Genomic DNA, 114,219 nt, shown 5'->3' with positions numbered 1-114,219 from the left:
CCCGCGCCGGCGTTGGCAGGCCGCGTGGCGCCGCCCGGGTTGGTGCCGTAGATCGTGATCGGCGTGCCCACCGGGACCTGCGGGAACAGCCAGTCCTGGTCCCAGTCGTGGGTGCGGACGCAGCCGTGGCTCCCGGGATACGGCGGGACGATCGCCTCGCCGTGCATCGCCCAGCCCTGCAGGAAGTACAGCGGCTTGTACAGCGTGCCGAGCGGCGCCACGACCGGCGCGGCGACGGCCCGGTACACGGTGTAGGGGCCGGTCGGGGTGTACGCGACCTGCTGGGCCGACGAGCCCGGCTCCGTGTAGGAGCGGCCGCTGCCCGTCGAGACGTCGAGGATCGTGACCGGCTGGCCCGGCACGACGACGAACGCGATCTGCCGATCGAGGTCGACCTCGATGTGCGGCTGCGGCGACGTGCTGCGCGGCCCCGCGCCGGTCGGCGATCGGAGGCGCGCGCGTACCGCGGAGCCGACCACGCCGTCACGGGGCAGGCCCTCGTGCTTCTCGAACGCCGTGCCCGCGCCGGTCGTCTGCGCGCCGAACACGCCGTCGGCCGGGCCGGGTCGGTAGCCGAGCGTCGTGAGCCGTTGCTGGACCTGCGTCACCGCGGGCCCGGTGTCGCCGGCCTGCAGCAGACCGGACTCGTCGGGCGGCGCCGCGACCGTCGGCGCGAGCAGGTGCTTCGACCGCCACGCGTCGACCATCGCGACGAGCGTCGCGGCGACGTCACCCGTGTTCGGCGTGTCGACGTGACGGTCGCGCTGCAACGCGCGCACCGCGGCGGTGGTCGCGGGCCCGTAGTTCCCGTCGATCGTGCCGTGGTAGTAGCCGAGCTCGGTGAGGACGGTCTGCAGGCCGCGCACGATCGTCGGCTGCTGGCGACCGGTCGCGGTGCGGAGCGCGACCGCGGTCGCCTGGTCGAACGCGCCGTTCGCGGGCAGGCCCTTCGATCGCTGGAACTCCTCGATCGCGCGTGTCGCGCGCGCGGTGAAGCCGCTGTCGAGATGGCCGACGTGGTAGCCGAGGCGCGTGAGCTCGTCCTGCAGCAGGTACGCGATGTCGGCGATCGGCTCCGGCACGTTGCGCAGCAGCGCGGGGACCGTGGTCGTCGTGGGCGCGCGGGACGAGCGCGACGACCCGCTCCCGCACCCTGCGACGAGGGCCGGGAGCACGACGAGCGCGAGCACGAGCGCGCCCGTCGTTCGACGTTGCCGTCCTGCCGTCATGTCCCACCCTGCTCGGCGCGATGTCCGACCCTGCTCGACGCGCCCGCGGGTGAGACGTCTACACCGCGGCTTTGGCCCCCGGCAGGACGCGGTAGGCGTCGTAGACGGAGTCGACGCGCTTGATCGCACCGATCATCGAGTCGAGGTGGCCGGGGTCGGCCAGCTCGAAGTCGAACCGGAGCTTCGCGACGCGATCCGCGCTGGTCTGCGAGTTGCAGCTCAGGATGTTGACGTGATGGTCGGACAGCACCTGTGAGACGTCGCGCAGGAGCTTCGACCGGTCGAGCGCCTCGACCTCGACGGACACGACGTAGGTCGCCGGCTGGTCGTGGTCCCACTCGACCTCGATGAGACGGTCGCCCTGGCTGGCCTCGAGCTGCGACGCGTTCGCGCAGTCGGCCCGGTGCACCGAGACGCCTCGGCCGCGTGTCACGAACCCGATGATCTCGTCACCGGGGACCGGGGTGCAGCACCGCGACAACCGCACCATGAGGTCGTCGAGGCCCTCGACGTGGACACCGACCGTGCGGTGCTCACGCCCCCGCGACGCGCGCGGTGGCCGTCGCGCGGTGACCGGCAGCTGCTCCTCCCCGCCGCGCAGCTCGCGCTGGATGCGCTGCACGACGGCCCGCGCGGAGACGTGCCCCTCGCCGATCGCGGCGTAGAGCGCGTCGAGATCCGCGTAGTGCATCGCGCTCGCGACGTCGGTGACGACGCTGCTCCGCGCGAGCTTCTGGACCGGGAGGCCCTCCTTGCGCATCGCCTTGGTGAGCTCGTCGCGACCGGTGTCGATCGCGTCGGTGCGGCGCTCACGGGAGAACCACTGGCGGATCTTGCTGCGAGCGCGGGGCGTCTGGACGAACTGCAGCCAGTCGCGGCTCGGCCCCGCGCCCTCGACCTTGCTCGTGAAGATCTCGACGGTGTCGCCCGACACGAGCTGCGAGTCGAGCGGGACGAGCCGGTTGTTGACGCGCGCGCCGATGCAGCGGTGCCCGACCTCGGTGTGGATCGTGTACGCGAAGTCGACGGCCGTCGCGCCGGCCGGGAGCGTGATGACCTTGCCCTTGGGCGTGAAGACGAAGACCTCGTCCTGCTCGAGGTCGATCTTCAGCGACTCCATGAACTCGGCCGGATCGGACGTCTCCTGCTGCCAGTCGACCATCCGTTGCAGCCACGCGAGGTCCTCGGCCGGCGACGCCTGCTCCTTGTAGCCCCAGTGCGCGGCGATGCCGTACTCCGCGCGCCGGTGCATCTCGTGCGTCCGGATCTGGACCTCGACCGGCTTGCCCTGCGGCCCCACCACCGTCGTGTGCAACGACTGGTAGAGGTTGAACTTGGGCATCGCGATGTAGTCCTTGAACCGGCCCTGCACCGGCTTCCACAGCGCGTGGATCGACCCGAGCGCGCCGTAGCAGTCCTTCACGGAGTCGACGATGACGCGCACGCCGACGAGGTCCTGCACGTCGTCGAACTCCTTGCCGCGCACGACCATCTTCTCGTAGATGGACCAGTAGTGCTTCGGACGGCCCGTGACCTCGGCGGTGATGTGCAGCTCGGCGAGACGCGAGCGCAGCGCGTCGAGGACGAGCTCGAGATGGTCCTCGCGCTCCGGTGAGCGCGTCGCGACCATCTGCTCGATCTCGGCATAGCGCTTCGGGTGCAGCACCGCGAACGCGAGGTCCTCCAGCTGCCACTTGACGTCCGCGATGCCGAGCCGGTGCGCGAGCGGCGCGTAGATGTCGAGCGTCTCCTGCGCGATGCGCAGCTGCTTGGCCTCGGGCAGCGACGCGATCGTCCGCATGTTGTGGAGGCGATCGGCGAGCTTGATGAGCAGGACCCGGATGTCCTTCGCCATCGCCACGAGCATCTTGCGCAGCGTGGCCGCCTGCTGCTCCTCCTTGGAGTCGAACTGCAGCCGGTCCAACTTGGTCACGCCGTCGACGATCGCCGCGACGTCCGCGCCGAACGCGGCCTCGATGTCGTCGCGGGTGACCACGGTGTCCTCGACCGCGTCGTGCAGCAGCGCGCCCGCGAGCGTCACGTCGTCGAGGCCGAGGTCGGCGAGGATCATCGCCACCCCGAGCGGGTGCGCGATGTAGGGCTCGCCCGAGCGGCGGACCTGGTCCGCGTGGGCGTCGCGCGCCACGTCGAACGCCCGCTCGATGAGGTCGGTGTCGCTCTTGCGATGGTGCTCGTGGAAGGCGGCGACGAGCGGCGCGACGGCGACGTCGACGTGGTGCCGCCGCCACGGCAGCACGGAGCGCCGGTCGATCCGCTGGTCGGTGGTCGAGATGCTCACGGGGCTTCCGATGCGTGCGTCATGCCTCGTACGTCAACATCGTGTGGAGCTCGTACCCTTCCAGCTTCGACCGGCCGCCCAGGAAGCCCAGCTCGAGCAGGAACGTCAGGCCGACGACCTCGCCGCCGAGCCGCTCGACGAGCCTGACCGTCGCCTCGGCGGTGCCACCGGTCGCGAGGACGTCGTCGCACACGACGACTCGCTCACCCGGCGCGACCGCGTCGCGGTGGATCTCGAGCAGGTTGCTGCCGTACTCGAGCTCGTACTCCTCGCGCTCGATCTCCCACGGCAGCTTCCCGGGCTTGCGCACGGGCACGAACCCGGCGTCGAAGCGGCGCGCGAGAGGCGCGGCGAGCACGAAGCCCCGGGCCTCGACGCCGATCACCTTGGCGACGCCCTCGCCGTCGAAGGGCTCGGCCAGGTTGTCGACCACGAACGCGAAGGCCCGCGCGTCGGCGAGCAGCGGCGTGATGTCCTTGAAGACGACCCCCGGGCTCGGCCAGTCGGGGATGTCCCGGATCAGTTCCTTGAGGTACGGCACGCGCTCGATCACGCCAGTCTACGGGCCCCGCCCCTCGCTTCTGTGAAGGCTCATCCACACATCGTGTGGTTCACGCTTCCCAAAACGGGCGGGGGGCGGTCAGCGACGCTTGCGGCGGCGTTGCTGGCGCGGGCGGGGCGTGACCCCGCCGGGCTGGCGCGGGGCCGGCGCGGGACGCGCCGCGGCGGCCGCGCGCGCGGGTTCCGCGACGGGCTCCCCCGGCGGCTCGAGCGCGGCTTCGCCGTCGGGCTCGACGTCGGGCTCGACGTCGCGGACGGCCGGTGCCGCGGGCGCCGGCGTCTCGACGGCTGCGGAGCGCGCCCGCAGCGTCTCGGCCCGCTCGCGCATCGTGCGGTAGCGCGGCTCACGCTCCTTCCACCACGCGAGGATCGGCGTCGCGACGAAGATGGACGAGTACGCACCGGTCAGCAGACCGACGAACAGGGCGAGCGCGAAGTCCTCGAGCGCGATCGCACCGAGGATGTAGCTGCCGACGACCAGCAGCGAGAACACCGGCAGCAGCGCGACGAACGAGGTGTTGAGCGAGCGCATCAGCACCTGGTTCATCGAACGGTTCGCCATCGCCGAGTACGTGTCGCCCTTGATCGTCCCGAGCGTCGGCACGTTCTCCTTGATCTTGTCGAACACGACGACCGTGTCGTACAGGGAGAAGCCGAGGATCGTCAGGAACGCGACGACCGTCGCCGGCGTGACCTCGAACTGCGTCAGCGCGTACACGCCGACGGTGACGACGATGTCGTGGAGCACCGCGAGGATCGCGGCGACGGCCATCTTGAACTCGAATCTGAAGCTGAGGTACAGCGCGATCAGCACGAAGAAGACGATGAGCGCGCGCAGCGCCTTGCTGCTGACCTCGTGGCCCCACGTCGGCCCGACACTGTTGATCGTGACGGCGCTCGGCGCGATGTGCGCGTACTTGGCGAGCGCGTCCGTCACCTTGTTCTCGGTCGTCGCGTCGACGTTCTTCGACTGGACCCGGACCTTGTTGTTGTTGACGATCAGGATCGTCGCGTCCGGGACGATGGACTGCACGGAGCTGCGCACCGAGCCCGACGACACGTGGGCGCTCTTGGCCTGGAACTCCCACTGCGTGCCGCCCTTGAAGTCGATGCCGAGGTTGAGGCCGCGGACACCGAGTGAGATCAGGCCGATCAGGATGATCGTGCCGGACAGGAGCGCCCACCGCCACGACCGGCCGACGATGTCGAAGTGCGTCCGCTCGTGGAAGATGTCGGAGATCGTGTGCCGGCCACGCTTCTCCGTCGTGTCGGGCGCAGTCTGCGTCGCGGTCGTCATACGGTCGCCTCGCGGACGTCGAGGCCGGCCGCGATGCCGAGCGGACCGGTCACGAGGTTCCGGCGACGCGCGAGCAGCACGACGACGGGGTGCATGAAGAAGTAGGCGATGACGAGGTCGAGCAGCGTCGAGAGGCCGAGGAAGAACGCGAAGCCGCGCACCGAGCCGACCGCCAGGACGTACAGCGCGCCGGCGCTCAGGAGCGAGACGAGGTCTGCGGCGACGATCGTCTTGAACGCGCGCGTGAAGCCGTGGTCGAGCGACGACCGGATCGTCTTGCCGCTGCGTACCTCGTCCTTCAGGCGCTCGAAGTAGACGACGTACGAGTCGACCGTGACACCGACCGACACGATGATGCCCGTCACACCGGCGAGCGACAGCGTCAGGTTGACCGAGTTCCCGAGATACGTGACGAGCGTGTACAGCGCCATCCCCGACAGCGCGATGCCCGCCCAGACCACGAGCCCGAGCAGCCGGTAGTAGAAGAGCATGTAGCCCGCGACGAGCGCGAGGCCGATCACGCCGGCGATGAGGCCGGCGCGCAACTGGTCGGAGCCGAGCGTCGGCGAGACGTTCTCCGACGTGAGCTGCTTGAGCTGCACGGGCAGCGCGCCGAAGCGCAGCAGCCGGGCGAGGTCCTCGGCCTCGCTCTGCGTGAAGCTGCCCGAGATGCGCACCCCGTTGTTGTCGAAGTGCGACGTCTGGAACGCGGGCGCGGACTGCACGACGCCGTCGAGCGTGATCGCGACCTGGTTCGTGGGTGCGGGCTGGCCGTACTGCTTCGCCGCCATCCCGTTGAACGCGTCGAGCCCCTTGCTGTTCAGCTTCACGTCGACGCCCCAGCCGTCGCCGCCCTGCTGGTACGACGCCTGCGCGCTGCTGACGCCCTTCCCGGTCAGGGCGGCGGGACCGAGCTCGTAGATGATGTCGGGCTGGCCCTTGATGTGGCGGCCCGGCAGCACGACGGTCGCGTTGGCCTTGTCCTGGTCGAGCGGGGTGATCGGGGGCAGCGCGCTCTGCGCGGGGGCGGTGGTGGTCGTCGTCGCGGCCGTCGACGGTGTGGTCGTCGGCGTCGCAGCGGTGAGCCGGATGGGCGGCAGCGTCGCGCCCATCGACTGCTTCTTCGTCGTCGACGTGGTGGCCGGCTTCGTCGTCGACGTCGTGCCGGGCTTCGTCGTCGACGTCGTCGACTTCGGCTTCGAGCTCGACTTCGTCGGGGCGGCCGTCTCGTTCAGCACGGGACGGAACCGCAGCTCGGCGGTGCGACCGACGAGCCGCTGCGCCTGGGCGCGGTCCTTCACGCCCGGGAGGTCGACGACGATCGTCTTGCCCGTCCGCGTGATCTGCGGCTCGGCGACACCGAGCGAGTCGACACGGTTGCGGATGATGTTCACCGCCGTGTTGAGCGTGTCGTTCGTGGTCTTGCCGACGGGCGCGAGCACGACCGAGATCCCGCCCTGCAGGTCGAGGCCGAGGACGGGCGTGTTGCCGCTGAGCAACGTCGCGAGGAACGTGCCGATGACGACCACCAGGGTCCCGACGAGGAACCAGACCGATCGACGCATGCGGTCAGGCGGCGGGTTCCGCGGGCTGGCTCACGCGCTGGGAGATCGCGCCCCGAGCGATCTTCACGATCACGTTCGGCGCGATCTGCAGCTCGGCGGTCGTGTCGGTCAACGCGAGGATCGTGCCGAAGATCCCCGAGGTCGTCATGACCTCGTTGCCGACCTCGAGGCTGGCGACGAGCGCTCGGTGGGCGCTGGCCTGCCGTCGCTGGGGAAGGACGATGAGCACGAAGAACGCCGCGACCAGGATGACGAGGTAGATGAGGGCAGCCATCACCGATTCCGCGAGGACTGGGGAACGCGGGCGATGGTAGCGCGCCCCTGGTGAGCGGCCCGCGCAGCGATGTCTCGCTCGTGGCCGCTTCGCGGCCGGGTCGGGGGGCCACGCTTCCGCTCGGCTCTGCCTCGCTCGCTCAGGCGTCGAACAGTGACGACGCGCCCGGCTCGCCGGGCGGTGGTGTCATGCCGAGGTGCGCGAACGCGGCCGCGGTGGCGCGCCGGCCGCGCGGCGTCCGCTGCAGCAGACCCTGCTTGAGCAGGAACGGCTCGTAGACGTCCTCGACGGTGTCGGCCTCCTCCCCGACCGTGACCGCGAGCGTGCCGAGACCGACGGGCTGGCCCGCGTGCGTCCGGCACAGCGCGACGAGGATGGCCCGGTCGACCTTGTCGAGGCCCCGCTCGTCGACCTCGAACAGCGCGAGCGCCGCGCGCGCGGTGTCACCGTCGACGGTGCCGTCCCCCCGGACCTCGGCGTAGTCACGCACGCGCTTCAGCAGGCGGTTCGCGATGCGGGGGGTGCCGCGCGCACGGGACGCGATCTCGGTCGCGCCGTCGGCGAGGAGCGGCACACCGAGGATGTGCGCGGAGCGTTCGAGGATGGCGACGAGGTCCTCGGGCTCGTAGTAGTCGAGCCGCGCGACGAGCCCGAAGCGGTCGCGCAACGGGCCGGTGATGAGCCCGGTGCGGGTCGTCGCGCCGACGAGGGTGAAGCGCGGCAGGTCGAGACGGATCGAGCGCGCCGACGGGCCCTTGCCGATCACGATGTCGAGCTGGAAGTCCTCCATCGCGGGATAGAGGTACTCCTCGACCGTGCGCGGCAGGCGGTGCACCTCGTCGATGAACAGGACGTCGCCGTCGTCGAGGTTGGTGAGGATCGCGGCGAGGTCGCCGGCCCGCTCGAGCGCCGGACCGCTCGTGACCCGTAGGTGCGCGTCGAGCTCGTTGGCGATGATGCCCGCGAGGCTCGTCTTGCCGAGACCCGGCGGCCCCGCGAGCAGGACGTGGTCAGCGGCCTGGTGCCGCTTGCGCGCCGCGCCGAGGAGGATGTCGAGGTGCTCCTTGATCGGGCCCTGCCCGACGAACTCCGCGAGACGCCGCGGCCGCAGCGTCGTCTCCTCCGCGGCCTCGACCGGGTCGGCGACGGGCTGCATCAGCTCGTCACGCACGCGCCACCGCCAGGAGCTTGAGCGCGTCGCGCAACAGGTCCTCGACCCCCGCGTCGTCGGCCAGCTGACCGAGGACGTCGCGGATCTCGTCGCCGCCATAGCCGAGACCCGCCAAGGCCTCGCGCACCTCGGCGCGCGCGCTCGACGTCGAACTCGGGGATCCGTCGGCGAGGTCGAGGTCGGGAACGTCGAGCCGCGCCTTGAGCTCGACGAGGAGGCGCTGCGCGGTGCGCTTCCCGACGCCGGGCACGAGCGTGAGCGCGTCCAGATCGTCGTCGACCAGGGCGCGCCGCAGCGCCGCGGGCGGGTGCACGGAGAGGATCGCGAGCGCGAGCTTCGGGCCGACGCCCGTCGCACCGATCAGCGTCTCGAACGTGTCGCGCTCGTCTCGGGTGGGGAACCCGTAGAGCACCATCGCGTCGTCACGCACGTGGAGATGGGTGAAGAGGAACGCGGGGGCACCGGGATCGAGCTCGGGGACGGCGCGCAACGTGACGAGCACGCGGTAGCCGACTCCGCCGACCTCGACGAGCACCTCGCCCGTCGTCGCGCGCTCGAGCACCGTGCCGCGAACCGAGCCGATCATGATCTCGCCTCCTGTTTCGCCAGCGCGGCCTCGACCGCGCGCGTGAAGCCGTCCGCCGTGCCGTCCGCGGACGGGATGCGCGCGCGCCAGAGATGGCACAGCGCGAGGGCGAGCGCGTCGGCCGCGTCCGGCGGCTTCGGTGGCGCACCGAGCGCGAGGAGCCGCGTCACCATCGCCTGCACCTGGACCTTGTCGGCCCCGCCGTACCCGGTGACCGCGAGCTTCACCTCGTTCGGGCTGTAGTGCACGACCGGCACGCCGGCGCGCGCCGCGACGACGAGCGCGATCCCGCTCGCCTGTCCGACCGACATCGCGGTCCGCACGTTCGCCTGGAACAGCACGCGCTCGACCGCCACCGCCGCCGGTCGGAGCTCGCGCACGAGGTCGTCGAGCTCGCGCTCGAGCTGCGCGAGACGGGTCGCGAGCGCGTCGGCGGCCGGCGTGCGGATCACGCCGTACGCGAGCGCGGTCGCGCGGGTACCGCCCTGCACCGCGCCGTAGCCGCAGCGCGACAGCCCGGGATCGATCCCGAGCACCGCCCCGTCGAACACGAGTTCGATCCTACGGGGCTCGCTCGTTCGGGGCGCGGACCGTCAGCCCTCGCTGCGACGACGGCGGCGACGACGGGCGCGCCCGACGAGCAGCAGGGCGAGCACCGCGGCGAGGACGGGCGCGAGCCGCTTGAGCAACGGCGTCCCGCTCACCGCGAGCAGGTCGACCGGCTCGGGCTCGACGGACTCGATCCGGCGGGCGCCGTTCGTGCTCGCGTCGACGTCCTGCGGCGCGCTCGACGACGGCGCCGCGAGACCGGGCCCCGGGATCTCGCTCGCCGCGGCTGCGTCGCGCTCCTGCGCCTCGAGGTCGATGACCTCCTCGTCCTCGTCGGTGTCGCGGCCACCCAGCACGTCACGCTCGAGGTTCTCGACGAACTGCGCGAGCAGCTTCGACGACACGTCGCCGATCACGCCCCGCCCGAACTGCGCGACCTTGCCGGTGATCGACAGGTCGGTGTCGATGTGGACCTGCGTCCCCCCGTCGACGGGTTCGAGCATCGCGGTGACGGTCGCCGACGCGTTGCCCTGCCCGCGCGTGTCGCGGCCGCTCGCGGAGATGACGGCGCGGTGCGCGTCCTCGTCCACCTCGGCGAAGCGGGCGGCGCCCTTGTACTGCGCGGTGATCGGCCCGACCTTGACCTTCACCACACCTCGATACTCGTCGCCCTCGACCTCCTGCAGCGCGGCGCCGGGCATGCACGGCGCGATGCGCTCGATGTCGAGGAGGAGCCGCCACGCCTCCTCGACGGGGACGTTCACCCGGAACTGGTCCTCGATGCGCATCGCTGCTCCATGGCTCGCAGGTCGTCGAGCGTGTCGACGTCGGACGGGTCGCCGGTGCCGTCACACGGCACCTCCACCGCGCCGTGACGGCGCAGGAGGGCACGCGCACCGACGTCGCCCTCCAGCCGCATGGCCTCACCCCACCGGGATCGGCCGAGCAGCACCGGGTTGCCCCGCACGCCGCCGTAGGTCGCCACGGCGAGATCGGCGCCGTCATGGTACGCGGCCGCGAGACGGCGGTAGGCGTCCGGACCGACGAGCGGCTGGTCCGCGAGGCCGATGCACACCGCGCGGATCGACGGACGCCCCGAGAGCGCAGCCAGCGCGGCGCGCAGGCTGTGCGCGATGCCGCGCGCCCACTCCGTGCTGACGACGACCTCGACGTCGCCCCGCGCGTGCGGCGCGACGTCGTCGCCGTGGTTCCCGACGACGAGCACGACGGGCGTCGCGCCGCTCGCGACCGCGGCGTCGAGCGCCCACTCGACGAGGGAGCGTCCCTGGAGCTCGAGCAACGGCTTGACGACGTCGTCGCCGGCGCGGCTCCCGCGCCCCGCGGCGAGGATCGCGGCCGCGACGGTCACGAGCGCTCAGCCCGCGGCTTCCTCGAGCGCGCGGCGGGTGAGCACGCGCGCGAGGTGCTCGCGGTACTCGACGCTCGCGTTCAGGTCCGCGGGCGGCTCGGTGCCCTCGGCCGCGTGCTGCGCGGCGTCGGCCACCGACGCGCCGGCCGTCAGCGCCTCCTCGACCGCGCGCGCACGCACCGGTGTCGACCCCATGTTGACGAGCGCGACGCGCGTCGACCCGTTCCGCACCGCGACCGCGCCGACGATCGCCCAGTCCTGCTTGCGGCGCTGGAACTTCTGGTACGAGAAGCCCGTCGCGCCGGTCTTCGGGACGCGGATCTCGGTGAGGAGCTCGTCCGGCTCGAGCGCGGTCTCGAGGAACCCACGGAAGAAGTCGGTCGCCGCGACCGTCCGTTCACCGGCGCCACCGCGCACGAGGAACGTCGCGTCGAGCGCGAGCAGCGCGGCCGGCAGGTCCGACGCGGGGTCGCCGTGCGCGACGGAGCCGCCCAGCGTGCCGCGATGGCGGACCTGGTTGTCCCCAACCTGCGCGGCGACGGCACGCAGGACCCCGCACTGGTCGCGCAGCAGGTCGGACGTCTCGAGATCACGGTGACGCGTGAGCGCGCCGATCGCGACGTGGTCTCCCGCGTCGCGCACGTACGAGAGGTCGCCCACGCGTCCGACGTCGACGAGCACCGCCGGTGTGGCGAGACGCAGCTTCATCAGCGGGATGAGCGACATGCCGCCGGCGAGGAGCTTCGCGTCGTCGCCGTGCTCGCGCAGCGCCGCGAGCGCGTCGTCGGCCGACTCTGCACGGACGTACTCGAACGCGGCGGGGATCACCGCGCGCTCCCGGCAGCCGCGCTCTCGGCGCTCCCCGCAGCCGCGAGCACGGCCTCGACGATGTTGTGGTAGCCGGTGCAACGACACAGGTTGCCCTCGAGCCCGTCGCGCACGTCCCGCTCGGTGGGGTTCGGGATCTCCTCGATCAAGGACACCGCGGCCATCACCATGCCGGCGGTGCAGAAACCGCACTGCAGCCCGTGGTGCTCCTGGAACGCGCGCTGCACCGGGTGCAGCTCACCGTCGGCGGCGAGACCCTCGATCGTGGTGACGCTGCGCCCGTCGGCCTGGGCGGCGAGCATCGTGCACGACTTCACCGACTCACCGTCGACGAGGACCGTGCACGCGCCGCACGAGGACGTGTCGCAGCCGATCTTCGTGCCGGTCAGACCGCAGGCGTCGCGCAGGAACTGGACGAGCAACGTCCGCGGCTCGACGTCGTGCTGCTGCGCGACGCCGTTCACCGTGATGGAGGTCTGCATCTCCGGGACACTACGTCAGCCACTGCGGCTGGGGCCCACACGCTCCGGTCGCACGCGTAGCATGACGCGACGTTCGCGCTCCATCGCGGCGCGGTAGTCGTCCCAGTCGGGGTGCTCGCCGGCGACGGACCGGTAGTACTCCACGAGGTGGCCCATCGCGTCGGGCAGCTCGACGATCTCGACCGGCCCCTCGATCTGCACGAAGGGACCGAAGAACCGGTCCGTGAACACGCACAACGAGCACCACGGCTCGCGACGAAGGTTCTTCGTCTTCATCGCCGTCTCGCGCGTGCTGACGACGACCATGCCGTCGCGGTCGACGCCGCACGCGACGGGCGAGAGCTGCGGGCGGCCGTCAGCGCGCATCGTCGCGAGCACGGCGTGGTGATGCTCGCGGACGAAGGCGAGTGCCTCGGCAACATCCACGCGTCACACCCCGTCCAGCACGCGCTCGAGGTCGCGCGGCTTCTTGAAGATGGCGCGGACCGCGGCGACGAGCTTCCAGCGAACGACACCCTGCGCGTCGATCACGAAGACCGAGCGCTTCACCTGCACGCGGCTCCCTCCCTTGACGCCGTAGCTCTCCGCGACGCTGCCGTCGACGTCGGCGAGGAGCGGGAACGTGAAGTGCTCCTGCTCGGCGAAGCGTTCGTGGCTGTCGACGTCCTGCGGCGAGATGGCGAGCACGACCGCACCCGCGTGCTCGAAGACCGCGATGTCGTCGCGGTACGAGCGCAATTGCCGCGTTCAGCCGGGGGTGAAGTCGCCCGGGTAGAACGCGAGCACGACCTTGCGGCCGCGGTACTCGGAGAGCGTGAAGTCGCGGCGGTTGCCGCTCTCGACGCCCGGCAGCGTGAAGTCCGGCGCGGGCTCACCTACCGACACGCTCATGCCATCACCGCCTGCAGGACGTTGTCGGGGATGTCGAAGTTCGCGTACACCGCCTGGACGTCGTCGTGGTCCTCGAGCGCGTCGACGACACGCAGCACCTGCTTCGCGGCCTGCTCGTCGCCCAGCGGGACGGTCTGCGTCGGCAGCATCGTGAGCTCCGCGGACGTGATGGCGATGCCCGCGCCCTCGAGCGCCGTCCGCACCGCGTGCAGGTCGCTCGGCGGCGTGGTCACCTGCCACGTGTCGCCCTGGTCGGCGATGTCCTCGGCGCCGGCCTCGAGCGCGGCGAGCATCAGGTCGTCCTCGGATGCGGCCGACTTCTCGACGATGATCACGCCCTTGCGCTCGAACTGCCACGCGACGGCACCGGGCTCGGCGAAGTTGCCGCCGTTGCGGTTGAAGACGTTCTTGATCTCCGCCCCGGTGCGGTTGCGGTTGTCGGTGAGCGCCTCGACGTACAGCGCGACGCCGTTCGGCGCGTAGCCCTCGTACGTGACGGCTTCGTAGCGCACGCCGTCGAGCTCGCCCGTGCCGCGCTTGATCGCGCGCTCGATGGTGTCGACGGGCACGGAGTTGTCGCGCGCCTTCTGCACCATCGTCCGCAGCGTCGCGTTCGCCTCCGGGTCGCCGCCGCCCTCGCGCGCCGCCACCTCGATCTGGCGGATCAGGCGCGCGAAGAGCTTCCCGCGCGCCTGGTCGGCCGCGCCCTTCTTGTGCTTGATCGAGTGCCACTTGGAATGACCGCTCACGTCTTGACCTCCTGCAAGAAGAGCTCGTGGAGGCGCAGGTCGCCGGAGAGCTCCGGATGGAAGCTCGACGCCCAGATCGAGCCGTGCCGCACCAGGACGGGCACGCCGTCGTGGCGGGCGAGGACCTCCACGTCGTCGCCGGTGCGCTCGACGTACGGCGCCCGGATGAACACGCCGCGGAACGGGCCGCCGCGCAGGCCGTCCACGTCGAGGTCCGCCTCGAAGCTCGCGACCTGCCGGCCGTAGCCGTTGCGCCGGACGCGCAGGTCGAGGACGTCGAAGCCGTGCTGGTCGGCGCGACCGTCGACGACCTCGCGCGCGAGCAGGATCATCCCCGCACACGTACCGAACGTCGGGACGCCGTCGCGCACGAGCCCGCGTACGGGCTCGAACAACCCGGACGAGTCGAGCAGCTTCGCCATCGTGGTCGACTCGCCACCGGGGAGCAGCAGCGCGTCGACGCCGCTCAGCTGGTGCGGCTGCCGGACCTCGACGACGTCCGCGCCGAGCGCGTCGAGCACCTCGCGGTGCTCACGGAACGCACCCTGCAACGCGAGAACAGCGAGCTTCACCTGGGGGCACCTGGGTCATCACGGCGGTTGCGGTCACCAACCACGCTCGGCGAGCTTGACGTCGAGCGTGCCGATCTCGTCGCCGCGCATCGCGTCGCCGAGGCCGCGCGAGACCTTGGCGATGATCGCAGGATCGGCGTAGTGCGTCGTCGCCTCGACGATCGCCTTCGCGCGCGGCGCGGGGTCGGCGCTCTTGAAGATGCCGCTCCCGACGAAGACGGCCTGCGCACCGAGCTGCATCACGAGCGACGCGTCGGCGGGCGTCGCGATCCCGCCCGCGCAGAACAGCGGGACCGGCAGCTCGCCGCGCTCGGCCACCTCCTGCACGAGCTCGACCGGCGCGCGCAGCTCCTTCGCCCACGTGAAGAGCTCTTCGGGTGTCGCGACCGTCAGCTTCTTGATGTCACCCAGGATGGAACGGAGGTGGCGGACGGCCTCGACGATGTTGCCGGTCCCCGCCTCGCCCTTGCTGCGGATCATCGCCGCGCCCTCGGAGATGCGGCGCAGGGCCTCGCCCAGGTTCGTCGCGCCGCACACGAACGGCACGGTGAACGCCCACTTGTCGACGTGGTGCGCCTCGTCGGCGGGCGTGAGGACCTCCGACTCGTCGACGTAGTCCACGCCGAGCGACTCGAGCACCTGCGCCTCGGCGAAGTGGCCGATGCGGCACTTGGCCATGACCGGGATCGTGACCGCGGCCTGGATGCCCTCGATCATCCCCGGGTCGCTCATGCGGGCGACGCCACCGTCGCGGCGGATGTCGGCGGGGACCCGCTCGAGCGCCATGACCGCGGCGGCACCGGCGTCCTCGGCGATCTTCGCCTGCTCCGGGGTGACGACGTCCATGATGACGCCGCCCCGCAGCATCTCGGCGAGACCCCGCTTGACGCGGGCGGTACCCGTGGCGCGCTGCTCCGACATGCTGTCCATGCTACCGGCCGGGTCCGGCGCGGCCGGAGGCGTTCACCTTGTGTGGATTCGCCGGGCTATGGCGGGAAGATCCGCACAAGATCGCGAGTCAGCGGGTGCGGCGGCCGTACTGCACTTCGTCGACAGGGGCACCTTCGCCGGTCCGCCAGTCCGTGACGGTGTCGGTGCGCGTCTCGCCGGTGAGCGAGAAGCCGGCCTTCTCGTAGAAGCGGCGCGCCCGCCCCGCGCCGCGTGGTGTCCACAGCACGACGGAGATCGCGTCCGTCGCGAGCGCGTCGAGCAACGCGGCCATCAATGCGACGGCGGCTCCGGTGCCCCACACGTCGGGATGCGCGTAGAAGCCGCGCACCTCCGCGGTCGTCGGCTCGTCCGTCGGCGCGCCCTGACCGAACGCCCGCACGACACCGCCGACCTCCGCGACGAGCAACACGTTCGGTGGCCGGAGGTTCCGCTCGATCGAGTGTCGCCAGCCTGTCCGGCGTGATGCGCCCGAGCGGGCCAGGAACTCCGGATCGAAGAGGTGGGCGAACGCCTGCTCCCACGCCGACGCGTGCGACTCGCCGATGCCGTCCGCGTCGTCACGCGTCGCCGGCCGGATGGTCACGCGTTCGACGGCCATGACGAATGGTCGCACCGCGGCGGGACGCGAGGCCGACGATTTTCGATCGCGACCAGTCGCGCACCCGACTCGCGCTTCGATGAAGCGTGAGTCGGTCCATGACCGACTGTTGCTTCAGTGAAGCGTGAGTGACATCGGCGAGCGGTCCCGCGGGAACGCGCGCCGCGCGCTACCCGCCAAGGGTGACGCCGCCAGCCGCGAGCTCGACCCAGGTACGGCCGGGCGCGAGCAGGATCGGGTTCCCGCTCGCGTCGACGAAGTGCGCGGGCTGCGCGAGTGACGACCGGACCCACTGACCCTGCGCGACCTTCCCGCCGCTGAACACCCAGACGGGCCCCTGCCCCACCGTCTGCCCCGTGGCGCCTGACGCGCCCGCCGCGGGCGTGTACGCGATCTGCTGCACGACGACGTTCGCCGGCGCGACCTGCACGCCGTCCGCCATGACGAACGGCTTGGACCCGTACGCGCGCTTCCACGACCCCGACGCCACGTCCCACGTGTACGTCGGGTCGTACGAACGATCGGGCGACTCGTCGACCGTGAACGACGCGACCGGTTGACCGGCGAACGCGGCACCCGGCGCGAGGTACTGGAACAACGCAGGCGGCGGGATCGGCGTGCCGCCGCGCGCCCAGAACTTGTCGGGGTGCCCGTACAGGTTGTGCGGCGCGGGACGCGACGACACGCGGAACATCGCCGGTCCGGCGCCGTCCTCGTCGAGCGCGAGCACGGGCGCGGCCCTGATCGCGGCGACCTCCGACGCCACGCCGCCCGAGTAGGCGAAGATCCCGCCGACCGGCCACACCAGGCTCGGGTCGATCGGGCGCACCGAGCGGATCGGTCCGACGGGATCGGTGTCGGTCGATTGGAAGATCGCGAGGAACCGCGTGATCCCGCCATCGACCACCTCGTCGTACACGACGTCGGCCCGGTCGAGGCCGGCCTGCGGACGGGCCTGCGGCGTGTTCTCGACCTTCACGTCGAGCGCGGCACGGTGCGCGCTCGCACCCGTCGGGTCCGGGAGTCCGGTGAGCGGTGCGACGGGCGGCGCCGCGACCGTCGTCGGCGTGACCGCCGACGAACGTCTCGACGCGTGCTTCCCGTTCCCACCGCACGCGGCCGCGCCGACGACGGCGAGCACGGCCGCCACGACGACACCCGTCCTCCGCACCTACATCTCCTTGAGAACCTTGATGCGGTCCTCGAGCGGCGGGTGCGTGTCGAACGCGCGGTTTAGCCAGGACCCCTTCTTCCCCTCGCCCCGGTCGAGCGGCGACTCGATCCAGAGCTGCGCGGTCGCTCGCGTCGCGTGGTGGACGACGGCCTGGTCGTCGCGCAGCTTCTCCAGCGCGGAGACCAACCCGGGCGGGTAGCGCGTGAGCTGCACGCCGCTCGCGTCGGCGAGGTACTCGCGACGCCGGCTCATGGCGAACTGCATGAGCTGAGCGATGATCGGCGCGAGCGCGAGCAACGCGAGCGCGCCGATCGCGAGCACGGCGCCGAGCGCGCCGGCGTCGTTGTTGTCGCGACGCCCTTCGCGCATGCCGCCCCAGAACATGAACCGCAAGCCGATGTCGGCGAGGAGCGCGACGGCGCCGACGGCTGTCACCGCGATCGTCGAGACGAGGATGTCGTAGTTCTTCACGTGGCTGAGCTCGTGGGCGAGGACGCCCTCCAGCTCGACGCGGTTCATCATCCCGAGGAGACCTGTCGTGACCGCGAGCGCGGCATGCTTCGGGTCGCGGCCCGTCGAGAACGCGTTGGGCGCGGGATCGTCGACCACGTAGAGACGCGGCACCGGCAGCCCCGCCGCGATGCACAGGCCCTCCACGAGGTTGTGGTAGCGCGTGTACTCGGGTCCGTCGGCCGGGCGCGCGCGGCTGGCGGCGAGCGCGATCCGGTCCGAGTAGTAGTACGAGCCCCACGCCATCGCGACCGCGATGACGATCGCGACCGCGAGCCCGATCCAGCCGAAGCCGAGCAAGTAGTTGAACGCGACGGCGACGGCCGCGATCAGCAGCGCGAAGATCGCAAGCAGGTAGAAGGTGCGGCGCTTGTTGCGCGCGATCTGCTCGTACAGGGCGGTACCTCGCGGGTCTCGAGCCGAGGATCAGGTCAGAACTGGACCTGGACCGGGGCCTCGTCCTCGGGCGCGGCGTCGAAGTACTCGCGCTTCGTGAAGTTGAACATCCCGGCGATCATGTTGCGCGGGAACGTCGCGATGCCGTTGTTGTAGCTCAGCACGCTGTCGTTGTAGAACTGCCGCGCGTACGCGATCCGGTCCTCGGTCGACGTCAGCTCCTCCTGGAGGTTCAGGAAGTTCTGGTTGGCCTTGAGGTCGGGATACGCCTCGGCCACCGCGAACAGTGACCGCAGCGCGCCGCTCAGGGCGTTCTCCGCTTGGGCCTGCTGCTGCGGTGAGCCGCCCTGACCGGCGCTGATCGCGTTGGCGCGCGCCTGGGTGACCTGGTCGAGCGTGCCGCGCTCGTGCGCCGCGTAGCCCTTGACGGTCTCGACGAGGTTCGGGATGAGGTCGTGACGGCGCTTCAGCTGCACGTCGATCTGCGAGTACGCGTTGTCGATGCGGTTGCGCGCCCGGACGAGACCGTTGTAGCTGACCGCGAAGATGAGGAGCAGCAGCACGACGATCACGCCGATGACGATTCCGGCTATCACCTGGTGCCTCCAGACACGAGGGGTGTGCGTCCATTGTACGGACGGGTCACGGCCGGCCTCGCGCGATCGCGGCGTCGTACACGGGCAGATAGCGCTCGGCGAGCCGGTGCATCGAGAACTGCGCGGCACGCCGCTCACCTGCGGCGACGAGCTCCGCGCGCCGGCCCGGGTCGTCGAGCACCGCGCGCAACGCGTCGCGCAACGCGTCCGGGTCGTCCGGCGGCACGAGCACGGCCTCGTCGGCACGCGCGACGTTGCGGTAGCCGTCGATGTCCGACGCGACGACGGTCGCGCCGGCGGCCATCGCCTCGAGCAGGACGATCCCGAACGACTCCTGACGCAACGACGGCGCGCAGAACGCGGTCGACGCGCGCAGGCGTGCCGCCTTCTCCGCCTCCGGGATCGTGCCGAGCCACTCGACGCCCGGGATGCCCCGCGCGCGCAGCTCGTCGGTCTCGGGCCCGTCACCCGCGACCCAGAGCGCGGCGTCGCGGTCGAGCTCCGCGAACGCGTCGAGCAGCACGCCGAGTCCCTTGCGCGGCTCGTGACGGCCGATGAACAGGATCGCGGGGACGTCCGTCGGCCACGGGTCGGCCTTCGCGTAGCGCTCCACCTCGACGCCGTTCGGCAGCACCCAGAAGTGACCGCCGATGGCCTGCGCGGCCGAGACGCGCGCGGCCTCGGACACCGCGGTGCGCACGGACAGCTGCTTGCTCGCGCTGCGGATCGCGGGCCGGAACCAGCGGTACAGGCGGATGCCGTCGGACCGTGAGGCGTGGAACGTCCCGACCGACGGGACGTCCGAGCCGAGCAGCGCCGCGATCGTCGGTCCCGGGACCATCGGCTCGTGGAGGTGCAGGACGTCGGGTCCGAACGCGTGGATCGCGTCGAGCGTCCGCCGCGTCACGTCGCGTCCCGCGGCGACCGGTGAGATGGAGCCGTTGCTCGGGATCGCCGCGCTCGGCCCGACGGTCACGACGCCCGGTTCGGGCGGCGGGCCGTCGCAGGGCGCGATGACGCGCGCGTCGTGGCCGAGCTCGCGCAGCGCCCGGGCCAGGCCGAGCGCCTGGACCTGGACCCCGCCCGGTGTCGAGAGCGAGTACGGGCAGATCATCGAGACCCTCACGGCGCGCTCCGCGCCGTGTCGGTCTCACGGTCGCTGGGCCAGTTGGGCTGCATCAGGTGCCACTGCTCGGGCGCGGCGCGGATGAGCTCCTCGAACCGGTGCGCGAGGTCCTGGGTGATGCGGCCGACGTCGTCACGCAGGCGCCCAGTCCGCCCGCAGGGCAGCGGGGGGCCGATCCGCGCGAGATGGTGGCCACGGGGCCGAAAGTAGACCGCGACCGGCACGAGGGGCGCACCCGTCCGCAGGGCGAGCGTCGCGGGCCCGGCGGGCAGCGTGGTCTTCTCGCCGAAGAACGACACCTCGACGCCGTCGCCGCTGAGGTCGCGATCGGCGAGGAGGCACACGACGCGGTTGTCGCGCAACGCGCGGGCGACCGTGGCCGCGGCGTCGGGGCCGAGCGCGACGACGTTCATCCCCATGGCGGCGCGCACCTCGACGAACCAGTCGAACAGCTCGGCCGGCTCGACCCGCTCGACGACCACCGTCGGCGGGTAGCCGCGGGCCGCGAGCCACGCGCCCGCGAACTCCCACCCGCCGACGTGCGGGAGGACGAGGATGACCCCGGTCCCGGCCGCGATCGGGTCGGCGATGTGCTCGAAACCGTCGGCCTCGAAGCGCTCCTCCAGCGAGTGCCGCGCGTCGAGCGGCAGCCGGAACAGCTCCTGCCAGTAGCGGCCGTACGAGTCATACGTCGCGAACACGGCCCGCCACGCGTCCCAGCCGTGCAGCGGTCCGCGCACGCGCGCCTGGTTGCGCAAGACGCGCTCGCGCTCGTCGACCGCGAACACCGCCTTCACGCGCGCCGCGCCGCGCGCGATCCCGCGGCCGACGGAGTCGGGCAGCGCCTGCGCGATCGCTGCCGCGCCGCGATACGCGAGGTACGTGACGCGAGAGCCCTCCCCCGCCCCGCCCGGTTCGGCCATGCGACTGGGTCAGGGGCGCGGCCGGCGACGAGACGGGCCGGCCTGCTGGCGCCACCGCCACCGCTCACCGGGTGGGCGCCGGGCCTCCCACCACTGCGCGAACCGGCGGGGCGGCGACTCGACCAGGTCGAGGTCCTCGTCACCGGCACGGCGCCGGTGACGGGTCACGCGCAGCCCCCGGTGCAGCGGCGCACCGACGGTGGGCTCCTGACCCGGCGGTGCGGACGCCTGGCGCCACACCATCACGAACCGCTGGATCGCGGTGAACCCGCCCAGCACGACCATGACCCACAGGACCGGCGTGAGGACGTCGAACGCGAGCCCGACGCCGAGCAGCACGAGCCGCTCGGCCCGCTCCATCAACCCACCCCGAGCGGTGAAGCCGAGGCTCTCGGCCTTCGCACGCTCGTAGGAGATGAGCATCGACAGCGCGGCCGCGGCCAACGCGAGGATCGGCAGCTGCGCGCTCCGGTGCGACAGGTACCACGCGACGCCGCCCAGGAGCACGGCGTCGGAGACGCGGTCGCTCACGGAGTCGAAGAAGGCGCCGCGCGGTCCGGCCCGTCCGCTGTGGCGGGCGACGGTGCCGTCGAGGATGTCGGGGATGCCGGTCGCGAAGAGGCCGACGAGCCCCCAGATGAGGTAGCCGTTCCCGATCAGGACTGCGGCACCCACCGCGCACGCGAGGCCGACGACGGTGAGCCAGTCGGCCGTGACGCCCGCGCGCACCAAGGAGCGACCGACGGGCTCGAGCGCCCGTTCGACCTTGGCGCGCCAGCGGACGTCGAGCATTGCGGTGCTCCTGGGCTCGGGCGCGAGCGCGCGCCGTGGCGCGCTCGCGGAAGTACGCATCCCAAGGTACCACCGTGCCGTCGCAAGGCCGCGCGTCCCGGGCGCCGCCCATGGACGCCTGCGTACACTCGCCCTCCCGCGCCGACATCCGTGTCTCCGCTCTCGGCGCCTTCGGCGCCGGGCCGCTGGGCCACGCTTCCGCTCGCCTTCGCCTCGCTCGCTCAGGGGGTCGCCCGTGAAGACGTTCCCGACGTCCAAGATCCGCAACGTGGCGCTCGTCGGCCACGGCGGTGCGGGGAAGACGACGCTGACCGAGGCGCTGCTCTTCTGCTCGGGAGCGATCAACCGGATGGGGCGGGTCGAGGACGGCAACACCGTCTCGGACTTCGACCCCGAGGAGCAGCGCCGGCACATCTCGCTGTCGATGGCGCTCGCGCCGTTCGAGATCGACGGCTACAAGGTCAACCTCGTCGACACGCCCGGGTACGCGGACTTCGTCGGCGACGTCGCGGCCGCGCTGCGCGCCGTCGACCTCGCGGTGTTCGTCGTCTCGGCCGTCGAGGGCGTCGAGGTGCAGACCGAGATCGCGTGGCGCATGGCGGAGGACCTCGGTTTGCCGCGCGCGATCTTCGTCAACAAGCTCGACCGTGAGCGCGCGTCGTTCGACCGCACGCTCGACCAGCTGAAGGAACGCTTCGGCGCCGGTGTCGCACCGCTCGAGCTCCCCATCGGCGAGGAGTCGGAGTTCCGCGGCGTTATCGACCTCCTCGACGACGTCGCGATCACGTACGACGACGCCACCGGTCGTTCGAGCGAGGGCGCGATCCCCGACGACATGGCGGTCGAGGAGCACTCGGTCCACGACGCGCTGGTCGAGGGCATCGTCGTCGCCGACGACGACCTCATGGAGCGCTATCTCGGCGACGAGACGATCGACAAGAAGGAGCTCGCGGGCGCGCTCGCGAAGGGCATCGCGGACGCGAGCGTGTTCCCGGTCCTGTGCGGTAGCGCGGCGAAGCTCATCGGTGTCGACCGTCTCGCGCGCTTCGTCGTCGAGGAGGGACCCGAGCCGCGCGTCGGCGAGGGCGACACCGCGGCTGTCGTCTTCAAGACCGTCGTCGACCCGTACGTCGGCCGGGTCAACCTCTTCCGCGTGCTGCAGGGGACGGTGAAGCACGACGACACGCTCGTCAACGGGCGCACGGTCGCGGACGAGCGGCTGCACCAGCTCACGACCATGCGCGGCAAGGAGCAGGAGCCGGTCGAGGAGGTCCCCGCCGGCGACCTCGCCGCCGTCGCGAAGCTCGCCGACACGTCGACCGGCGACATCCTCGGCGCGCGCGGCGCGAAGGTCGACGTCGAGCCGTTCGCGGTGCCCGAGCCGGTCCTCGCGTTCGCCATCAAGCCGAAGTCCAAGGGTGACGAGGACAAGCTCGCCAACGCGCTCCACCGGCTGCAGGACGAGGACCCCGCGTTGCGCATCGAGCGCAACCCGGAGACGCACCAGACGTTGCTGCAGGGGATGGGCGAGACGCACCTGTCGATCACGCTCGAGCGGTTGCAGCGCAAGTTCGGCGTCGAGGTCGACACGGAGGACGTGAAGGTCCCGTATCGGGAGACGATCACGAGCACCGCCGAGGCGGAGGGCAAGTACAAGAAGCAGACCGGCGGTCACGGCCAGTTCGGGGTCGCGTTCCTGCGCGTCGAGCCGCTCGAGCGCGGTGGTGGGTTCGAGTTCGTCGACCAGATCGTCGGTGGCGCGATCCCCCGCCAGTTCATCCCGGCCGTCGAGAAGGGCGTGCGCGAGACGATGGACCAGGGCGGCGTCTTCGGCTACCCGGTCGTCGACGTCAAGGTGACGTGCTTCGACGGCAAGTTCCATCCCGTCGACTCGTCCGAGATGAGCTTCAAGATGGCCGGCTCGATCGGCTTCAAGGACGCGATGGCGAAGGCCGGGCCGATCCTGCTCGAGCCGATCAGCGAGCTCGTCGTCACCGCGCCGGAGGCGAACCAGGGCGACATCATGGGCGACCTCAACTCGAAGCGCGGCCGCATCCAGGGCTCCGCGTCGGTCGGCAACGGGGAGGTCGAGATCACCGCGCTCGTGCCGACGTCCGAGGTGCTGCGGTACGCCATCGACCTCCGCTCGCTGACGGGGGGCCGGGGCCGGTTCACCCGCAACGACTCGCACTACGACCCGGTGCCCGCGCACCTGGCCGACAAGATCCGCAAGCAGGCGGAGGAGGACGGCGGCAAGTAGCCGCGCGTACCCGGGGGGCAGGGATGCGCAAGCTCGCGGTGTTGGTCACGGTCGCGCTCGTCGCGATCGGGCTGACGGGCTGCTCGACGTGGTGGTTCGCGGACCAGGGGAAGGAGCTGCGCGCGGGCTCGCCGCTCGTGCTGCCGGTCGTCGTGGCGAAGGCGGGCGAGGGCGTCGTGCAGCTGACGATGTCGGGCCCCGGGACGGACTGGGTCTCGTCGAGCGCGACATCGGTCGTCGTCGACGCGCAGCTCGACGGCCTCCCGGCCCAGAGCTTCGTCCTGTACGCGGGTGCGGAGCCGTACACGTACTCCGGCTTCACCGGCGCGATCGCGGCCGGCGCGCACCGGCTGACGCTCACCGTCCGCGGCGACCTGTCCGCTCCCCCGCGCGCGGACGCGGTCGCGCTGCTCCAGCGCGCGTCGCTCGACGTCGTCACGCCGAACGAGCCCGGCTACCTCGCGCTCGCGCACGCGCCCGTCGTGTACGGCCGCAGCGTGAACGCGCACAGCGACACGCCGCTGCTGGCCTACGCGCAGCAGACGGCGCTGGGCGGCGGGGCGACGAAGCTGTCGTACACCCAGTTCTGGAGCAACGAGGACGCCGGCACCGGCGTCCTGCCGTTCCTGCTGTGGTCGGAGTACGGCCGCACGACCGACATCGAGACGAGCATCGAGCTCACGCTCGCGGCCGACGGGACCGTCACGAACGCGATCTACCAGACGTGCGCGGCCTGCCCCCCGAACTTCCCGGAGAACCAGACGGGGCTCGACCACTCGTACGAGCCGTTCACTGGTCAGTACTTCGCGGGCACGCACCCGATCCTGCGCGTCTCGACCGGGAACAACGTGTTCAGCGAGGTCGGGACCACGCCGTTCCGGTTCCAGCCCACGCTGTCACCGCCGCCCGGACCGGGTGAGGTCCGCGAGCAGGCGATGGACCCGTACCCCGTCGACTGGCGCGTGATGGCCGACGAGATGCGCCGCGAGCAGTCGGGCTTCTCGACCGACCCCACGAACATCGCGGCGGGCGACGCGCGCCAGTACGCGATCGTCGACATCGACACGACGCCGACGAACGCGTCGGAGGTCGTCGTCGAGATCCAGCTCTCGGGCGACCCGACGTGGTACCGCAACGACGGCGGCACCGTGTTCAAGGTCTACACGGGCGGCCACTCGCGCACCGCCGTCAAGCTCCCGCTCGACTGGCACGACCGCGCGATCACCGGCCTGCGACTGGTCGCGGTGCCGGCGACGACGGGGGTGACGCCCGGTCTCACCGTCAACCGGGTGCAGGTGCTCGAGCTCGACCAGAACTCCGTGATCCATCAGCACGCGATCCCACCCGTCCAGGTCGTCGTCGGGAGCTGACGAGCAAGTTCCACAACGCGTCGAGCGCCACTGCACTCAGGACGACGAACGAGATGTCGACCGGGCCGCGGAAGCGGAAGTTGCCGTAGAACACCGCGACGACGAGGAGGACCGCGATCGTCGCGCCGACGAACGGCAGCAAGAGCTTTCGATCGCGGCGCCACTGCACCCAGCCCCCCGCCACGGCTCCCAGCATGAACAGCTCGTACGCCGCGAGGTCGACCCGGGCTCGCCAGCCCTTGCCGACGTCGACGTCGAGCTCGATCGTCTGGACCGGCCGGTAGAGGTTGAACGTGCGGCCGACGCGTGCGGCGACCACGACCGGCACCCGTCCGGCGTGCTTGCGCGCGTACTTCACGCCCGCGGCGCGCAGCTGCCGATCCTGCTGCGACTCGTCGACGGCGTGGCCGTGCGGCGTGCCGCCCGCGGCCCTGACCGCGACGCAACCGAACACCCAGAGGCCGAGCAGGCGCCCGTGATACGCCGGATCGCAATTCGCGCCGGCGATCGTCGCCCCGTCGTTCGTCGCGAGCAGGACGGGATGCTCGAAGCGCGTGAGGTTGTAGACCGTCCACGGGGCCGCGATGACGGCCGCTGTCACCAGCGACACGCCGACGACGCGCAGGCTCTGCATGCGAGCCGATCGCGACCCGAGCACGACGAGCAACCCGACGCACACGAGGACGAGCGCGCCCTCGCCGCGCGTCATGGTGGCCAGGCCGCCGAACACACCGAACGCGACCGCGTTCCCGATCGACGGTCGCCGCAGCGACCGGCACGCGAACAGCAGCATGAACGCGATCAACGGGATGTAGACGACCTCGGCGAACCCGGTGCCGTCGGCGAAGACGCGCGGGACGTACACCGCGGCGAGCGCGGCCGTCACGATCCCGACGCGGCCTCCGCCGACCTCGCGCCCGACCATCGCGATCGGCACGACGGCCACCCCTCCGATGACCGCGCACAGGAGCTCCACGCGCTCGGGCGTGTCGACGCCGAGGTGCCGCGCGGCGGCGAGGAGGAGGACGAACACCGGCGGGTGCAGCGCGGTCGGCGCCGACGCTCCACCCGAGCGGGTCAGGGCCCCGATCGGCTCGATGAACCAGTGCCCGTGCGCGAGCAGCGCCGACTCGAAGTAGTAGAGGAGCGCGTCGTCGCCGAGCGGGACGTGCCGGACGTAGCGCACGACGATCACCCAGCGGAGCGCGATCGCGACCACCGCGATCCCGGCGACGACGGGCCAGAACCGGTCCCGCCGCCGCGTGTCGATCCGTCGGCTATCCCAGGTCGTCTCCCGCACCACCCGAGTTCCGTACCCCGTACTGGGACCAGTCCTCAGGATTCAGCTCGGTGTACTCGCCCATGACGTGGCCGTCGACGCCGTCGAGCTCGACCAGACCGCGCATGCTGGGCGGTTCGTCGGCGCTGTAGAGCAGGATCCGCCAGGCGGGACGGCTCCGCAGGCCCCGCCACGCGAGCTGTGCGGACGCATGGCCGACGGGGAAGCCGACCGTGCGGGTCGCGACGACGAGGGCCTCGGTCTGGTCGACGTCGAGGTTCCACCCGGCGAGCACGTGGTACGCCGCGATCGCGGCGAGCAGGATCGCGGCGGCGAGCACGCCGCCGTTGGACGTTCCCACGTACCCCGCGAAGCACGCGAGCGCGACCACGCCGTAGAGCGCGCCCGTCACCCGACGGCGGTTCGTGTTCGGGAAGACGTACGGACCGACGTACGCGGTGACGTCGAGGTCCTCGGGGAGGACGTCGACCTGCGGCTCGATCTCGTGCTCCCCGTCGCGCTCCCCGTCGCGCTCACGGTCGTGCTCGGGTCCGTCGCTCATCGCGACGCCGACCGTAGCGTCACGTCTCGGGCCAGGCCGCACGGAGCTTCGCCCAGCTCGCGCGGAGCGTCTCGGGCAGGACACGCGTGTCGGCGACGCTCGTCATGAAGTTCGTGTCACCGGACCAGCGGGGCAGCCCGTGGACGTGCACGTGACCGGGGATCCCCGCACCCGCGACGCGGCCGACGTTCACACCGACGTTCAGCCCGTCGGGACGGAATGCGGCGCGCAGCGCGACGCACGCGCGCTGCACCGCGTGCATGACCGCGGCGGCTTCGTCGGGATCGAGCGACTCCAGGTCGGGCACGTGGCGCAACGGCGCGACCATCAGGTGTCCAGACGTATACGGGTACGCGTTCATCACCGTGAACGTCCGCGCGGTGCGCTCGAGCACGAGTCCCTCGTCGTCGTCGAGTCGCTGCAACCGGCAGAAGAGACACTCGCCGTCGTTCGCCGACTGCGACGCGACGCCTTCGATGTACGCGGATCGCCAGCCCGCCCACAGATGGTCGAGCGTGCTCACGGCTCGCTCGCTCACCGCTTCTCGGCGACGTCCGCGGCAAGGCGCTCGACGAACGCGTCGACCGGGACGTCACGCTCGGGTCGGTCGCTCCCCCGCGCGTTCACTCCCACCGTTCCCTGCTCGGCGTCGCTGTCCCCGACGACGAGCACGTACGGCACCTTCTCCAGCTTCGCCTGCCGGACGCGCTTGCCGAGCGTGTCCGTGTGCGCGTCGACCATCTCGGTGCGGAACCCCTCGGCGCGCAGACGGTCGGCCACGCGGAACGCGTACGCATCGTTGCGGTCCGCGACCGGCAGCACGACGGCCTGCACGGGTGCCAGCCACGCCGGGAACGCGCCCGCGTAGTGCTCGACGAGCAGACCGAAGAAGCGCTCCACCGACCCGAACAGCGCGCGGTGGATCATCACCGGACGGTGGCGCTCGTTGTCCGCGCCGACGTAGTGCAGGTCGAAGCGCTGCGGCTCCTGGAAGTCGAGCTGGATCGTGGAGATCTGCCACGTCCGGCCGATCGCGTCGCGCGCCTGCACCGAGATCTTCGGCCCGTAGAACGCGCCGCCGCCCTCGTCGAGGACGAGCTCGAGGTCCATGCCGGAGCCGACGGTGCGCAGCACCTCGGTGGCTTCCTCCCACTCCTCGTCGCTGCCGACGGCCTTGCCCTCGGGCTTCGTCGACAGCTCGAGGTAGAAGTCGGTGAGGCCGTAGTCCCGCAGCAGGTCGAGCACGAACGTGACGAGCGAGCGCAGCTCGTCGGCCATCTGCTCCCGCGCGCAGAAGATGTGCGCGTCGTCCTGCGCGAAGCCGCGCGCGCGTGTGAGGCCGTGCACGACGCCGGACTTCTCGTACCGGTACACCGTCCCGAACTCGAAGAACCGCAGCGGCAGCTCGCGGTACGACCGCGTACGGCTGCGGTAGATGAGGATGTGGAACGGGCAGTTCATCGGCTTGAGGTAGTACTCGGTGCCGCCGTCGAGCTCCATCGGCGGGAACATCCCGTCGGCGAACCAGTCGAGATGGCCCGACGTCTCGAACAGCTCGGCCTTCGTGATGTGGGGCGAGTACACGAACTCGTAGCCCGCCTGCTCGTGACGCTGGCGCGAGTAGTCCTCCATCAAGCGGCGGACGATCCCGCCCTTCGGGTGGAAGACGGGTAACCCGGAGCCGATCTCGTCCGGGAACGAGAACAGGTCGAGCTCCGTGCCGAGCCGCCGGTGGTCGCGCCGCTCGGCCTCCTCGACGCGGTGCAGGTACTCCTCGAGCGCCTGCTTCGACTCCCACGCGGTGCCGTAGATCCGCTGCAGCATCGGGCGGTGCTCGTCGCCCCGCCAGTACGCGCCCGCGACCTTCGTCAGCTTGAACGCGCCGAGACGTGCCGTCGACGGGACGTGCGGGCCGCGGCACAGGTCGACGAACGGCGTCTCGCCGTCGCGCGGGTTCTCGTAGACCGACACCGTGTCGCCGGCGGCGACCTCGGACGCCTCGACGGCGGTCGTCGCGCCCTCGCGCACCCGCTCGATGATCTCGCGCTTGTACGGCTGCTCCGCGAACACGCGCAGCGCGTCGTCGTACGGGAGCTCGTCGCGCACGAACGGCTGGTTCCCCTTGACGATCTCGCGCATGCGCGACTCGACGCGCGCGAGGTCGTCGTCGGTGAAGTGCGCGCCGCCGGGCAGCTCGAAGTCGTAGTAGAAGCCGTCGGCGATCGCGGGGCCGATGGCGTACTTCGCGCCCGGGAAGAGGTCGGTGACGGCCTGGGCCATGACGTGCGCGGTCGAGTGGCGCAGCACGTCGCGCCCCTCGTCCGTCGCCGGCGTGACGAGCTCGACGTGCGCGTCGCGCTCGATCGGCCGGTCGAGATCGACCCACTCGCCGTCGACCTTGGCGGCGAGCGCGTCCTTGGCGAGCCGCTTCCCGATCGACGCCGCGACATCGGCCGCGGTGACACCGCGGTCGAACTCGCGCGTCGAACCGTCGGGGAACGTCACCGTGATCCGCTCGGCCATCGCCGAGCGACGTTACCAGCGCGGTCTCGCGGCGCCGTTCCTCATTCCTTCACTTCCCAGCCTCGAACGGTGCGCGGAGGTCGAGGCCGAGCAGCTCGGCGAGGTCGCACAGCACGTCGGGCGCGGTCGTGTCGTCGCCCCCCGAGAGGATCGCGCTCGCGAGGTCGTCGAGTGCCTCGACCGCGCGCGGCGCGTCGAGGTCGTCGTCGAGCGCCTCGCGGACGCGGGCCGCGTACGGGCGCGGATCGGCACCGTCGGGCCGCTCGACCGCGGCGAGCAGTCGGTGCAGCAGCGCGGTGCCCTCCTCGACGTCCGTGTCGTGGTACTCGAACCCGGTGCGGTAGTGGTGGCCCATGAGCGTGAGCCGGATCGCGCGCGGGTCGTTCACCTTCAGGAGGTCGCTCACGAACACGAGGTTGCCGAGCGACTTGCTCATCTTCTCGCCCTCGTAGGCGACCATCGCCGAGTGCATCCAGTGACGGACGTACGGCTTCCCGGTGAGCGCCTCACTCTGCGCGGTCTCGCACTCGTGGTGCGGGAAGATGAGGTCCGTGCCGCCGCCGTGCAGGTCGAGCGTCGGTCCGTGCTCCTGCATCGCCATCGCCGAGCACTCGACGTGCCAACCCGGCCGGCCTACGCCGAACGGTGCGCGCCACGCGGGCTCGTCGGCGAGCGACGGCTGCCACAGCACGAAGTCGAGCGGGTCGCGACGATGGGGGTCGTCGGGGTTGCCCCCACGCGCACGCGCGAGACGCACCATCCGCTCGTGCGGGTAGTGCGACAGCTCGCCGAAGCGGGGGAACGTCGACACGTCGAAGTAGACGGTGCCGTGCGTCATGTAGGCGTGGCCCTTGTCGAGGAGGCCCTCGACGATGGCGATGATCTCGTCGATCGTCTCCGTCGCGCGCGGCTCGGCCGCGGGCGGAAGGATGTTGAGCGCGTCCATGTCGCCGTGGAAGCGCGCGACCTCCTGCTCGGCGAGCTCGAGGAACGGCACGCCGAGCTCCCGGGCGCGCGGGAGGATCGAGTCGTCGACGTCGGTGATGTTGCGGATCATGCGGACCTCGTGGCCGAGCTCCTGGAGCCGCCGGATCAACAGGTCGTACGCGAGGTACGTCGCCGCGTGACCGAGGTGGGTCGCGTCGTAGGGCGTGATGCCGCACACGTACATGCGGACGAGCTTCGGCGGCTCGAACGGCACGACCTTGCGGCTCCGGGTGTCGTAGAGGCGGATGGCCACGTCAGACACCGGTGAAGCGCAGCCCGACGCGCGCCTTGTGCTTCACGTTCACGGTGAGCACGATCGCGGCGAACGCCTCCATGCCGACGGCGTTCTCGAGCGAGCCGCCGTCGAACGCGCGAAGGTCGGGGATGCCGCGGATGACGTCCATGAGCGTGGCACGGGCGTCGTCGTCGTCACCGCACGCGACGACGTCGCTCACCATCGGCTCGTCGAGCCGGCCGAACTCGGCCGCGGGGACGAGGTGGAACGCGGTGACGACGCGCGAGGTGGGCAGCATCGCCTGCATCTCCTTCGCGACGGACCCCTGCGGCGGCAGCACGACGTTGAACTCGCTCCCCTTGCGGACGAGGTGGTTCGTGATCGAGACGACGGTACGACCCGCGAGCGGCTCCGTCAGCTGCTCGACCGTCGGGAGCGCGGCCTCGGCGTTGACCGCCACGACGACGAGCTCGGCGTCGCACGCGACCTTGTTGTCGACCGGTGTGATGCCCGCGACGCGCTCGCCCCAACGCTCGCGCAGCTCGCCGACGACGGTCGCGGCCTTGGCGCGGTCCCGGGAACCGGCGAGGACGTCGTGACCGCCGTCGGCGAGCCGGGCGGCGAGGCCACGGCCCGCGGGGCCGGTCGCTCCGAGGACTCCGATCTTCACCGAGCCAGCTTGTCATGCCGGCGGCAGCGGACGCCGCTTGGCTCCGCGACGACATGACCGCGCGCTACGACACGTTGGGTGTCGGCTACACGCACCGACGTGTGCCCGATGCGCGGATCTCGACGCAGATCACGCGAGCGCTGGGCGACGCGCGCACGGTCGTGAACGTCGGCGCGGGAACGGGCGCGTACGAGCCTCGTGACCTCACGGTGGTGGCGGTCGAGCCGGCGGCGACGATGATCGCGCAGCGCGTGTCCGGCGCCGCGCCCGTCGTGCAGGCGGTCGCGGGCTCGCTGCCGTTCGACGACAGGTCGTTCGACGCCGCGCTGTGCTCGCTGACGATCCACCACTGGCCCGACTGGCGCGCCGGCCTGCACGAGGTGCGACGGGTGACGCGCGGCCGCATCGTCGTGTTCCACTTCGACCTCGACGCGCAGCGCGACTTCTGGCTCCTGGGCGACTACCTGCCGGAAGCGCTGTCACTCGCCGCACCGTCGGTGGCCGAGGTCGCTCGCGAGCTCGGCCGGTCGCGCGTCGAGGTCGTGCCCGTCGCGCGCGACTGCACCGACGGGTTCCTGTGCGCGTACTGGAACCGGCCCGAGGCGTACCTCGACCCGGCCGTGCGCGCCGCGATCTCGACGTTCCACCTGCTCGGCCCGTCGGTGTGCGAGCGGGCGATCACCGCGCTCGCGCGCGACCTCGACTCAGGCGCGTGGGACGAGCGCCACGGCCACCTACGCGCGCTCGACGAGGCTGACCTCGGCTACCGGCTGATCGTCAGCGGCTAGGCCCGGTTGGTACACAAGTCGCGGTCAGAAGCGCGACTTGTGTACCAACGCGGCGGTCGGGTCACGTGACGCAGTCGGCGCCGAGGAGGACGCGCAGCTCGGCGAAGAGGCCGTTGCGGGCGTCCACGAGGTGGTCGTCGCCGAGCCGGAGCACGGTCGTCTTCTCGGGGCTCTCGAGATGCAGGTACACGGGGCTGTCGCCGGGGTGCTCGCGCAACAGCGTCTCCAGCCGCTCCGCCTTCTGCTCCGACAGCGACCCGACCTTCACGCGCAGCCGGACGGGCGGGCCGCCGTCGAGCACGATCTCGGGCCGGGTGATCTCCATCGCGATGATCTTGGGCGTGTCGTCGCGCGTGTCGAGCCGGCCCTTCACACAGACGATGGCGTCCTCCTCGAGCACGTGGCCGAACTGGGCCATCGTCTTCGGGAACACCATCACCTCGACCGCCGCGGCGAGGTCCTCCAACACGAACGTCGCCATGAGGTCGCCGCGCTTCGTGTACTTGCGCGCCAGCGCGGTGACGACACCGCCCACGACCCGCAGCTCCCCCTCACGCAGGTCGCGCAGATCGGACAGCGTGCACTCCACGTGGCGGCGCAACGCGCGCTCGGCGCTCATCATCGGGTGCTCGCTCACGTAGAGACCGAGCATCTCCTTCTCGAACGCGAGACGCTGCGACTTGCCGAACTCGGTGTCGGGGATCGACACACGGTCGATCGACACACCCCCGTCGTCGCCGTCGGCACCGCCGCCGTCGCCGAACAGGCTCATGATCCCGGCCTCGCGCTCGCGCCGACGCGCGACGGCACGCTCGACGATGCCCTCGAACACCTGGAGCAGGCCCTGGCGCGGATGGGCAAGCGAGTCGAACGCGCCCGCCTTGATGAGCGACTCGACGGTCCGCTTGTTCAGCGCGTTCGTGTCGACGCGGTCGCAGAAGTCGAAGAAGTCGGTGAACGGGCCGCCGTCCTCGCGCGCCGCGACGATCTGCGCGACGACGCCCTCGCCCACGTTGCGCACCGCCGACAGCCCGAAGCGGATCGAGCCGTCGCGCACGACGAAGTCGCTGTCGGACTCGTTGACGTCGGGCACGAGGACCGGGATCCCCATCTGCCGGCACTCGTTGAGGAAGACGGCCGTCTGGTCCTTGTTCGTCTTGACCGACGTGAGCAGCGCGGCGAGGTACTCGCGCGGGTAGTGCGCCTTGAGGTACGCGGTCTGGTACGTGACGAACCCGTAGCCGACCGAGTGCGACTTGTTGAACGAGTAGTCGGCGAACGGCTCGACCTTGTCGAAGTACTTCTCCGCGAACTCGGCGCTGTGGCCGTTCGCGATGCAACCCTCGACGAACTTGGACCGCTCCTTCGCGATGAGCGCGCGGATCTTCTTGCCGGTCGCCTTGCGGAGGTTGTCGGCCTCCTCGAGCGTGTACCCGGCCAGCTTCTGCGACACGCGCATCAGCTGCTCCTGGTAGATCATCAGCCCGTACGTCGGGCCGAGGATCTCCTCGAGGTCCGGGTGGTCGAACGTGACGGGCTTCCGACCGTTCTTGCGGTCCGCGTACTCGTTGTGCCAGTTCTGGGCCATCGGGCCCGGCCGGTACAGCGCGATGAGGGCGGCGACGTCCTCGAACGTCGTCGGCGCGAGCGAGCGCATCAACGCGCGCATCGGCCCGCCCTCCAACTGGAACACGCCGATGGTGTCGCCCCGGCGGAGCAGCTCGAAGGTCGCGTCGTCGTCGAGCGGGACGGCGTCGATGTCGAGCCGCTCACCGGTCGACCGCTCGATCAGCTCCAGCGCGATCTCGATGACGTCGAGGTTGCGCAGGCCGAGGAAGTCCATCTTGAGGAGGCCGAGCTCCTCGACGCCGTGCATCTCGTACTGGGTGACGATCGGCGCCTCCTCGATCGGCGTGCCCGGCTCGGGCTTGCGCTGGATCGGGAGGTACTCGCTGAGCGCGTCACGCGTGATGACGACGGCCGCCGCGTGGATGCCGTCCTGCCGGCGCAGCCCCTCGAGCCCGCGCGCGACGTCGACGACGCGGCGCGTGTCAGGATCGGCGGCGTACAGCTCGCGCAGCTCCGCGGCCATCTTGTAGCCGTCCTCGTGACCCTGCTGCTGGTCGAGACACGCGGCGAGCGGCGTGTCGCGGCCCATGATGAGCGGGGGCATGAGCTTCGCGATCTTGTCGCCGACGGAGTACGGGTAGCCGAGGACGCGCGCGGCGTCGCGCACCGCGGCCCGGGCCTTGATCGTCGAGAAGGTGATGATCTGGGCGACGTGGTCCCACCCGTAGCGCTGCGCGGCGTACCGGATCATCTCGCCACGGGCCCGGGAGTCGAAGTCCATGTCGATGTCGGGCATCTGCTTGCGACCCGGGTTGAGGAAGCGCTCGAACAGCAGGTCGTAGCGGATCGGGTCGATGTCGACGATGCGCAGGCAGTACGCGACGCACGAGCCTGCCGCGCTCCCCCGGCCCGGACCGACCCGGATCCCGCGGGACTTCGCGTACCGGACGAGGTCCCAGACGATCAGGAAGTAGGCGGAGAAGCCCATGTCCTTGATGACGCCGAGCTCGTACTCGATGCGCTCGACGACGTTCGACGCCGGCGTCGTCCCGTAGCGCTCGCGCGCGCCCTGCATCGTCAGCTCGCGCAGGTAGGTGTCCTCGTCGACGCCCTCGGGCGTCGGGAACGCGGGCAGCACCGTGTTGCCGAACTCGATCTCGACGTTCGCGCGCTCCGCGATCCACAACGTGTTGTCGCACGCCTCGGGATGGTCGGCGAACAGCTCGCGCATCTGCGCGGCGGTCTTCAGGTAGAACTCCTCGGTGTCGAACTTGAGGCGCTTCGGGTCGTCCTGCATGGCGCCCGTCTGCACGCACAGCAGCGCGTCGTGCGCCTCGGCGTCCGACTGGCGCGTGTAGTGACTGTCGTTCGTCGCGAGCAGCGGCGCGTTGAGGTCCGCCGCGATCTTCACGAGCAACGGGTTCGTCTCGCTCTGCTCGGGAAGGCCGTGGTCCTGCAGCTCCACGAAGAAGGAGTCGCGCCCGAAGATGTCCTGGAAGCGGGCGACGGCGTCGCGCGCGCCGTCGTAGTCGCCCTTCAGCAGCGTCTGGCACACGACCCCGCCGAGGCATCCCGTCGTCGCGATCAGCCCGTCGTGGTGACGCTCGAGCAGGTCGAAGTCGATCCGCGGCTTGCGGTAGAAGCCCTCGAGGTACGCGTGCGACGACACCTTGATGAGGTTGCGGTAGCCCGCGGTCGTCTCCGCGAGCAGGGTCAGGTGGTAGATGTCGTCGTCGGCGCGCTTCGGACGGTCCGTGCGCGGCGTCGTGACGAAGTAGCCCTCGGTGCCGATGACGGGCGTCAGGCCGGCGTCCTTCGCGGCCTTGTAGAAGTCGAGGACGCCGTACATGTTGCCGTGGTCGGTGATGCCGATCGCCGGCTGCCCGTCGGCGGCCGCCGCGGCGACGACGTCCTTGATCCGGGCCGCGCCGTCGAGCATCGAGTACTCGGTGTGCAGGTGCAGGTGGGTGAACGACGAGCTCACGAACGGCCTCGCTTCGTCCACAAGGGCTGTGGACGGACCTGTGGATGAATCACACCGGTGTAACTCGCCGAAGATAGCGCGAGCGCGCGGCCCGGGTCAGGAGTGCGCGGCGCCGCGGGCGGCGAGCAGCGGAACCCACATCTCGTCCGGGGTCAGGGACCCGTGGCCGGCGATCAGCGCGGTCTCGCGCCGGAACGTCGGATCGACGAAGCCGACGGGCTCCCGGGCGGCGAGGACGACGTCACCGACGCGCCGGCGCACCGCGGGCCGCGCCGGACCGGGCCCGAGCCAACCGCCGTCGAGCAGCTCGTCGCGCGACATGACCCACGCCTCGTGACCCACCTCGTCGTTCGCGGCCGCGAGTAGATCGTCGTGCGCGCCGCGCCGCGCGTACAGGTAACGGAAGCGCGCGTCGCCCGCGTACGCGTCGACCATCGGCTCGAGCGCGTCGAGCTCCACCCACCCGTCGGCGCCCATGTGGACCTGACCGTGGTCCGCGGTGACGACCAGCGTCACGCGCGAAGGCAGCGCGTCGACGAGGTCGCCGACGAGTCGGTCGGCCGCGACGAGCTCGGCGCGGAAGTACTCGTCGTGCAGCCCGAACTCGTGCGCGACCGTGTCGACGCCCGGGTAGTACGCGTACACGAGCGGCGCGCCGTCGTCGACGAGACGGCGGCAGTGCTGCACGAGCGTCGAGGTCGCGCTCCAGCCGACGAAGCGCGTGCCGCGCAGATGCGCCTCGGTGAAGCGGGTGGAGCGGAACTCGCTCTTCGTCACGACGGGGACCTCGCGGCCGAGGAACGCGTCGTGGCGCTGCACGGTGAACGGGTCGGGGTCGGATCCGTTCGCGCTGTGCCAGCGCAACACGTTGAGCACCGAACCGTCGACGCGCATGCGGAACCCGACGATCCCGTGGTCGGCGGGTGCGAGCCCCGTGGTGAGCGAGGTCAGCGCCGCCGACGTCGTCGACGGCACCACCGTCGTGATCGGCCCGCCGTCGAGCGCAGCGAGGCACGGCAGCAGGCTCCGGTGCGCCTCGATCGTGTTCCAGCCCAGGCCGTCGAGCAGGAGCAGCACGGTCGGTCCGGGGTCGCGCGCCGGTTCGGGGAACCACGCCGGGCGCCGGCCCGTGACGAGCGCTCCCGCGAGCGCCGACAGGTTCGGACCCCGGTAGTCGGGCTCGACCGGCTCCATCGGGCCAGGCTACGGCGCCGCGTGGGCGCGATCGCGCCCACGGCTCCCTGGAGCCGGGCCGTCCCGCGCGCCGCGCACGGCCCGGCTTCGTCCGCGCCGCGCGACGATGGTGCGGTGAAGGTCTCGACCCGGGGCGACTACGCGGCGCGCGCGTTGCTGTCGCTCGCGCTGCACGGCTCCGACCGGCCGACGTCCGTCAAGGAGATCGCCGAGCGGACGAACCTCCCGCAGCCGTACCTCGAGCAGATCCTGCTCGCCGTGAAGGGCGCGGGGCTGGTGCGGTCGAAGCGCGGCGTCGGCGGCGGCTACGTGCTGGCGCGCACGCCCGAGGAGATCACGCTCGCGCAGATCATCTCCGCGGTCGACGGTCCGTTGACGACGTTCGTCGACGAGCACGACCACTGCGAGGGCCATTGCGTCCTGCAGGAGATCTGGGTCGGCGTGTCCGAGGAGATGAACGCGTCACTGGGGCGCTACACGCTCGCGGATCTCGTCGAGCGCACGCGCGTCGGGCACCGGCTCACCGAACCGGTGGTGTGAGCGCGTCGAGCACGCGCGCGAGCTCGGGCGGCAATGGCTCGGTGACCTCGATCCGGTCGCCGGTCACGGGATGGGCGAAGGCCAGACGGGCCGCGTGGAGGAACGGCCGGTCGAGCTCCAGGCTCTGACGGCGGCCGCCGTAGGGCGCGTCGCCGACGACGGGATGGTGGATCGCGGCGAGGTGCACGCGGATCTGGTGGGTCCGCCCGGTCTCGAGCCGGCACTCCAGCAGGGACGTCACGGGATCGTCGAACGTCGCCCGGACCTCGTACGCCGTTCGCGCCTCCTTGCCGGACTCGCGCACCGCCATGCGCGTCCGCCGCGCGGTCGACCGGCCGATCGGCGCGTCGACGGCACCGCGCGGCGGGTCGAGCCGGCCCCACACGAGCGCGGTGTACGCGCGCTCGACGTCGTGTCGCGCGAGGGCCGCGACGAGGCCCTCGTACGCGCGCGTCGACCGCGCGACGACGAGCAGGCCGCTCGTGTCGCGGTCGAGGCGGTGCACGATCCCGGGCCGCATCGGGTCCCCGACGGCGGCGATCTCCGGGTACCGCGCCAGCAACCCGTTCACGAGCGTGCCGTCCTCGTGCCCGGCGCCCGGATGGACGACGACCCCGGCCGGCTTCGCGACGACGAGGACCTCGGCGTCCTCGTAGCGCACGTCGACCGGGACGGGTTGGGCCGTGGGCGGCTGGGCCTCGGGTGGTGCGCCGAGCACGTCGACGACCTCGCCCTCCTCGAGCCGGCGGCTCTTCGCGACGCTCGCCCCGCAGACCAGCACCGCGCCCGTGGCAACGAGCTCCTGCACGTCGGCGCGCGACATCCCCGTGACGAGCGCGACCGCGCGGTCGACGCGCTCACCGGCGAGCGCGCCGGGGACGGTGAACCGCTCGCTCACCGCGCGTCGCCGTGAACGCGCTCGCGCGGCGCACGCCAGCCGAACAGCACGAGCAGGATCGCACCGATCGTGATCGCGGAGTCCGCCGCGTTGAACGTCGGGAACCACCCGAGCCGGACGAAGTCGACGACCTCGCCACGCAGGAACCCGGGCGCCCGGAAGACGCGGTCGCACAGGTTCCCGAGCGCGCCGCCGAGCACGAGCGACAGCGCGCACACCGTCCAGGGGTCGTCGGAGCGGCGGACGATCCGGGCGAGGACGGCCGCGACGACGATGGCCAGCACCGCGAGCAAGGGCGTGAAGCCCTGGAACGAGCTGAACGCGGCGCCGCTGTTGCGACCGAGCTGCAGCAGCACGGTGCCACCGATCACGTGGATCGTGTGGTGCTCGAGCGCCGAGGCGGCCCATGCCTTGGTCGCCTGGTCGATCGCGACGATCGCGACGACGATCGCGACCGAGACGGCTGCGTAGCGTCCGCGTGCCGTCGGGCGCGACGTCACGGCGCGACCTCCGACGACGCGTTCAGCGCCGGCGCTCGCCCCGGGACTTGCACTTCACGCAGAGCTCCGCGTACGGCAGCGCCTCGAGCCGCGCGACGGGGATCCGGTCGCCGCACATGTCGCAGATCCCGTACGTACCGGCGTCCATGCGGGCGAGCGCGCGGTCGATGTCGGCGACGCCTTGGCGTGCCTTCTCGGACAGCGCGAGGTCGCGCTCGCGCTCGACACTCAGCGTGTCGCCCTCACCCGACTCCTCGTCGAACTGCGTGTCGCCCTGCTCACGCTCGGTCGCGAGCGCGTCGGCCTCGGCCTGGAGCTCGTCGGCCTGGTGGACGAGCCGCGACCGCTCCTCCTCGAGCTGGGACCGCAGCCGTTCGAGCGTCTTCGGCGCGATGGGCGGGCCGGACGGCTTCTTGCGCGCCGGCGGCGCGGGCCGCGCCGGCGCCGCGCTCGCCGCGCCGCTCCCCGACCCGGCCGCGGAGGTCTTCGCCGCACCCGCGGTGGCCAGCGCACGCTCGTCGCCCGCGCGGCGCGCTTCACCGTTGCGCGGCGCGCCGGCGGTGCCGGGAGCGGAAGCGGGCGTCTTGGGCGGGCGCGCGATCGCCGCCTTCTTCCCGGCCGACTTGGACGCCGCCGGCACCTTCGCCGTCGCCTTCGACGACGCCTTGGCGGGCGCCACCTTCGTCGGCCGCTTCGCGGTCGCCTGCTTCGCGGGAGTCTTCGCGGCGGACCTGGGCGCGGTCGCCTTGGTCGCCGGCTTCTTCGCCGCGACCTGCTTCGCCGGCGCCTTCGCCGCCTTCGTGCCCGCCCCCTTCTTCTTGGCCGCCTTCGCAGGCGCGTTCGCGGTCTGCGCCGCCTTCGCGGGCGCCGCCTTCGAGCTCTTCGCCGCCTTGGCCGCCTTCGCGGGGGTGGTCCGGCCCGACGCGCGCTTCGCCGCCGGCTCCGCCTTCTTCGCGGTCCTGCCCCCGACGGACTTCTTCGCCTGGGCGTTCTTGGCCGGTGCGGCCGGCTTCGAGGCTGATGCCCTCGGCATCCGGGTCCTTCCGCTCGCAGGGCGTCGGCCCGGCCCGTGGCGGCCGGCTCCGGCACGGCCGGACACCGCGGCGCGACGTGCAGGAACGCGCCGCCGGGGGTCGGGACCGGGATGCCGGGCACGCCGTGCTCCGGGCGAGGAGATCCGCCCGGGGCGGGGCACAGGCCCGTCAAAGGGGCCGGATCATAGGCGCGACGCACGGCCGGATCAACCGTCGGCCGGGTCAGGCGAGGAGCTCACCAGGCGCGTCGCCCGGGTCGCCGCGCGCGATCGCGACGGCGTCGTCGAGCGTGGCCGTCGACGACCGAGCACGTGAGCCGCTCGTCGGCCGTCACGTCGGGGCGCGCCCCCGGTGCTACCGCATCGCGACCTCGGTGCCGTGGCTCGCGGTGGTGAGATCGACCTCGTCCGCGAGCGCGCGCATCAACACCAGACCGTGCCCGCGGTTCGTGTCACGACGCGGGCGCCAGCGGCCCGCGTCGTGGACGCACAGCTCGACGCCGGCGTCGTCGACACGCGCGCGCATCGTGAACGAGTCGCCGTCGGGTTCGACGGGCTGCGCGCCTCCTCGCCCGTCCACCAGCAGCGGCGGGAGATGACCCGCGCAGGCGAGGTCGAGCGTCGCGTCCTCGGTGTCGACGACTGCGCAGACGACGGTCGCCATCTCCCCGGGCGCGAACCGTAGTCGTCGCCCGTGCGATACATCGCCGGTGGGTGCAGGTCCGGCCGGTAGGGTGACCTGCGATGTTCGACCCCGTCGACCCGCGCCTCGACCTCGTCGCGCTCGAGCACGCGGTCCTCGCCCAATGGCGCGACGAGGACGTGTTCGCGCGAAGCCTCGAGCAACGGCGCGACGCGCCCGAGTGGGTGTTCTACGAGGGCCCGCCGACCGCGAACGGACGGCCCGGCATCCACCACGTCTGGGCCCGCCTCTTCAAGGACCTGTTCCCGCGCTTCCACACGATGCGCGGCCGGCACGTCGCGCGGAAGGGCGGCTGGGACTGCCACGGGCTGCCGGTCGAGGTGGAGGTCGAGAAGGAGCTCGGCTTCTCGGGCAAGCCCCAGATCGAGGAGTACGGCATCGAGGCGTTCAACCGTCGGTGCCGTGAGTCGGTGCACCGGTACGTCGAGGACTTCCAGGCGTTGACCGGCCGCATCGGCATGTGGCTCGACACCAAGGACGCGTACTGGACGCTCACCAACGACTACATCGAGAGCGTCTGGTGGCTGTTCTCGCAGATGTGGGACGCCGGGAACATCTACGAGGGCTTCAAGGTCGTCCCCTACTGCGGGCGGTGCGGCACCGCGCTGTCGAGCCACGAGCTCGGCCAGCCCGGCGCGTACCGTGACCTCACCGAGCCGTCCGTGTACGTGCGGTTCCCCGTCGTCGACCGCGACTTCGACCTGCTCGTGTGGACGACGACACCGTGGACGCTCGTCTCGAACACCGGCGCCGCGGTCGGTCCCGACGTCGAGTACGTGCGCGTGCGCGCCCGTGACGGTGCGCGTCGTGACCTCGTGCTCGCGGCCGCGCGCGTCGACGACGTGCTGGGCGAGGGGTACGAGCCCGTCGCGCGCGTTCCCGTCGACGAGCTGATCGGCCTCCGCTACGAGCAGCCGTTCGACTTCCTGCCCGCTGACGGCGACGGGTGGCGCGTGGTCGCCGACGAGTTCGTCACGATCGAGGACGGCAGCGGGATCGTGCACCTTGCACCCGCGTTCGGCGAGGTCGACCGCGAGGTCGGCGAGCGCGAAGGGCTCCCCGTGTTGAACCCCGTGAACGCGGCGGCGCGCTTCGACGCGTCCGTGCCGCCGTGGGAGGGCCAGTTCGTCAAGGACGCCGACCCGTCGATCATCGACGCGCTCGCGGCGTCGGGCCGGCTGGAGCGCGTCGTCGACTACACGCACTCGTACCCCCACTGCTGGAGGTGCGGCACGCCGCTGATCTACTGGGCCAAGCCGACGTGGTTCGCGCGCACGTCCGCGCACAAGGGCGAGCTGCTGGCCCAGAACGAGACGATCGGCTGGCACCCGGAGAGCATCAAGCACGGCCGCTTCGGTGACTGGCTCGAGAACAACGTCGACTGGGCGCTGTCGCGTGACCGGTTCTGGGGCACGCCCATCCCGGTGTGGCGGTGCGACTCGGGCCACGACACGTGCGTCGGCTCGGTCGCGCGCCTCGCGGAGCTGGCGGGCCGTGACCTGTCCGGGCTCGACCTGCACCGTCCGTACGTCGACGACGTCGTGATCGACTGCCCCGAGTGTGGCCGGCGCGCGTTCCGGGTGGAGCCCGTGCTCGACGCGTGGTTCGACTCCGGTTCGATGCCGTCGGCGCAGTTCCACTTCCCGTTCGAGAACGAGGAGGTCTTCGCCCGCCGGTTCCCCGCCGACTTCATCTGCGAGGCGATCGACCAGACGCGCGGCTGGTTCTACTCGTTGCTCGCGGTGAACACGCTCGTCTTCAAGCGCACGCCGTACCGCAACGTGGTGTGCCTCGCGCTCGTCGTCGACAAGGACGGGCAGAAGATGTCGAAGTCGCGCGGCAACGTGATCGACCCGTGGACGATCCTCGAGAGCCGCGGCGCCGACGCGCTGCGCTGGTACTTCTTCTCCGCGGGCTCGCCGTGGGTCAGCCGGCGTGTGTACGAGGAGGGCATCGACGAGGCGACGCGCCGGTTCCTGCTCACGCTGTGGAACACCTACGCGTTCTTCGTCACGTACGCCAACCTCGACGGGTGGCGCGCGGACGACGCGGCCGCGAGCGCGCACGTGTCGTCGCACGTGCTCGACCGGTGGATCCGCTCACGGGTGCACGGCACGGTCCGCGAGGTGACCGACGCGCTCGACTCGTTCGACGCGCTGCGGGGTGCGCAGGCCCTCGACGGGTTCGTCGACGACCTGTCGAACTGGTACGTACGCCGCTCCCGCCCGCGCTTCTGGAAGTCGGCGGACGCGGGCGCGCACGCGACGCTGCACGAGTGTCTCTCGGTCCTCTCGCTCCTGCTCGCGCCGTACTGCCCGTTCGTCGCGGACGCGATGTGGCAGAACCTCCGGCGCACGAAGGAGTCCGTGCACCTCCAGGACTGGCCCACCGCGGACGTCGACGCGATCGACGACGCGCTCGAAGCGGAGATGTCGCTCGCCCGTCTCGTCGCGTCGCTCGGGCTCGCGGCGCGCAACGACGCGCGGCTGAAGGTGCGGCAGCCGTTGCGGCGCGCGCTCGTGCTGCTCCCCGAAGGTGCGCGACTCGGTGACGAGGTCGTGCGCGAGGTCGCGGACGAGCTGAACGTGAAGGCGCTCGTGCCCGTCGACGACCTCGTCGGCATTCTCGAGTACCGCGTCGTACCGAACTTCCGCGTGCTGGGTCCCCGCGTCGGCAAGGACGTCCCGCGCGTCAAGGCCGCGCTCGGCGAGGTCGACGGTGCAGCCGTGCGCGCCGCGCTCGACGCCGACGGCGTGTTTCGTCTCGACCTGGGCGACGGCACCGTCGTCGACCTCGGGCCCGACGACGTCGACGTTCGGGCCGAGTCACACGAGGAGCTCGTGCTCGCGCAGGACGAGGGCGCCGCGGTCGCGCTCGACACGACGATCGACGACGAGCTGCGTGACGAAGGCCGGGTCCGCGACGTCATCCGCGCCGTCAACGAGGCCCGCAAGCAGCGCGGCCTCGAGATCGCCGATCGCATCACGCTCACGCTGACCGTCCCGGCGGAGCTCCACGCACCGCTCGACGCGGCCCGCGACGTGATCGCGGCCGAGGTGCTCGCGCGCACGATCACCGTGGAAGCGGGCGCGGTCGCGCGTGACGACCGCGACGCCCTCGACCTCGACGGCGCGGTGATCCGGCTCGCGTTCGAGAAGGCCGACTGATCCGACGCGCTACCGGCGACGCTTGAAGACGTTGCCGAAGCGACCGCTCTCCTCGTCGTCGTCGTAGTCGTGGTGCTCGACGGGACCGAGCGGGCGCTCGTCGCGCACGGCTTCGCGCAGGCTGGCGAAGAACGCGTCGTCGTCCAGGACCTGCGCGTCCATCGGCGGCTCCTCGGCGAACAGCTGCGTGCGCCCGTTGCCCGCGCGCTCTTCACGCGCGTGCTCGTCCGTTGCCGGTGCACCGGCCGCGTCGGAGGCCGCGCTCCCCGCGGGTGCGGGCGCGTCGGGCGCCGGCTCGGGGAACGGCGGGACCGCGTCGATCGTCACCGTGCTCTGGTCGGGGCGCGGAGGCTCCTCGCTCGCGGCAGCCGGCGCGGGTGCCTGCGGTTGCGGCGGCGGTTGCGGCGCGGGTTGCTCCTGGCGCGCGCCCTCGGGCGGCGTCGGGAGCTCGACGTCGTGGATCGACGGGCGCGACCCCGCGCTCACCGTCGGTCGCTGGTCGAGGGACTGCAGGTCCGCCTCGATCGCGCGACGCAGGCGCGACCGGTACTCCGTCTCGAACCGCTCGAGGTTGTCGATGTCGGCCAGCAACGCTTCGCGGCGCGCGCCGAGGCCGAGCACCTCGGCCTCGAGCCGGCGTTGCTCCGCCATCGCCATGCGGCGCGCGGTCGCCTCCGCCTCGCTGACGAGCGCGTACGCCCGCGTCTCGGCCTCCTCGACCATCTGCTTCGAACGCGTCTGCGCGTCCGCGATCGCCTCGTCGGCCGTCTTCTGCGCGAGCAGCAACGTGCGCTGCAGCATGTCCTCGTTCTCGCGACCCCGTCCGGCGTCGCTCTCCAACGACGCGACGCGCTCCTGGGCCTTCGCGAGCTGGTCCTGGAGGGACTCGATCGTCGTGGCGGCGCGTTCGAGCAGCTCGTCGACGTCATCCCGGTTGTAGCCCCGGAAACCCTCGCGGATGTCCATGTCCCGCAGATCGCGCGGCGTCACGTCCATGCCCGCCATGCTAGCGACGCGAGGGTGTGACGGCGCGGCAGCGCAGCGGCGCCGGTCTCAGATGATGCCGCTGCTCCCGCAGAGGATCCCTTGGACGATGAGGATCCCGAAGAACAGCACGAGGAACGACAGGTCGAACATGCCCGCGGGTGGGATGACCCGGCGGAGCGGCGCGAGCAGCGGCTCGGTCAGCTGGAACAGGACGGAGTTGATCGACGCCATCGCGCTGCCCGAGCGGACCGGGAACCACGACAGCACCGCCCTCAGGATGAGCACGATGAGGTAGACGAGGATGAAGGCGCAGACGACGGTCAAGGTGCTGCGTCAGGTCCGGTAGAGGCCCTTGGCCTGCAGGCGCTCCTTCTCTTCCTGCGAGACCTCGACGTCCGCCGGGGTGAGGAGGAACACCTGGTCCGCGACGCGCGACATCGTCCCGCCGACCGCGTACGCGAGCCCGCTCGAGAAGTCGATGAGCCGCCGCTGGAGATCCCGGCCCAGCCCCTGCAGGTTCACGATGACGGGCTGGTTCGCCTTGAGCCGGTCGCCGACCTCCTGCGCGTCGTTGAAGCCGTGCGGCTCGACGACGTGCACCCGGGCGGCGTGGTTCGCGGGCATGGGCCGGATCACGGGCGGCTTCGGCGACGGGACCACCGTGGGCTCGTCGTTGCGGGGCAGCGGCCGGACCGTCGCGCCCACCTCTGCTGCGCGCGCCGGAGCCTGCACCCGCGTCACGACCGGCTCGGGCGCCTCCTCGTAGTACTCGTCGTATTCGGCGTACTCGTCGTCGTCCTGCAACCCGAGGTACACCAGGGTGCGACGCCACAACGAAGCCATCCGCACGACCTCCCGCTGGTCAGCCTACAGCCCACGCCTCGCGCGAGCGTGGACGGGCGGGGTGCTCGATCAGGCCCGGGGACCGAAGATCGCCCTGCCCACGCGCACGATCGTGGCGCCCTCCTCGACCGCGACCTCGAAGTCCTCGCTCATCCCCATCGAGAGCTCGTCCGCCCCGACCCGTGACGCGAGCTCTCGCAACGTGGCGAAGCACGCGCGGGGATCGGCGGTCCGGGGCGGGACGGTCATCAGCCCGGCGACGTCGAGGCCGAGCGCGCGGAGGGAGTCGGCGAGTGCGGGCGTGTCACTCGGGGTGCAGCCCCCCTTCTGGGGCTCGTCCCCGACGTCGACCTGCACGAGCACCCGCGCGCCCGGGGCGCGGCGCGCCATCGCCTCGCCGAGCGAGAGGCGGTCGACGGAGTGCCAGAGCGCGACGTATGGCGCGAGTGCCGCGACCTTGTTCCGCTGGAGGCGGCCGACGAAGTGCCAGCGCGGTGCACACCCGGCCCCGTCGAGGACGGGCGCCTTGGCCAGCAGCTCCTGGGCGCGGTTCTCGCCCAGGTCGCGCAGGCCCGCGTCGACCGCCTCGACGAGCCGTTCCGCCGGGACGGTCTTCGACGCGCCGACGAGCGTGACGCTGCTCGGGTCGCGACCGGCTCGGCCGGCGGCGTCCGCGATGCGCGTCCGCACCTCGTCGATGCGCGTCGCGAGGTCGGTCACGTCGTCTTCTTCACGACGATCATCGCCTGACGGCCGGTGACGCCGTCCCGCCGGTGCGAGAAGTACCGGTCGGGAGCGTCGGCGGTGCACGGAGCCGCCCTCGCCACGTCGTGGACGCCCGCCTCGGCGAGCGCGGCGACCACTGCGGCAGGCAGGTCGAGCGCAGGGTCACCGTCGAGCGTCCGCGACACCACACCGCGACCGAAGCGCGCCGCGAGGCGAGCGAGGTCGTCCTCGCCGAACGCGTAGTGGCACGCGTTGACGCACGGACCGACGAGCGCGCGTACGTCACCCGGGCCGAGTGCCGCGACGGCGTTCGCGACCACGCCGGCCTCGAGACCCTTCCACCCCGCGTGCACCGCGCCGACCGCGTGCTGCGTCGCCAGCGCGATCGGCACGCAGTCGGCGACGAGGATCGCGAGCGGCAGGCCGGGGACGGTCGTGACGACCGCGTCGGCGTCGGTGCCGCTCACGCCCGCGTCGTCCGCGCGCACGACACGCGCGCCGTGCACCTGTCGCAACCACACCCATCGCCGTGGATCGTCGGGAACGCCTGCGATGCCGCGCGCGACGCGTCGCCGGTTCTCCGTGACGGCGTCGGGATCGTCGCCGACGTGGTCAGCGAGGTTCAGCGACTCGTACGGCGAGCGCGACACACCGCCCGTGCGCGTCGTGAACGTGACCTCGGCGATCCCGAGGCGGGGCACTACCGGAGGAACTCGGGGACGTCGAAGTCGTCGTCGGAGAGGTCGATCTCCTCGTCCTTGCCCGCGAGCGCGGCTTCCTCCTCGCGGAGGCCGAGCGGTGTCGAGGCCTCGGTCGGGCGACGCTCACCCTCGTAGCGATCGAAGCCCGCGGCAATGACGGTGATGCGCACCTCGTCGCCGAGCGCGTCGTCGATGACGGCGCCGAAGATGATGTTGGCGTCGGGATGCGCGGCCTGCGAGATGATCTCGGCCGCCTCGTTGACCTCGAACAGGCCGAGGTCCGACGGGCCGGACACGTTCAGCAGGATCCCGCGCGCGCCCTCGATGCTCGCCTCGAGCAGCGGGCTCGAGATCGCGCCGCGCGCTGCGGTGACGGCCCGCCCCTCGCCCGACGCGTAGCCGATCCCCATGAGCGCGGAGCCGGCGTTCGTCATGATCATCTTGACGTCGGCGAAGTCGGTGTTGATCAGGCCCGGCGTCGTGATGAGGTCGGTGATGCCCTGCACGCCCTGCAGGAGGACCTCGTCGGCCATCTTGAAGGCGTTGAGCATCGTCGTCTTCTGGTCGGAGACCTGGAGGAGACGGTCGTTCGGGATGATGATGAGGGTGTCGACCTTCTCCTTGAGGCGCTGGATGCCGCTCTCGGCCTGCACCGAGCGGCGCCGGCCCTCGAACGAGAACGGACGCGTCACCACACCGATCGTCAGCGCGCCGAGCTGCTTCGCGACCTCCGCGACGACCGGTGCACCGCCGGTGCCGGTGCCGCCACCCTTGCCCGCGGTGATGAACACCATGTCCGCGCCCTTGAGCACCTCCTGGATCTCGTCGTGGTGCTCCTCGGCCGCCTGACGGCCGACGTCAGGGTCCGACCCGGCACCGAGACCGCGCGTGAGCTGGCGACCGATGTCGAGCTTCACGTCGGCGTCGCTCATCAGGAGCGCCTGCGCGTCGGTGTTGATCGCGACGAACTCGACGCCCTTCAGCCCCGCGTCGATCATCCGGTTGACCGCGTTGCAGCCACCGCCGCCGATCCCGACGACCTTGATGACGGCGAGGTAGTTCTGCGGTGCACCGAGCATGGGGACCCTTCCTTGTCGGCGGGCACGGTACCCGCGCCGGGCGTCACGACGTCGTGCCGCGGCGATCGGCGAGCACGGTCGTGGCGTGCTCGCCGATCGGATCGAATGCGTGTCGCGACTGTTCCCGCAGGTCAGGGTGAACCGTGAACCTCAACTGGAGGTCGAGCGTTATGTCAACCTGCGGTATCGGTCGAGACTCTACCGAATCGTCCCGCACTGGTCAACGGGCGCGCGCGGCGGCGCGCACGCGCCGCGAGCGACACGCGCTCATCCCGTCGCCGGTGTCTCGGGCATCGTCACGTCGACGTAGTGCACGCGCGCGCCGTCGAGCGCGTGGAGCACCGCGACTGCGGCGTCGGTCTTCGCGGTGAGCTGCGCGGTGGTGCCGAGCCGGATCTCCCCCGCCGGCGCGCCGGGCGCGAGCCGCAGCGTGACGTTGCCGTGATCGAGCGCGAGGCCGACGACCATCGGGCGCAGCTCGTCGGGGAGCCGGTGCGCGACGCTCAGCAGGCGGACGTCGACCTGGCCGCCGGGCGCGGGCACGACCCCGACGCCGGCGAGCTCGGGGAGGCCGGCCGGCGGGGCCGGGACGTCCTCCAGGACGCGCCCCGACGCGTCGACGAGCGCGACCGTGCCGGGACCGCGCGCGATCCACGCCGCGGGCTGGCGCAACGTCACCGTGATCTGGACCGTCCCCGGCAGGTGCTTCGTCACGACAGCGCGCTGCACCAACGGGATGGACTCCACGCGGTGCGCGATCCGGCCGCGGTCGAGTGTGAGCAGCGCCGACCCCGGTTCGACGCGCGCGGCCGCGCGGATCTCGGCGGGCGTGACCGCACCGGCGCCCGTCGCGTCGACGTGGTCGACGTCGAGCAGCGGCGACTGCACGAGCAGCCACCCGAGCCCGGCCACGCATCCGGCGCACACGACGGCGAGCAGCACCCGCAGCCGCCGGCGTCCCTGTGCGCGGATCACCTCGACGCGACGCGCACGGATGCGCGGGTCGATGCTGCGCTGGTCCGCGCTGGTCGTGCTCACGCGCCGCCACCTCCCACGGTCGCCTCCTCGGGTTCGAAGCCCACCATGTGCAGCTCGGGCTCGAGCCGGATGCCCGTCTGCTCCTCGACGCGGCGCCGGACCTGCGCGACGAGCGCGTGGACGTCGTCCGCGGTCGCGTCCGGCTCGGCCTGGAAGAAGTTCGCGTGCTTCGGCGACACGAACGCGCCTCCGACGCGCAGCCCCTTCAGCCCGCACGCGTCGATCAGCCGGCCCGCGCTGTCGCCCGGCGGGTTGCGGAACACGGATCCCGCGTTCGCGCCACCGGGCTGGTGCTCACGTCGCCACGCGACGACGTCCGCGATCCGTCGTTCGCACGCTGCCGCGTCGCCGCGCGTCACGGTGAAGCGCGCGCCGACCACGACGTCGTACGGGCCGAGCGCCGATGTGCGGTACCCGAGCCCGAGGTCGTCCGGGATCCACGTCCGGATCGTCGCGGCACCTGAGGCGAGGTCGACGACGTGCGCGTCTGCGACGACCTCGCGCGTGTCGCGACCGTGGCCGCCGGCGTTCATCCGCACCGCGCCGCCGACCGTGCCGGGGATGCCGACGTAGAACTCGAGTCCCGCCCGCCCCGCGGCCGCGCTCCGGCGCGCGAGCACAGGCAACGGCACCGCCGCCCCGGCGGAGACCACATCGTCCGACTCGACGTCGACGTGCGCGAACCCGGCGTCGAGCACGAGGACGACGCCCGCGTACCCGTGCTCCGCGACGAGCAGGTTCGAGCCACGCCCGACGACGAGCACCGGTACCGCGCGGCCGTGGACGACCTCGGCGACCGCGGCGAGCGCGTCGAGGTCGCCGACCCGGACGAGCACCGCCGCCGGTCCGCCGAGCCGGTACGTCGTCAGCTCGGCGATCGGCGCGTCGCACGTGACCGCGTCGCCGAGCCGGTCGCGCAACGCACGGGCGGCGTCGGCGAGCATCACGACGCGCTCGCCCGCAGCTCGCGCTCGCGGACGAGCGCGAGCATCTCGTCGGCCAGGTTCCCGACGTCGCCGACACCCATCGTGAGGACGACGTCGCCGGGGCGGGTCACGGCGAGCACGTTCGCCGCGAGCTCCGATCGACGCGGGAAGTACGCCACCGGCAGCGACGGGTGCGCGTCGAGCACGGCGCGCAGGATCAGCCGGCCGGACACGCCGGGGATCGGCACCTCCGCCGCGGGCGCGCACACGTCGGTCAGCACGAGAAGATCGGCCTCCGTGAACGCGTCCGCGAAGTCCCGCCACATGAGCGACGTGCGGATGTAGCGGTACGGCTGGAACACCGCGACCACGCGCCGCCAGCCGCACTCGCGCGCCGTGCGGATCGTCGCCTGCAGCTCGGCCGGCAGGTGCGCGTAGTCGTCGACGAGCGTCACGCCGTCGATCTCACCCTTGAAGTGGAACCGGCGGGCGACACCGCCGAAGTTGCGCAGCGCGTCGACGATCGTGGCGAGGTCCACGCCGAGCTCGGAGGCGGTCGCCAGTGCACCGAGCGCGTTCAGCGCGTTGTGCCGGCCTGGGACCGCGAGCTCCACGGTGCCGAGGTGCCGACCGCGCACGGTCACGTCGAAGCGGCTGCCGACGCGGCCGCCACTCTCGTAGCCCGTCAGCCGGTAGTCGGCATCCTCCGACTCGCCGTACGTGACGGCACCGGCGCGTCGCGCCGCGAGCCGGCGCGCGACCCCGTCGTCCGCGCACACGACGACGAGCCCGGGGATCCCGGCGAGGAACCGCTCGAACGCGTCGACGAGATCGTCGAACGTGCCGTAGTGCTCGAGATGGTCGGGCTCGACGTTCGTGACGACGGCCATCTCGGGCGCGATCTCGAGGAACGTGCCGTCGCTCTCGTCGGCCTCGACGACGAGGAGGTCGCCCGCGCCACGCGCGGCATTCGTGCCGACCTCGTGGAGCTCGCCGCCGATGAGGAAGCTCGGCTCGCGCCGGGCCGCGAGGAGGACGAGCGCGAGCATCGACGACGTCGTCGTCTTGCCGTGGCTGCCGGCGACGGCGATCGTCCGCCGCGTCGCGACGAGGGCGCGCAGCGCGTCGGCGCGGCGGAGCACCGGGACGTCGCGCGCCTGCGCAACGCGAACCTCGAGGTTCGACCACGGGACCGCCGACGAGATCACGACCGCGTCCGTCGCGGGCGCGATGTTGTCCTCGGTGTGCCCGACCTTCACGTCCACGCCCGCGACACGCAAGCGCTCGAGCGCGCGTGACTCGTGCAGGTCCGATCCGGACACGGTGTGGCCCATCTCCTGCAGCAGCAGCGCGAGTGCGCTCATCCCCGAGCCGCCGACGCCGACGACGTGGATGCGCCGCGGCTCCCGGAGGTCAAGCTCGTACACCGGCGACCTCCTCGACCAGGTCCGCCAGGCGCGCGGCGGCGTCGGGACGGGCGATCGACCGAGCGGCGACGCTCATGGCGTCGAGGCGGGCGCGGTCGTGGAGCAAGGGTGCGACGAGCTCGTCGACGCGCGCGCCGTCGCACTCGTCGTCGCGCAGCACGAGCGCCGCGCCGGCACGCGCGAGCGTCTCGGCGTTGCGGGTCTGGTGGTCGGCGGGCGCGCCGGGGAGCGGGACGAGGACCGACGGGACACCGGCCGCGGTCAGCTCGGCGACCGTTCCCGCGCCGGCGCGGCACAACGCGAGCGACGCGCGCGCGTAGACGCCGTCGAGACGCTCTTCGTACGGGACGAGCACGTAGTCGAGCGCGTCGCCGGCACGCCGGAGCGACGCCAGCCGCTGCGCGCACTCGTCGTAATTGCGCGGACCGGTCACGTGGTGCACGGCGACGTCGTCACGGTCGCGCCAGCGTCGGTACAGGTCGAGGGCCGCGACGTTCAGGGTACGGGCGCCGAGGCTCCCGCCCACCACGGCGAGCAGCGGCGGCGACGACGGCGATCGGACGAGCTCGACCATCTCGCGGCGCACCGGGTTCCCCGTACGCGTCGAGCCGGGCAGCGGCGTGTCGGGCAGCGAGACGGCGGCGCGCGCGCCCAGACGGACGGCGATCCGGTTGGCGAGGCCCGGCGCGGCGTCCTGCTCGTGCACGAGGGTCGGGACGCGTGACGCGCGCGCGGCCGCGACGAGGGGCAGTGACCCGTACCCGCCGAAGCCGACGACGACGCGCGGCCGGAACCGGCGCACGAGCCGGCGGGCAGCGACGAACGCGCGCGCGGTGTCGCGGACGACGGCCACGTTCTCGAGGGTCAGCCGGCGGCGCAACCCACGCCCGGGCAGCAGGTCGACCGCGAAGCCCGCCTCCGGCCACGCGCGCTCCTCGAGCCGGCCGCGCACGCCGACGAGCCGGATCGAGTCTCCCGGATGGCCACGCCGCACGAGCTCCTGCGCGAGCGCGATCGGCGGGTAGACGTGACCACCGGTCCCGCCTCCACTGATCATGGCGAACAGGCGCGCGTCCGCGCTCACGTCGCCTGGCGTGCGACGTTGCCGAGGATCCCCGTCGCCGCCATCGTGAAGAGCAGCGCGGACCCGCCGAACGAGACGAACGGGAGCGGGATGCCCGACACGGGCAGCAGGCCGATCACCGCTCCGATGTTGATGATCGCCTGCCCGACGACCCAGACCGTCACACCGGACGCGAGGAGCATCCCGAACCGGTCGGGAGCGCGCGCCGCGGCTCGGATGCCGACGACCGCGAACGCGAAGAACAGGCCGATGACGAGCAGCGTCCCGACGAGGCCGAGCTCCTCGCCGATCACCGCGAAGATGAAGTCATTGTGCGCGTTCGGGAGGAACAGCCACTTCGACCGCCCCGCGCCGAGACCGACTCCGCTCCAGCCGCCGCTGCCGAGCGCGATGAGCGACTGCGCGATCTGGTAGCCGGTGTTCGACGCGTCCTTCCACGGGTGCAGGTAGGTGAACACGCGCGCGCGCCGGTACGGCGCCGCGACCGCGAGCAACGCGGTCGCGGCGATGCCGCCCCCGAACACCGTGCCGAGGTGACGGGCGCGCACGCCGCCCATCAGCAGGACCCCCGCGACGATGAGCGCGAGCACGATCGTCGAGTCGAGGTCCGGCTCCCGCATGACGAGCAGACCGAACACGAGGAACACGAGCAGGATCGGCCGCAGCACGCGCCGCCAGTCGTGCAGCTCGTGCTCCCGACGGGTGAGCACGTCCGCCGCGAACACGAGCAGCGCGAGCTTCGCGATCTCGGACGGCTGGACGCGCCAGCTCCCGACGCCGAGCCACCGGCGCGAGCCGTACGCGACGATCCCGATGCCGGGGACGAGCACGACCGTGAGCAGGACACCTGCTACGACGAGCAGCGGGACCATCAGGCGCTGCCAGCGGTGGTAGTCGATGCGGGCGACGACGACGAACGCGACGACGCCGAACAGCGTCCACATGAGCTGGCGCTCGAAGAAGTACCAGGCCGACCCGTAGTTCGCGAGGGACTGGACCGACGACGCGGAGAGGATCATCACCGTGCCGACCACGTTCAGGACGGCGACGGTCGCGACGAGCAGCAGGTAGCCGGCGGGCCGGTCGCGGCCGGCCTCGACCCACCGGGCGTAGAAGCGGGCGAAGCGGTCGGCGCCCGGCACACGGACGCGCGGCAGCCGCAGCCGGCGGAGGGTCTCGGCGGTCGCGCTCACGCCGTCTGCTCCTTCGCGGCGATCAGTGCCGCGACCTCGCGCGCGAAGTCGTCGCCACGCTCGCCGTAGTCGTGGTACCAGTCGAACGACGCGCACGCCGGCGACAGCAGCACGGTGTCACCGGGCTGCGCGAGGGCGGCAGCGCGGTCGACGGCGTCGTGCATCGATGCCGCGACGACGACGGGAACCGCGCCGGTGAACGCGCGCTCGACGTCCGCGGCTGCGTCACCGATCGCGACGACCGCGCGCAGGTGCGGCACGACGTCGCGCAGCACGCCGAGGTCGAGACCCTTGTTGTGACCGCCCGCGACGAGCACGACGGAGTCGAACGCCGCGACCGCGGTCAACGTCGCGTGCGGGTTGGTCGCCTTCGAGTCGTCGACGAAGCGCACCCCACCAGACTGGCCGATCGGCTCCACGCGATGGTGGAGCCTCTCGAACGTCGCGATCGCGCGCGCCGCGCCGTCGCGCGTCGCGCCGACGTCGAGCACCGCGGCGGTCGCGGCGAGCGCGTTCGCGACGTCGTGGGGCGCGTCGCTCCGCATCGCGTCGAGCGTCGTGATCGTCTCGCCGGACGGGGTCACCAGCCGCCCGCCGTCGACGTGGAACGCGTCGGAGCGGGCGCGCGTCGTGAACGCGACCGCGCGGCTGGGCGTGGCGCGCGCGAGCTCGGCGACGCGCTGGTCGTCGGCGTTGAAGACGAGCAGGTCGCCGGCGGACTGGTGGCGGTAGACGTTCGCCTTCGCGTCCTCGTACGCGGCGCGTGACCCGTGCCAGTCGAGGTGGTCGTCGGCGAGGTTCAGCAGCACCGCGACCCGGGGTGCGAACGTCGGCGCGAACCGCAGCTGGAACGACGACAGCTCGGCGACGAGCACGTCGACGTCGTCATCGACTGCGTCGATCAGCGGCCGGCCGATGTTGCCCGCGGCGGTCGCACGCACGCCCGATGCCGACAGGATCGCGGCCGCAAGCGTGGTGACGGTCGTCTTGCCGTTGGTCCCCGTCACCCCGACGACCGGGACGCGCGCGCGCTCGCCGGCCAGGTCGATCTCGCTGCGGACGGGGACGCCGGCCTCCTCGGCATCCGCGATCACGCGATGGCGGTCGTGCACCCCCGGGCTCGGGACGACGAGCGCGCTCCCCCGCACGAGGGCGCGTAGCGCGTCGTCGTCGGGCGCCTCGACGACCCGCACGCCGAGCGCGCGGACCTCGTCGCGCGCTTCGTCGTAGCCCGGATGGTCCGGGTGCTCCTCGACGGCGACGACCGTCGCGCCCTCGCGCACGAGCCGGCGCGCGACGGCGCGCCCTGTGGCGGCGAGCCCGACGACCAGGATCACTCGATGACTCCCGGGATGCGGAGGAAGTCGGCGTAGAACAGGCCGAGCCCGAGCGCGACGCACATGCCCGCGAACAACCAGAACCGCACGACGACGGTGAACTCGGGCCACCCGCCCACCTCGAAGTGGTGGTGGATCGGCGACATCCGCAGCACGCGCCGTCCGAAGCCGCGGAACGCGACGACCTGCGCGATGAGGCTCATCGTCTCGACGACGTAGAGCCCGCCGAGGATCGGCAGCAGCAGGATCGTGTGCGTGAGGAGCGCGAGCCCCGCGACCGCGCCGCCGAGCGCGAGCGCGCCCGTGTCGCCCATGAAGATCTGCGCGGGCGCGGCGTTCCACCAGAGGAACCCCGTGCACGCGCCCATCATCGCCCCCGCGATGACGCAGTGATCGAGCGACGCCGCGGCGAGCGAGTGGTACTGGTGCGGGTGCCGGAACTGGACGAACGCGATGACGACGAACGCCGAGAACACGAGCGCGGAGGCGCCGGCCGCGAGCCCGTCCATCCCGTCCGTGAGGTTCACGCCGTTGCTCGTCGCGAGGATGACGAAGACCGCGACGACCCCCCATCCCCACGGGCCCATGTCGAGCGCCATCCGTCTCGTGAACGACAACTGGGTCGACACGTGCACCCAGTTCAACGCCAGGATCACGAACCCGGTGCCGACGACGATCTGACCGAGCAGCTTGCCGCGCTTGCGCAACCCGAGGTTCCGGTGGGCGCGCACACCGAGGTAGTCGTCGATGAACCCGAGCAGCGCCATGCCGAGGATGAGCATCATCAGCGCGAGACCGCTGTTCGCGTGCTTGAACGCGTGCGAGCGGAGGTGCGCGACCAGATAGCCGGCCGTCGCCGCACCGACGATCGCGACACCGCCCATGGTCGGCGTGCCCGCCTTGCGGACGTGCGGATGCTCGATCGGGCCGTCGTCGCGGATCGCCTGGCCGATGCCGCGGGCGCGCAGCAGACGAATCAGGAACGGGGTGCCGAGGACGCTGACGACGAAGCCCGTCCCCGCCGCGATCAGGAGGTTGATCACGGGCGGAACCCCGCACGGGTGTCGGCCGCGCCCGCGAGCAGCGCGTCGGCCACGACCTCGAGCCCCACCGCGCGGCTCGCCTTCACGAGGACCGCGTCGCCGCGGCCGGCGAGCTCGACGACGGCGGCGAGCGCGTCCGCCGGTGCGTCCGTCTCGACGACGTCGTGCACGCCCGCGGTCCGCGCACCGGTGGCGAGCGCGGCTGCACCCGCACCGACCGCGACGACGGCGTCGAACCCGAGCTCGCCCGCGAGCCGACCGAGCGCCTCGTGCTCCGCGGCCGCGCAGTCGCCGAGCTCGAGCATCTCGCCGAGCACGGCGATGCGTCGTCCGGCGGCGGGCAGCCGCGCGAACGACCGCATCGCGGCCGCGACCGCGGTCGGGCTGGCGTTGTAGGCGTCGTTCAGCACGGTGAGGCCGGCCGGCGAGTGGCCGAGCTCCATGCGCCAGCTCGCCCCGGTCGCCTCTCCGAGGCCGAGCACGACGTCGTCGAGCGGCACACCGAGCACGAGCGCGACGGCCGCGGCCATCCCGGCGTTGACGACCTGGTGCTCGCCCCGCACCGCGAGCCGCACGCGAGCGGAACCCCAGGGCGAGTCGAGCGCGAACGACGGCCGGAGCTCGTCGTCGATCTCGACGGCACCGACGCGCACGTCACCCGCCTCCGGGTCCGCGCCGAAGCCGACCCGCACGACGTGCGCCGCGCACCCGCGGACGAGGACCGGTGTCATGTCGTCGTCCGCGTTGACGACCGCGGTCCCGTCGGCGGGGAGCGCGGCGAGCAGCTCGCCCTTCACGCGCGCGACGCCGGCCCGCCCGCCGAGATGCTCGGCGTGGGCGAGCCCGATGTGTGTCACGACGCCGACGCTCGGGCGCGCGATCTCGCACAGCTCACGGATGTTGCCGGCGAAGCGCGCGCCCATCTCGGCGACGACGACCTCCGTGCGCGCGTCCGCGCCGAGCAGCGTGAGCGGCAGCCCGGACTCGTTGTTGAACGACCCGGGGCTGGCCGCGACCTCGAACCGCCGCGCGAGCGCGGCACGGCTCAGGTCCTTGGTGGACGTCTTGCCGGCGGATCCGGTCACGCCGACGACCGTCGCGTCCGTGAGGCGATCGCGCGCCAGCCGGCCGCAGTCGCCGAGCGCGCGCAAAGTGTCGTCGACCCGGACGAGCGCGCGCGCTCCCGGCCGGCGCGCGTCCGGCACGTCGCGTTCGACGACCGCGACGAGCGCGCCGCGCTCGAACGCGTCGTGCACGAAGTCGTGACCGTCGCGATTGCCGCGCAGCGCGAAGAAGCACGCGCCGGGCTCGAGCGTCCGGGAGTCGTACGTGAACGACGTCGCCGTCCACGCCGGGTCGCCGTCGAGGATGCGGCCGCGGGTGGCCGCCGCGATGTCGCCGACGGTCATGTCCATCCGAGGCGCTCCAGCTCCTCCGCGGCCACCACCCGGTCGTCGAAGGGCACCACGCGGTCGCCGATCGTCTGGGTCGTCTCGTGTCCCTTGCCCGCCACCACGACGACGTCACCGGGGCGGGCGCGCTCGAGCGCGAGCCGGATCGCCGCGCGCCGGTCGAGCTCGATCGTGTACGGCGCGCCGTGGCGCAGCCCCTCCTGGACGTCCTGCACGATGGCGGCGGGATCCTCGGAACGTGGGTTGTCGGACGTGACGACGACGAAGTCGGCACCCTGCGCGGCCGCCTCGCCCATCATCGGGCGCTTCTCGCGGTCGCGGTCGCCGCCGCAGCCGAACACCACGATCACGCGGCCGTCGGTGCACAGCTCGCGCGCGCCGGCGAGGGCGTGCTCCAGCGCGACCGGCGTGTGCGCGTAGTCGACGAGCACCGTGAAGGGCGCGCCCCGCCCCACGCGTTCCATCCGGCCCGGCACGGTCACGGGTGTCGACAAGCCGGTGACGACGGCGTCGAGCTCGAAGCCCGCCGCGAGCGCGGTCGCGCCGGCGGCGAGCGCGTTCGACACGTTGAACGTGCCGGCCAGTGACAGCGTGACGGGCGCACGCGCGCCGGACGGCACGTGGACGAGCGTGAACCTCGTCGCACCCTGCTCGGTGTGCAGATCGCGTGCCTGCACATCGGCCGCGCCGTCGTCCACCGCGAACGTCGTCAGCGGGACGCGCGCGCACGCGCAACGCCGTGCGAGCTCGACGCCGTAGCGGTCGTCGAGGTTGACCGCCGCCGCGCGCGTGCGCGCCGGTTCGAACAGCAACGCCTTCGCCTCGAAGTACGCGTCCAGCGAGCGGTGGAAGTCGAGGTGCTCCGTCGACAGGTTCGTGAAGCACGCAGCCGCGAAGCGAGTGCCGTCGACACGGTGTTGGGCCAGCGCGTGCGACGACACCTCCATCGAGACGGTCGTGACCCCGTCGTCGCGCATGCGGGCGAACAGCTGCTGGAGCTCGGAGGCCTCGGGCGTCGTCCGCTCGAGCGCCACGGCCCTCCCCGCGATGCGCGCACCGACCGTCCCGACGATGCCGGTCCGCTCCCCCGCCGCGACCGCGATCGCGTCCAGCAGCATCGTCGTGGTGGTCTTGCCGTTCGTACCCGTCACGCCGAGGCACCGCATCGCGTCGGACGGGTGACCGAAGAACGTCGCCGACACCGGCCCGAGAGCGCGCCGGACGTTCGCGACGCGGGCCTGGCTCACGTCGAGGGGGAGCAGGCGCTCGACCAGCAACGCGGTCGCGCCGCGCACGACGGCGTCGGGCGCGTAGTCGTGTCCGTCGGCCCGCGCGCCGCGGATGCAACAGAAGCACGACCCGCGCGTGACGCGGGTGCTGTCGTGGACGACCGAGGTGACCTCCGTGTCCGGGTCTCCGGCGCGCTCGACCACGTCGACGTCGGCGAGGAGCTCGTGCAGGCGCACGACGGGACCTATCCCTTCGGCGGTGCGACGCCGGTCAGGGTACCGGCGGCTGCACCGCGCGCCCCGGTCGAGGCGGGCGCGGTCGTGACCGGCGTGCTCGCGTGCTGGGCCGCAGGGGCCGTCGTGACCGCCGTGGTGACCGTCGTCGTGACGGTCGTCGTCGCGGTCGTCGCCGGGACCTGCGGGACGCCGACGGGCGGCGGCGCCGCGCCGCCGGCGGGCGGCACGCCGAGGAGACGCAGCGCGTCGTGCATGATCTCGGCGAACCCGGGCGCCGCGATCTGCCCGCCGTAGTACAGGTTCTGCGGCTCGTCGATCACGACGATCACCGCGAGCTGCGGGTTGTCGGCCGGCGCGAAGCCGACGAACGACGCCACGTGCTGTCCCGTCGTGTACGGCGGCTTGCGCGCGGTCCCCGTCTTCCCGGCGATGGTGTAGCCCGGGATCGCGGCACCGGTCCCGGTGCCGTCCTGGACGACCGCCTCGAGCATGTTCGTCACGACCGACGCCGTCTGCGCGGACACGACACGGTGCCCGCGCGCGACGGGCAGATCGTGACGCTTGCCGCTCGGGTCGACCGTCGCGGCGACGAGTCGCGGTGCGACGGACACGCCCCCGTTGGCGATCGTCAGGTACGCGTCGAGCATCTGCATCGACGTCACCGCGATCCCCTGGCCGATCGGCATGCTGCCCATGCTCGTCGCGTTGTAGTCGGCGAGCGGGAGCAGCAGGCCCGATGCCTGGCCCGGGAACCTGATCGCGGTCTTGGACCCGAAGCCGAACGCGCGGAGGTAGTGGTCGAAGCGCGTCGCGCCGAGCTTCTTCGCGATCATGATCGTCCCGATGTTCGACGACTGCCGCATGATGTCGTCGAGCGTCATCTGCTCCGTGCCGTGTGCCTCGTCGTCGGTGTACTTCGTCTTGCCGACGTACAGCGCGCCGGGAACCGTGAGCGTCGCGTCCGGCGCGACGGCGCCGTCCTCGAGCGCGCCGGCCATCGTGATCACCTTGTTCGTCGACCCCGGCTCGTAGACGTCCGTCAGCGCGCGGTTGCGCTCCTCGTCCGTCGCGACGTGCGCGGGTGTCGTCGCGGTCGGGCCGTCGACGGTCGCCATCGCGAGGATGTCACCGGTGTGCACGTCGGCGACGATCGCGGTCGCGCCCTTCGCGGTCGCGAGCGTCGCCTGCTTCATCAGCACCTGCTCGGTCTGGTACTGCAGCGACTGGTCGAGCGTGAGGACGAGGTCGTCGCCGCTGACGGCGGGACGAAAGCGCCGCTGCGAGCTCGGGATCTCGCGGCCGCGCGGGTCCTGCTCGATCACCACCTCGCCCGAGTGCCCGGCGAGGAGCGAGTCGTAGCCCGCCTCGAGACCGCCCAGACCCTGGTCGTCGATGCCGACGTAGCCGAGCACGGACGCGGCGACGGACCCGGCCGGGTAGAAGCGCTTCGACTCCGGGCTCGTCCCGATGCCGGGCAGGTCGAGCGCGGTCACGCGCTTGGCGACGTCCGGCGACACCTGGCGCGCGACGTACGCGAACGCGACGCCGGGCTGGGCGAGACGGCTGCGCAGGTCCTGCTGCTGCGACTGCGTCATGCCGAGGATCGGCCCGAGCGTGCGCGCGTACCCGTCGGGGTCGCTGATCACGCGCGGGTCGGCCCAGATCGTCTCCTGGGGGACGGAGATCGCGAGGTCGTTGCCGTTGCGATCGAAGATCGCGCCCCGCTCGGCTGCGAGCTTCAGGGTGTGCACGCGCTGGTCGAGACCGAGGCGCGCGTAGTGCTTCGCGTCGAGCGCCTGGAGGTCGACGAGCCGCCCGCCGATCACCAGGAAGACGACCGCGAACACGACGAGCAGTCCGACGAGCCGCCGCTTCGGCGACGCGCGGCGGACGTGACGGATGCGCTTCGGCGCGCGCCGGACGCGAACCGTCGCCGGCCGGGCCGCGTCGCGCGCGGCTACGCGCGGCGCAGCAGCGCGGCGAGGTCGGCCGGCGGGCCGGGCAGCAGCGGACGCGACGCCGGGTGGGTTCCCGCGCCGAGCCTTCGCCGGCGCGGCCGGGCGGCCCCTCGTTGCCGGTGGTCGTTGGTCATGGCCGTGTCTCAAGGTGGGGCTTCACCTTCTGGTAGTCCTCGGTCGAGCTGGACGGCGTTGACTGGGCGGCCGGGCCGGACGCGTCGGGCACGGTCACGAACGTCGACGGTCCACCGGGGACCATCCCGAGCTGTTGCGCGCGAGTCGCGATGCGACTCGGCGCGGAGAGCTGCGCGACCTCGAGACGGAGGCGCTCGTACTGCTGCTGCGCGCCGGTCGTCTCCCGGTTGAGGCGGTCCAGCTGGAGCTGCCCCTGGGCCACCATCACGTGCAGCACGACGACGACGAACACGGACACGACCGAGACGAGGCCGAACAGCACGATCCCGCGACGCACCTGGCGCTCGCGCTTGGCGGCCCGCTCGTCGACGACGCGCAGGTGGCGCGCCGGCTCCGGCCGCTCCCGCGGCGCCGGGCGGGTGCGAGCGCGCGCGGCCGCGGGCTCGGGTCCGACGGGAGGCGTCACGTCGACTCGCGGTCCGCGTCGGTGCCGCCCGTCTCGACCTTCTCCAGCGCGCGCAGCCGCGCGCTCGCGGCACGCGGGTTCGCCGCGATCTCGGCGTCGCTCGGTCGCAGCGGCTTGCGCGTGACGAGCCGGAACCCGGGCTTCGCGACGGGGCCGGGCGCCGGACCGCCGCGGCTCGGGCGGCTTCCCGACGCCGGGACGCGGCCGCTGAGCCGGCCGAAGTGCTCCTTCACCATCCGGTCCTCGAGCGAGTGGTAGGCGAGGACGAGGACGCGGCCCCGCGGGCCGAGGAGATGGACGGACTCGTCGAGACCGTCGGCGAGGTTCGGCAGCTCGCGGTTGACCTCCATGCGGATCGCCTGGAAGGTCCGCCGGGCGGGGTGGCCGCCGCGGCGACGGGCCGCCGCGGGGATCCCGTCCTTGATCGCGTCGACGAGGTCGCCGGTCGTGAGGAGCGGCCTGCTCGCGACGATTCGCCGGGCGATTCGCCGCGCGAAGCGCTCCTCGCCGTTGCGCGCGATGACGTCGGCGAGGGTCTCCTCGTCGTACTCGTTGACGACGTGGGCCGCGGTCAGCTCCTGGGCCGCGTCCATCCGCATGTCGAGCGGCGCATCGGCCCAATACGAGAAGCCGCGCTCGGCGCGGTCGAGCTGTGGGCTGCTCACGCCCAGGTCGAACATGATCCCCACGACCGTCCCCTCGTTGATTCCGTGTGCTGCTGCGATCTCGCCGAGATCAGCGAAGCTCCCCTGCACGATCCGAGCCCGGGCCCCGAACGGCTCGAGCGCCGCGCGCGCGGCCGCCACCGCGGTCGCGTCACGGTCGATCCCGAGCAGCTCGACGTCGGGCCGGGCATCGAGCACGAGCCGGGCGTGTCCCCCTCCGCCGGCCGTCGCGTCGACGACCACGCCGCCGGGAACTGGTGCGAGCAGCTCGACGACCTCCCGGCCCATCACCGGGACGTGCACGAATGCCACGCCCGCTCCTCCCTCGTGCTCGGCCCGGGGCACGTTCCTGCGCCGGGACCGAACCCCGACCCACCACGAGCCCCCCGGCCGAACGAGTGCCGTCCGGTTGTCTCCCCGAAGCGACTCGGTCAAAAGCGGGCGGAGTAGGGGCCTTCAACCGCGCCGGCCGGGGGGCTCGTGGTGGGTCCGGTCCGGATCGCACCTGTCAAGGTCTCGCTGTCTCGCCGTGTTGCGGTGTTGCGGTGTCGCCGTGTTGCGGTGTCGCCGTGTTGCGTGCTCCGCGGTTGCTGCTCGTCAGAAGAAGTCGGCCAGGCCCTCGGCGTCCGCGAGATCGCGCTGGCCGGCGACGTCCTGGTCGCGCCAGCGCTGCGCGTCCCACAGCTCGACGCGCACGTCGACGCCGACGATCATCACGTCCCGCTCGAGGCCCGCGAACTCGCGCAGGTTCTGCGGGATGGCCACCCGCCCCTGCTTGTCGGGCTGGACGGGCTTGGCGCTCGCGAAGAACGTGCGGGCGGCGCGCCGCTCGCGGTCACCCCGTCTCGACTTCTCGCGCACGCTCTCCGCCATCGCCTCGAACTCCTCGCGTGGGAAGACGCTGAGGCACCCGTCGAGACCCCGGGTGATGACGGCGCCCTCGGCGAGCTCGTCCCGGAACTCCACGGGCAGGATCACCCGCCCCTTCGCGTCCAGGGAGTGCTGGAACTCCCCGAGGAACATCCCGGACCCCTCGCTGCTGGCTGCCGGCTCCACCCGACGCCGGCGTGTGCCGGGACCGGGGCGCCTGCGCTCCCCGACCCGGGCTGACATCTCCCCTTCACACCACTGCGCGCCACCCTACGCCACCTCGCGCCACTCGTCAACCACAACAGCCACACCACGCACCACTTCTTGCGCGCGTCAGGGCGCGCGCGGGCGCGGCGGCGCCCGCGGCGCGGAATCAGCGGCGCGCGGTGCGGGCTACGCGGGGACGGCGTCGCCGTCGGGGAGGTACGGCTCCCAGCTCGGGTCGATCGACCCGGCCGTGGCGACGAGCCACAGCGTGGCGTGCGGCGCGACCGGCGGCCGCCGCAGGGCAAGCGTCGTCTCCGAGAGGAGCCGGTCCTCCTTGCGGGCGTTGCACGCCCGGCACGACGCCACGACGTTCTCCCACGTGTGGGGCCCGCCGCGTGAGCGAGGCACGACGTGGTCGATGTTCTCGGCGGGCCGGTTGCAGTACTGGCACCGGTGCCCGTCGCGCGCGAAGACGGCCCGGCGGGAGAGCGGCACGCGTGAGCGGAACGGCACGCGCACGTAGTGGACGAGCCGGATCACCGACGGGATCGGCAGGCAGGCCCGTTCCGAGTGCAGCTCACCCGAGCGGCGCGAGACGATCTCCGCCTTGTCCTTGAGGACGAGGACGACCGCGCGCCGGACGGACACGACGCACAACGGCTCGAAGCTGGCGTTGAGCAGGAGCGCTCTCCCCAAGGCTTCGAGACCTCCCTCGGTCGTGCCGTCGGGGCGGCAGTCTACCGGCGCCCGTCGCGGACCCGCGAGAGCCTCGCCACGTCGCGACACCACTCGAGGTACGCGACGACGTCGCGCGGCGCGAAGCCATCCCCGGCGGCCGCCGCGCCGTACTGCGTCTCGAGACGGAACCGGACGTACTCGGGGTCGGGCAGCGGGAGGAACGGCGGATGAGCCCACCATCGCGGACGCGCGAGGCGCGCCGCCTGGGTGACCGCGACCGGCCACAGGTCGGGCCGCCGCGCGACCGCGCGCGCGGCACTCGGCAAGACGGCTCGCGCGTTCACGCCGCGCACGGTACCGGAGCACCGCCGGCACGCCTTCTCGCATCTCGCAGCTCACGCCTACACTCGCAAGCCCGCACCGGCGCACCGCCCCGACTGCGTCGGGTGCGTCGGAGCGCCCCGGAAGCGAGGATGTGACGCCGTGGCCCAGCCTCTCCCCGACCGTGGCGCCGCCGGCTTCGAGCCGCTGTTCCACACGTTGCTCGACAACGTCGAGCGCGTGATCCAGGGCAAGACCGACGAGATCCGCGTCGCGCTCACGTGCCTGTTCGCGGAGGGGCACCTGCTCATCGAGGACGTGCCCGGCGTCGGCAAGACGTCGCTGGCCAAGGCCCTCGCCCGCTCGATCGGCGGGACGTGGCACCGGATCCAGTTCACGCCCGATCTGCTCCCGTCGGACGTCGTCGGGGTGTCCGTGTGGAACCGGGCGACGAGCGAGTTCGAGTTCCGTCCCGGCGGCGTGTTCGCGCACGTCGTCCTCGCCGACGAGATCAACCGCGCGTCGCCGAAGACGCAGTCCGCGCTGCTCGAGGCGATGGAGGAGCGCCAGGCGACGGTCGACGGGCAGACGTACGCGCTCCCGCGCCCGTTCATCGTCATCGCGACCCAGAACCCGATCGAGCTCGAGGGCACCTATCCCCTGCCCGAGGCCCAGCTCGACCGGTTCCTGATGCGGATCCGTCTCGGCTACCCGGCGCGCGACGCCGAGATCGCGATCCTCGAGACGCACGCGGGTCACGCCACGGTGGAGGAGCTCGACGCGGTCGTCACTGCCAGCGAGGTCGCGAGCGCGGCCGAGTCCGTCACCGCGGTGCACGTCGCGCCCGCGTTGCGCAGCTACGTGGTCGACCTCGTCGACGCGACGCGCCGTCATCGCGACCTGGTGCTCGGGGTCAGCCCCCGCGGCGCGCTCGCGCTCCAGCGCGCGGCACGGGCGTGGGCCGCGAGCCTCGGCCGCGACTACGTCGTGCCCGACGATCTCAAGCTGCTCGCACCCGCCGTCCTCGAGCACCGCCTGCTCCTGTCGCCGGAGGCACAGCTCCGGGGCACGTCGCCACACGACGTGCTCACGAGCGTCCTCGCGTCCGTTCCCGTGCCGGGCGCGACCGGCACGCGCGCGTAGGCGTGCTGACCCGTCGGGGCTGGACGCTCCTGGGTGCGTCGCTCGGTCTGCTCGTCGCGGGCCGGCTGTTCGGGACGGTCGAGCTCGCGATCCTCGCGATCGCAGGCTTCGCGCTCCTCGGCCTCGGCGCGTGGTGGGCGAAGCGGCAGCGCGTCAGCGTGCGCGCGTCACGCACGGTCCGTCCCGCGCGCCTGCACGTCGGCGACCAGGGCCGTGTGGATCTGGCCCTCACGAACGCGGGTACGCGACCGACCCCGGTGCTCGGTGTCACGGACACGTTCGAGGACGGGCGGCGCGCGGCGCGCTTCCTCGTCGCGCCGGTCGGCGTCGGCCAGGTCGCGCGCGGCGCGTACCGCGTGCCGACGACCCGTCGCGGTCGCTTCACCCTCGGCCCGCTGCACGTGGCGGTGGGCGACCCCTTCGGCGTCGTGCGGCGCGCGCTGCCGCCGGGCCCGGTCGACGAAGTCGTCGTCGCGCCGCGCGTCCACCGGGTGGTCGCGCTCGGGGACGCAGCCGGGCCGCCGCTGGGGACGTCGTCGCAGGGCGCCTCCCGCCTCCTCCCGTCCGACGCGGGCGAGGAGTTCCTCACGCTGCGCGAGTACGAGGTCGGTGACGACCTGCGACGGGTGCACTGGCGTTCGACCGCGCACACCGACGACCTCATGGTGCGCCAGGAGGAGATGCAGCGCCGCCCGGAGGTGACGCTCCTGCTCGACACGCGCGACCACGTGCACGACGACGCGTCGTTCGAGACCGCCGTCGAGGCGATCGCGTCGATCGCGGCGGCGATGACGCGCGTCGGGAGGCGCGTCGACGTGCTGACGAGCGCGGGCCTGCGCGTCGCCTCCGTGTCGGCCGGCAACCTCGTGCTCCTCATGGACCAGCTCGCGGTGATCGAGCCGAGCGAGATCGACCAGCTCGCCAAGGTCACCGACGGCTTCCGGACCCGGCGCCCGAGCGGCGCGCTCGTCGCCGTCTCCGGCGTGACCGATGACCGCGTGTCGGAGGCGATCGCGCGCGCGTGGTCGCGGTTCGGCACGACCGTGGTCGTCGCGACGCGCGACACGCCGAACGTCCGCATGACCGCGACGCGGGGGCGACCCTCGATCGTCGTCGTCGACGCGTCCGCACGACCGTTCCCCGACGCCTGGAACGAGACGATCACCCGATGGCATCTCGCCGCGAAGCCTCGACTGTCGCTCTCGCCGTCCTGAGCTGCGCGGCCGCGCTCAGCCTGGGGCGGGTCTTCGCCGACGGGTCGTTCGCGCCCGCGGTCCTCGGCGCGGCACTGCTCCCTCACGCGGTCGGCCTCGTCGCTCGCCGGCGGCGGTGGTCACCCGCCGCGACGGTCGTGGTCGCGGTGGCCGTGTTCGTGCTGTACGTGTCGTGGTTCCTCGTCCCCGCGAGCACGACGTTCGGGATCCCGGGCATCGGGACGGTGCAGGAGGTCGCGCACCGCCTGTCCGACGGCTGGCACGTGTACCGCACCGGTCGCGCGCCGGTGCCGGTGACCGGCGGGCCGGTCATGCTGTCCGTCGTCGCCGCGTGGTCCGCCGCGCTCGCGGCGGACTGGCTCGCCTTCCGCCGCCAGGCGACCGTCGGCGCGCTCGTCCCCGGTCTGGTCGTCTTCGTGCTCGCGGCCACGCTCGGCACGAACACCTTGCGCACCCGCGTCACGATCGGGTTCGGCGCGGCGGCCGTCGTGTTCCTGCTGCTGCAGCACCAGACCCTGCTCGAGCGGCGGCGCGCGTGGTTCACGGGGCGCGGCCTCGGGCCGCGTGCGAGCATCCTGACCGTCGGCTCGATCGTCGGTGTGAGCGCGCTCGCGGCCGGGCTCGTCATCGGGCCCGCGCTGCCGGGTGCCGACGCGCGTGCCTGGTTCGACTACAAGCAGTTCGGCGCGAGCGGCGGCCCGGGACCGGGCCGGTACGACACGATCAGCCCGCTCGTCGACATCAAGGACCGGCTCGCCGGCCCGAACTCGGACACCGAGGTGTTCACGGTGCAGAGCGCGCGGCCGGCGTACTGGCGCGTCGCGGGCCTCGACGAGTTCGACGGCGCGGTGTGGGGCATCAACGCCAAGGTCGAGGACGTGCGCGGCGTGCTGCCCGCCCACGACCGCAGTCCGGGTGCGTTCACCCAGACGTTCGACATCGAGGCGCTGGACCAGCAGTTCCTGCCGGCCGCGTTCCAACCGAAGGCGATCGACCTCGACGCGGCGAGGATCGTGCCCGAGTCGGGGACGATCATCTCGGACGGCTCGTCGATCCTCGGCAAGCACTACACGGTGGTGTCGGCCGCGCCGCCCAGCCCGGCCGAGCTGCGCACCGACCCCGCCGCGCAGCTCCCGCCGCCGCGCGCGATCGAGGCGCGCTACGGCGGGCTGCCCGCCGACTTCCCGCGGTCGGTCAGCGCGACCGCGCAGCGCATCGTCGCGAGGGCCAACGCGGGCACACCCCTCGACAAGGCGCTCGCGCTCCAGGCGTACTTCCTCGACAACTTCACGTACAGCCTGTCGGTGCCGCCCGGACACAGCGACAACGCGATGGTCTCGTTCCTGCAGCAGAAGAAGGGCTTCTGCGAGCAGTTCGCCGGCACGTACGCGGCCATGGCGCGCGTCGTCGGCCTGCCGTCCCGGGTCGCGGTCGGGTTCACGCAGGGCACGCTCGGCAAGGACGGCAAGTACCACGTGACGGGACGCGACGCGCACGCGTGGCCCGAGGTCTACCTCGCCGGCGTGTGGGTGCCGTTCGAGCCGACGCCGACGTCGTCGCTGCCGGGCGCGACGCAACCGGGCGGCCAGCAGCCGACCGACACGCCGACGACCACGCCACCGGCACCGACCACGCCGGGTGCGACGACGGCGCCGCCGTCCACGCCCGCGGGTCGCCTGCAGACCCCGACCGGCGGCGACCAGATCCGTGCAGCGGGCTCGCACACCAACGGCGCGAGCCGCGGCATCGCGCATTTCGTCTGGCTCGCGATCCTCGCCGTCCTCGCCGCGCTGGGCGTGGCCGTGCTGTCCTTCCCGCTGCTGGTCGTGGCCCGGAAGGCCCGGGTCCGCCGCTCCCGCCGGCACGCACCGGAGACCCGCGCGGCCGTGGCCGGCGCCTGGGACGAGGTGCTCGACCGGCTCGACGAGGCCGGCCTCGGCTCGCAGCCGTCGCTCACGGCGCTCGAGGTCGCCCACCTCGCGCCGCGCCGCGGCGTCGCGTCACGCGCGACCGTGCCGCTCCACGAGCTCGCGTCGACCTACACCCGCGTGACGTTCTCGCCCGCGATCCCGGCCGGCGAGGACGCGCACCGCGCGTGGGACGCGGTCACGACGATCGAGGCCGCGCTCCGCGACGACGCGGGATGGGTCGTGCGTGTCCGACGGCGCGTCGACCCGCGACCGCTGCGTCGCGTGCGGGCCTGACGTCAGGAATCGTCGCGGTGGAAGCGGTCGCGGAACTTGCGGCCCGTGTTGCCGAACATCCCGCGCAACGCGCCGGTGCGCAGCGAGCTCGTCAGGCTCTCGAACCCGGCCTTGCCGAGCTTGCGCACGTTCCGCTCGATGACGAGCAGGCAGCCGAGCATGACGAGGAAGCCGACGACACCGAGCACGAGCAGCTTCGTGAACGTGAACAGCAGGAGCGCGAGGCCGGCCAGGAACCCGACCGTCGCCCACTTGATCGCCCGCGCGGCGTGCCGGTAGAGCGTCGTCTGCGAGACCTGCTGCACCAAGGCGGGATCGGTGGCGCTGAGGTTCGCCTCGATCTCGCGCAGGATGCGCTGCTCTTCCTCGGAAAGCGGCATCACGACCTTCCAGGAACCGCCGCCTCGCTGCCTCTACCTGGCTGTTCGCACGAACTGTTCAACCTGGCCTGTTCGACCTGGGCGGAACCCTGTCCCGAGAGTACCTACCCGGGCGCCTCCGCATTCTCGCGCAGGGCACGGAGGCACTCAACGCGCAGGGGTGGCCTCGGTGGCGACCGGCACACCGCCTGCAGCCGCGGAACGGTACGCGGCGTCGACGATGCGGTGCGCGGCGAGCGCGTCGTCGACGTCTGGATGGCCGCGTGCGTCGACGCCTGCGCGCCCGAGTGCCGCGAGGAACGCGAGCGACGGCTCGACGTATTGCGCGAGTGGGACCGCGAGCTCGTCGGGCATGCCAAGGCGCTCCGTCCACGGTGGCGGATCGGCGGTGACGGTCTCGTCGCGGTCACTCGTCTGGACGTGCAACGGACCGAGATGGTCGTCCTCGGTCCACAGCAGCGCGTCCTCGCAGAACACCTCGACACGGCGGGTCGACGGCCGGCTCGTCACCTGGTGCCACACGCTGACGAGCGCCGCGGTCGCTCCGTCCGCGTACGTGAGTGACACGTTGGCGACGTCCTCGATGCCCGCATGCCCGAAGTGGCACGCCGTGCGCGCGCTGACGTCACGCGCGTCGCCGAGGATGCGTCGCAGGACGTCGACGTCGTGGATGGAGTGCTCGACGAGCGTGCCACCGCCCGCGCGCGCGACGTCGGCGCGCCACGTCGAGCCGTACATCCCCTGGATCGGGAAGTACTGGTCGTCCCGGAACACGGCCGCGAGCGGCGCGCCGTAGCGACCCGACCGGACGGCCTCCGCCATCGCACGGAAGACGGGTGCGTGCGCCAGCACGAGCCCGACCTGGTGGGGCACTGCGCGCAGCGCGCTCGCGACCGCCTCGCACTCGGCCAGCGTCGGAGCGAGCGGCTTCTCGCAGAACACGGGCGTGCCGTGCGACGCCGCGGCCTCGACGACCTCCCGATGCCCGCCCGTCCACGTGCAGACCCAGACGGCGTCGACGGCGTCGAGCAGCGCGTCGACGGTCGGCAGCGCCATCGCACCGTCGTGGTGGCGGGCCGTCGCCTCGGCCCGGGCAGCGTCGACGTCGTGGGTCGCCACGACCGCGGCGTCCGCGAGCCCGGTACGCGCGATCTGCGCGAGCGCGACCGAGTGCACGTTGCCGATGAACCCGCAGCCGACGATCCCGACCCGGATCACCGCGCGCGCACTACGGGACGCGGAGCACTTCGAGCTCGCCCGTCGCGCCGTTGCGGACGTCGTAGCGGTAGCCCCGGTGCTGGGCGGGCCCCCACGGCTGCAGCAGCCATTCCGCGAGCGGCTCGCGCACCCACGTCGTGCAGTCGGCGAGCAGCGCGCCGGCTTGCTCCACCGGGAAGAACGCGGCCTCGACGACGATGCCGTCCGGGTCGTCGACGCGCAACTCCCCCTCGAACGCGGTCGCGTGGTGGACCTCGCACCGCATGGACCAGCCGAGGTCCGCCGCGACCGCGCGCACCTCGTACAGCGGCCCCTCCCAGCCGAGGACGCGCAGACCGGTCTCCTCCGCGACCTCGCGCGTGAGCCCGTCGAGGATCGACTCGTCGGCCGCGTCGATGACACCCCCGGGCGTGCTCCAGTCGCAACGGCCGTTGCGCCGGCGGTTCCGGACGAGCAGCACCCCGTCCGGGCCTTCGAGCAGGCCGCCGGCGACGGTCCACTCGTGCACGGTCAGCTCCGCGCGCCCGCCGGCACGCCGTGCCGCTCGCGCCGGCGTGCGAGCCGGTCGCGCACGCCCCACCACGTCACGAGCGCGAACGCCTCGACGACGATGCGCCCCGACATCTTCGACGTCCCGACCGTGCGGTCCTTGAACTCGATCGGCACCTCGACGACGCGACCGCCGTCGCGCTCGACGAGGTACGCCATCTCGACCTGGAAGCCGTACCCGTCGGCGCGGACGTCGTCGAGCGGGATGCGCTGGAGCGCGCGGCGCGCGTACACGCGGAACCCGGCGGTGGCGTCGCGGGTGGAGATCCCGAGCAGCGCGCGGGCGTACAGGTTGCCGAGCTGGGAGATCGCCCGGCGCGGCCACGGCCAGTCCGGGATGCGGCCGCCGGGCACGTAGCGCGAGCCGATCGCGAGGTCCGCGCCGCGCTCGATCTCGGCGAGGAGCGCCGGCAGCGACTCCGGGTCGTGGGAGAGGTCGGCGTCCATCTCGACGAACGCGTCGTAGCCGCGCGCCAGCCCGATCCGGAACCCGGCCCGGTACGCCGAGCCGAGGCCGGACTTCGCGGGACGGCGGAGCACCGAGATGTTGCCGAGCGTGTCGCCGAGCTTCTCGGCCTTGTCGGCCGTGCCGTCGGGGCTGTGGTCGTCGACGACGAGGATGTCGGCGTCCGGGACCGCGGCGCGCAGCCGGGGCAGGACGTCGTCGACGTTCTCGGCCTCGTTGTACGTGGGCAGCACCACCAGGGTCCGCATGCGGGCCACGAGCCTACCGGCCGGCGCCGTACGCGCTCGGGCGCTCTCGCTACGCTCGCTCTCGTGGAGCAGCCCCGGCCCGCCGGCCCGTCACGCTCGTCGTTCTGGCTCGCGTACGTCGGCGTCCTGCTCGGCGGCGGGGTGGGCGCGCTGCTCGGGTACGGGCTCGTGAACACCGGCTGTCATGGCTCGTGCGCGACGCCGAAGGCCGCGGGCGCGCTCATCGGCGCCGCGGGCGCCGCGCTCGGCTGCGCGGTCGTCGCCGTGCTCGTGCTGCGCGCGATGGCCGAGTGGCGCCGCCCGCACGACTGGGACTGAGCGAGCAGCCAGGAGTGCAGACGCTCACCACCGAGCGGCTCGTCATGCGCCGATGGCGCGACGCGGACCGGGCGCCGTTCGCCGCGCTCAACGCGGACCCCGTCGTGATGGAGCACTTCCCCGCGCCGCTCACCCGCGAGGAGAGCGACGCGCTCGTCGATCGCATCGAGGACGGCTTCGAGACGTTCGGGTTCGGGCTGTGGGCGCTCGAGGTCGGTGCCACCGGGGAGTTCGTGGGGTTCACCGGCCTGTCGTTGCCGCGCTTCGACGCGTTCTTCACCCCGGCCGTCGAGGTGGGCTGGCGTCTCGCGCGCCCGGCGTGGGGCAAGGGCTACGCGTCCGAGGCCGCGCGGGCGGCCCTCCACGTCGGGTTCACCGACCACGGGCTCACCGAGATCGTGTCGTTCACGAGCGCCGGCAACGGGCGCTCACGCGCGGTGATGGAGCGCATCGGCATGGCGTTCGACCGGGAGTTCGACCATCCGGCGCTCCCCGAAGGCGACCGCCTGCGACGCCACGTGCTCTACCGGATCAGCCGCTCGGGCGATCCGGGTGGTGGCGCGCCCACGCCTCGAGCCACGCCTTGACCATCGGCGCGAACCGTTCGGGGTTGTAGACGTCCTCCTCCTCGCCAAACAGGCCGTCGCCCGCGTAGACGAGGCGCGTCCAGTTCGCCGACTCGTACGTCCCGCCGTCGCCGGGATCGACGAACCGGTTGGCGACCTGGCCGACGACCCAGCCCTGCTCGGCGTCGATCGTGTACCAGTCCCAGGGGAACGCCTGCATCTGCGTGAAGGGCCACACGGTCATCGTCTTGTCGATCCAGGCGAGGATCTCGTCCCGACCGCGGAACTCGCCGTACAGGTGCTCGACGTAGTGCGCGTCGGGCGTGAAGCACTCGACCCACGGGGACCAGTCGCCGGTGCGCGCGGCTGTCGCAGCCGCCTCGCGGTAGCGGTCGAAGGCGGCCTGGATCTCGTCACGTGTGAACGGCATGCCGGCAACGTAACGCGCTCAGCCGAACGTGAGCTTGCGGAACACCTCCGCGTAGCGGATGCCCGCGGCCCGGCCCGCCTCCTCCGCGCGGTCGCGCAGGAACTGGCGGAACTCCTCGCCCGTCTCGACGAGCTGGCTCGTGTGGCAGAACAGCGCATCGATCTTGCGCTCGAGCACGTCGCCGATGTCGACCCAGCAGTTCGGCTCGAGCGTGCCGGACAGGTACACGGTGCGGACGTCGTGGGGTGCGAGGCCGTCGCGCAGGTGCTCGGGGAAGTAGTGCGGGTTGCCGGCGGCGGGTGCGACGGCGTCGAGCGTCGCCCAGCCGGTGACCCGGTGGTCGCGATGGTTGAAGTACCCGTCGCCGAAGAACACCGCGGTCGGGTCGGGGCACAGGACGGCGTCGGGTCGCAGCATCCGCACGTGTCGGACGATCGCGCCACGCAGCGCCGCGTCGTCGACGAGGTCGCCGTCGTCGTACCCCAGGTGGTACTGCCCCGCGAAGCCGAGCACCTTCGCGGCCGCCGCGGTCTCCTGCTCGCGGCGGCGCGCGAGGTCGTCGGGGTCGACGGACGGGTCGGACGTCCCCTTGTCGCCGCGCGTCGTCACGAGCACGAACACCTCGGTGCCCGCCGCGGCCCACGACGCGAGCGTGCCGCCCGCGGAGATCTCGGGATCGTCCGGATGCGCGTACACCGCGAGCGCGCGTGCAGGAGCCTCGTTCGCGGGCATCGTCGGTACGGTACCTGTGATGCCGGTGCGCCGCGCCCGACAGGTCGGCTGTCACGTCTTCGTCGCCGGGGGGCTCGCACGCGCGTTGCGGCGCGCGGAGGAGCGCGGCTGCGACGCCGTGCAGATCTTCCCGTCGAACCCCCGCGGCTGGGCGGTGCCGGCGTGCGACCCCGCAGAGGAGGCAGCGTGGCGCGACGCGATCGCGCGCCGCCGGATGGTGTCGTTCGTGCACGCGCCCTACCTCGTGAACCTCGCGTCGCGCGATCCCGCGGTCCACGAACGGTCGACGGCGAACCTCGAGTTCGCGCTCAGCCGTGCGGCGCGCCTGGGGGCGGAGGGCGTCGTCGTCCACGTGGGCAGCGCCGGTGACGACGACCGTGCCGTCGCGCTCCGCCGCGCCGCGCACACGATCCTGCGCCTGCTCGACCGCGTCGACGGCACGGACGTCCTCGTCGAGATGACGGCCGCGAGCGGGAACCTCCTCGCCGGGACCGTCGAGCAGGTCGCCGAGCTCGTCGCCGCGTGCGAGCACCATCCGCGCGTGCGGGTCTGCGTCGACACCTGCCATCTCTTCGCGGCCGGTGTCGATCTCACGCGACCGGCCGGGAGGACGGCGCTGCGCGCCGAGCTGCGCGAGCTCGGTCCCGAACGCGTCGCCGTCGTCCACGTCAACGACTCGCGTGACGCCCTGGGCTCGCGTCGCGATCGTCACGCCCGCATCGGTACGGGGACGATCGGGACCGATGCGCTCGGCATCGTCGTCCGCATGCCGGAGCTCCGGCACACGCCGTTGCTCCTCGAGACACCGGGCGACGCGCGGGAGCAGCGAAACGACGTCGCGCGTCTTCGCGCGCTCGCCGGGCCCGCCGCGCGCCGCTGACGCGCGTCACCAGTCCAGGCCGAGCACCTCGCGCATCGTCGCCTCGAACGTCGCGTCGTCCATCGACGCGCGTGTCGCGACGACCATCTCGGCGTCGACGCCGACGGGGCGGCGCAACGGCGTCGTGTCATCCTCGATCGCGTCCGCGATCGCGACGGCCACGACCTCGGGCCCGGGCGGCTCGCTGCCTGCCTCCGCGCCCGTCGGGAGCTTCGCCTGCGCCTCGTGCCACAACCGGTCCAGCTCGTCGTACGGCGGGCCGTCCAACGCGAACCGCTGCTCGGTCTCACCGAAGCGGGTCGCGAACCGACCCGGCTCGACCACGACGACCCGGATCCCGAAGTGCCCGACCTCGTAGTGCAGCGCCTCGGAGACGGCCTCGAGCGCGTACTTCGACCCCGAGTACCCGCCGTTCAGCGGCGAGGAGACGCGCCCCGCGAGCGACGACACGTTGACGATCACCCCGCTCCCACGTGCACGCATCGCGGGCAGCACCGCTTGGATCATCCGCCACGCGCCGAACACGTTCGTCTCGAACATGCGCCGGACGTCGTCGAGCGGGAGCCGTTCGACCGGACCGACCACTCCGTAGCCCGCGTTGTTCACCAGGACGTCGACGTCACCCGCGCCGGCGACGGCCGCGCGCACCGATGCGTCGTCGACGACGTCGAGCGCGAGCCGCATGGCAACGTCGAGGTCCTCGATCGTCTCGGGCCGCCGTGCCGTCGCCACGACCTCGTGCCCCCGCTTGGCAAGCTCGACCGCGGTCGCGCGCCCGATGCCGCTCGAGCAGCCGGTGATGAGGATCCGCGCCATCAAGTCTCCTTCGCGACGGCGTCGAGCGCGTCGACCACTCGTCGGACGTCGCCGTCGTCGACGTCCGCGTGGGTCATGAACCGTACGGTCCGCGCGTCGATCGTGCCGGCGAGGATCCCCCGGGCCCGGAGACCGTCGAGCAGCGCCGCGGGAAGACGACCCGCGTCGCAGCACACGACGTTCGTCCGCACCGCGTCCGGGTCGACGGAGCCGGGCCACCGGTCGGCAAGCGCGTCCGCGATCCGGCGGGCGCGGCGGTGGTCCTCGGCGAGGCGCTCGACCATCGCCGTCAGCGCGACGATCCCCGCGGCCGCGATCACGCCTGCCTGCCGCATCGCGCCGCCGAGCCGCTTGCGCTCGGCGACCGCCTCGGTGACGGCCGCGGTCGACCCGCACAGCAGTGACCCGACGGGCGCACCGAGGCCCTTCGACAAGCAGAACATCACCGTGTCGGCCCGCTCGACGAGGGAGGCGACGGGCTCGCCGAGCGCGACGGACGCGTTGAACACGCGCGCGCCGTCGCAGTGCAGCGCGATCCCAGCGGCGCGCGCGAGCGTCGCGATCGCGTCGACTTCGACACGCGACCACGGCCGTCCGCATGCAGGCATGTGCGTGTTCTCGATCGCGACCACCGAGACGGGTGGGAGATGGTGCGCGCGGTCGTCGAACGCGGCCTGCACGTCGCGCGCGTGCAACAGCCCGTCGCCGTCGGGCAACGGCCGCAGCTGCACACCGGCGTTCCCCGCCGCCGCGGCGAGCTCGTACCGGTACACGTGCGCGCGCTCGCCGCACAGCACCTCGGTGCCCGGGCGCCCGAGCACGCGCAGTGCGAGCTGGTTCGCCATCGTCCCCGAGGGCACGTACAGCGCCGCGTCCTTCCCGGTGAGCGTCGCGGCGAGCTCCTGCAGCCGGTTGACGGTGGGGTCCTCGCCGTAGCCGTCGTCGCCGACCTCGGCGCGCGCCATCGCGCGGCGCATCTCCTCGGTCGGCGTCGTGACCGTGTCCGAGCGGAGATCGACGAGACCGGACGGCGACGGCATCGCGAGCGCGCCGTCAGCGCGCGCCGACGGGACGGATGAGCCCTTCCTGGATCACCGTGATCGCGAGCACGCCGTCGGCACGGAAGATCGTCCCCTGCGCGAGCCCGCGCGCGCCCGACGCCGTCGGGCTCGTCTGGTGGTACAGGAGCCAGTCGTCGGCCCGGAACGGGCGGTGGAACCACATCGCGTGGTCGAGGCTCGCGATCATGAACTGGTCCTGCTGCAACGACCGTCCGTGCGGGAGCATCGCGGTGTCGAGCAGCGTCAGGTCGGACGCGTACGCGACGACGCACGCGTGGAGCAGCGGATCGTCGGGCAGCACGCCGTTCGCCTTGATCCACACGTCCTGCTCGGGCGCGCGCGGGCTCGGCACCAGCCACGGCGGGTCGTGCACGGGACGCGAGTCGATCGGGCGCTCGCGCACGAGCCACTGCGCGAAGTCGGGACCGAAGCGGTCGACGTGCGGCTCGATCCGCTCCTGGAACGTCGGCAGCGTCTCCGGGTCGGGGACGTCCGGCATCGGGTCCTGGTGCTCGGGACCCGTCTCCTCGACCTGGAACGACGCCGACAGGTTGAAGATCGCGCGGCCGTGCTGGATCGCGACGACACGCCGCGTCGTGAAGCTGCGTCCGTCGCGGATGCGGTCGACCTCGTAGACGATCGGGACGGTCGGGTCACCGGGGCGCAAGAAGTAGGAGTGCAGCGAGTGCACCGGCCGGTCGGGCTCGACCGTGCGGCCCGCGGCGACGAGCGCCTGCGCTGCCACCTGGCCACCGAAGACGCGTTGCCGGTCTTCGTCCGGGCTCAGGCCCCGGAAGAGGTTGACCTCGAGCGGCTCGAGCTCGAGCAGCGAGATCAGGTCGTCGAGCGCGGTTCCCATGCGCAGGCGATCGTACGCGGCGCAACCGTCCCCGCTAGCCGAAGAAGACGCTCGCGACCCCGAAGATCTTCGGGTCGACGGTCTTCAGCTCGCGCACCGCGTCGGCGAGCGGCACGCGCGTGATCGACGTGCCCTGCAACGCGACCATCTTCCCGAAGTCACGCTCGTGCGCGGCGTCGATCGCCTCGATCCCGAGCCTCGTCGCCAGCACGCGGTCGAACGCGGTCGGCGTGCCGCCGCGGAGCACGTGGCCGAGGATCGTCACGCGCGTCTCGAAGCCCGTGCGCGACTCGATCTCCTGCTGCACCCAGTTCGAGATCCCGCCCAGTCGCACGTGGCCGAACGCGTCGACGTCGCTCGACTGCGTGGCCATCTGCCCCTCCTTCGGGACCGCGCCCTCGGCGACGACGACGATCGAGAACCGCGCACCATGCTTGTGTCGCCGCCGGATGTGCTCGCACACCTGCGCGATGTCGAAGGGCTCCTCGGGCACGAGGATGACGTCCGCGCCGCCCGCCAGCCCCGCGTACGTCGCGATCCACCCCGCGTGGCGGCCCATGACCTCGACGACCATCACCCGGTCGTGACTCTCGGCCGTCGTGTGGAGACGGTCGATCGCGTCCGTCGCGATCTGCACCGCGGTGTCGAACCCGAACGTGAAGTCCGTCGCGCCGAGGTCGTTGTCGATCGTCTTCGGCACGCCGATCACGTTCGCTCCGGCGTCGGTGAGCTGCGACGCGACGCCGAGCGTGTCCTCGCCGCCGATCGCGACGAGCCCGTCGATCCGCTCGCCGCGCAACGTGTCGAGCACCTTCTCGAAACCGTTGTCGACCTTCGACGGGTTGGTGCGCGACGTGCCGAGGATCGTGCCGCCGCGCGGCAGCAGCCCGCGCGTCGCATTGCGGTCGAGGTCGATCGTCTCGTCCTCGATCACGCCCCGCCAGCCCGACCGGAAGCCGACGATCGTGTGGCCGTAGATGCCCTCGCCCTTGCGCACGATCGCGCGGATGACGGCGTTGAGCCCCGGGCAATCGCCACCGCCCGTCAGGACACCGATTCGCATGGTCACCTCCGGTCCTCGCCTCCGCGACCCGTCATGTTGCCCGTCGCGGACGGCACGCCCGCGCGCTGTCACTCTGCGCGCGCTCGCCCCCGCTACCCTTCGGGCGTGCGCCGAGGCCGGATCCGTGCCGCCGTCGAGTCCGCGCTCGTCCCGCTGCTCGAGCCCGGCGAGGAGCCCCGTGCCAGTGCCGCGGTGTGGATGGCCGACCGCCGCGCCCGCGTCCCGCTGCTGGTGACGAGCCGCGCCGTCTACCTGCTCGCGCTGACCGACCGGCGGCTGCTCGTCTTCGACACGCCGCGGCGGGGCCGGCCGCTCCTCGAGGCGGACCTCCTGCTCGCGAAGCCGCTCGGCGCGTTCACGCTCCGCTCGGTCGCGGCCTGGCACCCGCTGCTGCAGTTGCGGGTCGGACTCGGCCGCAGCCGCGAGCTCGTACTCGAGTTCCGGCCGCGCGACCGGGCCGTCGGCCACGCGGTCGCCGACGCGCTCCCCCGCGCGCCGCGAGAGGACGCACGCGCCGCGGCGGACGTCTCGACCGCGTGACCGTCGTCGTCGCGATCGACGCCGGCACGACCGGCGTGCGGTCGCTCGCGATCGACGAGCACGGCGCGATCCGCACGTCGTCGTACCGCGAGTTCCCGCAGTACTTCCCGCGGCCGGGATGGGTCGAGCACGACCCCGACGAGATCTGGGACGCGACGCGCGCGACGCTGCGCGACGTCGTCGAGACGGTGCACGGGACGGGCGAGGTCGTGGCCGCGATCGGCGTGACGAACCAGCGTGAGACCGCGGTGGTGTGGGACCGCGCCACCGGCCGGCCGCGGCACCGCGCGATCGTCTGGCAGGACCGCCGGACGACGGCCGACTGCGAGGCGCTTCGCGCCGCCGGGCACCTGCCGTTCGTGCGCGAGCACACCGGCCTCGTGCTCGACTCGTACTTCTCGGCGACGAAGCTCGCGTGGCTGCTCCGGGAGGGCGGCGTGGAGGCCGACGCCGACCTCGCCTTCGGCACGGTCGACAGCTGGATCCTCTTCGAGCTCACCGGCGGCGCGTCCGGAGGCGTGCACGTGACGGATCCGTCGAACGCGTCGCGCACGCTCCTGTACGACATCGACGCGCTCGCGTGGTCGGCCGAGCTCGCGGAACTGTTCCGCGTCCCGCTCGCCTGCCTTCCCGAGGTGCGACCGAGCAGCGGGCGCTTCGGCGTCACCGACGGCGACGAGCTCGACGGCCTGCGCGTGCCGGTGAGCGGGATCGCGGGCGACCAGCAGGCCGCGCTGTTCGGGCAGGCGTGCTTCGCGCCCGGGATGGCGAAGAACACCTACGGCACCGGCTCGTTCGTCGTCGTGAACCTCGGGCCGTCGCATCCGCCACCCGCCGAGGGCCTGCTCACGTCGGTCGGCTGGACCGTCGACGGCGCGACGACATACGTCCTCGAGGGCTCGATCTTCGTGACCGGCGCGGCGATCCAGTGGTTGCGCGACGGCCTCGGCGTGATCGGCGACGCGTCCGAGACGGGACCGCTCGCCGCGAGCGTTCCCGACACCGGCGGCGTGGTGTTCGTTCCCGCGTTCACGGGTCTCGGCTCGCCGTACTGGGATCCCGAGGCGCGCGGCGTGATCATCGGGCTGACGCGCGGCAGCTCGCGCGCGCACCTTGCACGCGCGGTCGTCGAGGCGATGGCGTTCCAGACGCTCGACGTCGTGCAGTCGATGCAGCGCGCGAGCGGCATCGAGCTCGCCGAGCTGCGCGTGGACGGCGGCGCGAGCGTGATGGACGTGCTGTGCGCGTTCCAGGCCGACCTCCTCGGCGTCCCGGTCTGCCGGAGCGCGGTGACCGAGACGACGGCGCTCGGCGCCGCGTACCTCGCCGGCCTCGCCGAAGGCGTGTGGGCGAGCGCCGACGACGCCGCGGCCGCGTGGGCCAGCGACCGGACGTTCGAGCCGTCGATGGACCGTGACGAGGTCCGCGCCCGTCAGGAGATGTGGCACCGCGCCGTCGAGCGGTCGCGGGGCTGGGCGTCGGGCCCGGCCTGACGCCCACGCCCTCAGGCTTGTCCCGAACCCGCCGATGGGATCGGGATGTCACGGTTCGCGGTCGTGGTCGCGGTCGTCGCGGCGTTCCTCGCCGCGCCCTCGGTCGCGTCGGCGGCACCCGCGACGTCGACCGACGCGAGCGCGGTCCGGCCGACGCTGTCCTGCACGTCGCACGACGACCCCGCGCAGGGCATCGACACGACGGTGTTCGGCTACGTCAACACGTCGGGCCAGCGGGTGACCGTGCCCGTCGGGACGTGGAACGCGCTCGTCGACGCACCCGGCGTGACACCGCCGACCGTGTTCGAGCCCGGCTCGCATCCACACGCGCTCGAGGCCCACGTCCCGTCGGGGAGGCACGCGCACTGGTATCTCGGCGCGGGCGACGTCGCCGGCCCCGGACCGCGGTGCAAGGGACGGGTCAGCCCGGCCGTCGCACGTTCGATCATGCGCAGCAGCCTGATCTGGGGCGTCCCGCTCGTGTTCGTGTGGATCGTCTTCTGGCTGAAGCGCCGCCGCGACGGCGTTCGCACGCGCCGACGCTGGTTACCCGTTCGCGACTGACGGCAGCATCGGCCCCGGGTCGGTCACGGGCTCGAGCGTCGTGACGATCGCGGTCTCGGCGGGAACGTCCTCGGCCCGCTTCGTCGCGTACGTGTCGACGTACTCGTAGCCCGAGAGGGACGCGATCTCGAACATCACCTCGTCGGTCATCGCACGCAGCGCGAGCCCGGCGCCGTCGTCGGCGCGCGACGCGTAGCGCTGCGGGTCGATGGGATCGCCGAACCGCACGCGCACCTCGCGGAACAGGCGCGGGAGCTTCGCGTCCGTGGCCTGGATCTCGTCGGTGCCGACGAGACCGACGGGAACGACCGGCGCGCCCGTCGAGAGCGCGAGGCGCGCGACGCCGGTGTGCCCTCGGTGCAGGTAGCCGTCGCGCGTCCGCGTCCCCTCGGGGTAGATCCCGAACACGCCGCCCGCGCGCAGCACGTCGGTGGCCGCGGCCAGCGCACCCTCGCTCGCGCTGCCGCCCTCGCGCCGGATCGGGATCTGGCCGCACGACCGGAAGAACCACGCGGTGCGCGGCGAGTCGAAGTACTCGGCCTTGGCGACGAACGTCACCCGCCGCCGCACGACGAGCGGCAGGAAGATCGAGTCCATGAACGAGCGGTGGTTGGCCGCGAGGATCACCGCGCCGCGGCTGGGGACGTGCTCACGCCCGTCGACACGGACGCGGTAGCAGAGGCGCAGGATCGGGGTGAGGACCGCCTTCAGCGCCCAGTACGCCACGCGCGGACCGTACCCGAACCGCGTTGACCCGTCGGTCAAGTTCCTCCTACCCTGCCCCGGCCGAGCGGAGGAGCCCATGCGGCGCAAGCTGACGCAACGAGGACGCGACCGGCGCCGACAGCTCATGACGTGCGCGGCGTCGCTGTTCGCCGAGCGCGGGTACCACCCGACGTCGGTCGCCGACATCGTCCAGAGCCTCGGTGTCGGCAAGGGCGTCTTCTACTGGTACTTCTCGAGCAAGGAGGAGCTCCTCGCCGAGATCCTGCGCGAGGGCCACCAGGACCTCCGCCGGCGTCAGCAGGCCGCGATCGGCGACGAGCCCGACCCGATCGTGCGGATCGAGCGCGGCGTCCGCGCCTCGATGGAGTGGTTCCGCGACCACCGCCACTTCTTCACGCTGTTCCAGTTCGCCGCGACCGAGGAGCGGTTCGCGCCGGTGCTGCGCCGCAACGAGGAGGTCGCGATCGCCGACACCGTCCGTCACATCAAGGACGCCATCGTCGACGGGCGCATCGGCGACCAGGACCCCGAGGTGCTCGCGCAGGCCGTCGTCGGCGTCGTCGAGCAGCTCACGCGCGCGTACTTCTTCCAGCGCGACGAGCCCGTCGACCGCATCGCCGACGCGGCCGTCTCGTTCTGCCTCCACGGCCTGACCGGCTGACCCCAGACGTCCATGCGTCGTTCGTCGTCGTCTGACGACGTTTAGCGACGCATGGACATCGTCACCCGAGCTTCGGGAGCGCCTTCCGGATGCCGCGGATCGCCTGGGTGATGCGCTTCTCGTTCTCGACCAGCGCGAACCGCACGAACCCCTCGCCACCGGGACCGAACCCGACGCCCGGCGACACCGCGACCTTCGCCTCGGGCACCAGCATCTTGGCGAACTCGAGGCTGCCCATCTCCTCGTACGGCTCGGGGATCGGCGCCCACACGAACATCGTCCCCTGCGGCTTCGGGATGTCCCACCCGATGCGCGCGAGCCCGTCGACGAGCGCGTCGCGACGACCCTTGTAGATCGCGTTGACCTCCCGCGGGTAGTCGGGCGTCTCGTTCATCGCGACGATCGACGCGATCTGGATCGGTTGGAACGTCCCGTAATCGAGATAGCTCTTCAGCTTCGCGAGCGCGCCGACGACCTCCGGGTTGCCGAGCAGGAACCCGACGCGCCAGCCCGCCATCGAGAACGACTTCGTCAACGTGTACAGCTCGACGGCGACCTCGGTCGCGCCCGGTACCTGGAGGATCGACGGCGGCTCGTAGCCGTCGAAGCCGAGGTCCGCGTACGCGAAGTCGTGGACGAGGAGCACGTCGTGCTCGCGCGCGAAGTCCACCATGCGGGCCATGAACTCGAGGTCGACGCACGTCGTCGTCGGGTTGTGCGGTAACGACAGCACGACGACGCGCGGGCGCGGCCACGACTCCTCCCACGCGTTCAGCAGGTGCTGGAAGAAGTCCTGCTCGGGCCCGAGGCGGACGTGGCGGACGTCCGCACCGGCGAGGATCGGGCCCCAGATGTGGATCGGGTACGACGGGCTCGGCACGAACGCGACGTCGCCCGGTGCGAGCACGGTCCACATCAGGTGCGAGAACCCCTCCTTCGCGCCGATCGTCGTGCACACCTCGGTCTCGGGATCGAGCTGCACGTCGAACTTGCGCCGGTACAGGTCGGTGATCGCGAGCCGCAGCTTCGGCAGGCCGCGCGTCGCGGAGTACCGGTGGTTGCGCGGGTTGCGGGCAGCTTCCGCGAGCTTGTCGACGGCGATGCCCGGGGACGGGACGTCGGGGTTGCCGAACCCGAGGTCGATGACGTCCTCGCCGGCCCGGCGTGCCTCCATCTTCAGCGAGTCGATGATGCCGAAGACGTACGGCGGCAGGGCGTTGATCCGGCGGAACTCCATGACGGGCCAGGGTAGCCCCGGGGTCCGAAGCCCCCGGTTCTTCTTTCGGTCCACGGACTCACTGCGTCCTCATGGTGCACCCGCGGCCCGGGATGAGCTCGACGTCGACGGTCACCCGCGCTGCACGCGACGGCGAACAACGCGAGCGCGAGCAGCGCGAGCGGCCACCGAGGTGTGGGACGTGAGCGGGATCCCGTCCCGCTCACATCCCAAACCTGCAGTGAACGATGTCGCGCTACTTCGGGAACTGGTACGACTGCGCCGCGCTGGAGATGAAGTTCGTCTTCAGCGCCCGCAACCCGCCCGGCGCGGTCGGGTCGGCGACGAAGATCGTCGACTCACGGGGCGGCACGCGCTGCGCGGGCGGCCCGTACGTGTACGTGCCGGCCAGGCCGAGGGTGTCGACCGTTCCCAGCTCGTTGAGCGCCTTCTGGATCCCCGCCCGGCTGAGGTCACCGAGCGAGACCGCCTTCTCGAGGAGCTTCGCAACAGTGAACGCCTGCGCGTACCCGAACGCGAAGTAGATGTCCGGACCCTGCTTGGGGTCGAAGCGCTGGATGTCGTCGAGCATCTGCTTCATGCCGGGCACGGACGTGTCGCCCCACTGCGGCCCTTGCGCGGCGAGCCAGTAGTGCTTGCTCGTGTACGCGCCCGTCGCACCCTGCGCGAGGAGCGAGACCCACGTCGGCGCCTGACCGAGCCACTGCAGGTTCACGTTCTGCGACGCGGCCTGGCCCATCAGCGGGATCGTCGCGGTCGGGAGCGCCACGAGCCAGACGGCGTCGCACCCCGACTTCACCTGTTGCAGCTGCGCGGTCAGGTCGGTCGACGCCGCGCTGAACGTCGTGATCTTGCCGAGCTTGAAGTCGAGGTGCTTGGCGGCGTACTCGACGCCGGCCTGGCCGGCGTCGCCGTACTTGTCGTCCGAGCGGATCAGGCACAACGTCTTGCCCTTGCCGCCCTGGTCGACCCAGTACGAGATGCCGTTGATCGCCTCGATCTGGTACGGCGCGGCGACCGGCAACAGGTTCGCGTCGCGCACCCACTCGGCGTCGAGCGTCGCCGGTGCCGCGACCATCTGGTCCTGGCGCATCGGCGTCAGGAGCGCGTTCGTGATGTCCGTCCCGAGCACCTGGGCGAGCATCACGACCTTGTCGCGCAGCTCGGCGTAGTTCTGTTGCGCGACGTTCGAGTTGTACTGGCTGTCGCGGACCTCGAGGTTGACCTTGTACTTGCCCGCGATGCCGCCCTTGGCGTTGAGCGCGTCGAAGTAGACGCGGTTCCCGTTCGTGAGCGCGAGCCCGATCACCGACGCGATGCCCGTCTGCGGCGAGATCGCACCGACGGTGATCGTCTTGCCGTCGAAGCCGGTCGTCGTCGCGGGCGCGCCGCTCTTGCCGCTGCTCTTGGAGCTCGGGCTGCTGCTCCCCCGGCACGACGCCCCCAACGTCGCCATCGCGACGACGACCAGCACGGCGACCATGCGACCCCCCGGCCGCCACCGAGCCATCCGCTCCATCCGTCCCCCTCTCGGAACACGATCGGCACGGGAACCTACCCAGCTCAGGGCCGGAGTTACCGGATGGTCACCCGCAACAGGACGAAGTGCCGGGCGCGACCGTCAGAACGGCCACGCCCGGAAGTACGCACGGGCGCGGTCGAACAACGCCGCGAGCCCCCGCGACTCGAACAGCAGGAACACGATGATGAGGATCCCGAAGATGATCTGGTTGAGCGCGAACACCGACAGGTAGCCGGAGCCGCCCGAGCCGCTCTGCACGAACGGGATCTTCGTCGACTCGCTGATGTGCTGGATCACCTGCGGGAGGCCCGCGACGACGAGCGCGCCGAGCACGGCCCCGCGGATGGTCCCGATGCCGCCGATGATGATCATCGCGACATACGTGATCGACAGGACGAGGCCCGGCGCGCCCCCGAAGTCCGACGGGTTGACGAACTGCTGCACGAGCCCGAACAGCCCGCCGGCGACGGCCGCGCACGCGCTCGACACGGCGAACGCGCCGATCTTGTAGCGCGCGAGGCTGACACCGATGACCTCGGCGGCGACGTCCTGGTCGCGCACCGCCTGCATCGCGCGTCCGGGGCGCGTCCGCGCAAGGTTCACCGCGAGCAGCGCGACGATCCCGACGATCAACCACACCAGGTAGAACAGGCCCTGCCGTCGCGTGAACGTGCGCCCGAACAGCTCGAGATGCGCGAAGTCGACGGGGCCGATCTTCGCCGGCGCATCCGTCGCGGTCCCGGCCTGACCGCCGGTCACGGTGTCCCAGTTCGTGAAGATGTGCGCGCCGATGTAGAGCAGCCCGATCGTGACGATCGCGAGGTAGTCACCGCGCAGCCGGAGCGCGAACGGTCCGACGAGCGCGCCGATGGCGGCGCCGATCAGCGCGCACAGCGGGAGCCACACCCACAGCGGCAACCCCTGTTGCACGCCGAACCACGCGGCGACGTACGAGCCGCAGCCTATGAAGAACGCGTGGCCGAGCGAGATCTGGCCCGTGTACCCCGTCAGCAGGTTCAACCCGATCGCTCCCACCGCCGCGAGCCCGCAGCGGGCGAGCACGTCGAGCCAGAAGTCCTGCAGCACGAGCGGCAGCAGCACCCACGCGGCGACGAGCACGAGCACCAGGACGACCTGCGAGCGCGTCCGCAGCAGGCGGATCTGGTCCGCGGGCCGGGTCGGCATCGAGCGCCGCCGGGCGCGACGACGGCGCTCCGCGCCGAACGCCCGGAACGACAAGACGCCGCCGCTCATGCGCGTCTCACGTGGCGCAGGCCGAACAGGCCGTACGGGCGGACCATGAGGACGATCACCATCACGACGTAGGGCATCACCAGGTCGAAGCCCTGGCCGAGCCACGACGCGTACTCGGGCTGGTAGCCCGCGGTGAGCGACTGCGCGAGCCCGATGACGATGCCGCCGACGACCGCGCCGCCCGGCGAGTCGAGGCCGCCGAGGATGATCGCCGGGAACGCGGTCAGCGCGACGAGCTCGATGTCGGGCCGCACACCCGCGCCACCACCCGCGAGGGTGACGCCCGCGAGCGCGGCGACGAGCCCGGCGATCGCCCACGACAGCGACACGATGCGTCGCGCGCTGATCCCCTGGGCGAGCGCGGCCTCGAGGTCGACGGCCGTCGCGCGCATCGCGACGCCGAGCTTCGAGTACCGGAAGAACAGGAAGAAGGCACCGAGGACGACGATCACGAGCGCGATCGTCCACAGGTCGGCGACGCGGAGGTTGATGTTCCCGGCCTTGACGGACCGAACGCCCCACGGGTCGCCGAGCGGCAGCGGGTTGCCGCCCCACACCGTCGGGACGACTTGTTCGATGATCGTCAGCACCCCGATCGTGATCATGATGACGACGAACGGCGGCTCGCCGGTCAGCTTGCGAAGGACGGTCGCCTCGGTGATCACGCCGACCAGCGCGCCGGCCGCCATCGCGAGGACGAGCGACAGGTAGAAGGGCAAGCCGAGCGTCTGGTGGAAGTCGTACGCGAAGTACGCGCCGAGGACGACGAACCCGCCCTGCGCGAAGTTGATCACCCCCGTCGCGCGGTAGATGACGACGAACCCGAGCGCGACCAACGCGTATTGCGCGCCGTTGGCGACGCCCGCCACGACCAGCTCGAGGAACTTCGTCATGAGCTCATGATCCGTACATCTCCTCGACCAGCTGCGCGTTCGCGCTGATGACCGCCTCGCGCCGGACGCGCTGCGTCGTCGTCAACGCGCCGGCGGACTGCTCGAGCGGCTCGGGCAGCGCGCGCACGTCGCGGATCTCCTCCGGCGGCGCGACGTCGCGGTTCACGTCGTCGAGCACGCCCCGCAGCAGGTCCTGGACCTCGACGGACCTCGCGAGGTCCTGGAACGTCGTGAACGGCACCGAGTGCTCGAGCGCCCACGCGGTGACGACGTCGGGCGCGAGCGCGACGAGCGCGGTGACGTAGGGGCGCCCGTCGCCGACGACGACGGCCTGCTGCACGTAGGGCGAGCGCATCAGACGCTCCTCGAGGAACCGCGGTGCGATGGCGGCACCGGACGCGGTCACGACGACGTCCTTCTTGCGGTCGGTGATGACGAGGTTGCCGTCGTCGTCGAGGCGTCCGAGATCGCCGGTGTGGAACCAGCCGCCCGCGTCGATCGCCTCCCGCGTCCGCTCGTCGTCGCCGACGTACCCGGTGAAGACGCCGGCGCCGTGCACGAGCACCTCGCCGTCGTCGGCGACGCGGACGTGCATCCCCGGCAGCGGCGGGCCTGCCGTGCCGGGGCGGACGGGCACCGTGCGTGGGCACGTCGCGAACCCCGTCGTCTCGACGGTGCCGTAGCACTCGCGCAGCGCGAGCCCGAGCGCGGCGAACGACTCGACGACGGCGGGCGCGAGCGGTGCACCCACGGACAACGCGACGCGGGCGCGCCGCAGGCCGAACTTCGCGCGCACCGGCCGGTAGACGAGCGCGGTCCCGATGCGTCCGACCGGCCGACCGGCACGCGCGCGGCTCGCGCCACGAGTGCGGAAGAACCGGAACGCTGCCCGCTTCACCGCGTCCGCGCGCGCCATCCGCAGCTCGATCGTTGATCGCACCTCCTCCCACCAGCGCGGCACGGCGACGAACAACGTCGGCTGGACCTCACGCGCGTCCTCGACGAGCGTCTCCCTTCCTTCGCCGAAGTTCACGACGAGCCCGGTGCGGAGCGCGAGCGGGCCGGCCACGACGGCGGCGCCGACGTACGACAACGGCAGCGAGCTGAGCGTCTCGTCACCCGGGCCGAGCGCGAGCACGTCGCCGAGCGCGACACCGGTCGCGACGAGGTTCGTCCGCGACAGCGCGACGGCGCGCGGCGGGTCGCTGCCTGCCGAGAACACGATGCGCGCCGTCGCGCTGTCGGCGACGCGCGCGCTCGTCTCCGCCCACGCGCGGACGACGTCGTCGGCGCCATCACGGGAGCCGCCACCGAGCGCCTCGAGCTCGTCGAGGCTCACCTCCGCGCGTGCCCGCAACGACGGGATGCCGCGCGTGTCGACGACCACGATCGTGCGCAACGACGGGACGTCCGCGCGGATCGCACGCGCGACATCGAGCTGCTCCTCGTCCGCGACGACGAGTGCGACGGCACCGACGTGGTGCAGCAGGCGCGCAGCATCACCCGGCGGTGTCGCGGGGTGCAGACCCGCGACGGCCGCGCCGACGCCCTGCGCGCCGACCTCGACGAACAGCCACTCGGGCTGGTTGCCGCACAGGATCGCGACGGTCTCACCGGCGTCGACGCCGAGCGCGCGCAGCCCCAGCCCGGCGGCCGCGGCGCGCCGCGCGTACTCGGCCCACGTCGTCTCGTGCCAGTAGCCGAGCCGCTTGACGCGCAGCGCCACCGTGCCGCCGGCCTTCTGCGCGCGCCGAGCGAGCAGCTCCGGCAACCCGCCGAGCGTCTCCTCGCCGGCGGCCGTCGTCGTCGTGGACACCGGTGTCACCCCGGCTGCCCGAGGTAAGCGTCGATGACGCGCCGGTCGGACTGCACGGCAACCGGGTCGCCGAGCGCGATCGCCTCGCCGAAGTCGACGACCATCACGCGGTCGGCGATGTCCATGACGAGGTGCATGTCGTGCTCGACGAGGATCGTCGCGATGCCGAGCTCACGGGGCATCGCGACGATGTGGCGGGCCATGTCCTCGGTCTCCTCGAGGTTCATGCCCGCGACGGGCTCGTCGAGCAGCAGCAACCGCGGTTCCATCGCCAGCGCGCGCCCCAGCTCGATGCGCTTCTGGACGCCGTACGGGAGCAGACCGACGGGCTGGCGACGGTACGCACCGAGATCGAGGAGCTCGACGATCTCCTCGCAGCGGCGGCGGTGCACCACCTCCTCGCGCCTCGCGCGACCGAGCCACACCATCCCCGCGAGGAACCCGGTCCGCATCAGGTGGTGGCGCCCGAGCATCAGGTTCTCGATCACGTCGAGGTTCGTGAACAGCCCGATGTTCTGGAACGTGCGCGCGACGCCGAGGTGCGCGATCGTCGGCGGGCGCCGGCCGACGAGCTCCTCACCGTCGAGACGGATGCTCCCGGTCTGCGGCCGGTACGTGCCGCTGAGGCAATTGAAGATCGACGTCTTGCCCGCGCCGTTCGGCCCGATGATCGCGAAGAGCTCGCCGCTGGCGACCTCGAAGGAGATGTCGGACAGCGCGGTCACGCCGCCGAAGCGGAGGGTCACGTCGCGCACGACCAGGAGCGGCGCGCCGGTGTGCCCGTCGGCAGTCACTCACGCGCTCCAACGGTGACGGCGGCGCGGCTTCAGGTCGCGGAACGACCGGCGCCCCCGCTCGCCGACGCCGAGGTAGAAGTCGCGCACCTCCTCGTCGGCGAGCAGCTCCTCGGCCGGCGCGTCCTTCATGACACGGCCGTTCTGGAGGATGTAGCCGTAGTGCGCGATCGACAGCGCCATCGTCGCGTTCTGCTCGACGAGCAGCACGCTCGTTCCCGCCTTGTTGATCTCGGCGACGATGTCGCGGATCTGCTGCACGATGAGCGGCGCGAGCCCCAGCGACGGCTCGTCGAGCAGCAGCACCCGCGGGCGTGCCATGAGCGCGCGACCGATCGCGAGCATCTGCTGCTCGCCACCCGACAGGTAGCCCGCCGTCGACGACCGGCGCTGCGCGAGCACCGGGAACAACGACATCACGTACTCGTACGTCTCGCGCACCGAGCCGCGGTCACTGCGCGTGAACGCGCCGGCACGCAGGTTCTCGTCGACGGTCAGCTCCCCGAAGATGCGGCGGCCCTCCATCACCTGACCGAGCCCGCGCCGGACGATCTGCGGCGCGGCGGCGCGCTCGATGCGCTCGCCGTCGAGGAGCACCGTGCCCCGTGTCACCTCGCCGCGATGGACGGGCAGCAACCCGGACACGGCGCGCAGCAACGTCGTCTTCCCGGCGCCGTTCGCGCCGAGCAGCGCGACGACGGTCCCGGTGCGTACCCGGAGGCTCACCCCGCGCAGCGCGACGATCGAACCGCCGTAGACGACCTCGAGGTTCGCGACGGCGAGGACCGGCTCTCCGTCGGCAGCACGAGCGGGGTCGGTGTCGACGACGTCGCGGGGGTCGCGCACGGGGGAAGTATGCCCGGCTCGACGTGACCGTCCGCGACTTCTGTGCGTGCTCGGTGAGCGACCCGAGCACGCGGGCGAGCGCGTGGAACATCGGTGCGAGCAGCGGCGTTGAACGTATGCGGCGACCGGGAGGCGACCCTGCCCCTGCCCCAGGTGCCCCGCCACCCGGTTGCCGCATGTCTCGATCTCGTCGCTCGATCTGCTCGCTCACTTACGCTTCGGTCCGTGATCGAAGCAGTGCTGCTCGACGTCGGCGGCGTCTTCTTCCTGCCGTCACCGGAACGGCTCGCCCCGCTGGTGGAGCGGGCCGGTGTCGCGGTCGACCAAGACGCGTTCGACCGCGCGCACTACGCCGGGGTCGCCGCGATCCGCGAGTTCCGCGAGGGCGACGACGCGACGTGGACCACCTACCACGAGGCGTACGCGCGCGCGTGCGGCGTCGACGACGCGCGGCTCGTCGACACCATCGGCGTGCTGATGCAGGAGTGGGCGAGTAGCAGCGTCTGGACACGCCTCGTTCCCGGCGCCGTCGACGCGCTCGCCGCGCTCGCGGATCTCGGTGTGAAGCTGGCGATCGTGTCGAACTCGGACGGCACCGTCGAGACGCTGCTGCGTGAGCGCCGCGTGTGCCAGCTCGGCGCGGGCACGGGCGTGTGCGTCGACGCGATCCTCGATTCCAGCGTCGTCGGCTTCGCCAAGCCCGATCCGCGCATCTTCCACGTCGCGCTCGAGCGTCTCGGCGTGGACGCCGCGCACGCGATCCACGTCGGCGACACGCCTGGTGCCGACGTCGACGGCGCGCTCGCCGCCGGCATCCGGCCCGTGCTCCTCGATCCGCTCGACCTGCACGCGGAGCTGGACGTCACCCGTGTGCGCAGCCTCGCGGAGGTCGTCGACCTGGTCGTGGCGTCCCGGCAGGCGGGCGGCGCCAAAACCTAGAGTCGGCCCTCCGTTCCCCGCCCGCCCGTCGACCAGGAGCCGCGCGATGCCCGTCCTCGAAGAGATCTCCACCCGGCACTGCATCGTCGAGCGCGACGGTCCCGTCGTGACGCTGACCATGAACCGCCCCGAGAAGCGCAACGCGCTCAGCTCGGACATGCTCGTCGGGCTCGCGGACGGGTTCACCTACGTCGACGAGGAGCCCGAGGTCAGGGTCGCGATCCTCACCGGCGCGGGCGGGACGTTCAGCTCGGGCATGGACCTCGTCGCGGTGGGGACGCCCTCGGAGGACGAACGCGTCCGCCGCCGGATGTCCGAGGAGTCGAACCTCCACTGGAAGGGGCTCCTGCGCGACTACCGCCTCAGCAAGCCGCTGATCGCGGCCGTCGAGGGGTACGCCGTCGCGGGCGGCACCGAGATGCTCCAGGGGACCGACATCCGCATCGCGGGCGAAAACGCGACGTTCGGCGTGTGGGAGGCGAAGCGCGGCCTGTTCCCGCTCGGCGGCTCGTCGATCCGGCTCCCGCGCCAGATCCCCTACACGATCGCGATGGACATCCTCCTCAGCGCACGGCCGGTGACGGCGCGCGAGGCGCTCGACATCGGCCTCATCGGCAGGATCGTCCCGGACGGCACCGCGCTGCAGGCCGCGCGCGCGGTCGCGGAGCAGGTCGCGCAGTGCGGGCCGCTCTCGACGAAGGCGATCCTGCGCGCGTGGCGCGAGACCGAGGGCCTGCCCGACGCGGAGGCGATGGCGATCCAGGACAAGATCGGCTGGGAGGTCTTCGCGAGCGAGGACGCGAAGGAGGGCCCGCGCGCGTTCGCCGAGAAGCGGCCGCCTGTCTTCAAGGGCCGCTGAGACCTCGCGCCTCGTGGACATCGATGACACCGCCGCCGGTGCCGCGCCCGCCGGGTTCGCGACGCCAGCTCGGGTCCGGCTGGCCGGCGCGGCGCGTGACCTCGTCGACGCGGTCCTCGGCACGCTCGCGGTGGACGACGCCGTGCTCGACGCCGCGGCGCGCGACATCACGCGCGTCGCGGAGCACGTGCGCGCCGAGGCCGGACACGCGTACGGACGCAGCGGCGAGACGCCACCGGAATCCCACGACGACTACCTCCCCCGCAGCCCGGTCGTCGGGCACGCGAGCCCGATCGCACCACCGCTCGGCTGGGAGGTCGCCGGCGACGGGAGCGTCGTCGCGCGCGGCGAATTCCCTGTCGCGTGCGAGGGCCCGCCCGGCTACGTGCACGGCGGATGGGTCGCGCTCACGTTCGACGAGATCCTCGGCATCACGAACGCGGTCGCGGGATACGCGGGGATGACGGGACGGCTGACGATCCGCTACCGGCGTCCCACCCCGCTCGCGCGGCCGGTGCGCGTCGAGGGCCGGGTCGAGAAGGTCGAGGGGCGCCGGATCGTGACGCGCGCCCGCTTGCTGGTCGACGGCACGACGACGGCGGAGTCCGAGGGGCTCTTCGTGCGACCGTCGCCGGAGCGCGTCCGCGAGTACTTCGGCGACCGCCCCGCGTACGGGCGCGGGTCCGCGAGCTGACGTGGCGCTGCCTCGCGACGGCATCCCCGCGGAGGACGTCCTGCGCGAGCTCGCCGCGATGCGCGAGCACGACGTCGACTGGCGCGCGGGACGGTGCTTCAGCCTCGTGTACGACGGCGGCGAGGACGTGCGCGACGTCGCGCGTGCGGCCCACGACCTGTACCTCAGCGAGAACGCACTGAACACGAACGCGTTCCCGAGCCTCGCCCGGATGCAGTCCGACGTCGTGCGCTGCGTCGCCGACCTCGTCCACGGCGGCGACGACGCCGCGGGCTTCATGACCTCGGGCGGGACGGAGAGCATCCTGGTCGCGGTCAAGGCCGCGAAGGAGCGCGGTCGCGCCGAGCGCGGGATCACCGAGCCGGAGGTCGTCCTGGCCCGCAGCGCGCACGCGGCGTTCCACAAGGGCGCGCACGACTTCGGCGTCCGCACGCGCGTCGTGCCCGTGCGCGACGACTGGCGCGCCGACGTCGACGCCATGGCAGCGGCCGTGAACGAGAGCACCGTGCTCGTCGTCGGCTCTGCACCGCAGTACCCGCAGGGGGTCATCGACGACATCCCCGCGATCGCGCGGCTCGCGGCGAGCGTCGGTGCGAGCTGCCACGTCGACGCGTGCATGGGTGGCTTCGTGCTGCCGTTCGCGGAGCGGCTCGGTCGCGACGTCCGGCCGTGGGACTTCCGCGTCGACGGCGTGACGTCCATCTCGGCCGACGTGCACAAGCTCGGCTACGCGCCGAAGGGCGCGTCGGTGATCGTGCACCGCACCAAGCAGCTCCGCCGTTACCAGACGTTCGTGTTCAACGACTGGCTCGGCGGCCTCTACGCGTCACCCAACCTGCTCGGGACGCGCGCCGCGGGACCGATCGCAGCCGCGTGGGCCGTCCTCCACTACCTCGGCGAGGCGGGCTACACACGGCTCACCGAGCGCGCGCTCGACGCCGCGGCTCGGCTGACGCGCGGGATCCGGGCGATCGATCCGCTCGACGTGCGCGGCGAGCCCGACGCGCAGATCGTGTGCTTCGGCGCGCGCGACCCGGGCTCCTTCGACGCGTTCGCGCTCGGTGACGCGCTCGCGACGCGCGGCTGGTTCTTCGACCGCCAGACGCCGCCGGACAGCCTCCACGCGACGGTGAGCGCGGGGAACGCGCCCGCGATCGACCCGCTGCTGGAGGACGTCCGCGAGCTCGTGGGACGACTCGCCGGCGCGCACAGCGACGACCGCACGACGCAGTACTCGACCATGGAGTAGCGCCATGCCCCTGTCACACCGCGTCCCCGTCGACGACCGCGACGCGCAGCTCGAGGTCAACCCGATGTACGCCGGCATCGCCGATGTCGGCATCCCGCGCTACGAGCTGCCCCGCGGGGAGCTGCCGCCGTCGCTCGCCGCGCAGATCGTGCGCGACGAGCTGATGCTCGACGGCAACGCGCGGCTGAACCTGGCGACGTTCGTCACGACCTGGATGGAGCCCGACGCCGCCGCGCTGCTCGCCGAGTGCGCCGACAAGAACATGGTCGACCGCGACGAGTACCCGCAGACCGCGGAGATCGAGCGCCGCTGCGTCAACATCCTCGCCCGCATGTGGAACGCGCCCGAGGAAGGCGGCGCCGCCGTCGGCTGCTCGACGACGGGATCGAGCGAAGCCGCGATGCTCGGGGGGCTGTCCCTCAAGTGGCGATGGCGGGCGGGGCGGGGCGCCGTCGGTCTGCCGACGGATCGGCCCAACATCGTGATGGGTGCGAACGTCCAGGTCTGCTGGGACAAGTTCTGCCGGTACTTCGACGTCGAGCCGCGCCTCGTCCCGCTCGCCCGCGGCCGCCGCCACCTCACGGCGACGGAAGCCGTGCACCATTGCGACGAGCGCACGATCGGCGTCGTCGGCGTGCTCGGCTCGACGTTCGACGGGAGCTACGAGCCGATCGCGGAGATGGCACGGGAGCTCGACGCGCTCGCGGCGTCGGGCGGCCCGGACGTGCCGATCCACGTCGACGCCGCGTCGGGCGGGTTCGTCGCGCCGTTCCTCGATCCCGACCTGCACTGGGACTTCCGGCTCGCGCGCGTCGCGTCGATCAACGCGTCGGGCCACAAGTACGGGCTCGTGTACCCGGGCGTCGGTTGGATCGTCTGGCGCGACGAGGCCGCGCTGCCGCGCGACCTCGTCTTCTCGGTCGACTACCTCGGGGGCTCGGAAGCGACCTTCGCGCTGAACTTCTCGCGCCCCGGCGCGCCGATCGTCGCGCAGTACTACAACTTCCTCCGCCTCGGCCGCGACGGGTACGAGCGCGTGCAGCGCGCGACGCGCGACGTCGCCCGCCGCATCGCGTCCGGGATCGGCGCACTCGGGCCGTTCGAGCTCCTGACGCACGCGGAGCACATCCCCGTGTTCGCCTTCCGCGTCCGCGACGACGTGACGCGCTACTCCGTCTACGACGTCTCACGCGCGCTGCGCGAGCGCGGCTGGCTCGTGCCCGCATACCCCCTGCCGCCCGCGCTCGGCGACGTCCACGTGCTGCGCGTCGTGGTCCGCAACGGGTTCAGTGCCGACCTCGGCGACCAGCTCGTCACCGACCTGCGCCACGCCGTCACCGAGCTCGAGCGCCAGGCCGCGCCGTTGTCGGAACCGGACGCCGCGTTCCACCACTGACCCGGGGAATCGTCCATGCGCCGCTCGCCTGGCTCCACGCCCGGCCGGCGACGCATGGACGCCTCGGTCAGGTGAGCAGGGGGGCGACCGCCTCGCCGAGGATCGACGCGTTCTCCGGGTCGGCGGAGTCGACGGGTCCGAGGATGACCCACGTCGCGCCGACCAGCGCGAGCTCGCGCAGCGCGTCGGCGACCCGCTCCGGGCCACCCACGAGCGTTCCCGTCGACGGCTGCAACCGCTCCGCCTTCGCGGCCGCGGCCGCGTCCGTCTCCGCGACGACGACCAGCCCGCCCCAGGTCAGGTCGAATCGCGACGGGTCGCGCCCCACGCCTTCCACCATCTCGCGCACCAGCTCCGCGTCGCGCGCGAACGTCGCGTTCGGCACACCCCAACGGTTCCAGCCGTCGGACTCCGCCGCGACGTGACCGACGTTCACCGCCTCGCCCCCGACCCAGACCCGGTACCGGTGCTCGCGCGCCGCCTCGACCGTCAGACGGAGCGCGCCCACGCGCGACTCGACGGTCCCGAACCCGAGCCCGAACGACTCGTTCTCGGGTCGGCTCTCGGAGTCCCCCGCGCCGAGTCCCGCGATCAACCGGTCGCCTGCGATGCGGTGCACGGTCGCGAGCGCGTGGACGAGCACGGCCGGGGGTCGCAACGTGGCGCGCGCGACGAGCGTCCCGACCGCGATCGTCGCGGTGTCCTGCGCGATCGCACCGAGCAGCCCGGCGCACTCGAGCGCGGGGCGCCGCCTGCCGTCGCGGCCCGTCCGGAAGAGGTGGTCGTACACGAAGACGCCGTCGAGCCCGGACCGCTCGGCCGCCGCCGCGACCGCGAGCGCCGGCTCCGCGTCCGCGCGGAACGACGGCAACGTGATCCCGATGTTCATCCCGCGCGCCGCTTCACGCGAGCATCGCGAGCGCGGCCGCGCCGATCATCCCGGCCTTCTCGCCGAGCGTCGCCGCGACGATCTCGGGCTGCGGTCGGCGTGCCGCGCCCTCGATCCGTCCCGTGAACGCGTCCCGCATCGGCCGCAGCAGCGTCTCGCCCATCTCGATGAGCCCGCCCGACACGACGATGCGCGTCGGGTCGAGGATGTTCGCGAGACCCGCGAGGCCGATCGCGACGTTCGTCGCGTACGCGGTGACGAGCGCGCGCGCGTCCGGTGCCCCGGCACGGACGGCCGCGGTCACGTGGTACCCGGTGATCGCGTCGACGTTGCCGGCCGCGGCCTCGACCACGCTCGGGGCGTGGCCCGCGGCCGCCGCCTCGCGCGCCATCCGGCCGAGCGCGGTGCCGGACGCGATCGCCTCCCAGTGCCCGCGCTCGCCGCACGCGCACAACGGCCCGTCGGGGTCGACCTGGAAGTGGCCGATCTCGGCGGCGAAGCCGTGGCCGCCGCGGTACAGGTGACCGTCGGTCACGATCCCGCCGCCGACGCCGGTCCCCAACGTGATGAGCAGGCAGTTGTTGCAGCCGGCCGCCGCGCCGAAGCGGGCCTCGCCCCACGCGGCGACGTTCGCGTCGTTGTCGACGACGACGGGCAACCCGGTCGCGTCGGTGAGCGCGTCGCGCAACGGGACGCCGAGGATCCCGTGGATGTTCGGCGCGTAGTGCACGACGCCGTCGAAGTCGACGAGCCCGGCGATGCCGACTCCGACGGCCGCGACGTCCGGCGGGTCGTCGCGGAGATCCGCGATGACACCCAGGAGCGCGTCGACGAGCTCGCGCTCGCCGTCGGGCGTCGGACGGTGACGCTCGCGGACCACCTCACCGTCGCTCGTCACGACCGCGCCGCGGACGTTCGTGCCGCCGACGTCGATCCCGATGGTCGGCGTCACGCGATGTCGATGCGCCGCACGCGCGGTTGCGCCTCCGGTGCTGCCCCGACCGGCTCCGTGCGCCGATCGAGCTGCTGCTCCGCGGCACGCACGACGGTCTCGAGCGCGAGGAGCAGCTCGCGCGTCGCGGCGAGGAGGTGGACGGTCGTCTCCGGTTGCGCGTCACGGAGGACGCCGGCGAGGAACCCGAGCGGGCAGGCGTCGCAGGCCGGTGTGCGGGCCTCGTCGTCGTGGACCGTCATGACGCGAACTCCACCTCGAGACGGTCGCCGTTCATCCGCGCGCCGACGACGTCGCGGCGGCGCAGGCTGTCCGGGAGGACGAGCGCCCGCCGGTACGACCCGACCGCGAGCAGGAGCTCGCCGTCCGCCCGGCCGAGCTCGACGTCACCGCGTTCGGTGAACGGAAGGTGCATCGACAGCACGAGCGAGTCGCCGACCGCGTCGACGCGGAACGGCTCGCCCGTCGACAGGCGCGCCTCGGGCGCACGGTCGCGGTAGAGCGCGTCACCGAACTCGCGCAACCGCGCGGCGCCGACGAGCTCGTGGGGTGTGAGGTCCGCGGTCAGGACGGGCACGGGCACGAACGCGGCGCGCACGGCGTCGAGGTGCTCGGCCTGCGAGTCCTTCCACGTCGCGAACCACGGATCGCGAACGGCGTCGGGCAGCAGGCGGTTCGCGACGATCGCGTCGACGTGGTACCCGAACAACGACAGGTACGTGTACGTCCGGCGCGCCTCGGCGAGGACGACGCGCTCCGCGTTGACGACGATGCGCGCGCTCGTCACGTCACCGTCGGTGAGGAGGTCGCGCACGCCGTCGAGGCGGTCGTAGAAGCGCCGCAGCGCGCCGAACACGTCGTCACCCGCGACCGGAAGCGTCGACACGCGCGACAGCAGCGGGCGGACCGCGCGTGTCACGCTGCGCGTGGCCGGGAACACGCGGTCCATGTACCAGCCCAGGACGTCGGGCAGCGACAGCAGCCGCACGGTCTCCGCGGTCGGCGCGCAGTCGACGACGACGACGTCGTACTCGCCCGACGTCGCGAACTCACGGATGTCCGCGAGCGCGAACACCTCGTCGAGCCCGGGGACGACCGACAGCTCCTCGGCCTCGACGGCACCGGCACCGGCCCAGTCGAGCAGCGTCACGACGTACTCCCGCACGGAGCCCCAGACGTCCTCGAGCCGGGCACGGGCGTCGAGCTGCTGACCGTGGAGGCCGCGTGCGATTGGCGTCGGGGCGTCGCCCAACGGGACGTCGAACGCGTCGGCGAGGGAGTGCGCGGGGTCGGTCGAGCACACGATCGTGCGCAGACCGGCGCGCGCGGTGAGCAGCGCGGTCGCGGCCGCGACGGTCGTCTTCCCGACGCCGCCCTTGCCCGTGAAGAGCAGGATGCGCATATACCGGCGGGAGGCTAGTGCCGTGTCACTCGTGCGAGGCCGAAACGGTCACGCGCGCTCGACTTCGCGCTTCAGCTCCTTCAGCGCGCTGCCCATGATCAACCCGGCCGCGCGCCGCTTGATGATCCCGGGCAGCGGGACCGACAGCTCGACGGCGAGGTCGTACGTGACACGCGTGCCGCCGCCGTCGGGCTCGAAGCGGTAGGCGCCGTCGAGCCGGCGGAGCATGTCGCCCTCGACGAGTGTCCACGAGAACGTGCCCGGCGCGTCGGCGTAGTCGTACGCGAGGACGTAGCGGATCGTCCGCCCCATCGCGGCGGCCCGGAACTCGACCCGAGTGCCGCGGCCCTCGGCGTCGCGCTCGACGACCTCGGCCTCCTTCACGTCCCGCGCCCACTCGGGGTAGCGCTCGAAGTCCGTCGCGACCTCGAAGCAGCGCGCCGGCGACGCGTCCGTCCGGATCCGCTCACTCACCTGGTCGGCCACCACGCCTCCTTCCCGGGGACGCGACAGTCTCGCCCCGACGGCGGTCGTCACGCACCGGACGCGGCGGGAAGACACCGTGGCGCGCCGCCCAGAGGCCGTTGAACCCGAGCGGCAGCATCGGGACGAGGACCCCGAACGGGTTCGACGCCGCCGTCCCCGCCGCGACGGCGATCGACGCGGCGAGCGCGCCGAACAGGTGCCACTGCACGCGCCGCGGTGCCGAACCCGCGAGGAAGTAGAGGTTCGACACGACGACGTTGTCGCCGCGCGTCGTGCGGGCCACTGCGATCGCGAACGACCAGATCCACACGAGCAACCCGATCGCGAACAGGCCGAGCGCGACCGCGATCGCGGTGTCGTCGAACGCCGTGAGGCCGGCCGCCGCCGGTACCGCGACGATCGCGAACAGCCCGACCGAGGCCCACGACGCGACCAGGATCCGGTCGCCGCGGTGGTCGTCGACCGGGACGGGCTGCGTCGCGGTCTTGGATGCGGGCCGCGCCGCGCCCGGCGTGCGGGCCCGCGCCGGCGCGGGCGCGGTGCGTGTCGCCGGTTGCTTCGGCCGGCCCGCCGGGCGCCGCTTCCCGCTCACCCCGCAGAGGCTACGGGATGCTCATCGCGTTCCGAGCAGCGGACCGACGTCGAGATCGCCCGCGGCAAGCGGCGCGAGCCGGCCGACGAGGACGTCGTACGAGAACTCGTCCACGGCGCGCCGCCGGCCCGCGTCTCCCATCGCGCCACGCCGCTCGTCGTCGCGCAGCAGGGCGTCGAGCACGCGCGCGAGCGCGGCGGTGTCGCGCGGCTCGACCACCACACCCGTGACGCCGTCCGCGACCGCCTCGTGCGCGCCGCCGCTGCGACCGGCGACGGCGGGGAGCCCGCTCGCAGCGGCTTCGAGGAACACGATCCCGAAGCCCTCCGCCTCGAGGCCGCCCCACCGCTCGCGGCACGGCATCGCGAACACGTCCGCGGCCCGGTACAGCGCGGGGAGGCGGTCGTCCGGGACCCGTCCGAGGAACCTCACGCGGTCGGCGACGTCGCGCGCCGCGGCGCGCCGCTCGAGGCGGGCGCGGTCGCGACCGCCGCCCGCGAGGACGAGTACCACCTCGTCGTCGAGCCGCGCGACGGCGTCGATCAACGCGTCGAACCCCTTGCGCGGCACGAGCCGGCTGACGCCGAGGATCACCGGTCGCGCGACGGGCAACGGGAACGACTCGCGAATCGAGTCGCGTTCGGCGGCGTCCGCCGCAGGCCGGAAGCGATCGATGTCCACACCGGGCGGCACCACGACGCCGCGCAACGCGCGCCGCGCCGTCCGCTCCGCCTGTCGCGCCGGATACGTCCCCGCCGCGACGACCGCCGCCGCGTGACGCAGCACCCACCGGCCGGCCGCGCCGCTGACGGGTACCCGTCCGTACACGGTGATCTCGGAGCCGTGCGCGACGACGGCGTACGGCGCGGCGCGCAGGCGCGGACCGATCGCGCCGACCGGGAGCATCGGATCGACGAAGACGACGTCGGCACGCAGCTCGCGCGCGAGCGCGTCGACGTCGCGCGTGAGCGACGGCGTCGGCAGCAGGAACGTCTGCTTCGTGCGCACGACGCGGTACGGCTGCTCGGTGTCGAAGGCCGCGTCACCGTCGTACGGCGTCGTCAGCACGGTCGTGTCCGCGGGCGGCAACCGCCGCCACAGCTCGTACAGGTACGACTGGATGCCGCCGAGCTTGGGCGGGAAGTCGTTCGTGACGAGCAGCGAGGGCAAGGGGTGGAACGAGGCGTCGCGACGCGTCAGACGTCGCTGCCGAGCAGCACGCGTGAGCGACCGGCGCGCACGGAGCGCAGCACCGCGACGCGCAGGTCCTCGTACGTGAGCCGGTACGTCGAACGGCACGCGCGCGTCGCGCACGTGTACGTCATCGCCTCACCGGGGAGGTCGCGACCGGACGCGACCCACGGACGACGCGGCCCACGAAGTCGCAACCGGCTGCGCCGGGCCGGCGCGCCGCGCGGGACGAGCTGCGGGCGGTAGAACACCCAACCCCGTCCGACGTCGACGCTCATCTCGTCGAGGACGTTCCCGCACCGGCCGCACAGCAGCGGCATCACGGGAATCGTGCCGAAGTCCTGCACGGCGTCCGGGAGCACGGGCCTGCAGTGTACCGACGGCATCGTGCGCGATCGCGGATCCACGCGCGGCTCGCGCGCGAGCGGCTATTCAGCGCGCGCGTGGGCGACGGCGCCGTCGAACGCGGTGGGTCCGTCGGCGAGCATCCGCCGGTACTGCATCAGCTGGCGCGGCCGGCTGCAGCCGAGCGCGCCCGTGAGGCAGCCGTCGCGGCCGAACAGCGCGACGAACCTCCGCTCCGCGGTCGTGCCGTGGACGATCTCGACGTCGTCGTCACCGGTCACGTGGCCGACGACCTGGATCTTCACGTCGTACTGGTCCGACCACACGAACGGCACCGGCGCGTACGGGTCGCCCGGTCCGTCACCGGCGAGCAGACGCCGCGCGGCCGCGACTCCCTGCTCCGTCGCGTTCGTCCAGTGCTCGAGACGCATCGAGGTGCCGAAGCGCGGGTTCGTCCAGCGGGCGAGGTCACCGGCGGCCACGACGCCGGGCGCGGCGAGGCACGTCTCGTCGCACACGACCCCGTCGGCGAGCGTCAGACCCGACCCCTCGAGCCATCGCGTCTCGGGCACCACGCCGATGCCGACCACCACGACGTCGGCGTCGATCGTCGTGCCGTCGTCGAGTCGCACGCGCTCGACGCGCCCGTCTCCCTCGATCGCCGCGACACCGACACCGCAGCGGAGGTCGACGCCGTGATCGCGGTGGATCGCGCCGAGGACCGCACCGATGACGGGACCGACGCCGCGCACGAGCGGCGCGGGCAACGCCTCGAGCACCGTCACGTCGAGCCCCCGCGCGCGACACGTCGCCGCGACCTCCGCGCCGATGAAGCCCGCACCCACGACCACGACGCGCGGGCGCCCGTCGAGCAGCTCGGCGATCGCGAGCGAGTCCTCGATCGTGCGCAGCGTGAAGACACCGGCCAACGGCGGCGTCGCGGGCAACGTGCGGGGCGTCGAGCCCGTCGCGACGACCAGGCCGTCGAACGGCAGCCGTTCGCCGTCGTGCAACGTGACCTCGCGCGTACCGAGGTCGAGCGCGGTCGCGCGCCGTTCGAGGCGCCAGTCGAGGTCCAGGTCGTCGAACGGCTGCCGGCGCAGCGCGAGCTGCTCGGGGCCCCACTCGCCCGCGAGCACCTGCTTCGACAGCGGCGGGCGGTCGTACGGCAGGTGCGGCTCCGCGCCGACGAGCACGAGCCGGCCGTCGTAGCCCTCGTGCCGGAGCGTCTCGACCGCGCGCAGCCCCGCGAGCGACGCGCCGACGACGACGACGGACCGCAACGACACCGATTTCTCCCCCGTTCACCCGCGCGAAGGGCGGAAACCCTAGCGGCGCACCCGTTGGCGAGATTGCTGACTCCGGCGTCATACTCTTCCGCCCACCGTCCCGGAGTCCGCCATGCCTTCCAGCGCCGCCCCGGTGGACGTGTCCGGTCGGCCGCTCGCCCTGCGCGACGTCGACATCGACGCGTTCCTGCACCCGAAGACCGTCGCCGTCATCGGCGCGTCGGAGAGCCTCAGCAAGCCGAACGGCGCGATGACCCGCAAGTTCAAGGCGTGGTCCGAGCAGCACGGCGCGACGTTCGTGCCCGTCCACCCCGAGCACGACGAGATCTACGGCGAGAAGGTCTACCGGAGCGTGTTCGACGTCCCCGGCGACATCGACCTCGCGATCATCCTTACGGGCGCGGCCGTCGACACGTTCGAGGAGGTGCTGCAGCGCAAGGCGAAGTTCGCGGTCATCTTCGCGGCCGGCTTCTCGGAGACGGGTGACGAGGGCGAGAAGCTCGAGGCGCGTCTCGACGGTCTCGTGCGCAGCGGCGACGTCCGCCTGCTCGGACCGAACACGAACCTCAACGCGTTCGAGGAGTTCCGCGCCGATCTCACGGGCCCGTCGATCGCGCTGGTGACCCAGAGCGGGCACCAGGGCCGTCCAGTGTTCCAGGGGCAGGAGATCGGCATCCGGCTCACGCACTGGGCCCCGACGGGCAACGAGGTCGACCTCGAGTTCGCGGACTTCGCCGCGTACTTCGCCGACCAGGACGAGGTCGGTGTCGTCGCCGCGTACATCGAGGGCTTCAAGGACGGCCGCACGCTGATGCTCGCGGCGGACCACTGCGCGCGGCTGCGCAAGCCGATGGTGATCGTCAAGGTCGGTCGCACCGACGAGGGCACGTCGATGGCGAAGGCCCACACCGGTCACCTGACCGGCTCCGACGCCGTCACGTCCGCGGTCTTCCGGCAGTTCGGGATCACGCGCGTCGACGGTCTCGACGAGCTGCTCGACACCGCGGCCGCGCTCGCGAGGACCCGCCCCCGCGACGGCGAGCTGCCTTCGTGGCTGTCAGGCGGCGACCGGAGCAGCCCGAAGGGTGCGAAGGGAGCTCGCGGGAGCGGCGAGCTTGCGAGCGCGACCAGCGCGACCAGAGAGCCCGGCGTCGCGATCTACGCGATCTCCGGCGGGACGGGCGCGCACATGGCGGACATGGCCGCGGCCGCGGGACTGCGACTGCCCGAGCTGACGAAGGAGACGCAGCGCGCCCTGCACGACGGACTCATCCCGTCGTACCTGCGCGTCAGCAACCCGGTCGACTGCGGCGGACCGCCGGTGATGACACCCAAGGGCCGCAAGATCCTCGACCTCATCGTCGCCGACCCGAACGTCGACGTGATCATCTGCCCGATCACCGGCGCGCTCGAGACGATGTCGCAACCGCTGGCGCGCGACCTCGTCGCGGTCGCGCAGACGACGGACAAGCCGATCTTCGTGATCTGGGGCTCGCCCGTCGGCACCGAGCCTGCGTACCGCGACGTGCTCCTGCAGTCGCAACTGCCCGTCTTCCGCACGTTCCACAACTGCGTGCAAGCCGTGAAGGCCTACGTCGACTACTGGCGGTTCGCGCAGCGCTACCGGTCGCCGTTCGACGATGCGCCCACCGAGCCGCTGCCCGCGGCGAAGAGGGCGCGCCGGATCCTCCGCGACGCGGAGCCGGGCGACGGGTTGTCGGAGCACGCGTCGAAGCAGGTGTTGAAGGCGTACGGCATCAAGTCGTCCCGCGACGTGCTGTGCGAGAGCGCGACGGCCGCGGTGAGGGCCGCGCAGTCGCTCGGGTTCCCCGTGGTGATGAAGGTGTCGTCTCCGGACCTGCTGCACAAGAGCGACCTCGGCCTCGTGAAGGTCGGCGTCGACTCCGCCAAGCAGGTGCGCGCGATCTACGACGAGCTCATGACGCGTGCACGGCGCGCGGGCGGCAAGCGCGTGCGCATCGACGGCGTGCTCGTGTCCGAGATGGTGACGGGCGGCGTCGAGACCGTCGTCGGCGTCTCCCAGGACCCGCTGTTCGGGCCGGTCGTGATGGTCGGGCTGGGCGGCATCTTCGTCGAGGTCCTGAAGGACGTCACCTTCCGCGTCCCGCCGTTCGACCGCGACGAGGCCGAGCGCATGCTGCACGAGCTGCAAGGCTTCCCTTTGCTCGAAGGCGTGCGCGGCGGCAAGCCTGTCGACGTCGGCGCGCTCGTCGACGTCGTCATGAAGGTGCAGCGCCTCGCGCTCGACCTCGCCGGCGACGTCGCCGAGCTCGACGTCAACCCGCTCGTCGTGCGGCCGCGCGGTGCGGTCGCCCTTGATGCACTCGTGGTCAAGAAGTAGCGAGAGGAACCAATGAAGATCGTCGACGATGCCGTGCGCGACAAGGCCGACGAGGAGCTCCTGTCGCGGCTCGACAACGGCGTGCTGTGGCTGACGCTGAACCGCGCGAACAGCGGCAACGCCATCCCGTACTACGTGCGCGACCGGCTCATCGAGCACTTCCGCGACGCGCACGCCGACCTCGCCGTGCGGGCGATCGTCCTCACCGCCGCGGGTGAGCGTCACTTCTGCACGGGCGCGGACCTCGCGGTGCGCCCGGATCCCGCGCCGCAGCCCGAGGGCGCGCCCGAGCGCGTCCCCGGCACCGCCATCAACATGATGAAGGCGGGCTTCCAGCAGCTGATGGAGACGATGCAGGACTGCGAGAAGCCGATCGTCTGCGCGCTCAACGGCACCGCGGCGGGCGGCGGGGCGATGCTCGTCCTCGCGTCGGATCTCGTGATCGCGGCCGAGAACGCGAAGATCATCCAGGTGTTCGTGCGGCGCGGGCTGATCCCCGACGGCGGCAGCGCGTACCTGCTCCCCCGCCTCGTCGGGCTGCACAAGGCGAAGGAGCTCGTGTTCTTCGGCGACGACCTGTCGGCGACGGACGCCGAGCGTCTCGGCATCGTCAACAAGGTCGTGCCCGCCGACCAGTTGCAGGACACCGCGAAGGAGTGGGCCGAGCGGCTCGCGTCCGGCCCGACGAAGGCGATCGGCTGGGCGAAGCGCCTCCTGCAGGACGCGTCGACGCTCGACCGCGGCGCGTTCCTGCGGGAAGAGGGCACCTACGTCGAGCTCGTCGGCGGCACCGAGGACTCCAAGGAGGGTGTCGCCGCGTTCATGGAGCGCCGCCCGACGGAGTTCAAGGGATGGTGACGATCGTTCATGCGTCGGCAAGCCGTGCTGAGCGCGGTTCTTCGACGCATGAAGCGCGCCCGGCATGAGCGGGCCGCTGACCGACAAGACCGCGATCGTCGGGATCGGGCAGACGACCCTCGGCAAGGGTCTCCCCCAGTCGGAGCTCGAGCTCGCGTGCATCGCGATCAAGAACGCGCTCGACGGGTGCGGCATCGCGCCGTCGGAGGTCGACGGGCTGGCGTCGTACACCATGGAGCAGAACCGCGAGGTCGACGTCGCCCGCAACGTCGGCATGGGTGAGATCACGTGGTTCAGCCAGATCGGCTTCGGCGGCGGCGCGGGGTGCGGCGTCGTCGGGCAGGCCGCGATGGCAGTCGTGACGGGCCAGGCCGAGATCGTCGTCGCGTGGCGGGCCCGCAAGCGGGCGGCCGCGACGAGCCGGCCGTGGGCCCAGATCGAGCAGCGTGTCGGCGGCGACCACCAGTGGTCGCGACCGTTCGGGTTGCTGCGCCCCGTCGACGAGATCGCGATGCTCACCCGTCGGTACATGCACGAGTACGGCGGCACGCGCGACCACCTCGCCAACGTCGCGCTCGCGGCGCGCAAGCACGCCAACCGCAACCCGGCAGCGACCATGTACGAGCGACCGTTGACGCGCGAGCAGTACATGGAGGCGCGCTGGATCTCCGAGCCGCTGTGCCTCTTCGACAACTGCCTCGAGACCGACGGCGCGCTCGCCGCGGTGATCACGTCGGCGGAGCGCGCGCGTGACCTGCCGAACAAGCCCGCGTACATCCACGCGTTCGCGCAGAGCATCCCGCCGCAGCACCAGACGATGACGAACTACTTCACCGACGACCCGCTGCGGGGCCCCGCGTGGGCGTGCGCGCGCAAGCTCTGGTCGACGTCGGACTTCACGCCTGCCGACATCAAGGTCGCCCAGCTCTACGACGCGTTCAGCCCGCTGATCATCCTGTCGCTCGAGGGCTACGGGTTCTGTGAGCGCGGCGAGGGCGGACCGTTCACCGACGACGGCGCGATCGAGCTCGGCGGCCGGCTGCCGGTGAACACGTCCGGTGCGGGGATGAGCGAGGCGTACGTGCACGGCTTCAACCTGATCACCGAGGGCGTCCGGCAGGTGCGCGGTACCTCGACCGCGCAGGTCGAGGGGACGGACAACTGCCTCGTCACGAGCGGCGAGGGCGTACCGACGAGCGCGCTCGTCCTGAGGAGCTGACGTGACCGCCGTGCAACCCGGTCAGCAGTCGGGCTTCGTGCTCCCGCTGCTCGAGGGGGACGAGGGCGCCGAGTTCTGGCAGGGGTGCGCCCGTCACGAGCTCCTCGTGCAGGTGTGCGGGAACTGCGGACGTCGCCGCATGCCGCCCCGGCCGATGTGCCCGTACTGCCACTCCACGGAGCGGCGGTGGGAGCCGACGTCGGGACGCGCCACCGTGTGGTCCTACGTCGTCGCGCACCCGCCGCTGCTCCCCGCGTACGGAGCGCTCGCGCCCTACAACGTCGTGGTCGTCGCGCTCGACGAGGAGCCGGGGATCCGCTTCGTCGGGAACCTCGTCCCCGCCGAGGACGGCGCGATCAACGAGGTCGACCGGGCGACGATCGAGATCGGCATGCCGGTACGGGTCGTGTTCCAACCGGTGGGCGACGTCACGTTCCCCCGCTGGACGCCCGTCTGATCACGACGCGACGTCGATCGCTCCGCTCCCGCTCGGCTCCTTCCGCTCGGCTGCGCCTCGCTCCATCCGCTCCGCTCGCTACGCGAGACGACGCCGGGCGCCGGGTCGCGGGAGGGGGAGTTCGCGCGGACCCGACGCGGCGGCGTCGAGAACAGATGGGCGCGTGGTGCGCGCCGCGGATCTGGTGTCGTCAGGCGGCCTGACGGGCGACGGCGGAACGCCGGGCCCGCAGGGCGTTGAGGACCTGCTCCCACTCGAGCTGGCGGGCCACCCACGTGAGGGCGTGCTGGCGGCGCTCGGCCTCCCGGCGGGTCTCGATGCTGGTCGGGGCTGCGGTCATGCTCGTTCGTCCTCGTTCAGCTTGCGCTGCGGTGCACAAGCACTGTGTGTTCGTACTGTGTAACAATCGGCACGTGAGCGTGTTCCCTGAAAGTATTTACTCTCACAGTCCGTACTGTCAAGTACGTGACGGGAGTCACCGACAGGGCGGGTGCGGGGCGCGAGCATGAGACCCGTGGCCGAGACGCAGTGGCGGATCGACGACCTGGCGCACCGGGCCGGCCTGACCGTCGACACCATCCGCTTCTACCAGCGTGAGGGCCTCCTTCCCCCGGCCGCCCGCTCGGGCCGGACGAAGGTGTACGGCCCCGAGCACCTGGAGCGGCTCGAGCGCATCCGCGACCTGCAGGAGCGCCGCTTCTCGCTCGCCGCGATCCGGGCCCTGCTCGATGCCGACCGCCCCGGGATGATCGACGGGATCTTCGGCTCGACCGGGCCCGACTACGACTTCGACACGCTCGTGGAGCGGTCCGGGCTCGAGCGCGACCTCGCGCAACGGTTCCGTGAGGTCGGGCTGCTGCGGGACCCGGGCGAGTTCGGCCGCGACGCGTACGACGGCGCCGATCTCGACGTGCTGCGCGCGGCGGCCGAGCTGCGCAAGGTCGGACTGCCGGCCGACATCGTCGTCGAGCTCGTGTCCATCTATGTCGTCGGCGTCGAGCAGATGCAGTCGCAGGTCGTCGGTCTGTTCCGCGGTGAGCGCGGACCGGCGTGGCAGCCGGGCGAGCTGGAGGCGTTCCAGAACCAGGCCGCGGCGTCGGCGGCGAACCTCCTGCCGATCGTCGGTCGCATCGTCGAGTACGTGCACCAGCGCACGCTGCAACGCCTGACCCTCGCCGCCGTCGAGCGCGAGCGTGCCGAGCACGGAAAGGCCGACTCGCGCGACGACGTCACCGACGAGGTCCCCGCCGTCGAACGCTGAGACGCGACGCGCGGCGCGCTACGCGTCGTCGAGGTGGAAGACCCGGGCCGCGTTCCCGCCGATGATCGCCTCGCGCTCCTCCTTCGGGAGGCCGCCCATCGTCTCCTCGATCACCTTGCGCGAGTGCGGCCAGTCGTTGCCGTGGTGCGGGTAGTCGCTCGACCACATCATGTTCTCGACGCCGACCTTGTGGCGCAGGTCGATGCCCGAGCGGTCGGTGATGAACGAGGCGCACATGTTGCGGTACCAGTACGTCGAGGGCGGCTCGGAGATCGGCAGCTCGCCCCACGACCGGTTGCGCCAGAACTTGTCGTCCATCATCTCGAGAAAGTGCGGGATCCACCCGACGCCCGTCTCGATCCACGCGATCCGCAGCTCGGGGAACCGCTCGAACACGCCGGTGAAGATCATCTGGGAGATGTTCGCCGGCACCATCGAGAAGACGTTGCCGAGACCGCCGACGGCCTTCGCCTTCGCGGCCTCGCCCTTCCCGCCGTAGATGCTCTGCGTCCCCTGTGACGCGGCCTTGCGCTGCGCCTGACGCTGCGCGCGCGACACGACGTTGATGTGGATGGAGATCGGCATCCCCTCGTCGCATGCCGCGGCCCAGAACGGGTCGTCCGCGGTCGAGACCGCGTTGTTGCCCGAGGGCCAGTTCGACACGACGACGCCCTTCGCGCCGCGCGCCTTCGCCTTGCGGAGGCCGTCGACCGCGCTGTCGATCCCGAGCGACGGGATCTGCGCGAGCGCGATGAGGCGTGTGGGGTCGGGCGCGCAGAACTCGTCGAAGAGGAAGTCGTTGTACGCCTGCACGCCGGCGAGCACGAAGTCGTCGTCCTCGTCGCCAAGGAAGTGCCCGATGGTGCGCTGCGGCGCGTAGAGGAACTCGGCGTCGACGCCGTCCGCGTCCATGTCCTTCAGGCGCTCCGCGCCGTTGTAGCAACCGGGGCGCGCCTCGTCGTAGGTGACGCCCGTCCACCGGAACTGGTCGAACGGCATGCCCGGCGTCGCGGTCAGTCCGATCGGGTCGGGCGCGGCCGCGCCGGCGAACTGCCAGGCATCGCCGCCTTCGGCGTCCTTCACGAGTTGCGGCGCCTTGTCCTGGTACTTCTTCGGGAGGTGGTTCTTCCAGATGTCGGGCGGCTCGAGGATGTGGCAGTCCGCGTCGACGATGCGGTACTTCGACATGGAGCACGTCCTTTCGATCTCGCACGTCGATCTCGAGCGCCGCCGGAGCGCCCGACGGGAGACGGGGCGCGGCGTCGAGCGGCGTCCCGATTGTGGAGTTCCCTGACGCGCGTGTCAACTCTGATGCACCGTCAGAACCGTGCTCCCGAGTGGTCGTGGAACCGGCGTTAGGGTGACGCCCGCGTCAGGTGCGCGAGCGGCGAGCTCGCGCCGCGCGACCAGGGGCTGCGCGAGCGGGGAGCTTGCGAGCGCGACCAAAGGCTCAGACGGGAGCGTGATGGCCGAGCGACTGCTCGAAGGCGTGTTCGTGGTCGACCTCGCGGCCGAGCCGGCCGCGATGACGAGCCGGGTCCTCGGCGATCTCGGCGCGCACGTCGTGAAGGTCGAGCCGCCCGAGGGCGACCCGCTACGCGTGGAGACGCACCGGTTCGCGGCCTGGAACGCGGGCAAGGAGAACGTGCGCGTCTCCGGACCCGACGACGCCGAGCTCGACGCGCTGCTCGCGCGTGCCGATGTCGTCGTCGACACGCCCACGCACCCCGGGGCGTGGCGCATCGACCCCGCGCGGGCGCCGCACGCCGTGTGGGTGAGCGTCACGCCGTTCGGTCTCGACGGGCCGCGCGCGTCGTGGCGGGCGTCGGACCTCGGCGTGATGGCCGCGAGCGGGAACATGTTCTGCACGGGCGATCCCGATCGCGCGCCCGTGCGCTGCACCGAGCCGTCGGGCTATGCGCACTCCGCCCCCGAGGCCGCGTTCGCCGCGCTGACCGCGCTCGCCTCGGGCCGGCCGCAGCGCGTCGACCTCTCGATGCAGGAGGTCGTCCTGATCGCGAACATGACCGCGCCCGCCAACTACCCGAAGACCGGGTTCCGGGGGTCGCGTCGCGGGGCGAACATCGGCCGTACGCGCGAGATCTGGCCGACGCTCGACGGCTACGTCTCGTTCGGCCTGCGCGGGGGCAAGGCACGCGTGCCGAGCCTCGAGACGCTCACGAAGCTCGTCGCCGCGGACGGGATCGAGGCGACGGTGATGACCGAGCGCGACTGGTCAGAGTTCGCACCCAACACCGCGACCGACGAGGAGCTCGCCGCGATCGAGCGCGCGGTCGGTGAGTACTTCGCGCGCCACACGAGCCAGGAGCTGTACGAGATCGCGTGCGAGACGAACCTGATGCTCGCGCCCGCGAACTCGCCGAAAGAGATCTACGCGAGCAAGCAGCTCGAGGCCCGCGACTTCTTCGGTCCGGTCGGCGACTACGAGCGGTTCCCGCGCTCGTTCGTCGCGGTCCGCAGCGTGGACGGGAACGCGGCCCCGGCCGAACCCCGACCCCCTTCCCGCGTTGGGACAGAAACGCGGCGTATGGCCGACAAAGTGTCCCAACGCGGTGACGGGCTCGGGGCCTGGGCGGGGGTCAACATCCTCGAGTTCGGGTCGGGCGCGGCGGGGCCGATCGCGACGCGCTACTTCGTCGAGCACGGTGCGACGGTGTTGCGCGTGGAGTCGAAGAGCCGGCCCGACTTCCTGCGCGTCTACGCGCTCGGGCCCGACAACCCGCATGGGCTCGAGGGCGCGCCGATGTACGACGGCCTGAACGTCGGCAAGCGCAACGTCACGTTCAACCTGAAGAACCCCGCGGCGGTCGACCTGGTGAAGCGACTGGTCGTCGAGTGGGCCGACGCGGTCGCCGAGAACTTCGCGCCGCGCGCGATGCGCGGGTTCGGGCTCGACTACGACACGCTCGCACGCGAGAAGCCCGACCTCGTCATGATCAGCGCGTGCCTGAACGGTCAGACGGGCCCGTACCGCGACTACCCGGGGTTCGGCAGCCAGGGGTCCGCGCTTTCGGGCTTCAACTGGCTGACGGGATGGCCCGACCGCGAGCCCGTCGGCCCGCACGGGACGATCACGGACTCGCTCGCGCCCCGCTTCGTGTCGACCGCGCTCGCGGCCGGTCTGCTCTACCGCGCGCGCACGGGGCGGGGCGTGTACCTCGACCTGTCGCAGGTCGAGGCCGCGATGTGGTCGCTCACGCCGTGGCTGCTCGCGTACGAGCACGACGGTGTGATCGGTGTGCGCGACGGCAACCGGTCGTCGCGCGCCGTGCCCCACGGTGCGTTCCCGTGCACCGGCGACGACCGCTGGGTCGCGATCGCCGCGTGGACCGACGACGAATGGGCCCGCCTCGCGGAGATCATCGGTGTGGACGATCCGTCGCTCGCGACGTTCGACGCCCGCCGCGTGCGCATCGACGAGGTCGAGGCGGCGGTGTCCGCGTGGACGCGCACGCGTACGCGTGAGGAGGTCGCCGATCGGCTGCAGGCGGCCGGGATCGAGGCCGTGCCGGTCCAGGACTTCGGGGACCTCCACGACGACCCGCAGATCGCAGCGCGCGACCACTTCGTGCGTCTCACGCACCCCGTGATGGGGCCGGGCCTCTACGAGCGCAACGGGTTCCGGCTCTCGGACGCGCCGAGCGGCTACGACCGTTCGGGCCCGACGCTCGGTCAGGACAACGACTGGGTCCTCGGCGACCTGCTGGGCCTGTCGCCCGACGAGCAGGAGAAGCTCCGCGCCGACGGCGCGGTCGAGTAGCGCGCCGTACCATCCGGCGCGTGCGCGGCACGCACGGCGGGGAGGACGACGACCTCGTCGTCATCGACCTCGACGGCGAGGAGCCCGCGTCCGCCGCCCGCACGCCTTCACTCACCCACCCGCGGCACGAGCGGCGCATGCATGCGATCGCCGCGCTGACAGTCGTGGCAGTTGTCGCCGTCGCCGCGCTCGTGACGGTGCGCGCGGAGCACCACAGGCATCACGCGCTGCTCCCCTTCGCGACGGGCACCGCGCTGGTGACCGCGGATGGCACGACGCTCCGGCGCGTCGACGTCGACACGGGTGCCGAACGCACCGCGCGCTACGACGCGCTCGCGCAACCGGGCCCTGTGACCCTGACGCTCGCGACCCACGACGCGCTCGTTGCCGCCCTCCCTTCCACGCCGAACTCCCCCGTCCTCTCCACGTACCTGGTGCCTGCGGACCTTGCCGGCACGCCGGTTCCGGTCGCGACGAGCGCGGACGCGCTCGTCGCCGCGCCCGACGGCCGTCATGTGGTCCTGGCCAAGAGCGGTAGCGGCAACCTCTTCGCGGTCGACGTACACGGCCACGTCGTGGAGGAACCGAGCGGGGACACGCTCTACCCGTCGCCCCTCGCCGCGCTGCGAGATGGGTTCGTGACCGCGGGGTGGAGCTTCCACGAGCTCGACGGCGACACGACGCTCGTGCGCGACGGCCGGGTGATCGGTGCGGGTGGGACGCGCGTCGCGTGGGTGCGCGCGTGTGACGCGACACGCTGTCCGCTCGTCGTCACCGACGTCGACGGCGGCGCCGACCGCTCCTTTGCCGAGCCCGCGCTCGCGCCGCTCCTGTCCCCCTACTTCGCGGCGGGCGTCTCGATGAACACCGAGCTGTTGGGGCGCGTCTCGAGCGACGGGCGTGATCTCGTGGTCGTCGGTCCGGACCGCTCGGTCGTGGTCGTCGACCTCGACACCGGCGCGGCCCAACGCCTGCGCGTCCGCGCGTTCGACCTCCACGCGGTCGCGTGGTCGCCCGACGGCCGTACGCTGTTCGTGCTCGACACGGGATCGCGCCGACCGCGGCTCGTCGCGGTGGTCCCCGAGACCGGCGCGACGCACGCACTCCGCACGCGCATCGGCACGGGGACGGCGTCGCTCGTCGCCGTGCCCGGCCCGAGACAGGGACCGAGACGCGCGACGGCACCCGAGCCG

General features: G+C 72.3%; 114 protein-coding genes (1 of these 114 only partly in view). 27 read left to right on the top strand and 87 right to left on the bottom strand.

The features are described 5' to 3' along the window. From VFC33_18975 to VFC33_18855, 25 genes are all read right to left on the bottom strand, one after another. Window positions 1-1,229 carry the 5' portion of a L,D-transpeptidase family protein gene (locus VFC33_18975; GenBank protein HZR15327.1) on the bottom strand. Its footprint begins 7 nt before the window's first position, so the window shows 1,229 of its 1,236 coding nt (coding positions 1-1,229); it begins with the start codon at window positions 1,227-1,229; its stop codon lies off the left edge, out of view. A 58-nt stretch (window positions 1,230-1,287) separates the two neighbouring features. Continuing rightward, the gene (locus tag VFC33_18970; GenBank protein HZR15326.1) at window positions 1,288-3,528 is read right to left on the bottom strand and encodes a bifunctional (p)ppGpp synthetase/guanosine-3',5'-bis(diphosphate) 3'-pyrophosphohydrolase; all 2,241 of its coding nucleotides are present in this window, start codon (window positions 3,526-3,528) and stop codon (window positions 1,288-1,290) included. A 19-nt stretch (window positions 3,529-3,547) separates the two neighbouring features. Then, a complete protein-coding gene (locus VFC33_18965; protein HZR15325.1) occupies window positions 3,548-4,081 on the bottom strand; it encodes an adenine phosphoribosyltransferase in 534 nt (177 codons plus the stop codon). 87 nt (window positions 4,082-4,168) lie between these two features. Continuing rightward, complete coding sequence (gene secF, locus VFC33_18960; GenBank protein HZR15324.1) at window positions 4,169-5,386, bottom strand: protein translocase subunit SecF; 1,218 nt, start codon at window positions 5,384-5,386, stop codon at window positions 4,169-4,171. Then, complete coding sequence (secD, locus tag VFC33_18955) at window positions 5,383-6,951, bottom strand: protein translocase subunit SecD (GenBank protein ID HZR15323.1); 1,569 nt, start codon at window positions 6,949-6,951, stop codon at window positions 5,383-5,385. Before secD ends, secF begins: the two co-directional genes overlap by 4 nt. A gap of 4 nt (window positions 6,952-6,955) precedes the next feature. Next, window positions 6,956-7,225, bottom strand: a complete 270-nt coding sequence (yajC, locus tag VFC33_18950) for a preprotein translocase subunit YajC (protein HZR15322.1) — start codon at window positions 7,223-7,225, stop codon at window positions 6,956-6,958. Window positions 7,226-7,364: 139 nt separating this feature from the next. Next, window positions 7,365-8,381: a Holliday junction branch migration DNA helicase RuvB gene (gene ruvB / locus VFC33_18945; protein ID HZR15321.1), complete on the bottom strand. Its 1,017-nt coding sequence runs from the start codon at window positions 8,379-8,381 to the stop codon at window positions 7,365-7,367. Between the two features lie 7 nt (window positions 8,382-8,388). After that, window positions 8,389-8,982, bottom strand: a complete 594-nt coding sequence (gene ruvA, locus VFC33_18940; protein HZR15320.1) for a Holliday junction branch migration protein RuvA — start codon at window positions 8,980-8,982, stop codon at window positions 8,389-8,391. Then, a complete protein-coding gene (ruvC, locus tag VFC33_18935) occupies window positions 8,979-9,533 on the bottom strand; it encodes a crossover junction endodeoxyribonuclease RuvC (GenBank protein ID HZR15319.1) in 555 nt (184 codons plus the stop codon). Before ruvC ends, ruvA begins: the two co-directional genes overlap by 4 nt. 42 nt (window positions 9,534-9,575) lie before the next feature. Further along, entirely contained in the window at window positions 9,576-10,319 is a 744-nt protein-coding gene (locus VFC33_18930) for an SRPBCC family protein (protein ID HZR15318.1), read from the bottom strand. After that, window positions 10,292-10,900, bottom strand: coding sequence for a nucleotidyltransferase family protein (locus tag VFC33_18925; protein HZR15317.1), 609 nt, complete (start codon window positions 10,898-10,900; stop codon window positions 10,292-10,294). The genes VFC33_18930 and VFC33_18925 overlap by 28 nt, the downstream gene beginning before the upstream one ends. Window positions 10,901-10,906: 6 nt before the next feature. After that, complete coding sequence (locus VFC33_18920) at window positions 10,907-11,728, bottom strand: xanthine dehydrogenase family protein subunit M (GenBank protein HZR15316.1); 822 nt, start codon at window positions 11,726-11,728, stop codon at window positions 10,907-10,909. Then, a complete protein-coding gene (locus VFC33_18915; GenBank protein ID HZR15315.1) occupies window positions 11,725-12,210 on the bottom strand; it encodes a (2Fe-2S)-binding protein in 486 nt (161 codons plus the stop codon). Before VFC33_18915 ends, VFC33_18920 begins: the two co-directional genes overlap by 4 nt. 15 nt (window positions 12,211-12,225) lie before the next feature. After that, the gene (locus VFC33_18910; GenBank protein HZR15314.1) at window positions 12,226-12,636 is read right to left on the bottom strand and encodes a PPOX class F420-dependent oxidoreductase; all 411 of its coding nucleotides are present in this window, start codon (window positions 12,634-12,636) and stop codon (window positions 12,226-12,228) included. A 3-nt stretch (window positions 12,637-12,639) separates the two neighbouring features. Further along, entirely contained in the window at window positions 12,640-13,101 is a 462-nt protein-coding gene (locus tag VFC33_18905) for a peroxiredoxin (GenBank protein HZR15313.1), read from the bottom strand. Next, on the bottom strand, window positions 13,098-13,850 hold the full coding sequence (locus VFC33_18900) for a YebC/PmpR family DNA-binding transcriptional regulator (GenBank protein ID HZR15312.1): 753 nt from the start codon (window positions 13,848-13,850) through the stop codon (window positions 13,098-13,100). The genes VFC33_18905 and VFC33_18900 overlap by 4 nt, the downstream gene beginning before the upstream one ends. Further along, window positions 13,847-14,422 carry a pyridoxal 5'-phosphate synthase glutaminase subunit PdxT gene (gene pdxT / locus VFC33_18895; protein HZR15311.1) on the bottom strand — a complete coding sequence of 192 codons (576 nt, stop codon included), beginning with the start codon at window positions 14,420-14,422 and terminating at the stop codon, window positions 13,847-13,849. The genes VFC33_18900 and pdxT overlap by 4 nt, the downstream gene beginning before the upstream one ends. 33 nt (window positions 14,423-14,455) lie before the next feature. Then, a complete protein-coding gene (gene pdxS, locus VFC33_18890) occupies window positions 14,456-15,343 on the bottom strand; it encodes a pyridoxal 5'-phosphate synthase lyase subunit PdxS (GenBank protein HZR15310.1) in 888 nt (295 codons plus the stop codon). Between the two features lie 97 nt (window positions 15,344-15,440). Further along, a complete protein-coding gene (locus VFC33_18885) occupies window positions 15,441-15,971 on the bottom strand; it encodes a GNAT family N-acetyltransferase (GenBank protein ID HZR15309.1) in 531 nt (176 codons plus the stop codon). Window positions 15,972-16,140: 169 nt separating this feature from the next. Then, entirely contained in the window at window positions 16,141-17,142 is a 1,002-nt protein-coding gene (locus VFC33_18880; protein ID HZR15308.1) for a DUF3048 domain-containing protein, read from the bottom strand. Then, window positions 17,143-17,955: a M48 family metallopeptidase gene (locus tag VFC33_18875; protein ID HZR15307.1), complete on the bottom strand. Its 813-nt coding sequence runs from the start codon at window positions 17,953-17,955 to the stop codon at window positions 17,143-17,145. Window positions 17,956-18,086: 131 nt separating this feature from the next. Next, window positions 18,087-18,647 (bottom strand): LemA family protein, encoded by a 561-nt coding sequence (locus VFC33_18870; protein HZR15306.1) that lies wholly within the window; start codon window positions 18,645-18,647, stop codon window positions 18,087-18,089. A gap of 46 nt (window positions 18,648-18,693) precedes the next feature. Beyond that, on the bottom strand, window positions 18,694-19,773 hold the full coding sequence (locus VFC33_18865; GenBank protein HZR15305.1) for a glycosyltransferase family 4 protein: 1,080 nt from the start codon (window positions 19,771-19,773) through the stop codon (window positions 18,694-18,696). Continuing rightward, window positions 19,770-20,696, bottom strand: a complete 927-nt coding sequence (locus tag VFC33_18860) for a phosphatidylinositol mannoside acyltransferase (protein HZR15304.1) — start codon at window positions 20,694-20,696, stop codon at window positions 19,770-19,772. The genes VFC33_18865 and VFC33_18860 overlap by 4 nt, the downstream gene beginning before the upstream one ends. A gap of 9 nt (window positions 20,697-20,705) precedes the next feature. Further along, the gene (locus tag VFC33_18855; GenBank protein ID HZR15303.1) at window positions 20,706-21,488 is read right to left on the bottom strand and encodes a CDP-alcohol phosphatidyltransferase family protein; all 783 of its coding nucleotides are present in this window, start codon (window positions 21,486-21,488) and stop codon (window positions 20,706-20,708) included. A gap of 235 nt (window positions 21,489-21,723) precedes the next feature. Here VFC33_18855 and fusA point away from each other — a divergent pair, with 235 nt between their 5' ends. Both fusA and VFC33_18845 read left to right on the top strand, forming a co-directional pair. Beyond that, window positions 21,724-23,748 carry an elongation factor G gene (gene fusA / locus VFC33_18850; protein ID HZR15302.1) on the top strand — a complete coding sequence of 675 codons (2,025 nt, stop codon included), beginning with the start codon at window positions 21,724-21,726 and terminating at the stop codon, window positions 23,746-23,748. A 23-nt stretch (window positions 23,749-23,771) separates the two neighbouring features. Further along, window positions 23,772-25,118 carry a hypothetical protein gene (locus tag VFC33_18845; GenBank protein ID HZR15301.1) on the top strand — a complete coding sequence of 449 codons (1,347 nt, stop codon included), beginning with the start codon at window positions 23,772-23,774 and terminating at the stop codon, window positions 25,116-25,118. Here VFC33_18845 and VFC33_18840 read toward each other — a convergent pair. From VFC33_18840 to npdG, 6 genes are read right to left on the bottom strand one after another with little or no spacing between them, the layout of a single operon-like run. Beyond that, the gene (locus tag VFC33_18840; protein ID HZR15300.1) at window positions 25,030-26,418 is read right to left on the bottom strand and encodes a glycosyltransferase family 39 protein; all 1,389 of its coding nucleotides are present in this window, start codon (window positions 26,416-26,418) and stop codon (window positions 25,030-25,032) included. The genes VFC33_18845 and VFC33_18840 overlap by 89 nt on opposite strands. Next, a complete protein-coding gene (locus tag VFC33_18835) occupies window positions 26,396-26,959 on the bottom strand; it encodes a hypothetical protein (protein ID HZR15299.1) in 564 nt (187 codons plus the stop codon). The genes VFC33_18840 and VFC33_18835 overlap by 23 nt, the downstream gene beginning before the upstream one ends. A 19-nt stretch (window positions 26,960-26,978) precedes the next feature. Next, window positions 26,979-27,482, bottom strand: a complete 504-nt coding sequence (locus VFC33_18830) for an HIT domain-containing protein (GenBank protein ID HZR15298.1) — start codon at window positions 27,480-27,482, stop codon at window positions 26,979-26,981. Window positions 27,483-27,493: 11 nt separating this feature from the next. Continuing rightward, the gene (gene thrS, locus VFC33_18825; protein ID HZR15297.1) at window positions 27,494-29,482 is read right to left on the bottom strand and encodes a threonine--tRNA ligase; all 1,989 of its coding nucleotides are present in this window, start codon (window positions 29,480-29,482) and stop codon (window positions 27,494-27,496) included. Between the two features lie 49 nt (window positions 29,483-29,531). Next, window positions 29,532-30,722, bottom strand: a complete 1,191-nt coding sequence (cysS, locus tag VFC33_18820) for a cysteine--tRNA ligase (GenBank protein HZR15296.1) — start codon at window positions 30,720-30,722, stop codon at window positions 29,532-29,534. 1 nt (window position 30,723) lies between these two features. After that, window positions 30,724-31,374, bottom strand: a complete 651-nt coding sequence (npdG, locus tag VFC33_18815) for an NADPH-dependent F420 reductase (GenBank protein HZR15295.1) — start codon at window positions 31,372-31,374, stop codon at window positions 30,724-30,726. 14 nt (window positions 31,375-31,388) lie between these two features. Here npdG and VFC33_18810 point away from each other — a divergent pair, with 14 nt between their 5' ends. Further along, window positions 31,389-32,162 (top strand): class I SAM-dependent methyltransferase, encoded by a 774-nt coding sequence (locus tag VFC33_18810; protein ID HZR15294.1) that lies wholly within the window; start codon window positions 31,389-31,391, stop codon window positions 32,160-32,162. 61 nt (window positions 32,163-32,223) lie between these two features. On the opposite strand, the gene dnaE is transcribed toward VFC33_18810, so the two are convergent. Together dnaE and VFC33_18800 are read right to left on the bottom strand one after the other, a co-directional pair. After that, complete coding sequence (dnaE, locus tag VFC33_18805) at window positions 32,224-35,715, bottom strand: DNA polymerase III subunit alpha (GenBank protein HZR15293.1); 3,492 nt, start codon at window positions 35,713-35,715, stop codon at window positions 32,224-32,226. Between the two features lie 96 nt (window positions 35,716-35,811). After that, a complete protein-coding gene (locus tag VFC33_18800) occupies window positions 35,812-36,909 on the bottom strand; it encodes a nucleotide pyrophosphatase/phosphodiesterase family protein (protein HZR15292.1) in 1,098 nt (365 codons plus the stop codon). A gap of 114 nt (window positions 36,910-37,023) precedes the next feature. On the opposite strand from VFC33_18800, the gene VFC33_18795 reads away from it, so the two are divergent. Then, complete coding sequence (locus VFC33_18795; protein HZR15291.1) at window positions 37,024-37,449, top strand: Rrf2 family transcriptional regulator; 426 nt, start codon at window positions 37,024-37,026, stop codon at window positions 37,447-37,449. Here VFC33_18795 and VFC33_18790 read toward each other — a convergent pair. The 4 genes from VFC33_18790 to VFC33_18775 all read right to left on the bottom strand — a co-directional run bounded on the left by VFC33_18790 (window position 37,430) and on the right by VFC33_18775 (window position 40,688). After that, window positions 37,430-38,347 (bottom strand): RluA family pseudouridine synthase, encoded by a 918-nt coding sequence (locus VFC33_18790; GenBank protein HZR15290.1) that lies wholly within the window; start codon window positions 38,345-38,347, stop codon window positions 37,430-37,432. The two genes, VFC33_18795 and VFC33_18790, sit on opposite strands and share 20 nt — an antisense overlap. Next, on the bottom strand, window positions 38,344-38,847 hold the full coding sequence (gene lspA, locus VFC33_18785) for a signal peptidase II (GenBank protein ID HZR15289.1): 504 nt from the start codon (window positions 38,845-38,847) through the stop codon (window positions 38,344-38,346). Before lspA ends, VFC33_18790 begins: the two co-directional genes overlap by 4 nt. A 22-nt stretch (window positions 38,848-38,869) precedes the next feature. Next, on the bottom strand, window positions 38,870-39,880 hold the full coding sequence (locus VFC33_18780) for a TraR/DksA C4-type zinc finger protein (GenBank protein ID HZR15288.1): 1,011 nt from the start codon (window positions 39,878-39,880) through the stop codon (window positions 38,870-38,872). A 355-nt stretch (window positions 39,881-40,235) separates the two neighbouring features. Further along, window positions 40,236-40,688 (bottom strand): ATP-binding protein, encoded by a 453-nt coding sequence (locus VFC33_18775; protein HZR15287.1) that lies wholly within the window; start codon window positions 40,686-40,688, stop codon window positions 40,236-40,238. On the opposite strand from VFC33_18775, the gene ileS reads away from it, so the two are divergent. Further along, window positions 40,625-43,750, top strand: coding sequence for an isoleucine--tRNA ligase (gene ileS, locus VFC33_18770; protein HZR15286.1), 3,126 nt, complete (start codon window positions 40,625-40,627; stop codon window positions 43,748-43,750). The genes VFC33_18775 and ileS overlap by 64 nt on opposite strands. A 9-nt stretch (window positions 43,751-43,759) precedes the next feature. Here the strand turns inward: ileS and VFC33_18765 are convergent, their stop codons facing one another. From VFC33_18765 to VFC33_18665, 21 genes are all read right to left on the bottom strand, one after another. After that, a complete protein-coding gene (locus tag VFC33_18765; GenBank protein HZR15285.1) occupies window positions 43,760-44,746 on the bottom strand; it encodes a DivIVA domain-containing protein in 987 nt (328 codons plus the stop codon). A 57-nt stretch (window positions 44,747-44,803) separates the two neighbouring features. Further along, window positions 44,804-45,061 carry a YggT family protein gene (locus VFC33_18760; protein HZR15284.1) on the bottom strand — a complete coding sequence of 86 codons (258 nt, stop codon included), beginning with the start codon at window positions 45,059-45,061 and terminating at the stop codon, window positions 44,804-44,806. Between the two features lie 9 nt (window positions 45,062-45,070). Further along, entirely contained in the window at window positions 45,071-45,580 is a 510-nt protein-coding gene (locus VFC33_18755; protein ID HZR15283.1) for a cell division protein SepF, read from the bottom strand. A 69-nt stretch (window positions 45,581-45,649) separates the two neighbouring features. Next, window positions 45,650-46,300: a YggS family pyridoxal phosphate-dependent enzyme gene (locus VFC33_18750; protein HZR15282.1), complete on the bottom strand. Its 651-nt coding sequence runs from the start codon at window positions 46,298-46,300 to the stop codon at window positions 45,650-45,652. Beyond that, a complete protein-coding gene (locus tag VFC33_18745; protein HZR15281.1) occupies window positions 46,297-47,007 on the bottom strand; it encodes a polyphenol oxidase family protein in 711 nt (236 codons plus the stop codon). The genes VFC33_18750 and VFC33_18745 overlap by 4 nt, the downstream gene beginning before the upstream one ends. Then, window positions 47,007-48,086: a cell division protein FtsZ gene (gene ftsZ / locus VFC33_18740; GenBank protein HZR15280.1), complete on the bottom strand. Its 1,080-nt coding sequence runs from the start codon at window positions 48,084-48,086 to the stop codon at window positions 47,007-47,009. The genes VFC33_18745 and ftsZ overlap by 1 nt, the downstream gene beginning before the upstream one ends. Window positions 48,087-48,353: 267 nt before the next feature. Then, on the bottom strand, window positions 48,354-49,124 hold the full coding sequence (locus tag VFC33_18735; protein HZR15279.1) for an FtsQ-type POTRA domain-containing protein: 771 nt from the start codon (window positions 49,122-49,124) through the stop codon (window positions 48,354-48,356). Then, a complete protein-coding gene (gene murB, locus VFC33_18730; GenBank protein HZR15278.1) occupies window positions 49,121-50,068 on the bottom strand; it encodes a UDP-N-acetylmuramate dehydrogenase in 948 nt (315 codons plus the stop codon). Before murB ends, VFC33_18735 begins: the two co-directional genes overlap by 4 nt. Continuing rightward, window positions 50,068-51,477: a UDP-N-acetylmuramate--L-alanine ligase gene (gene murC, locus VFC33_18725; GenBank protein ID HZR15277.1), complete on the bottom strand. Its 1,410-nt coding sequence runs from the start codon at window positions 51,475-51,477 to the stop codon at window positions 50,068-50,070. Before murC ends, murB begins: the two co-directional genes overlap by 1 nt. Beyond that, on the bottom strand, window positions 51,464-52,561 hold the full coding sequence (locus tag VFC33_18720) for a UDP-N-acetylglucosamine--N-acetylmuramyl-(pentapeptide) pyrophosphoryl-undecaprenol N-acetylglucosamine transferase (protein HZR15276.1): 1,098 nt from the start codon (window positions 52,559-52,561) through the stop codon (window positions 51,464-51,466). Before VFC33_18720 ends, murC begins: the two co-directional genes overlap by 14 nt. After that, complete coding sequence (gene ftsW, locus VFC33_18715; GenBank protein ID HZR15275.1) at window positions 52,558-53,754, bottom strand: putative lipid II flippase FtsW; 1,197 nt, start codon at window positions 53,752-53,754, stop codon at window positions 52,558-52,560. The genes VFC33_18720 and ftsW overlap by 4 nt, the downstream gene beginning before the upstream one ends. Beyond that, window positions 53,751-55,091 (bottom strand): UDP-N-acetylmuramoyl-L-alanine--D-glutamate ligase, encoded by a 1,341-nt coding sequence (gene murD, locus VFC33_18710; GenBank protein ID HZR15274.1) that lies wholly within the window; start codon window positions 55,089-55,091, stop codon window positions 53,751-53,753. The genes ftsW and murD overlap by 4 nt, the downstream gene beginning before the upstream one ends. Beyond that, the gene (mraY, locus tag VFC33_18705; GenBank protein HZR15273.1) at window positions 55,088-56,134 is read right to left on the bottom strand and encodes a phospho-N-acetylmuramoyl-pentapeptide-transferase; all 1,047 of its coding nucleotides are present in this window, start codon (window positions 56,132-56,134) and stop codon (window positions 55,088-55,090) included. Before mraY ends, murD begins: the two co-directional genes overlap by 4 nt. Further along, complete coding sequence (gene murF, locus VFC33_18700) at window positions 56,131-57,549, bottom strand: UDP-N-acetylmuramoyl-tripeptide--D-alanyl-D-alanine ligase (GenBank protein HZR15272.1); 1,419 nt, start codon at window positions 57,547-57,549, stop codon at window positions 56,131-56,133. The genes mraY and murF overlap by 4 nt, the downstream gene beginning before the upstream one ends. Beyond that, entirely contained in the window at window positions 57,540-59,012 is a 1,473-nt protein-coding gene (locus tag VFC33_18695) for a UDP-N-acetylmuramoyl-L-alanyl-D-glutamate--2,6-diaminopimelate ligase (GenBank protein ID HZR15271.1), read from the bottom strand. Before VFC33_18695 ends, murF begins: the two co-directional genes overlap by 10 nt. Window positions 59,013-59,020: 8 nt before the next feature. After that, a complete protein-coding gene (locus VFC33_18690) occupies window positions 59,021-60,859 on the bottom strand; it encodes a penicillin-binding protein 2 (GenBank protein ID HZR15270.1) in 1,839 nt (612 codons plus the stop codon). 241 nt (window positions 60,860-61,100) lie between these two features. Then, window positions 61,101-61,571 (bottom strand): cell division protein FtsL, encoded by a 471-nt coding sequence (gene ftsL / locus VFC33_18685; protein HZR15269.1) that lies wholly within the window; start codon window positions 61,569-61,571, stop codon window positions 61,101-61,103. Next, window positions 61,568-62,524, bottom strand: a complete 957-nt coding sequence (rsmH, locus tag VFC33_18680; GenBank protein ID HZR15268.1) for a 16S rRNA (cytosine(1402)-N(4))-methyltransferase RsmH — start codon at window positions 62,522-62,524, stop codon at window positions 61,568-61,570. The genes ftsL and rsmH overlap by 4 nt, the downstream gene beginning before the upstream one ends. A 309-nt stretch (window positions 62,525-62,833) precedes the next feature. Further along, complete coding sequence (gene mraZ / locus VFC33_18675) at window positions 62,834-63,259, bottom strand: division/cell wall cluster transcriptional repressor MraZ (protein HZR15267.1); 426 nt, start codon at window positions 63,257-63,259, stop codon at window positions 62,834-62,836. A gap of 240 nt (window positions 63,260-63,499) precedes the next feature. Beyond that, window positions 63,500-64,009, bottom strand: coding sequence for an HNH endonuclease (locus VFC33_18670; GenBank protein ID HZR15266.1), 510 nt, complete (start codon window positions 64,007-64,009; stop codon window positions 63,500-63,502). A gap of 41 nt (window positions 64,010-64,050) precedes the next feature. After that, on the bottom strand, window positions 64,051-64,335 hold the full coding sequence (locus VFC33_18665) for a hypothetical protein (GenBank protein ID HZR15265.1): 285 nt from the start codon (window positions 64,333-64,335) through the stop codon (window positions 64,051-64,053). A 184-nt stretch (window positions 64,336-64,519) separates the two neighbouring features. Between VFC33_18665 and VFC33_18660 the strand changes: the two genes are divergently transcribed. The 3 genes from VFC33_18660 to VFC33_18650 are packed head-to-tail and all read left to right on the top strand — an operon-like array spanning window position 64,520 to window position 68,873. Beyond that, window positions 64,520-65,455: a MoxR family ATPase gene (locus VFC33_18660; protein HZR15264.1), complete on the top strand. Its 936-nt coding sequence runs from the start codon at window positions 64,520-64,522 to the stop codon at window positions 65,453-65,455. Between the two features lie 2 nt (window positions 65,456-65,457). Continuing rightward, the gene (locus tag VFC33_18655; GenBank protein ID HZR15263.1) at window positions 65,458-66,669 is read left to right on the top strand and encodes a DUF58 domain-containing protein; all 1,212 of its coding nucleotides are present in this window, start codon (window positions 65,458-65,460) and stop codon (window positions 66,667-66,669) included. After that, window positions 66,624-68,873 carry a DUF3488 and transglutaminase-like domain-containing protein gene (locus tag VFC33_18650; GenBank protein HZR15262.1) on the top strand — a complete coding sequence of 750 codons (2,250 nt, stop codon included), beginning with the start codon at window positions 66,624-66,626 and terminating at the stop codon, window positions 68,871-68,873. Before VFC33_18655 ends, VFC33_18650 begins: the two co-directional genes overlap by 46 nt. 2 nt (window positions 68,874-68,875) lie before the next feature. Here the strand turns inward: VFC33_18650 and VFC33_18645 are convergent, their stop codons facing one another. The 4 genes from VFC33_18645 to VFC33_18630 form a co-directional block, all read right to left on the bottom strand. Then, window positions 68,876-69,253, bottom strand: a complete 378-nt coding sequence (locus VFC33_18645; protein HZR15261.1) for a DUF3040 domain-containing protein — start codon at window positions 69,251-69,253, stop codon at window positions 68,876-68,878. Between the two features lie 147 nt (window positions 69,254-69,400). Then, window positions 69,401-70,471, bottom strand: a complete 1,071-nt coding sequence (locus VFC33_18640; GenBank protein HZR15260.1) for a Gfo/Idh/MocA family oxidoreductase — start codon at window positions 70,469-70,471, stop codon at window positions 69,401-69,403. 10 nt (window positions 70,472-70,481) lie between these two features. After that, entirely contained in the window at window positions 70,482-70,979 is a 498-nt protein-coding gene (locus VFC33_18635; protein ID HZR15259.1) for an NUDIX hydrolase, read from the bottom strand. Window positions 70,980-70,981: 2 nt separating this feature from the next. Then, window positions 70,982-71,734 (bottom strand): polyprenol monophosphomannose synthase, encoded by a 753-nt coding sequence (locus VFC33_18630; GenBank protein HZR15258.1) that lies wholly within the window; start codon window positions 71,732-71,734, stop codon window positions 70,982-70,984. A 63-nt stretch (window positions 71,735-71,797) separates the two neighbouring features. On the opposite strand from VFC33_18630, the gene VFC33_18625 reads away from it, so the two are divergent. Then, window positions 71,798-72,052 carry a hypothetical protein gene (locus VFC33_18625; GenBank protein HZR15257.1) on the top strand — a complete coding sequence of 85 codons (255 nt, stop codon included), beginning with the start codon at window positions 71,798-71,800 and terminating at the stop codon, window positions 72,050-72,052. Window positions 72,053-72,066: 14 nt separating this feature from the next. Next, window positions 72,067-72,639 (top strand): GNAT family N-acetyltransferase, encoded by a 573-nt coding sequence (locus VFC33_18620; protein HZR15256.1) that lies wholly within the window; start codon window positions 72,067-72,069, stop codon window positions 72,637-72,639. On the opposite strand, the gene VFC33_18615 is transcribed toward VFC33_18620, so the two are convergent. Together VFC33_18615 and VFC33_18610 are read right to left on the bottom strand one after the other, a co-directional pair. Then, window positions 72,584-73,048, bottom strand: coding sequence for a nuclear transport factor 2 family protein (locus VFC33_18615; protein ID HZR15255.1), 465 nt, complete (start codon window positions 73,046-73,048; stop codon window positions 72,584-72,586). The genes VFC33_18620 and VFC33_18615 overlap by 56 nt on opposite strands. Before the next feature lie 18 nt (window positions 73,049-73,066). Next, window positions 73,067-73,780, bottom strand: coding sequence for a PIG-L deacetylase family protein (locus VFC33_18610; GenBank protein HZR15254.1), 714 nt, complete (start codon window positions 73,778-73,780; stop codon window positions 73,067-73,069). A 19-nt stretch (window positions 73,781-73,799) separates the two neighbouring features. Between VFC33_18610 and VFC33_18605 the strand changes: the two genes are divergently transcribed. Beyond that, window positions 73,800-74,660 carry a deoxyribonuclease IV gene (locus VFC33_18605; GenBank protein ID HZR15253.1) on the top strand — a complete coding sequence of 287 codons (861 nt, stop codon included), beginning with the start codon at window positions 73,800-73,802 and terminating at the stop codon, window positions 74,658-74,660. A 6-nt stretch (window positions 74,661-74,666) separates the two neighbouring features. Here VFC33_18605 and VFC33_18600 read toward each other — a convergent pair whose 3' ends face one another. Genes VFC33_18600 through VFC33_18585 form a run of 4 tightly spaced genes read right to left on the bottom strand, consistent with a single transcriptional unit; the run spans window position 74,667 to window position 78,459 of the window. After that, on the bottom strand, window positions 74,667-75,476 hold the full coding sequence (locus VFC33_18600) for an SDR family oxidoreductase (protein HZR15252.1): 810 nt from the start codon (window positions 75,474-75,476) through the stop codon (window positions 74,667-74,669). Beyond that, window positions 75,476-76,516 carry a GntG family PLP-dependent aldolase gene (locus VFC33_18595; protein HZR15251.1) on the bottom strand — a complete coding sequence of 347 codons (1,041 nt, stop codon included), beginning with the start codon at window positions 76,514-76,516 and terminating at the stop codon, window positions 75,476-75,478. The genes VFC33_18600 and VFC33_18595 overlap by 1 nt, the downstream gene beginning before the upstream one ends. Window positions 76,517-76,529: 13 nt before the next feature. After that, window positions 76,530-77,396, bottom strand: coding sequence for an acyl-CoA thioesterase II (tesB, locus tag VFC33_18590; GenBank protein ID HZR15250.1), 867 nt, complete (start codon window positions 77,394-77,396; stop codon window positions 76,530-76,532). A gap of 34 nt (window positions 77,397-77,430) precedes the next feature. Continuing rightward, on the bottom strand, window positions 77,431-78,459 hold the full coding sequence (locus VFC33_18585) for a 6-phosphofructokinase (GenBank protein ID HZR15249.1): 1,029 nt from the start codon (window positions 78,457-78,459) through the stop codon (window positions 77,431-77,433). A 105-nt stretch (window positions 78,460-78,564) separates the two neighbouring features. Here VFC33_18585 and VFC33_18580 point away from each other — a divergent pair, with 105 nt between their 5' ends. From VFC33_18580 to VFC33_18570, 3 genes are read left to right on the top strand one after another with little or no spacing between them, the layout of a single operon-like run. Next, a complete protein-coding gene (locus VFC33_18580) occupies window positions 78,565-78,999 on the top strand; it encodes a hypothetical protein (GenBank protein ID HZR15248.1) in 435 nt (144 codons plus the stop codon). Further along, window positions 78,996-80,492, top strand: coding sequence for a glycerol kinase GlpK (glpK, locus tag VFC33_18575; protein HZR15247.1), 1,497 nt, complete (start codon window positions 78,996-78,998; stop codon window positions 80,490-80,492). The genes VFC33_18580 and glpK overlap by 4 nt, the downstream gene beginning before the upstream one ends. 45 nt (window positions 80,493-80,537) lie before the next feature. Further along, on the top strand, window positions 80,538-81,056 hold the full coding sequence (locus VFC33_18570) for a hypothetical protein (protein ID HZR15246.1): 519 nt from the start codon (window positions 80,538-80,540) through the stop codon (window positions 81,054-81,056). Here VFC33_18570 and VFC33_18565 read toward each other — a convergent pair. Continuing rightward, a complete protein-coding gene (locus VFC33_18565; protein ID HZR15245.1) occupies window positions 81,039-81,782 on the bottom strand; it encodes a lysophospholipid acyltransferase family protein in 744 nt (247 codons plus the stop codon). The two genes, VFC33_18570 and VFC33_18565, sit on opposite strands and share 18 nt — an antisense overlap. A gap of 76 nt (window positions 81,783-81,858) precedes the next feature. On the opposite strand from VFC33_18565, the gene VFC33_18560 reads away from it, so the two are divergent. Continuing rightward, window positions 81,859-82,443: a TetR/AcrR family transcriptional regulator gene (locus tag VFC33_18560; GenBank protein HZR15244.1), complete on the top strand. Its 585-nt coding sequence runs from the start codon at window positions 81,859-81,861 to the stop codon at window positions 82,441-82,443. Between the two features lie 61 nt (window positions 82,444-82,504). On the opposite strand, the gene VFC33_18555 is transcribed toward VFC33_18560, so the two are convergent. The 7 genes from VFC33_18555 to VFC33_18525 form a co-directional block, all read right to left on the bottom strand. Beyond that, window positions 82,505-83,680 (bottom strand): aminotransferase class I/II-fold pyridoxal phosphate-dependent enzyme, encoded by a 1,176-nt coding sequence (locus VFC33_18555; protein HZR15243.1) that lies wholly within the window; start codon window positions 83,678-83,680, stop codon window positions 82,505-82,507. A gap of 235 nt (window positions 83,681-83,915) precedes the next feature. Further along, window positions 83,916-85,190: an ABC transporter substrate-binding protein gene (locus VFC33_18550; protein ID HZR15242.1), complete on the bottom strand. Its 1,275-nt coding sequence runs from the start codon at window positions 85,188-85,190 to the stop codon at window positions 83,916-83,918. Window positions 85,191-85,301: 111 nt separating this feature from the next. Then, entirely contained in the window at window positions 85,302-86,456 is a 1,155-nt protein-coding gene (locus VFC33_18545) for a branched-chain amino acid ABC transporter permease (protein HZR15241.1), read from the bottom strand. Further along, the gene (locus tag VFC33_18540; GenBank protein HZR15240.1) at window positions 86,453-87,349 is read right to left on the bottom strand and encodes a branched-chain amino acid ABC transporter permease; all 897 of its coding nucleotides are present in this window, start codon (window positions 87,347-87,349) and stop codon (window positions 86,453-86,455) included. Before VFC33_18540 ends, VFC33_18545 begins: the two co-directional genes overlap by 4 nt. 4 nt (window positions 87,350-87,353) lie before the next feature. Then, on the bottom strand, window positions 87,354-89,165 hold the full coding sequence (locus tag VFC33_18535; protein ID HZR15239.1) for an AMP-binding protein: 1,812 nt from the start codon (window positions 89,163-89,165) through the stop codon (window positions 87,354-87,356). A gap of 5 nt (window positions 89,166-89,170) precedes the next feature. Further along, window positions 89,171-89,959 (bottom strand): ABC transporter ATP-binding protein, encoded by a 789-nt coding sequence (locus VFC33_18530; GenBank protein ID HZR15238.1) that lies wholly within the window; start codon window positions 89,957-89,959, stop codon window positions 89,171-89,173. Further along, window positions 89,960-90,805: an ABC transporter ATP-binding protein gene (locus VFC33_18525; protein HZR15237.1), complete on the bottom strand. Its 846-nt coding sequence runs from the start codon at window positions 90,803-90,805 to the stop codon at window positions 89,960-89,962. Window positions 90,806-91,030: 225 nt separating this feature from the next. On the opposite strand from VFC33_18525, the gene VFC33_18520 reads away from it, so the two are divergent. From VFC33_18520 to VFC33_18500, 5 genes are all read left to right on the top strand, one after another. Further along, window positions 91,031-91,744 (top strand): HAD family hydrolase, encoded by a 714-nt coding sequence (locus VFC33_18520; protein ID HZR15236.1) that lies wholly within the window; start codon window positions 91,031-91,033, stop codon window positions 91,742-91,744. 46 nt (window positions 91,745-91,790) lie between these two features. Further along, window positions 91,791-92,603 (top strand): crotonase/enoyl-CoA hydratase family protein, encoded by an 813-nt coding sequence (locus VFC33_18515; protein HZR15235.1) that lies wholly within the window; start codon window positions 91,791-91,793, stop codon window positions 92,601-92,603. A gap of 13 nt (window positions 92,604-92,616) precedes the next feature. Continuing rightward, a complete protein-coding gene (locus VFC33_18510; GenBank protein ID HZR15234.1) occupies window positions 92,617-93,297 on the top strand; it encodes a PaaI family thioesterase in 681 nt (226 codons plus the stop codon). Window position 93,298: 1 nt separating this feature from the next. Further along, the gene (locus VFC33_18505; GenBank protein ID HZR15233.1) at window positions 93,299-94,546 is read left to right on the top strand and encodes an aminotransferase class V-fold PLP-dependent enzyme; all 1,248 of its coding nucleotides are present in this window, start codon (window positions 93,299-93,301) and stop codon (window positions 94,544-94,546) included. A 64-nt stretch (window positions 94,547-94,610) separates the two neighbouring features. Then, window positions 94,611-95,942 carry a glutamate decarboxylase gene (locus VFC33_18500; protein HZR15232.1) on the top strand — a complete coding sequence of 444 codons (1,332 nt, stop codon included), beginning with the start codon at window positions 94,611-94,613 and terminating at the stop codon, window positions 95,940-95,942. A gap of 67 nt (window positions 95,943-96,009) precedes the next feature. Here VFC33_18500 and VFC33_18495 read toward each other — a convergent pair whose 3' ends face one another. The 9 genes from VFC33_18495 to VFC33_18455 all read right to left on the bottom strand — a co-directional run bounded on the left by VFC33_18495 (window position 96,010) and on the right by VFC33_18455 (window position 103,088). Next, window positions 96,010-96,831, bottom strand: a complete 822-nt coding sequence (locus VFC33_18495) for an LLM class flavin-dependent oxidoreductase (protein HZR15231.1) — start codon at window positions 96,829-96,831, stop codon at window positions 96,010-96,012. A 13-nt stretch (window positions 96,832-96,844) separates the two neighbouring features. Beyond that, window positions 96,845-97,783: an ROK family protein gene (locus tag VFC33_18490; protein ID HZR15230.1), complete on the bottom strand. Its 939-nt coding sequence runs from the start codon at window positions 97,781-97,783 to the stop codon at window positions 96,845-96,847. Beyond that, window positions 97,780-98,025, bottom strand: a complete 246-nt coding sequence (locus VFC33_18485) for a hypothetical protein (protein ID HZR15229.1) — start codon at window positions 98,023-98,025, stop codon at window positions 97,780-97,782. The genes VFC33_18490 and VFC33_18485 overlap by 4 nt, the downstream gene beginning before the upstream one ends. Next, window positions 98,022-99,185: a TRC40/GET3/ArsA family transport-energizing ATPase gene (locus VFC33_18480; GenBank protein HZR15228.1), complete on the bottom strand. Its 1,164-nt coding sequence runs from the start codon at window positions 99,183-99,185 to the stop codon at window positions 98,022-98,024. The genes VFC33_18485 and VFC33_18480 overlap by 4 nt, the downstream gene beginning before the upstream one ends. Window positions 99,186-99,233: 48 nt before the next feature. Beyond that, window positions 99,234-99,671, bottom strand: coding sequence for an SRPBCC family protein (locus tag VFC33_18475; protein ID HZR15227.1), 438 nt, complete (start codon window positions 99,669-99,671; stop codon window positions 99,234-99,236). Further along, window positions 99,652-100,263 carry a hypothetical protein gene (locus VFC33_18470; protein HZR15226.1) on the bottom strand — a complete coding sequence of 204 codons (612 nt, stop codon included), beginning with the start codon at window positions 100,261-100,263 and terminating at the stop codon, window positions 99,652-99,654. The genes VFC33_18475 and VFC33_18470 overlap by 20 nt, the downstream gene beginning before the upstream one ends. Before the next feature lie 21 nt (window positions 100,264-100,284). Continuing rightward, entirely contained in the window at window positions 100,285-101,433 is a 1,149-nt protein-coding gene (locus VFC33_18465) for a glycosyltransferase family 4 protein (GenBank protein ID HZR15225.1), read from the bottom strand. 26 nt (window positions 101,434-101,459) lie between these two features. Next, window positions 101,460-101,816 (bottom strand): hypothetical protein, encoded by a 357-nt coding sequence (locus tag VFC33_18460; GenBank protein HZR15224.1) that lies wholly within the window; start codon window positions 101,814-101,816, stop codon window positions 101,460-101,462. A gap of 66 nt (window positions 101,817-101,882) precedes the next feature. Then, window positions 101,883-103,088, bottom strand: coding sequence for an FAD/NAD(P)-binding oxidoreductase (locus tag VFC33_18455; GenBank protein ID HZR15223.1), 1,206 nt, complete (start codon window positions 103,086-103,088; stop codon window positions 101,883-101,885). A 112-nt stretch (window positions 103,089-103,200) separates the two neighbouring features. Between VFC33_18455 and VFC33_18450 the strand changes: the two genes are divergently transcribed. The 4 genes from VFC33_18450 (at window position 103,201) to VFC33_18435 (ending at window position 107,984) form a co-directional block, all read left to right on the top strand. Next, entirely contained in the window at window positions 103,201-105,450 is a 2,250-nt protein-coding gene (locus tag VFC33_18450) for an acetate--CoA ligase family protein (GenBank protein ID HZR15222.1), read from the top strand. Window positions 105,451-105,462: 12 nt separating this feature from the next. Continuing rightward, window positions 105,463-106,308, top strand: coding sequence for an enoyl-CoA hydratase-related protein (locus tag VFC33_18445; protein HZR15221.1), 846 nt, complete (start codon window positions 105,463-105,465; stop codon window positions 106,306-106,308). Between the two features lie 64 nt (window positions 106,309-106,372). Continuing rightward, window positions 106,373-107,527 (top strand): lipid-transfer protein, encoded by a 1,155-nt coding sequence (locus VFC33_18440; protein HZR15220.1) that lies wholly within the window; start codon window positions 106,373-106,375, stop codon window positions 107,525-107,527. 1 nt (window position 107,528) lies between these two features. Further along, window positions 107,529-107,984: an OB-fold domain-containing protein gene (locus VFC33_18435; GenBank protein HZR15219.1), complete on the top strand. Its 456-nt coding sequence runs from the start codon at window positions 107,529-107,531 to the stop codon at window positions 107,982-107,984. 190 nt (window positions 107,985-108,174) lie between these two features. On the opposite strand, the gene VFC33_18430 is transcribed toward VFC33_18435, so the two are convergent. Beyond that, on the bottom strand, window positions 108,175-108,324 hold the full coding sequence (locus VFC33_18430; GenBank protein HZR15218.1) for a hypothetical protein: 150 nt from the start codon (window positions 108,322-108,324) through the stop codon (window positions 108,175-108,177). A 174-nt stretch (window positions 108,325-108,498) separates the two neighbouring features. Between VFC33_18430 and VFC33_18425 the strand changes: the two genes are divergently transcribed. Beyond that, window positions 108,499-109,245, top strand: a complete 747-nt coding sequence (locus VFC33_18425) for a MerR family transcriptional regulator (GenBank protein HZR15217.1) — start codon at window positions 108,499-108,501, stop codon at window positions 109,243-109,245. An 18-nt stretch (window positions 109,246-109,263) separates the two neighbouring features. Here VFC33_18425 and VFC33_18420 read toward each other — a convergent pair whose 3' ends face one another. Continuing rightward, window positions 109,264-110,433, bottom strand: a complete 1,170-nt coding sequence (locus VFC33_18420; GenBank protein ID HZR15216.1) for an amidohydrolase family protein — start codon at window positions 110,431-110,433, stop codon at window positions 109,264-109,266. A 277-nt stretch (window positions 110,434-110,710) separates the two neighbouring features. Here VFC33_18420 and VFC33_18415 point away from each other — a divergent pair, with 277 nt between their 5' ends. Further along, window positions 110,711-113,026 (top strand): CoA transferase, encoded by a 2,316-nt coding sequence (locus tag VFC33_18415; GenBank protein HZR15215.1) that lies wholly within the window; start codon window positions 110,711-110,713, stop codon window positions 113,024-113,026. Between the two features lie 20 nt (window positions 113,027-113,046). Further along, window positions 113,047-114,219, top strand: a 1,173-nt coding sequence (locus VFC33_18410) for a hypothetical protein (protein ID HZR15214.1), incomplete at its 3' end; no start/stop codon positions are given.

This window comes from Acidimicrobiia bacterium, from assembly GCA_035651955.1.
Classification (GTDB): Bacteria; Actinomycetota; Acidimicrobiia; order IMCC26256; family JAMXLJ01; genus JAMXLJ01.
This window is presented reverse-complemented; position numbering and strand designations above follow the sequence as displayed.

What these genes read in the sequence shown, in the direction of transcription:
- secF (HZR15324.1), bottom strand. Translation starts at nt 5,386, where the DNA reads ATGACGACCGCGACGCAGACTGCGCCCGACACGACGGAGAAGCGTGGC.
- secD (HZR15323.1), bottom strand. Translation starts at nt 6,951, where the DNA reads ATGCGTCGATCGGTCTGGTTCCTCGTCGGGACCCTGGTGGTCGTCATC.
- yajC (HZR15322.1), bottom strand. Translation starts at nt 7,225, where the DNA reads ATGGCTGCCCTCATCTACCTCGTCATCCTGGTCGCGGCGTTCTTCGTG.
- ruvB (HZR15321.1), bottom strand. Translation starts at nt 8,381, where the DNA reads ATGCAGCCCGTCGCCGACCCGGTCGAGGCCGCGGAGGAGACGACGCTG.
- ruvA (HZR15320.1), bottom strand. Translation starts at nt 8,982, where the DNA reads ATGATCGGCTCGGTTCGCGGCACGGTGCTCGAGCGCGCGACGACGGGC.
- VFC33_18930 (HZR15318.1), bottom strand. Translation starts at nt 10,319, where the DNA reads ATGCGCATCGAGGACCAGTTCCGGGTGAACGTCCCCGTCGAGGAGGCG.
- VFC33_18915 (HZR15315.1), bottom strand. Translation starts at nt 12,210, where the DNA reads ATGCAGACCTCCATCACGGTGAACGGCGTCGCGCAGCAGCACGACGTC.
- pdxS (HZR15310.1), bottom strand. Translation starts at nt 15,343, where the DNA reads ATGTCGGAGCAGCGCGCCACGGGTACCGCCCGCGTCAAGCGGGGTCTC.
- VFC33_18885 (HZR15309.1), bottom strand. Translation starts at nt 15,971, where the DNA reads ATGGCCGTCGAACGCGTGACCATCCGGCCGGCGACGCGTGACGACGCG.
- VFC33_18860 (HZR15304.1), bottom strand. Translation starts at nt 20,696, where the DNA reads ATGGCCGAACCGGGCGGGGCGGGGGAGGGCTCTCGCGTCACGTACCTC.
- VFC33_18855 (HZR15303.1), bottom strand. Translation starts at nt 21,488, where the DNA reads ATGCTCGACGTCCGCTGGCGCGCCAAGGTCGAACGGGCGCTCGAGCCC.
- VFC33_18845 (HZR15301.1), top strand. Translation starts at nt 23,772, where the DNA reads ATGCGCAAGCTCGCGGTGTTGGTCACGGTCGCGCTCGTCGCGATCGGG.
- VFC33_18835 (HZR15299.1), bottom strand. Translation starts at nt 26,959, where the DNA reads ATGAGCGACGGACCCGAGCACGACCGTGAGCGCGACGGGGAGCGCGAC.
- thrS (HZR15297.1), bottom strand. Translation starts at nt 29,482, where the DNA reads ATGGCCGAGCGGATCACGGTGACGTTCCCCGACGGTTCGACGCGCGAG.
- VFC33_18810 (HZR15294.1), top strand. Translation starts at nt 31,389, where the DNA reads ATGCCGGCGGCAGCGGACGCCGCTTGGCTCCGCGACGACATGACCGCG.
- VFC33_18800 (HZR15292.1), bottom strand. Translation starts at nt 36,909, where the DNA reads ATGGAGCCGGTCGAGCCCGACTACCGGGGTCCGAACCTGTCGGCGCTC.
- VFC33_18780 (HZR15288.1), bottom strand. Translation starts at nt 39,880, where the DNA reads ATGCCGAGGGCATCAGCCTCGAAGCCGGCCGCACCGGCCAAGAACGCC.
- ileS (HZR15286.1), top strand. Translation starts at nt 40,625, where the DNA reads ATGTTCGACCCCGTCGACCCGCGCCTCGACCTCGTCGCGCTCGAGCAC.
- VFC33_18765 (HZR15285.1), bottom strand. Translation starts at nt 44,746, where the DNA reads ATGGACGTGACGCCGCGCGATCTGCGGGACATGGACATCCGCGAGGGT.
- VFC33_18755 (HZR15283.1), bottom strand. Translation starts at nt 45,580, where the DNA reads ATGGCTTCGTTGTGGCGTCGCACCCTGGTGTACCTCGGGTTGCAGGAC.
- ftsZ (HZR15280.1), bottom strand. Translation starts at nt 48,086, where the DNA reads ATGCTCGGTGCACCGCAGAACTACCTCGCCGTCATCAAGGTCGTCGGG.
- murB (HZR15278.1), bottom strand. Translation starts at nt 50,068, where the DNA reads ATGCTCGCCGACGCCGCCCGTGCGTTGCGCGACCGGCTCGGCGACGCG.
- murF (HZR15272.1), bottom strand. Translation starts at nt 57,549, where the DNA reads ATGGACATGACCGTCGGCGACATCGCGGCGGCCACCCGCGGCCGCATC.
- rsmH (HZR15268.1), bottom strand. Translation starts at nt 62,524, where the DNA reads ATGGGCCGGGAGGTCGTCGAGCTGCTCGCACCAGTTCCCGGCGGCGTG.
- mraZ (HZR15267.1), bottom strand. Translation starts at nt 63,259, where the DNA reads ATGTTCCTCGGGGAGTTCCAGCACTCCCTGGACGCGAAGGGGCGGGTG.
- VFC33_18650 (HZR15262.1), top strand. Translation starts at nt 66,624, where the DNA reads ATGGCATCTCGCCGCGAAGCCTCGACTGTCGCTCTCGCCGTCCTGAGC.
- VFC33_18645 (HZR15261.1), bottom strand. Translation starts at nt 69,253, where the DNA reads ATGCCGCTTTCCGAGGAAGAGCAGCGCATCCTGCGCGAGATCGAGGCG.
- VFC33_18630 (HZR15258.1), bottom strand. Translation starts at nt 71,734, where the DNA reads ATGCGGACCCTGGTGGTGCTGCCCACGTACAACGAGGCCGAGAACGTC.
- VFC33_18615 (HZR15255.1), bottom strand. Translation starts at nt 73,048, where the DNA reads ATGCCGTTCACACGTGACGAGATCCAGGCCGCCTTCGACCGCTACCGC.
- VFC33_18610 (HZR15254.1), bottom strand. Translation starts at nt 73,780, where the DNA reads ATGCCCGCGAACGAGGCTCCTGCACGCGCGCTCGCGGTGTACGCGCAT.
- VFC33_18605 (HZR15253.1), top strand. Translation starts at nt 73,800, where the DNA reads ATGCCGGTGCGCCGCGCCCGACAGGTCGGCTGTCACGTCTTCGTCGCC.
- VFC33_18600 (HZR15252.1), bottom strand. Translation starts at nt 75,476, where the DNA reads ATGGCGCGGATCCTCATCACCGGCTGCTCGAGCGGCATCGGGCGCGCG.
- VFC33_18595 (HZR15251.1), bottom strand. Translation starts at nt 76,516, where the DNA reads ATGCCGTCGCCGTCCGGTCTCGTCGATCTCCGCTCGGACACGGTCACG.
- tesB (HZR15250.1), bottom strand. Translation starts at nt 77,396, where the DNA reads ATGGGAACCGCGCTCGACGACCTGATCTCGCTGCTCGAGCTCGAGCCG.
- VFC33_18585 (HZR15249.1), bottom strand. Translation starts at nt 78,459, where the DNA reads ATGCGAATCGGTGTCCTGACGGGCGGTGGCGATTGCCCGGGGCTCAAC.
- VFC33_18570 (HZR15246.1), top strand. Translation starts at nt 80,538, where the DNA reads ATGTCACGGTTCGCGGTCGTGGTCGCGGTCGTCGCGGCGTTCCTCGCC.
- VFC33_18560 (HZR15244.1), top strand. Translation starts at nt 81,859, where the DNA reads ATGCGGCGCAAGCTGACGCAACGAGGACGCGACCGGCGCCGACAGCTC.
- VFC33_18555 (HZR15243.1), bottom strand. Translation starts at nt 83,680, where the DNA reads ATGGAGTTCCGCCGGATCAACGCCCTGCCGCCGTACGTCTTCGGCATC.
- VFC33_18550 (HZR15242.1), bottom strand. Translation starts at nt 85,190, where the DNA reads ATGGCTCGGTGGCGGCCGGGGGGTCGCATGGTCGCCGTGCTGGTCGTC.
- VFC33_18545 (HZR15241.1), bottom strand. Translation starts at nt 86,456, where the DNA reads ATGAGCGGCGGCGTCTTGTCGTTCCGGGCGTTCGGCGCGGAGCGCCGT.
- VFC33_18540 (HZR15240.1), bottom strand. Translation starts at nt 87,349, where the DNA reads ATGACGAAGTTCCTCGAGCTGGTCGTGGCGGGCGTCGCCAACGGCGCG.
- VFC33_18515 (HZR15235.1), top strand. Translation starts at nt 91,791, where the DNA reads ATGCCCGTCCTCGAAGAGATCTCCACCCGGCACTGCATCGTCGAGCGC.
- VFC33_18500 (HZR15232.1), top strand. Translation starts at nt 94,611, where the DNA reads ATGTACGCCGGCATCGCCGATGTCGGCATCCCGCGCTACGAGCTGCCC.
- VFC33_18495 (HZR15231.1), bottom strand. Translation starts at nt 96,831, where the DNA reads ATGAACATCGGGATCACGTTGCCGTCGTTCCGCGCGGACGCGGAGCCG.
- VFC33_18485 (HZR15229.1), bottom strand. Translation starts at nt 98,025, where the DNA reads ATGACGGTCCACGACGACGAGGCCCGCACACCGGCCTGCGACGCCTGC.
- VFC33_18480 (HZR15228.1), bottom strand. Translation starts at nt 99,185, where the DNA reads ATGCGCATCCTGCTCTTCACGGGCAAGGGCGGCGTCGGGAAGACGACC.
- VFC33_18450 (HZR15222.1), top strand. Translation starts at nt 103,201, where the DNA reads ATGCCTTCCAGCGCCGCCCCGGTGGACGTGTCCGGTCGGCCGCTCGCC.
- VFC33_18445 (HZR15221.1), top strand. Translation starts at nt 105,463, where the DNA reads ATGAAGATCGTCGACGATGCCGTGCGCGACAAGGCCGACGAGGAGCTC.
- VFC33_18440 (HZR15220.1), top strand. Translation starts at nt 106,373, where the DNA reads ATGAGCGGGCCGCTGACCGACAAGACCGCGATCGTCGGGATCGGGCAG.
- VFC33_18430 (HZR15218.1), bottom strand. Translation starts at nt 108,324, where the DNA reads ATGACCGCAGCCCCGACCAGCATCGAGACCCGCCGGGAGGCCGAGCGC.
- VFC33_18420 (HZR15216.1), bottom strand. Translation starts at nt 110,433, where the DNA reads ATGTCGAAGTACCGCATCGTCGACGCGGACTGCCACATCCTCGAGCCG.
- VFC33_18415 (HZR15215.1), top strand. Translation starts at nt 110,711, where the DNA reads ATGGCCGAGCGACTGCTCGAAGGCGTGTTCGTGGTCGACCTCGCGGCC.